Annotated in this window: 99 protein-coding genes (2 of these 99 cut by a window edge); 44 read left to right on the top strand and 55 right to left on the bottom strand. The window is 73.5% G+C overall.

The features are described 5' to 3' along the window. From ACH414_RS18085 to ACH414_RS18075, 3 genes are all read right to left on the bottom strand, one after another. Positions 1–12, bottom strand: the start of a protein-coding gene (locus ACH414_RS18085) for a uracil-DNA glycosylase (RefSeq protein ID WP_382533860.1). It extends 666 nt beyond the left edge of the window; 12 of the gene's 678 nt are visible here — the first part of the coding sequence; the start codon lies at positions 10–12; its stop codon lies beyond the left edge, outside the window. A gap of 38 nt (positions 13–50) precedes the next feature. Beyond that, complete coding sequence (locus tag ACH414_RS18080) at positions 51–1136, bottom strand: WD40/YVTN/BNR-like repeat-containing protein (RefSeq protein ID WP_382533862.1); 1086 nt, start codon at positions 1134–1136, stop codon at positions 51–53. A 109-nt stretch (positions 1137–1245) separates the two neighbouring features. Next, positions 1246–2331: an NADH:flavin oxidoreductase/NADH oxidase gene (locus ACH414_RS18075; RefSeq protein WP_398942409.1), complete on the bottom strand. Its 1086-nt coding sequence runs from the start codon at positions 2329–2331 to the stop codon at positions 1246–1248. Positions 2332–2496: 165 nt separating this feature from the next. Between ACH414_RS18075 and ACH414_RS18070 the strand changes: the two genes are divergently transcribed. Continuing rightward, a complete protein-coding gene (locus tag ACH414_RS18070) occupies positions 2497–2871 on the top strand; it encodes an ArsR/SmtB family transcription factor (protein WP_382533865.1) in 375 nt (124 codons plus the stop codon). A 45-nt stretch (positions 2872–2916) separates the two neighbouring features. On the opposite strand, the gene ACH414_RS18065 is transcribed toward ACH414_RS18070, so the two are convergent. Further along, the gene (locus tag ACH414_RS18065) at positions 2917–4260 is read right to left on the bottom strand and encodes an FAD-dependent oxidoreductase (protein ID WP_398942407.1); all 1344 of its coding nucleotides are present in this window, start codon (positions 4258–4260) and stop codon (positions 2917–2919) included. A gap of 61 nt (positions 4261–4321) precedes the next feature. Continuing rightward, positions 4322–5035: a DUF305 domain-containing protein gene (locus ACH414_RS18060; protein WP_391768865.1), complete on the bottom strand. Its 714-nt coding sequence runs from the start codon at positions 5033–5035 to the stop codon at positions 4322–4324. A 95-nt stretch (positions 5036–5130) separates the two neighbouring features. Here ACH414_RS18060 and ACH414_RS18055 point away from each other — a divergent pair, with 95 nt between their 5' ends. Continuing rightward, positions 5131–6651 (top strand): LVIVD repeat-containing protein, encoded by a 1521-nt coding sequence (locus ACH414_RS18055; protein ID WP_382533871.1) that lies wholly within the window; start codon positions 5131–5133, stop codon positions 6649–6651. On the opposite strand, the gene ACH414_RS18050 is transcribed toward ACH414_RS18055, so the two are convergent. The 4 genes from ACH414_RS18050 to ACH414_RS18035 all read right to left on the bottom strand — a co-directional run bounded on the left by ACH414_RS18050 (position 6627) and on the right by ACH414_RS18035 (position 9802). Next, positions 6627–7310: a TetR/AcrR family transcriptional regulator gene (locus ACH414_RS18050; protein WP_391768864.1), complete on the bottom strand. Its 684-nt coding sequence runs from the start codon at positions 7308–7310 to the stop codon at positions 6627–6629. The genes ACH414_RS18055 and ACH414_RS18050 overlap by 25 nt on opposite strands. Positions 7311–7439: 129 nt before the next feature. Then, positions 7440–8114, bottom strand: a complete 675-nt coding sequence (locus ACH414_RS18045; protein ID WP_386566795.1) for a phosphatase PAP2 family protein — start codon at positions 8112–8114, stop codon at positions 7440–7442. A gap of 103 nt (positions 8115–8217) precedes the next feature. Beyond that, positions 8218–9156 carry a M56 family metallopeptidase gene (locus ACH414_RS18040; RefSeq protein WP_391768863.1) on the bottom strand — a complete coding sequence of 313 codons (939 nt, stop codon included), beginning with the start codon at positions 9154–9156 and terminating at the stop codon, positions 8218–8220. A gap of 73 nt (positions 9157–9229) precedes the next feature. Then, on the bottom strand, positions 9230–9802 hold the full coding sequence (locus ACH414_RS18035; protein ID WP_398942405.1) for a DUF5134 domain-containing protein: 573 nt from the start codon (positions 9800–9802) through the stop codon (positions 9230–9232). Between the two features lie 161 nt (positions 9803–9963). On the opposite strand from ACH414_RS18035, the gene ACH414_RS18030 reads away from it, so the two are divergent. After that, positions 9964–10515 (top strand): GNAT family N-acetyltransferase, encoded by a 552-nt coding sequence (locus ACH414_RS18030; protein WP_382533881.1) that lies wholly within the window; start codon positions 9964–9966, stop codon positions 10513–10515. A 45-nt stretch (positions 10516–10560) separates the two neighbouring features. Here ACH414_RS18030 and ACH414_RS18025 read toward each other — a convergent pair whose 3' ends face one another. Next, positions 10561–11244 (bottom strand): glycerophosphodiester phosphodiesterase, encoded by a 684-nt coding sequence (locus tag ACH414_RS18025; RefSeq protein ID WP_382533883.1) that lies wholly within the window; start codon positions 11242–11244, stop codon positions 10561–10563. A 256-nt stretch (positions 11245–11500) separates the two neighbouring features. On the opposite strand from ACH414_RS18025, the gene ACH414_RS18020 reads away from it, so the two are divergent. The 3 genes from ACH414_RS18020 to ACH414_RS18010 are packed head-to-tail and all read left to right on the top strand — an operon-like array spanning position 11501 to position 14768. Then, the gene (locus tag ACH414_RS18020; RefSeq protein ID WP_382533885.1) at positions 11501–12901 is read left to right on the top strand and encodes a DUF6421 family protein; all 1401 of its coding nucleotides are present in this window, start codon (positions 11501–11503) and stop codon (positions 12899–12901) included. 29 nt (positions 12902–12930) lie between these two features. Further along, positions 12931–13692 (top strand): SDR family NAD(P)-dependent oxidoreductase, encoded by a 762-nt coding sequence (locus ACH414_RS18015; RefSeq protein ID WP_382533887.1) that lies wholly within the window; start codon positions 12931–12933, stop codon positions 13690–13692. Then, positions 13689–14768 (top strand): threonine aldolase family protein, encoded by a 1080-nt coding sequence (locus ACH414_RS18010; RefSeq protein WP_382534237.1) that lies wholly within the window; start codon positions 13689–13691, stop codon positions 14766–14768. Before ACH414_RS18015 ends, ACH414_RS18010 begins: the two co-directional genes overlap by 4 nt. Before the next feature lie 290 nt (positions 14769–15058). On the opposite strand, the gene ACH414_RS18005 is transcribed toward ACH414_RS18010, so the two are convergent. After that, positions 15059–15784: a lysophospholipid acyltransferase family protein gene (locus tag ACH414_RS18005; protein WP_382533890.1), complete on the bottom strand. Its 726-nt coding sequence runs from the start codon at positions 15782–15784 to the stop codon at positions 15059–15061. A gap of 222 nt (positions 15785–16006) precedes the next feature. On the opposite strand from ACH414_RS18005, the gene ACH414_RS18000 reads away from it, so the two are divergent. The 6 genes from ACH414_RS18000 to ACH414_RS17975 all read left to right on the top strand — a co-directional run bounded on the left by ACH414_RS18000 (position 16007) and on the right by ACH414_RS17975 (position 22525). Continuing rightward, entirely contained in the window at positions 16007–16318 is a 312-nt protein-coding gene (locus ACH414_RS18000; RefSeq protein ID WP_382533892.1) for a TlpA family protein disulfide reductase, read from the top strand. A gap of 221 nt (positions 16319–16539) precedes the next feature. Next, positions 16540–17073, top strand: a complete 534-nt coding sequence (locus tag ACH414_RS17995) for a flavin reductase family protein (RefSeq protein WP_382533894.1) — start codon at positions 16540–16542, stop codon at positions 17071–17073. Positions 17074–17272: 199 nt separating this feature from the next. Further along, positions 17273–18058 carry an electron transfer flavoprotein subunit beta/FixA family protein gene (locus ACH414_RS17990; protein ID WP_362476422.1) on the top strand — a complete coding sequence of 262 codons (786 nt, stop codon included), beginning with the start codon at positions 17273–17275 and terminating at the stop codon, positions 18056–18058. Between the two features lie 56 nt (positions 18059–18114). After that, entirely contained in the window at positions 18115–19077 is a 963-nt protein-coding gene (locus ACH414_RS17985; RefSeq protein ID WP_382533896.1) for an electron transfer flavoprotein subunit alpha/FixB family protein, read from the top strand. A 159-nt stretch (positions 19078–19236) separates the two neighbouring features. Then, positions 19237–20526, top strand: coding sequence for a DUF6986 family protein (locus ACH414_RS17980; protein ID WP_398942401.1), 1290 nt, complete (start codon positions 19237–19239; stop codon positions 20524–20526). Between the two features lie 82 nt (positions 20527–20608). Further along, complete coding sequence (locus ACH414_RS17975) at positions 20609–22525, top strand: serine/threonine-protein kinase (protein ID WP_398942399.1); 1917 nt, start codon at positions 20609–20611, stop codon at positions 22523–22525. Positions 22526–22542: 17 nt separating this feature from the next. Here ACH414_RS17975 and ACH414_RS17970 read toward each other — a convergent pair whose 3' ends face one another. Further along, positions 22543–23529, bottom strand: coding sequence for an endonuclease/exonuclease/phosphatase family protein (locus tag ACH414_RS17970; protein ID WP_398942397.1), 987 nt, complete (start codon positions 23527–23529; stop codon positions 22543–22545). Positions 23530–23732: 203 nt separating this feature from the next. Further along, a complete protein-coding gene (locus ACH414_RS17965; protein ID WP_382533903.1) occupies positions 23733–24800 on the bottom strand; it encodes a LacI family DNA-binding transcriptional regulator in 1068 nt (355 codons plus the stop codon). Positions 24801–24919: 119 nt separating this feature from the next. Here ACH414_RS17965 and ACH414_RS17960 point away from each other — a divergent pair, with 119 nt between their 5' ends. Both ACH414_RS17960 and ACH414_RS17955 read left to right on the top strand, forming a co-directional pair. Further along, entirely contained in the window at positions 24920–25870 is a 951-nt protein-coding gene (locus tag ACH414_RS17960) for an ROK family protein (RefSeq protein WP_382533904.1), read from the top strand. A 93-nt stretch (positions 25871–25963) separates the two neighbouring features. Then, a complete protein-coding gene (locus tag ACH414_RS17955) occupies positions 25964–27004 on the top strand; it encodes an NUDIX domain-containing protein (RefSeq protein WP_382533906.1) in 1041 nt (346 codons plus the stop codon). A gap of 21 nt (positions 27005–27025) precedes the next feature. Here the strand turns inward: ACH414_RS17955 and ACH414_RS17950 are convergent, their stop codons facing one another. From ACH414_RS17950 to ACH414_RS17940, 3 genes are all read right to left on the bottom strand, one after another. Next, positions 27026–27574, bottom strand: coding sequence for a hypothetical protein (locus tag ACH414_RS17950; RefSeq protein ID WP_391768854.1), 549 nt, complete (start codon positions 27572–27574; stop codon positions 27026–27028). Positions 27575–27779: 205 nt separating this feature from the next. Further along, positions 27780–28487: an MBL fold metallo-hydrolase gene (locus ACH414_RS17945; protein ID WP_391768853.1), complete on the bottom strand. Its 708-nt coding sequence runs from the start codon at positions 28485–28487 to the stop codon at positions 27780–27782. Positions 28488–28569: 82 nt separating this feature from the next. After that, positions 28570–29937, bottom strand: a complete 1368-nt coding sequence (locus ACH414_RS17940; RefSeq protein WP_382533911.1) for a dipeptidase — start codon at positions 29935–29937, stop codon at positions 28570–28572. Positions 29938–30076: 139 nt separating this feature from the next. On the opposite strand from ACH414_RS17940, the gene ACH414_RS17935 reads away from it, so the two are divergent. Next, complete coding sequence (locus ACH414_RS17935) at positions 30077–31561, top strand: geranylgeranyl reductase family protein (RefSeq protein WP_398942394.1); 1485 nt, start codon at positions 30077–30079, stop codon at positions 31559–31561. A gap of 97 nt (positions 31562–31658) precedes the next feature. On the opposite strand, the gene ACH414_RS17930 is transcribed toward ACH414_RS17935, so the two are convergent. Further along, a complete protein-coding gene (locus ACH414_RS17930; protein WP_391768852.1) occupies positions 31659–32165 on the bottom strand; it encodes a nitroreductase family deazaflavin-dependent oxidoreductase in 507 nt (168 codons plus the stop codon). Between the two features lie 194 nt (positions 32166–32359). Here ACH414_RS17930 and ACH414_RS17925 point away from each other — a divergent pair, with 194 nt between their 5' ends. From ACH414_RS17925 to ACH414_RS17915, 3 genes are all read left to right on the top strand, one after another. Then, positions 32360–33064, top strand: a complete 705-nt coding sequence (locus ACH414_RS17925) for a TetR/AcrR family transcriptional regulator (RefSeq protein ID WP_386566804.1) — start codon at positions 32360–32362, stop codon at positions 33062–33064. 134 nt (positions 33065–33198) lie between these two features. Beyond that, positions 33199–34419, top strand: coding sequence for a sensor histidine kinase (locus ACH414_RS17920; protein WP_382533918.1), 1221 nt, complete (start codon positions 33199–33201; stop codon positions 34417–34419). Next, the gene (locus tag ACH414_RS17915; protein ID WP_382533920.1) at positions 34416–35087 is read left to right on the top strand and encodes a response regulator; all 672 of its coding nucleotides are present in this window, start codon (positions 34416–34418) and stop codon (positions 35085–35087) included. The genes ACH414_RS17920 and ACH414_RS17915 overlap by 4 nt, the downstream gene beginning before the upstream one ends. Here the strand turns inward: ACH414_RS17915 and ACH414_RS17910 are convergent. Together ACH414_RS17910 and ACH414_RS17905 are read right to left on the bottom strand one after the other, a co-directional pair. Next, a complete protein-coding gene (locus tag ACH414_RS17910; protein ID WP_391768944.1) occupies positions 35048–35836 on the bottom strand; it encodes a maleylpyruvate isomerase family mycothiol-dependent enzyme in 789 nt (262 codons plus the stop codon). The genes ACH414_RS17915 and ACH414_RS17910 overlap by 40 nt on opposite strands. Before the next feature lie 151 nt (positions 35837–35987). Further along, the gene (locus ACH414_RS17905; protein ID WP_391768850.1) at positions 35988–37208 is read right to left on the bottom strand and encodes an MFS transporter; all 1221 of its coding nucleotides are present in this window, start codon (positions 37206–37208) and stop codon (positions 35988–35990) included. A 147-nt stretch (positions 37209–37355) separates the two neighbouring features. Here ACH414_RS17905 and ACH414_RS17900 point away from each other — a divergent pair, with 147 nt between their 5' ends. Together ACH414_RS17900 and ACH414_RS17895 are read left to right on the top strand one after the other, a co-directional pair. Continuing rightward, positions 37356–38591, top strand: a complete 1236-nt coding sequence (locus ACH414_RS17900; protein ID WP_398942391.1) for an ROK family protein — start codon at positions 37356–37358, stop codon at positions 38589–38591. 465 nt (positions 38592–39056) lie between these two features. Further along, the gene (locus ACH414_RS17895) at positions 39057–39815 is read left to right on the top strand and encodes a class I SAM-dependent methyltransferase (protein WP_398942389.1); all 759 of its coding nucleotides are present in this window, start codon (positions 39057–39059) and stop codon (positions 39813–39815) included. 13 nt (positions 39816–39828) lie between these two features. Here the strand turns inward: ACH414_RS17895 and ACH414_RS17890 are convergent, their stop codons facing one another. Both ACH414_RS17890 and ACH414_RS17885 read right to left on the bottom strand, forming a co-directional pair. Then, complete coding sequence (locus ACH414_RS17890; RefSeq protein ID WP_398942387.1) at positions 39829–40413, bottom strand: DUF4865 family protein; 585 nt, start codon at positions 40411–40413, stop codon at positions 39829–39831. Between the two features lie 20 nt (positions 40414–40433). Then, on the bottom strand, positions 40434–41021 hold the full coding sequence (locus ACH414_RS17885) for a TetR/AcrR family transcriptional regulator (RefSeq protein ID WP_382533928.1): 588 nt from the start codon (positions 41019–41021) through the stop codon (positions 40434–40436). A 145-nt stretch (positions 41022–41166) separates the two neighbouring features. Between ACH414_RS17885 and ACH414_RS17880 the strand changes: the two genes are divergently transcribed. From ACH414_RS17880 to ACH414_RS17870, 3 genes are read left to right on the top strand one after another with little or no spacing between them, the layout of a single operon-like run. After that, entirely contained in the window at positions 41167–41445 is a 279-nt protein-coding gene (locus ACH414_RS17880) for an SHOCT domain-containing protein (protein ID WP_382534241.1), read from the top strand. After that, the gene (locus tag ACH414_RS17875) at positions 41442–42281 is read left to right on the top strand and encodes an ABC transporter ATP-binding protein (RefSeq protein WP_398942385.1); all 840 of its coding nucleotides are present in this window, start codon (positions 41442–41444) and stop codon (positions 42279–42281) included. Before ACH414_RS17880 ends, ACH414_RS17875 begins: the two co-directional genes overlap by 4 nt. Then, complete coding sequence (locus ACH414_RS17870; protein ID WP_398942383.1) at positions 42278–44827, top strand: FtsX-like permease family protein; 2550 nt, start codon at positions 42278–42280, stop codon at positions 44825–44827. The genes ACH414_RS17875 and ACH414_RS17870 overlap by 4 nt, the downstream gene beginning before the upstream one ends. Positions 44828–45021: 194 nt before the next feature. On the opposite strand, the gene ACH414_RS17865 is transcribed toward ACH414_RS17870, so the two are convergent. After that, positions 45022–45516, bottom strand: coding sequence for an ATP-binding protein (locus ACH414_RS17865; protein WP_382533933.1), 495 nt, complete (start codon positions 45514–45516; stop codon positions 45022–45024). 171 nt (positions 45517–45687) lie between these two features. Continuing rightward, the gene (locus ACH414_RS17860) at positions 45688–45975 is read right to left on the bottom strand and encodes a hypothetical protein (RefSeq protein WP_382533935.1); all 288 of its coding nucleotides are present in this window, start codon (positions 45973–45975) and stop codon (positions 45688–45690) included. A 213-nt stretch (positions 45976–46188) separates the two neighbouring features. On the opposite strand from ACH414_RS17860, the gene ACH414_RS17855 reads away from it, so the two are divergent. After that, positions 46189–47319 carry a PLP-dependent cysteine synthase family protein gene (locus ACH414_RS17855; RefSeq protein WP_386566811.1) on the top strand — a complete coding sequence of 377 codons (1131 nt, stop codon included), beginning with the start codon at positions 46189–46191 and terminating at the stop codon, positions 47317–47319. Here ACH414_RS17855 and ACH414_RS17850 read toward each other — a convergent pair. From ACH414_RS17850 to ACH414_RS17840, 3 genes are read right to left on the bottom strand one after another with little or no spacing between them, the layout of a single operon-like run. Further along, the gene (locus ACH414_RS17850) at positions 47279–47779 is read right to left on the bottom strand and encodes an SRPBCC family protein (protein ID WP_386566812.1); all 501 of its coding nucleotides are present in this window, start codon (positions 47777–47779) and stop codon (positions 47279–47281) included. The two genes, ACH414_RS17855 and ACH414_RS17850, sit on opposite strands and share 41 nt — an antisense overlap. 54 nt (positions 47780–47833) lie before the next feature. After that, positions 47834–48268 carry an SRPBCC family protein gene (locus ACH414_RS17845; RefSeq protein ID WP_386566813.1) on the bottom strand — a complete coding sequence of 145 codons (435 nt, stop codon included), beginning with the start codon at positions 48266–48268 and terminating at the stop codon, positions 47834–47836. A gap of 28 nt (positions 48269–48296) precedes the next feature. Further along, positions 48297–49124, bottom strand: coding sequence for a DeoR/GlpR family DNA-binding transcription regulator (locus tag ACH414_RS17840; RefSeq protein WP_382533943.1), 828 nt, complete (start codon positions 49122–49124; stop codon positions 48297–48299). A 160-nt stretch (positions 49125–49284) separates the two neighbouring features. Between ACH414_RS17840 and ACH414_RS17835 the strand changes: the two genes are divergently transcribed. Further along, positions 49285–51660: a hypothetical protein gene (locus tag ACH414_RS17835; RefSeq protein WP_398942380.1), complete on the top strand. Its 2376-nt coding sequence runs from the start codon at positions 49285–49287 to the stop codon at positions 51658–51660. On the opposite strand, the gene ACH414_RS17830 is transcribed toward ACH414_RS17835, so the two are convergent. The 5 genes from ACH414_RS17830 to ACH414_RS17810 all read right to left on the bottom strand — a co-directional run bounded on the left by ACH414_RS17830 (position 51630) and on the right by ACH414_RS17810 (position 57715). Continuing rightward, on the bottom strand, positions 51630–54035 hold the full coding sequence (locus ACH414_RS17830) for a right-handed parallel beta-helix repeat-containing protein (RefSeq protein ID WP_398942378.1): 2406 nt from the start codon (positions 54033–54035) through the stop codon (positions 51630–51632). The genes ACH414_RS17835 and ACH414_RS17830 overlap by 31 nt on opposite strands. A gap of 82 nt (positions 54036–54117) precedes the next feature. Beyond that, positions 54118–54723 (bottom strand): hypothetical protein, encoded by a 606-nt coding sequence (locus tag ACH414_RS17825; protein ID WP_386566816.1) that lies wholly within the window; start codon positions 54721–54723, stop codon positions 54118–54120. Between the two features lie 141 nt (positions 54724–54864). Beyond that, a complete protein-coding gene (locus tag ACH414_RS17820) occupies positions 54865–55698 on the bottom strand; it encodes an MOSC domain-containing protein (protein WP_386566817.1) in 834 nt (277 codons plus the stop codon). A 37-nt stretch (positions 55699–55735) separates the two neighbouring features. Next, on the bottom strand, positions 55736–56233 hold the full coding sequence (locus ACH414_RS17815) for a DUF6643 family protein (protein WP_386566818.1): 498 nt from the start codon (positions 56231–56233) through the stop codon (positions 55736–55738). 276 nt (positions 56234–56509) lie between these two features. Further along, entirely contained in the window at positions 56510–57715 is a 1206-nt protein-coding gene (locus ACH414_RS17810; RefSeq protein ID WP_382533954.1) for a glycosyltransferase, read from the bottom strand. 58 nt (positions 57716–57773) lie between these two features. Here ACH414_RS17810 and ACH414_RS17805 point away from each other — a divergent pair, with 58 nt between their 5' ends. The 7 genes from ACH414_RS17805 to ACH414_RS17775 all read left to right on the top strand — a co-directional run bounded on the left by ACH414_RS17805 (position 57774) and on the right by ACH414_RS17775 (position 65612). Continuing rightward, on the top strand, positions 57774–58559 hold the full coding sequence (locus tag ACH414_RS17805; protein WP_382533956.1) for a glutamate racemase: 786 nt from the start codon (positions 57774–57776) through the stop codon (positions 58557–58559). 59 nt (positions 58560–58618) lie between these two features. Then, positions 58619–59182: a hypothetical protein gene (locus tag ACH414_RS17800; protein ID WP_382533958.1), complete on the top strand. Its 564-nt coding sequence runs from the start codon at positions 58619–58621 to the stop codon at positions 59180–59182. Positions 59183–59192: 10 nt separating this feature from the next. Next, complete coding sequence (gene lnt, locus ACH414_RS17795; protein WP_386566819.1) at positions 59193–60863, top strand: apolipoprotein N-acyltransferase; 1671 nt, start codon at positions 59193–59195, stop codon at positions 60861–60863. A gap of 48 nt (positions 60864–60911) precedes the next feature. Beyond that, a complete protein-coding gene (locus ACH414_RS17790; RefSeq protein ID WP_382533962.1) occupies positions 60912–61394 on the top strand; it encodes an NUDIX domain-containing protein in 483 nt (160 codons plus the stop codon). A 111-nt stretch (positions 61395–61505) separates the two neighbouring features. Beyond that, a complete protein-coding gene (locus ACH414_RS17785) occupies positions 61506–63395 on the top strand; it encodes a helix-turn-helix domain-containing protein (RefSeq protein ID WP_398942375.1) in 1890 nt (629 codons plus the stop codon). Between the two features lie 62 nt (positions 63396–63457). Continuing rightward, on the top strand, positions 63458–64657 hold the full coding sequence (locus tag ACH414_RS17780; RefSeq protein WP_391768843.1) for a CaiB/BaiF CoA transferase family protein: 1200 nt from the start codon (positions 63458–63460) through the stop codon (positions 64655–64657). Next, positions 64647–65612, top strand: a complete 966-nt coding sequence (locus tag ACH414_RS17775; protein ID WP_398942373.1) for a PhzF family phenazine biosynthesis protein — start codon at positions 64647–64649, stop codon at positions 65610–65612. Before ACH414_RS17780 ends, ACH414_RS17775 begins: the two co-directional genes overlap by 11 nt. Here the strand turns inward: ACH414_RS17775 and ACH414_RS17770 are convergent. Further along, on the bottom strand, positions 65597–66460 hold the full coding sequence (locus ACH414_RS17770; protein WP_382533968.1) for a LysR family transcriptional regulator: 864 nt from the start codon (positions 66458–66460) through the stop codon (positions 65597–65599). The two genes, ACH414_RS17775 and ACH414_RS17770, sit on opposite strands and share 16 nt — an antisense overlap. Positions 66461–66529: 69 nt before the next feature. On the opposite strand from ACH414_RS17770, the gene ACH414_RS17765 reads away from it, so the two are divergent. Beyond that, entirely contained in the window at positions 66530–67426 is an 897-nt protein-coding gene (locus ACH414_RS17765) for a DMT family transporter (protein ID WP_382533970.1), read from the top strand. Here ACH414_RS17765 and ACH414_RS17760 read toward each other — a convergent pair whose 3' ends face one another. Further along, entirely contained in the window at positions 67427–68521 is a 1095-nt protein-coding gene (locus ACH414_RS17760; protein ID WP_391768839.1) for an AI-2E family transporter, read from the bottom strand. 180 nt (positions 68522–68701) lie between these two features. Here ACH414_RS17760 and ACH414_RS17755 point away from each other — a divergent pair, with 180 nt between their 5' ends. Then, on the top strand, positions 68702–69265 hold the full coding sequence (locus ACH414_RS17755) for an HPP family protein (RefSeq protein ID WP_398942370.1): 564 nt from the start codon (positions 68702–68704) through the stop codon (positions 69263–69265). A 67-nt stretch (positions 69266–69332) separates the two neighbouring features. Here the strand turns inward: ACH414_RS17755 and ACH414_RS17750 are convergent, their stop codons facing one another. The 13 genes from ACH414_RS17750 to ACH414_RS17690 form a co-directional block, all read right to left on the bottom strand. Further along, complete coding sequence (locus ACH414_RS17750) at positions 69333–70382, bottom strand: methyltransferase (protein WP_382533975.1); 1050 nt, start codon at positions 70380–70382, stop codon at positions 69333–69335. 361 nt (positions 70383–70743) lie between these two features. Beyond that, positions 70744–72192 carry an MFS transporter gene (locus ACH414_RS17745; RefSeq protein ID WP_382533977.1) on the bottom strand — a complete coding sequence of 483 codons (1449 nt, stop codon included), beginning with the start codon at positions 72190–72192 and terminating at the stop codon, positions 70744–70746. Positions 72193–72213: 21 nt separating this feature from the next. Then, positions 72214–73866 (bottom strand): FAD-dependent monooxygenase, encoded by a 1653-nt coding sequence (locus tag ACH414_RS17740; protein WP_386566824.1) that lies wholly within the window; start codon positions 73864–73866, stop codon positions 72214–72216. A 164-nt stretch (positions 73867–74030) separates the two neighbouring features. Next, positions 74031–74714, bottom strand: coding sequence for a DsbA family protein (locus ACH414_RS17735; protein WP_391768836.1), 684 nt, complete (start codon positions 74712–74714; stop codon positions 74031–74033). A 207-nt stretch (positions 74715–74921) separates the two neighbouring features. Then, positions 74922–75473 carry a cupin domain-containing protein gene (locus ACH414_RS17730; RefSeq protein WP_382533983.1) on the bottom strand — a complete coding sequence of 184 codons (552 nt, stop codon included), beginning with the start codon at positions 75471–75473 and terminating at the stop codon, positions 74922–74924. Further along, a complete protein-coding gene (locus ACH414_RS17725; RefSeq protein ID WP_382533985.1) occupies positions 75470–76132 on the bottom strand; it encodes an isochorismatase family protein in 663 nt (220 codons plus the stop codon). Before ACH414_RS17725 ends, ACH414_RS17730 begins: the two co-directional genes overlap by 4 nt. A 59-nt stretch (positions 76133–76191) precedes the next feature. Further along, positions 76192–76998 carry a 2,3-dihydro-2,3-dihydroxybenzoate dehydrogenase gene (locus ACH414_RS17720; RefSeq protein ID WP_382533986.1) on the bottom strand — a complete coding sequence of 269 codons (807 nt, stop codon included), beginning with the start codon at positions 76996–76998 and terminating at the stop codon, positions 76192–76194. 46 nt (positions 76999–77044) lie between these two features. Further along, positions 77045–78235, bottom strand: a complete 1191-nt coding sequence (locus ACH414_RS17715; protein WP_386566826.1) for an FAD-dependent monooxygenase — start codon at positions 78233–78235, stop codon at positions 77045–77047. A gap of 77 nt (positions 78236–78312) precedes the next feature. Next, positions 78313–79635, bottom strand: a complete 1323-nt coding sequence (locus tag ACH414_RS17710) for a phenylacetate--CoA ligase family protein (RefSeq protein WP_382533990.1) — start codon at positions 79633–79635, stop codon at positions 78313–78315. Next, the gene (locus tag ACH414_RS17705) at positions 79632–80393 is read right to left on the bottom strand and encodes an amidohydrolase family protein (protein WP_382533991.1); all 762 of its coding nucleotides are present in this window, start codon (positions 80391–80393) and stop codon (positions 79632–79634) included. The genes ACH414_RS17710 and ACH414_RS17705 overlap by 4 nt, the downstream gene beginning before the upstream one ends. Before the next feature lie 12 nt (positions 80394–80405). Continuing rightward, on the bottom strand, positions 80406–81509 hold the full coding sequence (locus ACH414_RS17700) for a 3-dehydroquinate synthase II family protein (RefSeq protein ID WP_382533993.1): 1104 nt from the start codon (positions 81507–81509) through the stop codon (positions 80406–80408). A 64-nt stretch (positions 81510–81573) separates the two neighbouring features. Then, positions 81574–82401: a 2-amino-3,7-dideoxy-D-threo-hept-6-ulosonate synthase gene (locus tag ACH414_RS17695; RefSeq protein WP_398942365.1), complete on the bottom strand. Its 828-nt coding sequence runs from the start codon at positions 82399–82401 to the stop codon at positions 81574–81576. 24 nt (positions 82402–82425) lie between these two features. Next, positions 82426–83694, bottom strand: coding sequence for an aspartate kinase (locus ACH414_RS17690; protein WP_382533997.1), 1269 nt, complete (start codon positions 83692–83694; stop codon positions 82426–82428). A 283-nt stretch (positions 83695–83977) separates the two neighbouring features. Here ACH414_RS17690 and ACH414_RS17685 point away from each other — a divergent pair, with 283 nt between their 5' ends. The 5 genes from ACH414_RS17685 (at position 83978) to ACH414_RS17665 (ending at position 93576) form a co-directional block, all read left to right on the top strand. After that, on the top strand, positions 83978–85624 hold the full coding sequence (locus tag ACH414_RS17685; RefSeq protein WP_382533998.1) for an FAD-dependent monooxygenase: 1647 nt from the start codon (positions 83978–83980) through the stop codon (positions 85622–85624). Continuing rightward, positions 85621–87702: an anthranilate synthase family protein gene (locus ACH414_RS17680; protein WP_382534000.1), complete on the top strand. Its 2082-nt coding sequence runs from the start codon at positions 85621–85623 to the stop codon at positions 87700–87702. The genes ACH414_RS17685 and ACH414_RS17680 overlap by 4 nt, the downstream gene beginning before the upstream one ends. Before the next feature lie 76 nt (positions 87703–87778). Next, entirely contained in the window at positions 87779–88912 is a 1134-nt protein-coding gene (locus tag ACH414_RS17675; RefSeq protein ID WP_398942363.1) for a hypothetical protein, read from the top strand. A gap of 7 nt (positions 88913–88919) precedes the next feature. Then, complete coding sequence (locus tag ACH414_RS17670; protein WP_382534003.1) at positions 88920–90152, top strand: 3-deoxy-7-phosphoheptulonate synthase; 1233 nt, start codon at positions 88920–88922, stop codon at positions 90150–90152. Between the two features lie 622 nt (positions 90153–90774). Beyond that, complete coding sequence (locus tag ACH414_RS17665) at positions 90775–93576, top strand: AAA family ATPase (RefSeq protein ID WP_398942361.1); 2802 nt, start codon at positions 90775–90777, stop codon at positions 93574–93576. 12 nt (positions 93577–93588) lie between these two features. On the opposite strand, the gene ACH414_RS17660 is transcribed toward ACH414_RS17665, so the two are convergent. Then, positions 93589–94572: a LuxR family transcriptional regulator gene (locus ACH414_RS17660; protein WP_382534007.1), complete on the bottom strand. Its 984-nt coding sequence runs from the start codon at positions 94570–94572 to the stop codon at positions 93589–93591. A 197-nt stretch (positions 94573–94769) separates the two neighbouring features. Between ACH414_RS17660 and ACH414_RS17655 the strand changes: the two genes are divergently transcribed. Then, positions 94770–96182: an aminopeptidase P family protein gene (locus ACH414_RS17655; protein WP_386566829.1), complete on the top strand. Its 1413-nt coding sequence runs from the start codon at positions 94770–94772 to the stop codon at positions 96180–96182. 69 nt (positions 96183–96251) lie between these two features. Here ACH414_RS17655 and ACH414_RS17650 read toward each other — a convergent pair whose 3' ends face one another. The 6 genes from ACH414_RS17650 to ACH414_RS17625 form a co-directional block, all read right to left on the bottom strand. Further along, positions 96252–97823 (bottom strand): fascin domain-containing protein, encoded by a 1572-nt coding sequence (locus ACH414_RS17650; RefSeq protein WP_398942359.1) that lies wholly within the window; start codon positions 97821–97823, stop codon positions 96252–96254. A gap of 84 nt (positions 97824–97907) precedes the next feature. After that, on the bottom strand, positions 97908–99818 hold the full coding sequence (locus tag ACH414_RS17645) for an anthranilate synthase family protein (RefSeq protein WP_398942357.1): 1911 nt from the start codon (positions 99816–99818) through the stop codon (positions 97908–97910). Then, the gene (locus tag ACH414_RS17640) at positions 99815–100495 is read right to left on the bottom strand and encodes an isochorismatase family protein (RefSeq protein ID WP_386566831.1); all 681 of its coding nucleotides are present in this window, start codon (positions 100493–100495) and stop codon (positions 99815–99817) included. The genes ACH414_RS17645 and ACH414_RS17640 overlap by 4 nt, the downstream gene beginning before the upstream one ends. A 70-nt stretch (positions 100496–100565) precedes the next feature. Beyond that, complete coding sequence (locus ACH414_RS17635; RefSeq protein ID WP_382534016.1) at positions 100566–101768, bottom strand: 3-deoxy-7-phosphoheptulonate synthase; 1203 nt, start codon at positions 101766–101768, stop codon at positions 100566–100568. Between the two features lie 338 nt (positions 101769–102106). Further along, positions 102107–103330, bottom strand: coding sequence for an IS701 family transposase (locus tag ACH414_RS17630; protein WP_382534018.1), 1224 nt, complete (start codon positions 103328–103330; stop codon positions 102107–102109). Between the two features lie 109 nt (positions 103331–103439). Then, entirely contained in the window at positions 103440–104648 is a 1209-nt protein-coding gene (locus tag ACH414_RS17625; RefSeq protein ID WP_382534020.1) for an IS701 family transposase, read from the bottom strand. Positions 104649–104838: 190 nt separating this feature from the next. Here ACH414_RS17625 and ACH414_RS17620 point away from each other — a divergent pair, with 190 nt between their 5' ends. Then, positions 104839–105714 (top strand): ScbA/BarX family gamma-butyrolactone biosynthesis protein, encoded by an 876-nt coding sequence (locus ACH414_RS17620; protein ID WP_382534022.1) that lies wholly within the window; start codon positions 104839–104841, stop codon positions 105712–105714. A 118-nt stretch (positions 105715–105832) separates the two neighbouring features. Here the strand turns inward: ACH414_RS17620 and ACH414_RS17615 are convergent, their stop codons facing one another. Beyond that, entirely contained in the window at positions 105833–107245 is a 1413-nt protein-coding gene (locus ACH414_RS17615) for an MFS transporter (protein ID WP_382534243.1), read from the bottom strand. A 270-nt stretch (positions 107246–107515) separates the two neighbouring features. On the opposite strand from ACH414_RS17615, the gene ACH414_RS17610 reads away from it, so the two are divergent. Together ACH414_RS17610 and ACH414_RS17605 are read left to right on the top strand one after the other, a co-directional pair. Beyond that, on the top strand, positions 107516–108139 hold the full coding sequence (locus ACH414_RS17610) for a TetR/AcrR family transcriptional regulator (protein WP_382534024.1): 624 nt from the start codon (positions 107516–107518) through the stop codon (positions 108137–108139). An 84-nt stretch (positions 108140–108223) separates the two neighbouring features. Further along, entirely contained in the window at positions 108224–109036 is an 813-nt protein-coding gene (locus tag ACH414_RS17605; RefSeq protein ID WP_386566832.1) for an aminotransferase class IV family protein, read from the top strand. Here ACH414_RS17605 and ACH414_RS17600 read toward each other — a convergent pair. Further along, positions 109006–109746, bottom strand: coding sequence for a ScbR family autoregulator-binding transcription factor (locus ACH414_RS17600; protein ID WP_398942353.1), 741 nt, complete (start codon positions 109744–109746; stop codon positions 109006–109008). The genes ACH414_RS17605 and ACH414_RS17600 overlap by 31 nt on opposite strands. A gap of 399 nt (positions 109747–110145) precedes the next feature. On the opposite strand from ACH414_RS17600, the gene car reads away from it, so the two are divergent. Next, positions 110146–112916, top strand: partial view of a carboxylic acid reductase gene (gene car / locus ACH414_RS17595; RefSeq protein ID WP_398942351.1) — the 5' portion only. It continues 631 nt past the right edge of the window; the window shows 2771 of its 3402 coding nt (coding positions 1–2771); its start codon is at positions 110146–110148; its stop codon lies beyond the right edge, outside the window.

Genomic DNA, 112916 nt, shown 5'->3' with positions numbered 1-112916 from the left:
TCGTGCTGCCACGCCCGTCACTCTACTGGCGCAGTGGGACGCCCGGCCCCTCAGTCGATCACCGCCGCCCGCACGCACAGCACGTCCGGCAGGTGTTCGGCGAGCAGTTGCCAGCTGTCGCCGTCGTCGGCGCTCGCGTACACCTCGCCGTTGCGGTTGCCGAAGTAGACGCCCGCCGGGTCGCCGTCGTCCGTGCACAGGGCGTCGCGCAGCACCGTGCCGTAGTGGTCGCCCTCGGGCAGGCCCTTGGTGAGCGGCTCCCAGCTCTCGCCGGCGTCGGTCGTGCGGTAGACGCGGCAGCGGTGCCCGGCGGGGACGCGGTCGGAGTCGGCGTTGATGGGGAAGACGTAGGCGGTGTCGGGGCGGTGCGGATGGGCGGCCACGGCGAAGCCGAAGTCGGAGGGCAGCCCGGAGCCGATGTCGGTCCACCGGCCGCCCGCGTCGTCGCTGCGGAACACGCCCCAGTGGTTCTGGAGGTAGAGCCGGTCCAGGTCGCCCGCGTCCTGGGCGATCTTGTGCACGCACTGGCCGAACTCCGGGTGCGGGTCGGGCAGGAAGACCGCGGACACCCCGTCGTTGGACGGCGCCCAGCTCGCCCCGCCGTCGCGGGAGCGGAAGACGCCCGCCGTCGAGACGGCGACCGTCACGGCGTCCGGGTCGCGCGGATCGGTGACGACGGTGTGCACCGCCTCGCCTCCGCCGCCCGGCACCCAGCGGTCCCGGGTCGGGTGCTCCCACAGCGGGCGGACCAGTTCGAAGGACTCGCCGCCGTCGGCCGACCGGAACAGCGCGGCGGGCTCGGTCCCGGCGTACACGACGCCGGGGGAGTGGGCCGGAGCCGGGTGCAGCTGCCACACCCGCTCCAGTGAGGCGCCGGTGTCCTGGGGGAACTTGACCGCGGGCCGGGCGGGCTCGGTCCAGTGGGCGCCGAGGTCGTCGGAGTGGAAGACGGACGGGCCCCAGTGCGAACTGTCCCCGCCCACCAGGATCCTGGGGACCGGGCGGCGGGTGTCGATCCCGATCGAGTAGATCGCCTGGGCGTGGAAATGGGGTGGGTCGAACTCCCATCGGCCGTCGCGGCCGCGGCCGATGAACAGACCCTTGCGAGTGCCTACGGTCAGTAGCACGTCGGACATGCCGACACCTCCAGGACGCCGTTGTCACGGATACGGGCCAGTCTGCACCCGTGCACTGACAACGGCCCCCGGAGGCGGCTGCGCCCCAGGTGGGGGGCGTGTTGAGCGCTCAGATCGCCCAGGCGTACGGGGCCGGCGCATGGGTCTCGGCGCCGAGCTCGCGCGCGGCGCGACGGGCCCAGGAGGCGTCGCGGAGCAGCTCGCGGCCGATCAGGACGGCGTCCGCCTCCCCGTTGGCGACGATCTTCTCGGCCTGGCCGCTCTCGGTGATCAGTCCGACCGCGGCGACGGGGAGCCCGGTCTCCGCCTTGACCCGGGCGGCGAACGGCACCTGGTAGCCGGGGGAGACCGGGATCCGGGCCGGGCCGCCGTTGCCGCCGCTGGACACGTCGAGCAGGTCGACGCCGTGCTCGCGCAGCAGCGCGGCGAAGCGGACGGTGTCGTCGGCGGTCCAGCCCTGCTCGTCGAGCCAGTCGGTGGCGGAGATGCGGAAGAACAGCGGCAGCTCCTCGGGCCACTCGGCCCGGACCGCGTCCACGACCTCCAGGGCGAAGCGGGTGCGGTTCTCGAAGGAGCCGCCGTAGGCGTCGGTGCGGTGGTTGCTGTGCGGGGAGAGGAACTCGCCGATGAGGTAGCCGTGGGCGCCGTGCACCTCCACGACCTGGAAGCCGGCGGCGAGCGCGCGCCGGGCCGCCTCGGCGAACCGGCGGGCGACCTCGTGGATCTGCTCGGTGGTCAGCTCGGTCGGCACGGGGTGGTCCTCGGCGAAGGCGACCGGGCTGGGCCCGACGGGCTGCCAGGCGAGACCGGTGGCCGGGTCGACGGGACCACGGCCCTCCCAGGGGCGGTTGGTGGAGGCCTTGCGCCCGGCGTGGGCGAGCTGGATGCCCGCGACGGTGCCGTGCTCCTTCAGGAAGGTGCTGATCCGCCGCAGGCCCTCGATGTGGACGTCGTCCCAGATGCCGAGGTCGGCGGGGCTGATCCGGCCCTCGGGGGCGACGGCGGTCGCCTCGGTCAGGATCAGGCCGGTGCCGCCCGTGGCACGGGCCGCGTAGTGGGCGAAGTGCCAGTCGCCGGCGACGCCCGCGCGGGGGCCCGTCTGCTCCGCCGAGTACTGGCACATGGGGGCCATCCACACCCGGTTCGGGACGGTCAGGGACCTCAGGCTGAGGGGCTCGAAGAGGGCGGTGCTCATGACGGACTCCGTTTCGGCGTCTGCGGTACTGCCTGGAGGGGGGTTCGTACGATACTCATCGTAGTACGGCGCCTGTCAAACTACGAGGATGCTCGTACAATGACCGCACAGATTCCCGAGAGCCGCCCGGCAGCACGCACCCCGGACAGAAGTGGAGCCGCAGCCGTGACGACCGCGACCAACCCCAGAGTCCTGGAGCACCCCGCCCGCGAGGACATCCGGCTCGAAGCCGTGCTGCACGCCCTGTCGGACGCCGTCCGGCTGCGGATCGTGCGCTGCATGGCGCTCGCCGAGTCCGGCGCCGAGCTCAGCTGCTCGTACTTCGACCTGCCGGTCACCAAGTCCACCAGCACGCACCACTTCCGGGTGCTGCGCGAGAGCGGCGTCGTCCAGCAGATCTACCGCGGCACCGCCAAGCTCAACATGCTCCGCCGCGACGACCTCGACGCGCTCTTCCCCGGTCTCCTCGACAGCGTCCTGACGGCGGCCGGAGCCCAGGCGGCGCGCCTCGGGGGCGGCAGCACCGAGGGCGCTCCCTAGCGGGACCGCCCGGCGCGGAGGCCGGGTCTCGGTGCCCCCAGGCCCTCAGGCCTCGCGCGCCGCCGCCCGCAGTCCCTCCCAGTCGGGGATCTTCACGCGCTCGCGCCCCAGCGAGCGGCCCAGGGCGGCCTCCGCCCGCTCGATCGCCAGCCAGCCCGTCCACGGCACCGGCGTGTGCCCCAGCTCCCGCAGCCGGGCCCCCGGATCGGCGGCGACCCGGCGGCGGGCCAGGGCCGGGGCGTCGGCCAGGAGCGCTTCCACGGTCTCCTTGGCGCAGTGCCGGTTGGTGCCGATCACCCCCGTCGGGCCCCGCTTGATCCAGCCCGCCACGTACTCCCCGGGCGAGACCGCGCCGTCCCGCAGCACCCGCCCCTCCTCGTGCGGCACGGTGCCCCGCGCGGGGTCGAACGGCAGCCCGGGCAGCGCCCGGCCCCGGTAGCCGACGGCCCGCAGCACGAGGCCGGCCGCGATCTCCTCGTACCGGCCCGTGCCCCGCACACCGCCCTCGCCGTCCGGTTCGGTCCGCTCGAAGCGGACCGCGGTGACCCGGCCGTCCGCGCCGAGGATCTCCACCGGTCGCAGGAAGAACCGCAGCCGTATGTCCCGAGGGGCCGGGGCGCCGCCGTCCGCCGCCCAGCCGCGGACGACCTCCAGATTGCGCCGGTTGACCGCGGGCAGGGCCGCCGGGTCGCCGTACGCGGGGTCGAGGGCGAGCTCCGCCGGGTCGACCAAGACCCGGGTCTCGGGCAGCGCACCGAGCTCGCGCAGCTCCTTGGTGGTGAACTTCGCCTGCCCGGGCCCGCGCCTGGCCACCATGTGCACGTGCCGCACCCCGCTGGCGGCCAACGCCTCCAGCGCCCCCTGCGGCACGTCGGTCGGCGCCAGCTCCGCGGCCCGCCGCACCAGCAGGCGGGTCACGTCCACCGCCACGTTGCCCGCGCCGACGACCACCGCGGCGGGCCCGTCCAGGGCGAACGCGTCCCGCGCGGAGTCCGGGTGCGCGCTGTACCAGGAGACGAACTCCGTGGCGGAGAAGCAGCCCCGCAGCTCCTCGCCCGGCACCCCGAGCCGCCGGTCGCGCGCGGCGCCCACGCAGTACACCACCGCGTGGTAGAGCTCCAGGAGCGCGGCGGGGGTCAGTCCGCGCGCCCCCACCTCCACGTCGCCGAGGAAGGAGACGCGCTCGTCCTCCAGGACTGCCCGCAGATTGCCCTGGAGCGACTTGATCTTCTCGTGGTCGGGCGCGACCCCGTACCGCACCAGGCCGTACGGGCACGGCAGCCGGTCCAGGACGTGCACCCTCACCCCGGGCACCGCGGTCTGCTGGACCAGCGCCTGGGCGGTGTAGACCCCGCTGGGTCCCGAGCCGACGACGGCGACACGCAGCACGAGGGGCCCCCTTCCTGCCGGGAGGCTTCCAGCATGGCACCGTCGAGGCCTTCGGGCCGCCCTACAGCGAGCGCATCCGGTTGATCTCCGCCGTCTGCTGCGCGATCACGTCGTTCGCCATCTCCTCCACCAGCACGTTGTTGCCCTGGCTGAGCACCTCGCCCGCCATGGTCACCGCCCCCTCGTGGTGGGTGATCATCAACTTGACGAAGAGCGCGTCGAACGCCTTTCCCTTGGCCGCGCCCAGGGCGGCGAGCTGCTCCTCGCTCGCCATGCCCGGCATGGCGTGGTGGTCGTGGCCGGCCTGCGGACGCGGACCGCCGTTGTTCTTCAGCCAGCCCTCCATGGCACCGATCTCCGGACCCTGCGCCGCCGCGATCCGCTCGGCGATCTTCCGCACGTTCGCGGACCCGGCCCGCCCCGGCGCCAGCGCGGTCATCGTGAGCGCCTGCCGGTGGTGCTCGATCATCATCTGGACGTAGCGGAAGTCGGCGCCGTTGGGGCGTTCGTCGGGCATCAGCCGGGCCGCCTCCTCGGGGGTGAGCCTCTTCGCCGGCTCGCCCGGCTTGCCCGGGGCCACCACCACGGGGCCGCTCGACGTCCCGGCCCGGGGAGCGGCGGCTCCCGCGGCCGGGTCCGACTCGCAGGCGGCGAGCGCGAACAGGGCGGCGGCGGCGAGCACTCCGGCGGCTGCTCCACGGACACGGCGCTTCGACAACACGACCTCCACGGGCACTTCGACGACTTCGAGGGGCGGGAGCGGGTGTTTCTTCATTACGTCTCTGTTGCCATCTGTTGAGATGTGCACACCAAGGAAGATACTGCCGGGGTCCGACCGCCGTTCAACTGTGCGACATCAGACAGGACGGAGTGACTTCGTTGCGTACCACGAGTACCCCGCGTGCACGGACCAGAGGCCTGGGAGTGGCGACCGCCGCCGTCGGCCTGCTGGTCGGTCTGCTCGCCGCCGGACCCGCGGCCGCCACACCCGACCCAGGCGACGCCACGGCGCAGACAGCCGTCACCGCGGAGCAGGCGGCCGACGCCCGCGCCGCCATCGCCGCCGGTGAGATACCCGGCGTGGACGAGATCGTCCACAGCCCCAACATCGAACACCTCGTCAACATCCCGAAGGACGCCCTCAAGGGCATCAACTCCGACCTGGCGTTCCAGGGCAAGTACGCCTTCGCCGGCAACTACGACGGCTTCCGGATCTTCGACATCAGCGAACCGAGCTCGCCGAGGACCGTCGCCCAGGTGCTGTGCCCCGGCTCCCAGAACGACGTCTCCGTCTCCGGGAACCTGCTCTTCCTCTCCACCGACTCCTCGCGCAGCGACAACTCCTGCGCCAGCGTCCCGCAGCCCGCCTCGGTGAAGGAATCCTGGGAGGGCATGAAGATCTTCGACATCAGCGACATCGCCAACCCGAAGTACGTCGCCTCCGTCGAGACCAACTGCGGTTCGCACACCCACACGCTCGTGCCCAAGCGCAAGGACGTGTACATCTACGTCTCCTCGTACTCGCCCAACGCCGCCTTCCCCGACTGCCAGCCCCCGCACGACGGCATCTCGGTCATCAAGGTGCCGCGCAAGGCGCCGGAACAGGCCAAGGTCGTCAACTTCCCGGTCCTCTTCCCCGGCGAGGGCCCGGACGGCGGCGGCAACCCCGGTGCGCCCACCAACCCGGGCGTCTCCAAGACCACCGGCTGCCACGACCTGACCGTGCTGCCCGGCGAGGACCTGGCCGCCGGCGCCTGCATGGGCGACGGCATCCTCTTCGACATCAAGGACCCGGAGCACCCGCGGGTGATCGACCAGGTCCAGGACAACGTCAACTTCGCGTTCTGGCACTCCGCGACCTTCAACCAGCGGGCCGACAAGGTCGTCTTCACCGACGAGCTCGGCGGCGGCGGCGCGCCCACCTGCAACGCGACCGTCGGCCCCCACCGCGGCGCGGACGGCATCTACGACATCGTCGGCAAGGGCGACAAGCGCAGGCTCGTCTTCCGCAGCTACTTCAAGATCCCGCGCCACCAGGCCGACACCGAGAACTGCGTCGCCCACAACGGCTCGCTCATCCCGGTCAAGGGCAAGGACATCATGGTCCAGGCCTGGTACCAGGGCGGTGTCTCCGTCTGGGACTTCACCGACTCCAGCCGCCCGAAGGAGATCGCCTACTTCGAGCGCGGCCCGGTCTCCGCGACCACCCTGGCCACCGGCGGTTCCTGGTCGGCCTACTACTACAACGGCCACATCTACTCGAACGACATCGCCAAGGGCTTCGACGTCCTGAAGCTGCGCGACAAGCGCACCGACAAGGCCGCGCGCGTGCGGATGGACGAGCTCAACGTCCAGACGCAGCCCGACTACTTCGAGGACTTCGACGACTGACGCGGCACCCGGGCCGCCCGGTCCGGTAACCCCGTACGCAGGTCCCGCATGCCGTCGGGCGGCCCCCCGTCCGGCGGCATGCCCTGTTCCCAGCCGAGCCCGTACCGCTGGAAGAGCTCGGAGCGCAGCCGCGGCAGGGGCATCGGCGCCCCCGGCAGCAGCACCGCCACCACCGCTCCCATCAGCAGCGCCCGCAGCAGCGGATAGTCCGTGTCCACGTCCGCGGAGCCGTACCGGGCCACGGTGTCCCGCAGCAGCTCCGCGAGCCGCTGCTGCTCGGGGCACTGCACGAAGCCCTCCGCCTGCAGGATGCCCGCCATGTGCGTCCGCATCAGCACCGGGCGATCCCGGGCCAGGCCCAGGATCGCGTCGATGGCCCGGGCGAGGCGCTCCCGGCCGTCCTCCGTGCGCGGTTCGCGCTCCAGCGCGTCCGCAAGCGTCAGATGCATCAGCCGGTGCACGGCGGACTGCAGGAGCTGGCGTTTGCCGGGGAAGTAGTACGAGATGAGGCCGCGCGCCGAACCGGCCCGCTCGGCGATGTCCGCGAGGGTCGTGGCCTCGTAGCCACGCTCGGAGACCAGCTCCACGGCCGCCTGCAGGATCCGCTCGCGGGAGCGCCTCCGAAGCTCTTCATTGACCTGTGCGCTACGCGGGGACATGCTGGACTCCTGCGTTGACTGGCTCGCAGCCAATATACTCAGCGCGTCCTGCTGTCGCGCCCTCGTGGCCGGAAGCGGGATATGCCGTCTGTTCTGGGCGACGCGGGGGATCGTCCAGGACAGGCGGCTTCATCCCTTTTCTCCCATTCTGCTCCCGGGGTCCGTCTCCGGTGGCGGGGTCCGCCGCCGGTCCGCCGCACGGTACGAGACGATCGCCGCGGCCACGCAGGTCCAGCCCAGGAGCCAGCCGCCCACCACGTCCGAGGGCCAGTGCACGCCCAGGTACACCCGGGTCCAGCCCACTCCGAGGACCGACACCACGGCCGCGCCGGCGATGGTGCCCCACCCCCGCCACCCCTCGCGCCAGTGCAGCGCGAGCACCCACAGCAGCAGCCCGCAGGTGACCATCGCCGTCATGGCGTGCCCGGAGGGGAACGCCGAGTATCTCGCCGAGTCGACCGGATCCGTCCAGCTGGGCCGCTCCCGGCCGACCAGGGCCTTCAGCCCCTGCTGGAGGGCCGCTGCGAGGAGGCTGGTGCCCGCGACCCACAGGGCCATCAGCCGCTCGCGCCGCCACCACAGCAGGCCCGCGGCGACGGCGGCCAGGGCGCGCATGGTCCACGGGTCCCAGACCCAGTCGGACAGCACCCGGTTCAGGTGCGTGAACCCGGGCTCGGCCACCGCGCTGCGGTGCAGGGACTCCGCGACCTGCCGGTCGAGCGAGAGCAGCGGTGGCCATCCCACGGCCACCAGGACGAGCAGCAGCACGGCCAGGGCGCCGGAGACGGCGGCGGAGATGCGCATGGGCCCGATCCTGCCCGACGCCCTCGCGACCCCGTGCGTCCGGGCCCCCGGCCGGGGTGTCGACCGGCGGGCACCGAGCGGCAGGCCCGGCCGGCGGCAGGCCCTAGCCGAGCACCCGCAGCGCCGGCACGAACGCCACCAGGACCGGGACGACCGGGACCAGCGCCGCCGCGGCCGTCAGTCGGAGTCGGCGGGCCGCAGTGAGGCGGGGGGTGGCGGCCAGCAGGCGGTTCACCCGCTGGGGCAGGTCGGCGTCCGGGGTCGTGCCGGGACCGAACACCCCGCGGTCCTCGTTGAGTTCGACCAGGGCGAGGGCGACGGTCAGTCGGCCGAAGCGGCGCGAGGCCACGTCGTCCGCCGCCAGCTCCACCAGCCGGTGCATCTGCCCGCGGAAGGCCGCGAAGACCGGGACCCCGGGGAAGCCGTCGGCCAGCGCGGCCGAGCAGTGCAGCAGCCAGTCGTGCCGCGCCCGCGCGTGCCCCTGCTCGTGCGCCAGGACCGCGTCGAGCTGCCGGCCCTTCAGACGGCGCAGCGCCCCCGTGGTGATGACCAGCCGGGGCGTCCCGCCGGGCAGGAACCAGGCGTCCGCGCGCTCGCCCTCCAGGATCACCAGACGCTGGCTGTCGGCGGCCTCCTCGCCGGGCAACATCGGCGACCGCACCAGGAGTTCGCAGCGGCGCGACCTGCGGCGGGCCCGCGCCCGGCCGATCTCGCGGCCCAGCATCGCGCCGGTCCACAGCCCGCCCGCCGCGAGCAGCACGGCGAGCACCGCCGACCAGGGCCGGCTGGCGCCGAGCTCGTACGCCTCGATGACGGCCCGCGGGGCGGGCGCGAAGACCTGGCCGCGCACCGCCTGCCAGGCCGCGGCGGCGCTGAACGTCATCGACAGCGCGAAACTCAGCAGCACCGCGGCCACCACGCACTGCCACACCCAGAGCGCCACCACCGGCTCCCGTTCCGCCCAGTCGGCCCGCGACAGCAGCCGCGGGGCGACCGCGGCGGTCAGGACGCCGAGCGCGAGCAGCGCGAGGGAGACCAACATGGCGCCAGCCTATGAGTCCGGTACTCCGCGGGGGTATGGCCTTGCGGATCAAGTGACGCACGCCACGTTTACCTCAGAGCGTCAGGAGCATCGCCAGCATCGCGAGGGCCATCGAAAGGCGGCACGCCAGCGTCAGCTCGGCGCCGCCCCCCAGGCTCCCGCCCCCCGCCCCCGCCGCTCCGGGGGCGCGGGCCGGCCCCGCCGCCGGCACCAGCCGGGTGCCCGAGCGCAGCACGTACACCCCGAAGTAGGCGAGCAGCGCGCCGGTCACCAGGGGTATGCCCGCGCCGCCCGCCGCCCCGTGACCCGCGTGCGCCCCCGCCGCGCCCGGCGGGGACGCCATCGCCACCGCCATGTAGACCATGGCCAGCGAGCCGACCAGATGGTGCAGGTGGTGGGCGCCGCCCCGCACCGCACCCAGCAGGCCGAGCAGCGCCGCGAGCCCGAACACCGTCACGTACGGCCATGTCGCGTCGGGCGGCGAGACGGGCAGCGCCATCGCCGCCATCCCGAAGCCCATCACGGCCTCGCTTCCCGCCGTCCGGCGCTCGTCCCCGGCGCTGCGGCGCATGCGCAGCAGGCAGTACGCCCCGCTGGCCGCGCAGAGCGTCACGAGCAGCCAGCCGGACAGAGCAGGTCCATGCATGACGAAGCCCCCTCCCGACGCCCAGTGCATGCCCTGCCCCCGCCGCCCGTACGCGGGCGCACGGGCGCACACGGGTGTACGAGGGGGAGTGCGGGGCGCGCGTTAGGCTCGGGGCGATCGCGCACGCCGATCGTCAGCGCCCGAGGGGAGCCCCGCACACCATGGACACCGCCGCGTCGCAGCACACCGGCCGGATCACCTACCGCGACGCCGTGACGGAGGACGTCGCGGCGCTCGTCCCGCTCGTCGAGTCCGCCTACCGGGGTGACTCGAGCCGGGCCGGCTGGACCACCGAGGCGGACATCCTGCAGGGCCAGCGCACCGACGCGGAGGGCGTCGAGGCCGTCATCTCCACGCCGGGCAGCCGGCTGATGGTCGTGGAGCGCGACGGCGAGATCGTCGCCTGCTGCCAGCTCGAGCACCGTGGCGAGGCGGCCTACTTCGGGATGTTCGCGGTCCGCCCGGAGCTCCAGGGCGCGGGCCTCGGCCGGCAGATCATCGCCGAGGCGGAGCGGCGGGTGCGCGAGCTGTGGGACGTGCGCGAGATGCACATGACGGTGATCTCGGTGCGCGAGGAGCTGATCGCCTGGTACGAGCGGCGCGGCTACCGCCGTACCGGCCGGATGACGCCCTTCCCGTACGGCGACGAGCGCTTCGGTCTGCCGCAGCGCGACGACCTGCAGTTCGAGCTGCTCGTCAAGGAACTCGTCTGACCCGGCGGGTCGCCGCGGAGCCCGAGCGCGAGGCCGGGGGGCCGCTCACGCGGTGAAGCGCCCCGTGAGCCGGATCTCGGGCCGGTCGGTCGTCGCCCCGTCGAGCCCCAGGGCGCGCGCCAGGCGCAGATCGTCCTGGGTGTTCACCACCCAGCCGATGACCCGCAGCCCGGCCGCGTGCGCCCGCTCGACGGTGTCCTGGGTCAGGTGCCGGATGTTCAGGACGAGTGCCCGGGCGTCGACCGCGAGGGCGCGCGCCACCACGTCGGACTGGCGCCGGTCGGCCACCAGCGCGGTCCGCACCCCCGGCACGAGCGCGCGGACCTCGGCGAGCGCCTCGTCGTGGAAGGAGAGCACCTCCACCCGCCGGGTCAGATCGCGCGCGGTGAGCACCTCCGCGAGGGAGCGGGCCGCCGCCACGTCCTTGATCTCCGCCTGGAGCGGCGCCCGCACCGCGTCCAGGACCTCCTCGAAGACGGGGACCCGCTCGCCGTCGCCCGCGTCGAGCTCCCGCAGCTCGGAGAGGGTCTTCTCGGCGATCGGCCCGGTGCCGTCGGTGGTGCGGTCGACCTCGGCGTCGTGCATGACGACCAGGGCGCCGTCCTTGCTGAGGTGCAGGTCGAGCTCGATGACGTCCATGCCGGCCTGCTCGGCGCGGACGAAGGAGCGCAGGGTGTTCTCGGGCTCGACGCCCATGACTCCGCGATGGCCGATGGTGAGGAAACTCAAGATCTTCTCGCTTCCGTCGATGACCGGCCCCGGCTCCGCCGTGCCCGGGGCGGCTCGGGGCGAGCCTAATCGCTGGGGCCGAAACCGGAAGCATCCCCGCGCAACGCCGCATTTCTCGGCCTTCCACCCCACGAGACAGGAAAATACGCGGTTCGAAGGGGGGTCTGGCAGGAGAATTTATCTTCGCCCTCTTGTGGGGGAGATCCGTGGATGGTTACGGTGTCTTGACGCAAGGTTCTCCTGTGGAGGAAGAGGCATGACGGAAATTCTTGTGCAGGACGTGACCGGTGGGGGGATATCCGCCGACACTCCCGTGGTCGACCACCCTGCCTGGCCCGAGCTCAAGAATGCCGTGGAGGAGATCCGCCCCTGGCAGAGCGCGGACGGCTCCATCGACTTCGAGGCCGAGGGCGCGCCGAGCCGCGCGGCCGCCGAGGGGGCCGTCGGGCGTCTGATCGCCGCGGTCGAGCAGCTCTCGCCGCTGGTGCCGCACGACGCCGCCTACCACCGCGCGCTCGTCGCCGACCTGCGCAAGTGGGTCGAGGGCGGCTTCCAGGTGCCGGACTTCCTGGACTCCCTCATGGAGTTCCACCCGGCCGCGAGCCGTGCCGACCGGCTGCAGCACCTCGTGCTCTTCCCGATGTACACCCAGAACGGCAACCCGGACCGCAACTTCGAGGCTGTCGTGCTGCGCATGGTCTGGCCCGAGTGGCTCTCCGAGCTCGAGGCCACCCGCTACGACAACCCGGGCTTCTGCGGCATCACCTTCGAGGACTTCACCGCCGGCTACGACACCAACTCGGCGGTCCTCTTCCCCGAGACCGTCGCCGTCCGCGAGGTGCCCGAGCGCTTCACCTGGGGCGGCATCTTCTGCGACCGCGAGGCCGCCCGCTTCCGCAAGGTGACCGAGGCCGCCGTCGACACCCTGGGCCTGAAGCTGCCGGCGGACATCGCCGCCATGCTCGGCGACCAGAAGCGCTGCGAGCAGGCCTTCGTGCTCTGGGACCTGGTCCATGACCGCGCCCACAGCCGCGGTGACCTGCCCTTCGACCCCTTCATGATCAAGCAGCGCCAGCCGTTCTGGATGTACGGCCTCGAGGAGCTCCGCTGCGACCTCACCGCCTTCAAGGAGGCCGTGAAGCTGGAGGCCGAGGGCAACGAGCACGGCCGCGACGTGCAGTACGCGGTCCTCTTCGACCGGATGTTCCGCTTCCCGCTCACCGGCGACCGCACCCGCAACTACGACGGTCTGGGCGGCCAGCTGCTGTTCGCGTACCTCCACAAGAACGACGTGGTGCGCTGGACGGACAACGTCCTCACCATCGACTGGGAGCGCGCCCCCGAGGTCACCAACCGCCTCTGCGGCGAGATCGAGACCCTGTACCGCGACGGCATCGACCGTCCCAAGCTCGTGCACTGGTTCAAGGCGTACGAGTTCGTCTCCACCTACCTCGCCCCGCACCCGGGATCGAAGTGGGCCAAGGGCCCCGACGCCCTGGACACCTCCCTCCCGCCGCGCAAGCTCGTCGACGACGTGCTTCCGGACGAGTTTCCGCTCAGCATGTTCTTTGAGGCCCTCTCCAAGAAGATGAAGGGCGTGATCGCCGACACCAAGGGCATCACCGCTGCCGACATGCCCGAGCGGGCCGCCGCGTGACCGACGCTGCGCACACGGAGGAGACGCCCATGAACGCCAACGGAAACGGTGGCCCGCTGGACGGCGCCGTCATCGCGGTCGCCGGTGCGGCCGGCCCCGCGGGCCGCGCCACCCTGCTGCGGCTGGCCGAGGCCGGTGCGACCGTGGTCGCCTCCGACGCCGACCCGGCCCGTCTCGCGGAGGCCGTCGACGCCGCGCGTTACGCCCATGGCGGCGCCCGGGTCATCGGCGACACGGTCGACCTGCTCGACCTGGCCGCGACGAAGGAGTGGGCGGAGAAGACCGAGAAGGAGTTCGGCCGGATCGACGGCCTCGTCCACCTCGTGGGCGGCTGGCGCGGCAGCAAGTCCTTCGTCGAGACCGACCTCAAGGACTGGGACTTCCTGGAGAAGCTCCTCGTCCGCACCGTCCAGCATACGTCGCTCGCCTTCCACGACGGGCTGCTGCGCAGCGGCGGCCGTGGCCGCTACGCCCTGATCAGCCAGGTCGGCGCGCACAAGCCGGTCGCCAACAACGCCGCGTACAACGCCGGCAAGGCGGCCGCGGAGGCGTGGACCCTCGCCATGGCGGACTCCTTCCGCAAGGCGGGGGGTGACGAGGGCCCCCAGGCGGCGGCTGCGATCCTGGTGATCAAGGCACTGGTGCACGACGCCATGCGCGCCGAACGCCCCAGCGCGAAGTTCGCGGGCTTCACCGACGTCAAGGAACTGGCCGAGGCCATCGCCGGACTCTGGGACGAGCCCGCACAGGAAGTGAATGGACAGCGCCTGTGGCTGACCCCCAAGCCGTGACCGCGGCCCTGGGCCCCAAGACCGACGCCCGTCGTCACCACGACCCGTCGGTCCGGGGCTTCGCCAGTGACAACTACGCCGGCGCACACCCCGAGGTCCTCGCCGCCATCGCCCTCGCCAACGACGGCCACCAGGTCGCCTACGGCGAGGACCAGTACACCGAGCACCTCCAGCGCGTGATGCACAGCCACTTCGGCCCCTCGGCCGAAGCCTTCCCGGTCTTCAACGGGACCGGGGCGAACGTGACCGCGCTGCAGGCGCTCACCGACCGCTGGGGCGCGGTGATCTGCGCCGAGTCCGCGCACATCAACGTGGACGAGGGCGGTGCCCCCGAGCGGATGGGCGGCCTCAAGCTGCTCACCGTGGCCACGCCGGACGGCAAGCTCACCCCCGAGCTGATCGACCGGCAGGCCTGGGGCTGGGAGGACGAGCACCGGGCGATGCCCCAGGTCGTCTCGATCACCCAGAACACCGAACTCGGCACCGTCTACACGGTGGACGAGATCAAGGCCATCGTCGAGCACGCCCACTCCAAGGGCATGAAGGTCCACCTCGACGGTGCCCGCATAGCCAACGCGGCCGCCTCGCTCGACGTGCCCATGCGCGCGTTCACCAGCGCGGCGGGCGTGGACGTGATCTCGTACGGCGGCACGAAGAACGGCATGCTCTTCGGCGAGGCCGTGGTCGTCCTCAACCCGGACGCGGTCAGCCACATGAAGCACCTGCGCAAGCTGTCCATGCAGCTCGCGTCCAAGATGCGCTTCGTCTCCGTCCAGCTGGAGGCGCTGCTCGCCAAGGACCTGTGGCTGCGCAACGCCCGCCACGCCAACACGATGGCCCAGCGCCTCGCGGCCGGTGTGCGGGGGGTGGACGGGGTCGAGATCCTCTACCCGGTCCAGGCCAACGCGGTCTTCGCCCGGCTGCCGCACGAGGTCAGCCGCCGTCTCCAGGAGCGCTTCCGCTTCTACTTCTGGGACGAGGCGGCCGGCGACGTGCGCTGGATGTGCTCCTTCGACACCTCGGAGGACGACGTCGACGCGTTCCTCCAGGCGCTGAAGGAAGAGATGGCGCGGTAGCCCCACGGCGACGCCGATCGACGGCCGGCCGGAAGTCAACGACTTCCGGCCGGCCGTCTCGTCGTGGGCGCACCCGAGCGTCCGCGGTCCGGTGGGCCGGACCCGCGACCGGGCCGAGGCACTCGCGCCACGCGGCCTCGCGGACCGGGCGCTGCCGCGGATCGACCGGCGCGTGGACGCGTACGACGCGCTCGGCGCGGACCGTCTGATCCCGGTCGGCGGCCGGGGCCTGGAGCGGCGTCCGCGAGCCGGAGTGACGTTTCAGCGCGGCGGCGACGGCCGCCGCGGGACTACTTCTCGGCCGCCTTGACCTCTTCCGGCGTCGGCGCCGTGCCCCCGAGGTGGGCGGGCACCCACCAGGTGTCGCCCGCGTCCTTGGGGCGCACGGGGTAGGCGCGCTGCGCGGCCTCCAGGAGCTCCTGGACGCGCCCGCGCAGCCGCCGGGTGATGGCGCCCGCGTACTGGTCTGCCGGGGCCTCCACCGGCTCGCCGACGCGGATGGTGACCGGGATGTGGCTGCGCTTGAAGTTGCGCGGCCGGCCCTTGGTCCAGATCCGCTGGGTGCCCCACAGAGCCATCGGGATCAGCGGGACGCCCGCCTCCTGGGCGAGGCGCGCGGCGCCGGACTTGAAGCTCTTGAGCGTGAACGACTGCGAGATGGTCGCCTCGGGGAAGACGCCGACGATCTCGCCCGCCCGCAGCGCCTTCAGCGCGTGCTCATAGGCCTGCTCGCCCTGGGCGCGGTCCACCGGAATGTGCTTCATGGCCCGCATCAGGGGACCGGAGACCTTGTGCCGGAAGACCGACTCCTTCGCCATGAAGCGCACCAGGCGCTTCTGGGGCAGCGCGGCCAGGCCGGTGAAGATGAAGTCCAGATAGCTGATGTGGTTGCTCACGATCACCGCACCGCCCTCGCGGGGGATGTTCTGGGAACCCTGAGTGTCGATCTTCAGGTCGAGCGCCTTGAACATGGTGAGGGCGGCGCCGATGACCGGCCGATAGACGAGTTCTGCCATCTGGGACGAACCCCTTCGTCAGTGCCTGGGGAGGGTTCTCCCGGCGAAGTTACGCAGCCGTAGGTTTTCGGCTTTGGGCAGATCGTGCCCCATGTGGGCCCCCGTGACCAGTCCAGGCGGCTTCGTACAGGGAGATTCTCGTCACTCCGGGTGCACGTGGCGGGAATCGTTCGGTCGCGTGCGACGCTGCATCCTGTACGGACGACACGAGGAGGCAGCGGGATGACCGAGGTCCTGGGCGCGGCGGCGCTCGGCGCCGAGCTGGGGGAGCGGGCCACCCTGGTCCAGTTCTCCACGGCCTTCTGCCAGCCCTGCCGGGCCACCCGCCGCACGCTCGCCGAGGTGGCCGCCATGGTCGAGGGCGTCGGCCACGTGGAGATCGACGCCGAGGAGCGCCTCGATCTCGTACGGGAGCTGGGCATCGCCCGTACGCCCACGGTGCTCGTCCTCGACCGGACCGGACGGATCGTGCGCCGGGCCGCCGGGCAGCCCCGCAAGGCCGATGTCATCGCCGCGCTCGGACGGGCTGTCTGACGCGGTGTCCGGCACGCTCCCTGACGCGGTGACACATCTCCCACATCCCGGTACGCACTTGACTGCACGCGGCAACGATCGTCAGTCTGGCGTAGTGCCCACAGAACTCCTTCTCTACGGCCGGGCCCACGTGGACCTGGCCCGCAACGCGAGCGCGCGCTGTCCGGGTGTCTGACCGACCCGCGACCCCTTTCACGCCGCCCTCGCAGAAGGACAATTCCATGACGGTCTCGCCCGAGCTCCGCCCGCTCCCGACGATTCCCTCCCTCGGTGCACCCCGGCAGGCCTCTCCGGACCTGCTGCGTTCCGTCTTCCGGCAGCACGCCGCTGGTGTCGCGGTGATCACCGCGCACGGCGAGCGCCCGGTCGGCTTCACCGCCACCTCGCTCAACTCGGTCGCCGCCGAACCCCCGCTGATCTCCTTCGGCGTGGGCACCGGCTCCTCCAGCTGGCCCGTGGTGGCCGAGGCCGAGCACATCGGCGTCCACATACTCGGCGAGCACCAGCAGGAGCTGGCCGCCACCTTCGCCCGAAGCGGCGCCGACCGCTTCGGCGCTCCCACCCGGTGGAGCCTGGGGCCCGAGGGCGTTCCGGTGCTCGACGGGGTGCTGGCCTGGCTGGTGTGCCGGGTGGTGGCCCGGGTCCCGGCCGGTGACCACCGGATCGTCATAGCCGAGGTCGTCGCCGGCGACCCGGACGGCGTGGGCCGCCCGCTCCTGTACCACCAGGGTCGCTTCAACGCGCTGCGCGACTGAGAGTTCCCGCGCGGCCCGCTTCGCGCGCGTTGGCAAGGTCACACGTCTGAGCGCTTGCTTACCTGTAACGAACTGGGTGTACTGGCGAGTAATATTTCGGTCGGGGCGTCAGCCGCCCCGACCGGAAACCCGCCCTTCAGGCGCCTATGCTGCGAGCAACAAGGCAGCCCAGTTATGACGATGCAGTAGGAGAGCCGGCGTGAGCTTGAGGATCGTTGTCTGTGTGAAGTACGTGCCGGACGCCACCGGCGACCGGAAGTTCGCGGACGACCTGACCGTCGACCGCGACGACGTCGACGGCCTGCTGTCCGAGCTGGACGAGTACGCGGTCGAGCAGGCGCTCCAGATCGCGGAAGAGGCCGACGACGCCGAGGTCACCGTGCTGACCGTCGGCCCCGAGGACGCCAAGGACGCGCTGCGCAAGGCGCTGTCCATGGGCGCCGACAAGGCCGTCCACGTCGAGGACGACGACCTGCACGGCACCGACGTCATGGGCACCTCGCTGGTGCTCGCCAAGGCGATCGAGAAGACCGGCTACGACCTCGTCATCGCGGGCATGGCCTCCACCGACGGCACCATGGGTGTCCTCCCGGCCATCCTCGCCGAGCGCCTGGGCGTCCCGCAGGTCACGCTGCTCTCCGAGGTCTCCGTCGAGGACGGCACCGTGAAGGGCCGCCGCGACGGCGACACCGCCTCCGAGCAGCTGGAGGCCTCCCTGCCGGCCGTCGTCTCCGTGACGGACCAGTCGGGCGAGGCGCGCTACCCGTCCTTCAAGGGCATCATGGCCGCCAAGAAGAAGCCGGTGGAGTCCCTGGACCTGTCCGACCTGGACATCGAGGCGGACGAGGTCGGCCTGGAGGGCTCCTGGACCAAGGTCGACTCCGCCGACGAGCGTCCGGCGCGCACCGCGGGCACGATCGTCAAGGACGAGGGCGAGGGCGGCAAGCAGCTGGCCGAGTTCCTCGCGAGCCAGAAGTTCATCTAAGGCTCGCGCGAGCCGTCAGCCCCGCCCCCGTTTCTTCCGCAGGAGATTGAAGTCCCATGGCTGAGATTCTCGTCTACGTCGACCACGTCGACGGAGCCGTCCGCAAGCCCACCCTGGAGCTCCTCACGCTCGCCCGCCGTCTCGGCGAGCCCGTCGCCGTCGCGCTGGGCAACGGCGCCGCCGACACCGCCGCGGTCCTCGCCGAGCACGGCGCCGTCAAGGTCCTGACCGCCGACGCCGCCGAGTTCGCCGAGTATCTCGTCGTCCCGAAGGTGGAGGCCCTGCAGGCCGCCTACGAGGCCGTCTCCCCGGCCGCCGTGCTCGTCCCGTCCTCCGCCGAGGGCAAGGAGATCGCCGCCCGCCTCGCGGTGCGCATCGGCTCCGGCATCATCACCGACGCCGTGGACCTGGAGGCCGGTGCCGAGGGTCCGGTCGCGACGCAGTCCGCGTTCGCCGCCTCCTTCACCACCAAGTCCCGTGTCTCCAAGGGCACCCCGGTCATCACCGTCAAGCCGAACTCGGCCCCCGTCGAGGCCGCCCCGGCCGCCGGTGCCGTCGAGACCCTGGCCGTCTCCTTCTCGGAGAAGGCCACCGGCACCAAGGTCACCTCCCGCACCCCGCGCGAGTCGACCGGCCGCCCCGAGCTGACCGAGGCCGCGATCGTGGTCTCCGGCGGCCGCGGCGTCAACGGCGCCGAGAACTTCGCGATCATCGAGGCGCTCGCCGACTCGCTCGGTGCCGCCGTCGGCGCCTCCCGCGCCGCCGTCGACGCCGGCTGGTACCCGCACTCCAACCAGGTCGGCCAGACCGGCAAGTCGGTCTCGCCGCAGCTGTACATCGCCTCCGGCATCTCCGGTGCGATCCAGCACCGTGCGGGTATGCAGACCTCGAAGACCATCGTGGCCATCAACAAGGACGCCGAGGCCCCGATCTTCGACCTGGTCGACTACGGCGTCGTCGGCGACCTGTTCGACGTCGTCCCGCAGCTGACCGACGAGGTCAAGGCTCGCAAGGGCTAAGGCTGACCTGCGGTTCTGTCACGGTCCGGGGGCCGCGCGGTGATCTTCACCGCGCGGCCCCCGGCCGTTTCGGACACCCATTGACGCGGGTCCCGGCAGGCCATTAACTTCGCTATACGGATTGTTGATTCCGTGCAGCGGAAAACAGGAGGATGTGGGATGGGTCAGCAGGAGAAGGTGTCGACGAGCCTCGCGGGCGCGGTCAGCGAGGAGATCAGCGCCTCCCTCGCCGCCGTGGACGCCGAGCTGGACCGGCGCTACCCGGGGGATCCCGGCACCCGCCAGCCCGTCCACACCGTCTACGTGCCCGGCAACCTCTTCGACGCCGGAACCATCCGCTCCTGGGGCGACCAGGCCCTCGCCGCCCTCGACGAGCACGCCCCCGACGCCGCCACCTTCGCCGCCGTCCTCGGCCTCGCCGACGAGCTCGCCGAGGACGTCTACGGCCGTGTCCGGGCCAAGCTGGAGCGCGAGCCCATCGAGGACCTCCGGGTCGACTTCGAGGACGGCTACGCGGGGACCGACGAGGACCACGACGCGGCCCGCGCCGCCCGGATCGTCACCGAGGCCTACGCGGACCTCACCGCCGCCCCCTACATGGGCATCCGGATGAAGTGCATGGAGTCCGCCGTACGCGACCGCGGCATCCGCACCACCGACGTCTTCCTCACCGGCCTCATGGAGAACGGCGGCCTGCCCGACGGCCTCGTCCTGACCCTCCCCAAGGTCACCTACCCCGAGCAGGTCACCGCCTTCGTCCGCCTCCTGGAGGCCTTCGAGAAGGCCCACGGCCTCGACGCCGGCCGGCTCGGCTTCGAGATCCAGATCGAGACCAGCCAGTCCATCCTCGCCGCCGACGGCACCGCCGCCGTCGCCCGCATGATCGACGCCGCCGAGGGCCGCGCCACCGGCCTGCACTACGGCACCTTCGACTACAGCGCCTGCCTCGGCGTCTCCGCCGCCTACCAGGCCAGCGACCACCCCGCCGCCGACCACGCCAAGGCGATCATGCAGGTCGCCGCCGCCGGCACCGGCGTACGCGTCTCCGACGGCTCCACCAACGTCCTCCCGGTCGGCCCGACCGCCCACGTCCACGAGGCCTGGAGGCTCCACTACGGGCTGACCCGCCGTGCCCTGGCCCGGGCCTACTACCAGGGCTGGGACATGCACCCGGGACACATCCCCACCCGGTACGCCGCCGTCTTCGCCTTCTACCGCGAGGGCTTCGAGGCCGCCGCCAAGCGCCTCTCCGCCTACGCCAACCACGCGGGCGGCGACGTCATGGACGAGCCCGCCACCGCCAAGGCGCTCAGCTCCTACCTGCTGCGCGGCATCGACTGCGGCGCCCTGGACACCGCAGAGGTCGACGCCCTGACCGGGATGACCCGCGCCGACCTGGACCGCTTCGCGGCCCCGCGCCGCGGCGATCTGACCGCGACCGCCCAGTAGCCGGGCGGCCCGCACAAGGGCTGTCACCCAGCGCCCCGTACTCTGTACGCGTCCAACGCATCCCACAGAGAACGGGGCCTGGGTGTCTTCGGGGGAGTACGAGCGGCTCGCCGGCCGCTACAGAGTCGTGAGCCGGCTCGGGCGGGGCGGCATGGGAGTCGTCTGGCGCGCGTTCGACGAGGTGCTCGGCCGTGAGGTGGCCGTCAAGGAACTGCGCGCGTACAACGACGTGTCGGGCCCCGAGCTCGACGGCCTGCGGCTGCGGATGCAGCGCGAGGCGCGCGCGGCGGCACGGGTCCGGCACCCCGGAGTCGTCGCCGTCCACGACGTGACCGAACACGAGGGCCGCCCGGTCATCGTGATGGAGCTCGTCGACGGGCCCTCGCTCGACGGAGTCCTCCGCCAACGCGGCGCCCTGGAGCCGCGGGAGGCCGCCGCCATCGGCGCAGCCGTCCTTGAGGCGCTGGCCGCCGCGCACGACGCCGGGGTGCTCCACCGCGACGTGAAGCCGGGGAACATCCTGCTCGCCGGCGGGGAGCGAAGCGGGACGGGAGCCTCCCCGGCCGAGGGCTGGGGGAGGGTCGTCCTCACCGACTTCGGCATCGCCGCGATGGACGACCCCGACGACGGCTCCGCCACCCACCTCACCCGCAGCGGCGAGATCGTCGGCTCGCTCGACTACCTGGCGCCGGAACGCGCACAGGGCCACCAGCCCGGCCCGGCCTCGGACGTCTGGGCGCTCGGCGCCACCCTGTACGCGGCCGTCGAGGGCTCCTCGCCGTTCCGCCGCACCTCGACCTGGTCGACCCTCAACGCCATCGTCGTGGAGCCGCTGCCGGAGGCGCGCCGGGCGGGACCGCTCGGGCCGGTCCTCCGGCAGCTCCTGCACAAGGACCCGGCCGAGCGCCCCGACGCCCGCACGGCGGCGCGGCTGCTGGCCGCCGTGGCCGAGGGCCGGGACACTCCCGCGGCGGGTGCGCCGAGCGCGGCTCCGGCCGCGCCGCCCGTGGCTCCGACGGCCCCGTTCGCGCAGAGCACCTCGCAGAGCGCCTCGCCGACCGCGCAGGGCACTCCGCCCGTGGCTCCGGCCGCCCCCGCGCACCTGTGGGTGCCGACCGAGCCCAGCGCCGTACCGCACCGGGCCGAGGGATTCGGGCCGGCCGTTCCGCCGGCGCAGCCCGGGCCGGGTGTCCCGCCGTGGGGCGAGGCGCCCGCTCCGTACGCCGGTGCGGGGGCGCCCACCCGGCGGACCGAGCGCTCCGCACGGAAGCGCTCGACCGCCCTGGTCGCCGCGGCGGCCGCCGCCGTCCTGCTCATCGGCGGTGGCGTGACGTACGGGCTGATCGACCGCGGCGGCGCCGCGCAGCAGGACCAGGCCGCCGGTGGGCAGTCGCCGACGGGCCCCGGTGGCGAGGGCGACCAGGGCCGCGCCCTCGACCCCGGCAGTCCCGGAGCATCGGCCATCGCCACCGGAACCCCGTCCGCCTCCGGCACGCCCTCCAAGGAGGGCGCGAAGACGTCCGCCCCGCCGTCCCCGTCCCCGTCGCGGTCGACCGCGACGAAGGCGCCCGTCCCCGGCGGGGCCGGCGGCGGGACGGCCACGGGCGGCGGCTCCGGCGGCAGCACCGGCGGGACCGGCGCGACCTCCGGCGGGAGCGGCGGCACCGGCGGCGGCTCGACCACGACGGGCGGCGGCGGATCCGCGCCGCAGCCCGAGGCCGCCTGCTCTCCGCGGGGCGGCGGGGCATACGACTGCCAGGTGTGGCGCACCGGGAAGACGTACAGCCACGGCGGCAACGAGATGGGCGTCCTGAACGCCGGGACGAACTACTTCTACTGCCAGGTCGATCTGGGCCGCCGCGAGACGTACGGCCAGTGGACCAACGTCTGGTGGGCCAGGACCGACGACGACAGCGGCAACACCAACGTGTACTTCAGCGTCGTGTACATCAAGGGCGGTGACAACGACCGGCCGCTGCCGGGCCTGCCCGTCTGCTAGGCGCCTCTTCGGATCGGCTAGGGAGTGGTGACGGTCACCGTCGCGTCGACGATGCGGTGGTCGGAGCAGGGGATGTAGGCGGTCCTGGCGCTGTTGAGGCAGCGGTCCTGCGCGATGGGGTGGGCGTCCGCGTCGTAGCCGGCCAGGCGGCTCTCCGCCGCGAAGACCAGGTCCACCTTGGCGGGCTGCCCGCACGCGCCGGCCAGCGTGCCCTCGGTGGTCTGCTCGCCCCAGCCGGGACACAGCGGATCCAGGTCGTCGAGTTCGCGGAACAGGCCGGCGTTGTTCGCGTTCGCGGCGGTGGCGACGGACGGCGCGTACCAGGCGTCGAGCATCGGGTCGTGGGGCTGGACGTTGAAGTCCCCGGCGGTGATCACCGTGCCGCCGGCCGCCGTCCACTGCTCCATCTTCGCGCGCACGGCGTCGAGTTGGGCCTGCTTGTACGCGTTGTCGAAGGTGATGTGCGTGGTGCAGAACCGGGGGCCGCCGGGGAGGGTGGCGAGCGGCGTGCAGAGCAGCTTGCGCGCCTTGTCCCCGTCGTACGGCAGGGTGATCCGGTCGGTCCCGCTGGGCGGGAAGCGGCTGAACACGGCGACGCCGTACGGATCCTGGTCGGCCCCGGCGTCGTCCTTGCACAGGTCGGCGTCCGCGTCCGGCATGGCCTCGAACCGGGCGAAGTTGGTCGGGCTCTGCGGCCATCCGGCGTCCTGCAGACCCTTGAGGATGGCGCGGTACTGGTCGGGGCAGACCTCGTTGAGGGAGATGAAGTCGGGGTTCCGGTAGCTCACCGAGCCGAGGATCGCCGTCACCAGGCCGTTGTCGGTGGACCCGCGGTTGATCGCGTGGCCGGCGATGTTCCAGTGCCAGATCCGGTACGTCGCCGTTCCGCTCGCGGCGGCCGTCGCCCCGGAGCCGGCCGCCGTGCCGACGGGCGCCGACCACACCGTCAGGCCCAGCAGCGTGGCCGACAGCGCGAGGAAGGTGCGCAGCCTCGTCATCATCATCCCGTCACCTGTACCCGTCCCGTCGTCATGTCCCGGGCGATTCTTCGCGGAGATGATCACGAGGGTCAAGACCTGCCCGGTACCGCTCCGCGAGCGCGTCCCGAGCAGCAGGACGGGCCGCGCTCCGCGGGCGGCCGGTGCCACCCGGGGCACGCGCCCCAGGCCCGGGCCGGCCGGCCCCCGGGCAGGCGGGCCGTGGGCAGCTAGCCCCGGGCCGGTGTGATCTCGCCCGAGCCCCGGGCGATCAGCGTCGTCCCGATGACCACCGTCGACGGCGCCTCCTCGACCCCGTCGAGGCGGCGGAACAGGCGCTCCGCGGCCGTGCGGCCTAGGGCCGCCGCGTCCTGGGCGATGACGGTGATGCCGAGCAGATCGGCGAGCTCGATGTCGTCGAAGCCGACGAGGGCGACCGGCGTCTCGCGCCCGGCGAGGACGCGCACCGCCGTCACGGTCACCCGGTTGTTCCCCGCGAACAGGGCCGTGACCGGCTCGGGCCCGGACAGCATCGCCTCCGCCGCCCGGCTCACCCGGTCCGGGTCGGTCGGGCCGAGCGACACCCACGCCTCGGCGACCGGCAGGCCCGCGTCCTCCATGGCCGCCCGGTAGCCCCGCAGGCGTTCCGTGGCCGTGTGGATGCGGGGCCGGTCGCCGATGAAGCCGATCCGGCGGTGGCCGTGGGCGATCAGGTGCGCGACGCCCTCCCGCGCCCCGCCGAAGCTGTCGGAGAGGACGACGTCGGCGTCGATCCCGCCCGCCGGGCGGTCGACGAAGACGGTGGCGACGCCCGCACGGATCTCCGGCTCCAGGTAACGGTGGTCGGAGCCCGCCGGGATGACGATCAGTCCGTCGACCCGGCGGGCGCAGAGCGCGAGCGCCAGCTCCTGCTCGCGGTCCGGGTCCTCCGCGCTCGACCCGTTGATGAGCAGCGCTCCGTGGGCCCGGGCGACCTCCTCGACGGCCCTGCTGAGGGGACCGTAGAAGGGATCGGCCAGATCCTCCAGGACCAGGCCGACCGATGCCGTACGGCCCTTGCGCAGGACGCGGGCGCTGTCGTTGCGGCGGAAGCCGAGCGAGTCGATGGCCTCCTGGACCCGCCGCTCGGTGTCGGGGGTGACCCCCGGCTCGCCGTTGACCACCCGGGAGACCGTCTTGAGGCCGACACCGGCCCGGGCGGCGACGTCCTTCATCGTGGGCCGGTTGCCGTAGCGGTGCTCGGGGCGGCGGGCGGTGTCGGCCACGGTGTGCGGTTCCTCCGTCGTAGGCGGGCTCATCAGCTCTGGGTATCGATCTCGTTGCTGTCGAGTCGCTGTCGAGCATAAGGCCTGGACAACGTTGTCAGAGAGGGGGAAGCTGTACCTCGCACCCACCGTCCCACGGAGATCCGGAGCACATGAGCACTGACCTCGTCGTCGCCCTCGACTTCGGCGGCACCAAGATCGCCGGTGCGCTGGTCGACGGAGCCGGCCGGATCCTCGTACGGGCGCAGCGGCCCACGCCCGCGCAGGAGGACGGGGAGACGGTGATGCGCGCGGTGGAGGCGGTCCTGGAGGAGCTCGCCAGGTCCCCGCTCTGGGCCTCGGCGGGTGCCGTCGGCATCGGCAGCGCGGGTCCGGTCGACGCCTCGACGGGCACCGTCAGCCCGGTCAACGTGCCGGGCTGGCGCGACTTCCCGCTGGTCGAGCGGGTCCGGCGGGCGGCCGGCGGACGGCCCGTCACCCTGGTCGGCGACGGCGTCGCCATGACGGCCGCCGAGCACTGGCTGGGCGCCGCGCGCGGCCACGACAACGCGCTGTGCCTCGTCGTCTCCACCGGCGTCGGCGGGGGTCTGGTCCTCGACGGCCGCGTGCACCCGGGTCCCACCGGCAACGCCGGGCACATCGGTCACATCAGCGTGGACCTGGACGGCGAGCCGTGCGCGTGCGGCGGGCGCGGCTGCGTCGAACGCATCGCCAGCGGTCCGCAGCTCGCCCGCCGCGCCCTGGAGAACGGCTGGCGCCCCGGTCCCGACGGCGACACCTCCGCCGCGGCCGTGGCCGCCGCCGCCCGCGCGGGCGACCCGGTGGCCGTCGCCTCCTTCGAGCGGGCGGCCCGGGCCCTGGCGGCCGGCATCGCCGCGACCGCGACGCTGGTGGAGATCGACATCGCCGTGGTCGGCGGGGGAGTGGCCGGCGCGGGCGAGGTCCTGTTCGCCCCGCTCCGCCGCAGCCTCCGCGAGTACGCCACGCTCTCCTTCGTCCGGGACCTCGCCGTCGTCCCCGCCCGCACCGGCACCGACGCCGGCCTGCTGGGCGCCGCGGCCGCCGCCCGCCCCGGTGCGACGCAGGGGACGGCCGGGGCCTGAGCGGCGCCCGTTCCCACCTGGGGCACTCCCCGGGGGTTTCCGTGGCAGGGTGGTGCGGGCAAGCCACAGGGGGCCATACGAGGAGGGGGACCCGTGATCGTCTGGATCAACGGTGCGTTCGGCGCCGGGAAGACCGGCACCGCGCGCGAGCTGGTCGATCTGATCCCGAACAGCACCCTGTACGACCCGGAGTTCGTCGGCGGCTCGCTGAGCGCGCTGCTGCCGCAGAAACGTCTCGCCGAGGTCGGTGACTTCCAGGACCTGCCGATCTGGCGCCGACTCGTCGTCGACACCGCGGCCGCGCTGCTCGCCGAGGTCGGCGGAGTGCTGGTGGTGCCGATGACGCTGCTGCGGCAGGAGTACCGGGACGAGATCTTCGGCGGGCTCGCCGCCCGCAGGATCGAGGTGCGGCACATCGTGCTCACCCAGGACGAAACGATCCTGCGCAGCCGGATCGACCAGCGCGTCGAGCATCCCGGCGATCCCGACGCCGACGCCCGGGTCCGCCGCTGGTGCCACGACCACATCGAGCCGTACCGCACCGCCCTCGACGGCTGGCTCGGCGCCGACGCCTACGCCGTCGACAACTCCGCGCTCACCGCGGGCGCCACCGCCCGCGGCATCGCCGACGCCCTCGCCGCCGGCCTGGCCGCCCCCTGCGGCATCGTCCAGACCCCCGAACCCACCGGCGAGACCGTCGCCGCGGGCGTCCTGCTCTTCGACGAGCAGGACCGCTTCCTGCTCGTCGACCCCACGTACAAGCCCGGCTGGGAGTTCCCCGGAGGCGTCGTCGAACCCGGCGAACCGCCCGCCCGCGCCGGCATGCGCGAGGTCGCCGAGGAGATCGGCCTCGAACTGGACGCCGTACCGCGCCTGTTGCTCGTCGACTGGGAGCGCCCCAAGCCGCCCGGCTACGGCGGCCTCCGCCTCCTCTTCGACGGCGGCCTGCTGCCGGCGGCCGACGCCGACCGGCTGCTGCTGCCCGGCGCCGAACTCCGCGCCTGGCGTTTCGTCACCGAACAGGAGGCGGCCGAACTGCTGCCCCCGGTCCGCTACCACCGCCTGCGCTGGGCCCTGCGCGCCCGCGAACGCGGGACGGTCCTCAACCTGGAGGCGGGCGTCCCGGTCGGCTGAGCCCCCGGGCACTGCCCTCGCTCAGCGATGCCCGAACCGCGCCGCGATCCGCTCCGCCGTCCGGCAGAACTCCTCGGGCATGTCCGGCACCGAGTGCACACCCTCCACGAGGGCGATCTCCACCTCCCGGTGCAGCACCCGCAGCCGCGGCCCGTCCGCCTCGCACCGCACCTCGCTCCACGGGTGCGCCCACAACAGGGTCTCGCCCTCCCACAACCGGAGCCTGCGCGTGGTGGTGTGCAGCCGCAGCGGGGCGTACTCCGGCTTCGACGTCGCCCGCCCCGGCGGTGGAGCGGGCGACGGCCACACCCCGTAATCGTTCAGGACGGTCTCGTTCGGCTCCAGATCATCCTTCTGGGCACGGTCCTCACGCCCGAACCGCCATCCGCCCACCGCGCCGGACACGGTGCCGAACAGCGCGACCGGTAGCGCCACCCACCAGGGAAAACCGGAGCCCGCCCACTCGACCGCCATGACCACGGCCCCGATCGATCCCCCGGTCACACCGCCGACGATCCCGCCCCGCCGCACCCGCCGGGCCCGCTCCCCGGCGTCCACTCCGTCCCTCACACCAACCCCCCCGCACGCCTTCTCGCCCCCAGGCCCCCCAGGCCCCCCAGGCACCCCGGGCCCCGGGCCCCAGAGCCGAGGACGACACCCACCCAGCCCCCGGTTCCGGCGACCGGTGGCACCGGTCGAGACCCCTGCCCGCGAGGCCCGCCGTTTGCGCACGGCTGACGGCCGCCGTCGACCGGACCGTCCGCGGTGGCGCCGACTAGGCCGCCGCCTTCGCCAGCTGTTCCGCCGTGTCGAGCGTCACCGGCTCGCCGTGGCCGACGCACAGCACCGACGGCCGCAGTTCCGCGAGGCGCCGCATCGACTCCCTCGCCAGGGCCCGGTCGATGTGGAAGACGCCGAAGGTCACGCCCTGGACGGTGGCCACCGTGTCGCCGGCGAACAGCACGCCGTGGTGCGGCAGATGGACGGCGATCGAGCCGGGCGTGTGACCAGGGGTGTGGACGACGACCGCCCCGTCGCCGAAGCCGAGGTCGTCGCCGTCGGCGAGTTCGCGGTCCACCCGGGTGGGCGGGGCTTCCGGGGCCGTCAGGCCGTGCTCGAACAGCGGCACTTCCCAGTCGAGCAGATCCGGCGGGGCCACCGGGAGCTCGCCCCGGATCACCGCGGCGTCCGCCGCGTGCGCGAGGATCTCGGCGCCGAACCGGTCCGCGAGCTCCTGTGCCGCGCCGATGTGGTCGCGGTGGCCGTGGGTGATGACGATCCGGCGGATGCGGGCCGGGTCGAGACCCGCGCCCCGCAGCGCCGCCTCGATCTCGCCGGCCGCGCCCACCCAGCCGGCGTCCACGAGCGTCAGTTCCGTGCCGTCCCGCCAGACATACGCCTGTCCGATGGGCAGGCGCAGCATGTGCAACCGGGGGGTGACCTCTACGAGTTCCACGAGCCGTGCGTCTTCGACGTGATCCATGCGGCGAACGTACGCAAGGACGCACGTCCGCCGCATGCGACTACGCTCTGGGCGAGTTACGCGCAGAGCGTGACGCCCTCGCTCAAGCCTGCTTGGACGCCGCGTAGTTGAGCAGGAAGTGCGCCTCCGCCACCGACAGGCGCTCCAGCTCCTGCGGCGACACCGACTCGTTCACCGCGTGGATCTGCGCCTCCGGCTCGCTCAGCCCGATCAGCAGGATCTCGGACTCCGGGTAGAGCGCGGCGAGCGTGTTGCACAGCGGGATCGAGCCGCCCATCCCGGCCGTCTGCATCTCCTCGCCCGGGTACGCGATCCGCATCGCGTCCGCCATCGAGGTGTACGCCGGGCTCGACGTGTCCGCCTGGAAGGCCTGGCCCTGGCCGACCTGCTCCATGCTCACCCGGGCGTTCCACGGCGTGTGCTTCTCGATGTGCGCGTACAGCAGCTCCGTCGCCTTCACCGCGTCCTGACCGGGCGGCACCCGCAGGCTGAGCTGCGCGCGGGCGGTCGACGGGATCGACGGCGTCGCCCCGGCCACCGGGTGGCAGTCGATGCCGATGACGGTCACCGCGGGCCGCGCCCAGATCCGGTCGGCCACCGTGCCGGTGCCCGGCAGCGCCACCCCGTCCAGCACCTTGGCGTCCTTGCGGAAGTCGTCCTCCGGGTACTGCAGGCCCTCCCACACCGCGTCCGCCGGCAGCCCGTCGATGACGGTCGCGCCGGTCTCGTCGCGCAGCGAGTCCAGTACGCGGATCAGCGCGGCCAGCGCGTCCGGCGCGGCGCCGCCGAACTGGCCGGAGTGCAGATTGCCCTGCAGCGTGTCGATGGTGACCCGGATCATCGTCATGCCGCGCAGGGTCGCCGTCACGGTCGGCAGACCGACCCGGAAGTTGCCCGCGTCGCCGATGACGATCGCGTCGGCGGCCAGCAGCTCGGGGTGCGCCTCCGCGTACCGCTCCAGGCCGCCCGTGCCCTGCTCCTCCGAACCCTCCACGATCACCTTGACCGTCACCGGGACGCCGCCGATCGCCTTCAGGGCGCGCAGCGCGAGCAGGTGCATGATGAAGCCGCCCTTGCAGTCGGCCGCACCGCGCCCGTACCAGCGCCCGTCCTCGCGCTCGGTCAGCTCGAACGGCGGCGTCACCCAGGCGGACTCGACGAGCATCGGCTGCACGTCGTAGTGCGCGTACAGCAGGACGGTCGGCGCGTCCTCCGGGCCGGGCAGCAGGCCGTACACGGACTGCGAGCCGTCCGGGGTGTCGAGCAGGGCCACGTCCTGGAAGCCCTCGGCGCGCAGCGCGTCCGCCACCCAGTTCGCGGCGGCCTCGCACTCGCTGCGCGGGGCGACGGCCTCGTCCGCGACCGACTGGAAGGCCACCAGCTCCGCCAGCTCCGCCTTGGCGCGGGGCATCAGGGATGCGACGGTCTCGGCGATCGGATTCGCGGTCATGGGCACGCTCCTGGTGGGTGCGACGTTGTGACGTTCGTGAGCTTCTCGCCGTATGTCGGTGTACGGCGAACGCACGGCCGATCCTACGGCGCAGGTCGCCGCGGGGCGGCGCGGTACGGCGCCGCTACCGGGCCGTAGGATGCGGGAAGAGCAGAACCACCGGTCGGATCAGGAGCAGAAGCACATCGTGAGCAGCGAGAACGCAGACGCCGGAGCGGCACAGGACGGCACGGCCCAAGCGGGGGAGGCGGGTCCTGACGAGGGACGCACCGTCTGGGACGTGGTCGTGGTGGGTGCCGGGCCCGCGGGAGCCTCGGCGGCGTACGCGGCGGCCGTGGCCGGCCGCCGGGTACTGCTCCTGGAGAAGGCGGAACTGCCCCGCTACAAGACCTGCGGGGGCGGCATCATCGGCCCCTCGCGCGACGCCCTGCCGCCCGGCTTCGAACTGCCCCTGCAGGACCGGGTCCAGGCCGTCACCTTCTCGCACAACGGGCGCTTCGCCCGCACCCGCCGTTCCCGCCGCATGCTGTTCGGCCTCATCAACCGGCCCGAGTTCGACGCCCAGCTCGTCGAGCACGCCCAGAAGGCCGGCGCCGAGCTGCGCACCGGAGCCACCGTCACCCGGGTCGAGCAGCACGGCCCGGGCGTCCCGGACCGCCGCACCGTCGCCGTCGTCCTCGCGGACGGCGAGACCGTCCTGGCCCGCGCCGTTGTCGGCGCCGACGGCAGCGCCAGCCGGATAGGGGCCCACGTCGGGGTGAAGCTCGGCCAGGTCGACCTCGGCCTGGAGGCGGAGATCCCGGTCCCGCCGTCGGTGGCGGAGGACTGGAAGGGGCGCGTTCTCATCGACTGGGGCCCGCTGCCGGGCAGTTACGGCTGGGTCTTCCCCAAGGGCGACACGCTGACCGTCGGCGTCATCTCGGCCCGAGGCGAGGGCGCGGCCACCAAGCGCTACATGGAGGACTTCGTCGCCCGGCTCGGCCTCGCGGGCTTCGAACCGGCGATCTCCTCCGGCCATCTGACCCGCTGCCGTACGGACGACTCGCCGCTCTCCCGCGGCCGGGTCCTGGTCTGCGGCGACGCGGCCGGACTCCTGGAGCCGTGGACCCGCGAGGGCATCTCCTTCGCCCTGCGCTCGGGCCGGCTCGCCGGCGAGTGGGCGGTGCGGATCGCCGAGGCGACCGACGCGGTGGACGCGCGCCGCCAGGCGCTGAACTACGCCTTCGCCATCAAGGCCGGTCTCGGCGTCGAGATGGCCGTGGGGCGGCGGATGCTGGCCCTGTTCGAGCGGAGCCCGGGCCTGCTGCACGCGACGATAACGGGCCTGCGGCCCGCGTGGAACGCCTTCGCGGACATCACGCGCGGTGCGACGACGCTGGGCGGACTGGTCCGCGGCAACGGGGTGGCGCGGCGCGCGCTCGACTTCCTCGACCGCCGGATGGACACCGCGGCGGGCGTGGGCCCGGCGGGCCGGGGCGTCCCCGCCCGCAAGGACGCGGCGGTGGACGACTCGGCGCACGAGGAGGCAGCCGAGGCGGAGGGCGGGGCGGAGGGCGGGGCGACGCCGGTGGAGCCGGGCGAGCGCGGCTCCGCGGGTGGGCCGCCGGTGTCCGGCGCTTCCTGAGGCGCCGCCGCCGATCGGTCGCCGGGTGGATGCCGATCGGACGCCGGGCGGCCGGCAGGGGTTTTCGAGGGCGGTACGGAGGGGATCCGTGCCGCCCTCACGCCGTGGTGGTGATGCGGAAGACGGGGTGGTCGGGGGCGGCGGCCGCGAGCTCGGCGTCGGAGGACTGCGCGGTCACGCCCTGGAAGTACTGGTTGACCTCCCAGCCCCAGCGCTCCAGATAGCCGCGCAGCACCTGCGGCTTCTCGGCGTCCGGGACCTCGACCGCCGTGAAGTGACGGACCTTCCGGCCGACCCGCAACTCGCCGCCGCCCGCCGCCCGCATGTTGCGGACCCACTGGGAGTGGCCGCGGGCCGAGACCAGGTACTGGGCGCCCTCGTGCTGGTACGGGTTGACCGGGATGCGCTGCATCCGGCCGCTCTTGCGGCCCCGTACGGAGAGCTCGGCCGAGCCGAGGAGGCTGACGCCATGGCGCGCGAGCCAGCCCACGATGTTGTTGAAGCGGATGGCGAGGGGGCTGCCCTGGAGGTAGTACGGCTGGGAGGGCCGAGAGGGCTGGGATGACTGGGGCGACCGGGGCGACTGGGACGGCTGCGACGACATGGCGGGCTCCTGTGTCCGGGATCCGAGAGGTGATTCTCCGGTGCTGGTGCTGGTGCTGGTGCTGGTGCTGGAGCGGCGCTCTGTTTTGTGAGCACTGCTCTCGCTTGAGATGAGTGTGCACCCATCGGCGCCCCCGTGCAAGAGCAGTGCTCTCGTTTCGGTGCGGTGATCCGAAACGTGGCAGACTGCTCTCCATGACCACCGTCCGAGGAGCCCGCGCCCGCGCGCGGATCGAGATCACCGCAGCCATCAAGGACGAGGCCCGCGCCCAGCTCGCCGCCGAGGGCGCCGCCAAGCTCTCCCTGCGGGCCGTCGCCCGCGAGCTCGGCATGGTGTCCTCCGCCCTCTACCGCTACTTCCCCAGCCGCGACGACCTCCTGACCGCCCTCATCGTCGACGCCTATGACGCGGTCGGCGCCGCCGCGGAGGAGGCCGACGCCGCCGCCGCGGCCGCTGCGCCCGCCGACCACCTCGCCCGCTGGACCGCCGTCTGCCGGGCCGTGCGCACCTGGGCCCTCGCCCACCCCCACGAGTACGCCCTCATCTACGGCTCCCCGGTCCCCGGCTACACCGCCCCCCAGGACACCATCGGCCCCGCCTCTCGCGTGGGCCTCGTCCTCGTCGCGCTGGCCCGCGGCGCCTACCAGGGCCGGGGCATCGCCCTCCCGCCCCTGCCGCCCGCCCTGCACCTGGAGGCCGAGCGGCTCGCCGCCGACCTCGCCCCCGACCTGCCGCCGGCCCTCGCCGCCGCCCTCGTCGCCGCCTGGGCCCAGCTCTTCGGGCTCGTCTCCTTCGAGCTCTTCGGTCAGTTCAACCGGGTCGTCGAGGACCGGGACGCCTTCTTCGCCGCCGCCGCCGAGCGCCTCGGCCGCGAAGTCGGTCTCCTCCCGGCCACCTGACGGCCCGGCAGCCGTCACCCGACCGCACCCCGCACTACCGCCCCCACCCCCGTACCCCGTACTCCCGCGGGAGTACGGATGACCACCCCGCCCGGCTGACGCCGCGCCGCCCCGGTCCCGTCTAGCGTGGCGGCATGGACGCACATCCGACGAGGAAACCCGGCCACGGCGGTCCGCCGTGGCCGCGCTCCTGGCAGTGGGCCCGGCACGGTCCCGGCGCCGGGCTGCCCTGGCGTTCGACGCTCCTCGTCACCGTCTTCGTCATGGTCGGTACGGGCTTCGCCGGGCGGAACCAGCCCGACCGGCTCGCCCTCGACGCCCTCGGCCGGGTGCTCCTGCTGCTCGGCTGCGCCCTGCTGCTCCTGCGTCACCGCCACCCCGTGCCGGTGGTCTTCGGGGTGTCGGCGGCGGCCCTCGCGTACCTGGCCGCGGGCTACGCGTACGGCCCGGTCTTCGCCACCGTCGCCCTCGCGTGCTTCGCCGCCGTCGTCCACGGCCACCGCCGGGCCGCCTGGTGGGCGCTCGGGCTGCTGTGGGCCGGGCACCTGCTGTGCGCGCACTGGCTCTACCACCGGCTGCCGCCCAGCGGCGACGGGCCCGCCCCCTGGGGCCAGGAGCTTCCGGTCGCGGCCTTCGTCGTCGCGATCCTCGCCGCCTCGGAGCTCGCCCGGGTCCGCCGCGAGCAGTGGGCGAAGGAGCGCGCCGAACGGGCCGCCGCCGAGCGCCGCAGGGCCGACGAGGAGCGACTGCGGATCGCCCGCGAGCTCCATGACGTCCTGGCCCACTCCCTCTCCGTGATCAACGTCCAGGCCGGAGTCGGGCTCGCCCTGCTCGACTCGGACCCCGGCCAGGCCCGTACCGCCCTCACCACCATCAAGGCGGCGAGCAAGGAGGCACTCGGCGAGGTGCGACAGGTGCTCGACACGCTGCGCGCCCCCGGGGACGCGCCCCGCGCGCCGGCCCCCGGCCTCGACCGCCTGCCCGAACTCGTCGAACAGGCCGCGGCCGCCGGCCTGACCGTGCGCACCCGGGTCGAGGGCCGGCGCAGACACGTGCCGCCCGGCACGGAGCTCGCCGCGTTCCGGATCGTGCAGGAGGCCCTGACCAACGTGGTCCGCCACTCCGGCTCGCGCACCGCCGAGGTCGTCGTGGCGTACGGCCCGGACGCGCTGCGCCTGCGGATCGACGACGAGGGTCCGGCGACCGGCGGCGACGCGGGCGGCAGCGGCAACGGCCTCGCGGGGATGCGGGAGCGGGCCGCCGCCCTCGGTGGCACGATCGAGGCGGGCCCCCGGCCGGACGGCGGCTTCCGGGTGGGCGCCACCCTCCCCGTACGAACCGAGGAGTCCCCGTGATCCGTGTCGTGCTCGCCGACGACCAGTCGCTCGTGCGGGCGGGCTTCCGGGCCCTCCTGGACGCCCAGCCGGACATCGAGGTCGCAGGGGAGGCCGCCGACGGCGAGGAGGCCGTGGCCCGGGTGCGCGAACTGCGCCCGGACGTCGTCCTGATGGACATCCGGATGCCCCACCTGGACGGCCTCGCGGCCACCCGCCTGATCACCGAGGACCCGGCCCCGGAGCTCGGGGCGGTGCGGGTGGTCATGCTGACGACCTTCGAGCTGGACGAGTACGTCTTCGAGGCGATCCGCTCCGGGGCCTCCGGCTTCCTGGTGAAGGACACCGAGCCGGAGGAACTGCTGCGTGCCGTGCGCGCGGTGGTGCACGGCGACGCGCTGCTCTCGCCGGGGGTGACGCGCCGGCTGATCGAGGAGTTCGCGGCCCGGTCCAAGCCGCCCGCGCGCGCCACCGGACTCGACGAACTCACCGAGCGCGAACGCGAGGTGATGGCCCTGGTGGGCATCGGCCTGTCCAACGACGAGATCGCCCGCCGCCTGGTGGTCAGCCCGCTCACCGCCAAGACCCACGTGAGCCGCACGATGGTCAAGCTGGGTGCCCGCGACCGGGCCCAGCTCGTCGTCCTGGCCTACGAGTCGGGCCTGGTCCGACCCGGCTGGCTCGGCTGAGGCGACTGCGACCAGACGATCGCCGAGTTCTCCCGCCACAGCCGGGCGAGGGAGCCGTCGCCGGTCACGGTCACCGCGTCCTGCGGCAGCCGGTTCCACAGCGTCAGATAGAGCCGGTCGGCGGGCCCGGCCAGCTCGCAGTCGGCCGGACCGGCCGCGCCGTGCTCCGTCCGAGGCGGCTCCTGGGACAGCCGTACGGTCCAGCTGTCGCCGGTGTCGGTGGCGCGGACCCGCAGGGTGCGCGGCCCGTCGGTGCGCACCCGGCTGCGGTCGCGGGCGTGGAAGCCGCGGAGCAGTTCGTCGATGCCGTCGGCCGCGATCACGGGGTCGACGGCGCCCGGGCCGGAGGTGAGCGCGGACTCGGCGTCGGCGCGGTGCACGGTCGTCTCGTGCGTCTGCCGGCGCGCCCAGAAGGCGAGCGGCGAGGGGGCCGGAAGGAACGCCCAGCACTCCAGGTCGGCGGGGGCGGCCCGCAGGGCCTCGACCAGCCTGGCGTGACCCTCACGGGTGTACGCGAGGAGCGCGTCGCCGTCGAGGTCGGTCTCCGGGCCGGCGGTGCGGTAGTCGGTGTGTCCCTCGACGACGAACGTCGTGGCCCAGCGGTGGACGGCCGTCGTGTGCCGCAGCAGGTCGCGGACCTGCCAGCCCGGGCAGGTGGCGACCCGGGCGTCGGGCCCGGCCTCGGCGGCGGCGTCGAGGAGTGCCTTGCCCGCGGCGTCGAGCGCGTCGATATGGGTGTCGGTGCTCAGGGTGTCCATGCGCGGATTATGGCGCGCGGGCGCGGGCGAGCGGGCGTCTTTTGCCGCCCGGCGGGCCCGCCCCGCCGCGGGGCCGGTCCCGGGGCGCGTCCCGCCCGTCGGCCTGCTCGGGCGCGGCGTGACCGCCCCCGAGCCCGGATGATCAACTGGCTTTGCTCGTGCGGTTGTTGCGCGTCGCGTAACCCATGGCGGCGGCGCCTGCCGCGAGTGCGGCGACGGTGGTCAGCGCGACGGGCAGCGTGAACCAGTCGGCGAGGAAGCCGATCGTGGGCGGACCGAGCAGCATCCCGCCGTAACCGAGCGTGGAGGCGGTCGCGACCCCGCTCGGGCCCGCGAGGGCGCCGGCGCGGGCGACCGCGACGGGGAAGATGTTGGCGAGGCCGAGGCCGGTGACGGCGAAGCCGAGCAGGGCGGCCCACGCGGTCGGGGCGAGCGCCCCGAGCAGCATGCCCGCGGCGGCGGTGAGACCGCCGGCGACCAGGGTGCGGGTCTGGCCGAGCCGTTCCAGCAGGGCGGTGCCGGAGAGGCGACCGGCGGTCATGGTCAGCGCGAAGAGGGAGTATCCGGCCGCGGCCACGCCCGGGTGCGCGTGCAGGTCCTGCGCGAGGTGCAGGGCGCCCCAGTCGGCCAGTGCGCCCTCCCCGTACGCCGTGCACAGCGCGATCACGCCGAAGACCAGCACGGCCCGGCGGGACCCTCCGGCGCGTACGGCGGACGCCTGCGCGGGGAGTGCCTCGGGCGGGGCGGGGGAGGGATGACGCAGCAGTACGGGACCGGCGGCGGCCGTCAGGAGCAGTCCGGCGACGGTGAGGCCGAGCAGGTGCGCGGTCGGCGAGAGGCTGCCGGCGACGAGGCCGCCGAGACCGGCGCCGAGCATGCCGCCGAGGCTGAAGGCCGCGTGGAAGCTCGGCATCACCGGCCTGCGGAGCGCGGCGACGAGGTCGACGGCGGCGCTGTTCATGGCGACGTTGATCCCGCCGTACGCGGCTCCGAAGACCAGCAGGACCAGGCCGAGGGAGAGCGGGGAGCGGGTGAGGGGCGGCAGGGCGAGGGAGAGGGAGAGCAGGACGGCGGTGGCCACGGTGACGGGGTGGCTGCCGTAGCGGCGGCAGAGGCGCCCGGTGAGCGTCATCGTGACGACGGCGCCCGCGGAGACGCCGAGCAGGGCGAGCCCGAGGTCGCCCGCGGAGGCGCCGGTCTGCTGCTTGATGGCCGGGATGCGGACGACCCAGCCGGCGAAGAGGAATCCGTCGAGGGCGAAGAAGAGGGTCAGGGCGGTGCGGAGGCGGGACAGGGGGAGGGAAGCGGTGTCTCCGCGGGATCCCCCCGATATGGCCGTCCGTACTTTGTTTAGTAGCGGCACAAACTCAGGATAGGGGTCTCCGGGCCCAGGATTCAAGGCCGGGCACCGTCGTCGGCCCGGGTGTTCCGCGCCGGACGGCGGGCGAGACCCGGCCAATGGCAGGGCAGCGGGGGCCCGGGACCGGCCGATCATGGGAGACTCGCCCCCATGAACGGCAAGGCGACGACGACCACGCGGACACGGCTGGACAGGGGACGCAGCGCGCTCGGACCCGCACTGGAACTGGTGCACACGGGCCGGGCGCCCACCCGGGCCGTCCTCACCGCCGAGCTCGGCGTGACCCGCGCCACGGCCGGAGCCGTAGCCGCCGAACTGGAGGCGCTCGGCCTCATCCGCGTCGACTCCAACCCGGGCGCCGCGGCCGGCTCCCAGGGCCGCCCCTCGCACCGGCTCGCCGTCGACGAGAAGGGCCCCGTCGCCCTCGCCGCCCAGGTCCACGCCGACGGCTTCCGCGCCGCCCTGGTCGGCCTCGGCGGCACCCTCGTCGCCACCGCCCCCGGCTGCGTCACCGTCTCCGCCGACCCCGCTCAGGTGCTCGGCGCCGTCGTCGAGGCCGGTGCCGGGCTGCTCCGCGAGACCGGCCGCCGCTGCGTCGGCGCCGGACTCGCCGCGCCCTCCGCCGTCGCCGAACCCGAGGGCACCGCCCTCAACCCGCTCCACCTCGCCTGGCCGGCCGGAGCGCCGGTCCGCGAGATCTTCGCCGAGCAGGTCCGCGCCGCCGGTATCGAGGGGCCCGCCTTCACGGGCAACGACGTCAACCTCGCCGCCCTCGCCGAGCACCGCCACGGCGCCGGGCGCGGCGCCAAGGACCTGCTCTGCGTTGCCACCGGCCACCGCGGCGTCGGCGGCGCGCTCGTCCTCGACGGGCGCCTGCACACCGGCAGTTCGGGGCTCGCCCTGGAGGTCGGCCACCTCACCGTCAACCCGGAGGGCCGCCCCTGCCACTGCGGTTCGCGCGGCTGCCTCGACGTCGAGACCGACCCCCTCGCCTTCCTCACCGTCGCGGGCCGCGCCCCGGGCCCCGAGGTCTCGCTGCTCCAGCAGGCCCGCGACCTGCTGCGCGACCAGCCCGACGACCCCGGCGTGCGGGCCGCCACCGAGGAGCTGATCGACCGCCTCGGCCTCGGCCTGGCCGGCCTGGTCAACATCCTCAACCCCGACCGCATCATCCTCGGCGGCCTGCACCGCGAGCTGCTCAACGCCGACCCGAGCCGGCTCCGGGCCGTGGTGGCCGACCGCAGCCTGTGGGGCCGCAGCGGCGGCGTCCCGATCCTGCCCTGCACCCTCGACCACAACAGCCTGGTCGGCGCGGCCGAACTCGCCTGGCAGCCGGTCCTGGACGACCCGCTGACGGCGCTGGGCGGGCCGGTGGAGGTGGAGTAGTGGAGTAGCGGGCGACGGCCCGTGTGACGGCCGGCGGGCGACTTCGGGGCGGCGTACGGACGGCGGCCCGAATACGGCGCCGGGACCGGCAGCCGCGTACGGCGCCGGGACCGGCGTGCGGCCGGCGGCCGCATACGGCTTCGGGGCCGGCATGTGGCCGGTGGCCCGCGTACGGCTTCGGGGCCGGCGTGTGACCGGTGGCCGCGTACGGCGCCGGGACCGGTGTACGGCCGGCGGCCGCATACGGCTTCGGGGCCGGCATGTGGCCGGTGGCCCGCGTACGGCTTTGGGGCCGGCGTGTGGCCGGTGGCCGCTTACGGCGCCGGGACCGGTGTACGGCCGGCGGCCTGCGTACGGCGCCGGGACCGGTGTACGGCCGGCGGCCTGCGTACGGCTTCGGGGCCGGCGGACGACCCGCGGAAAAGCGCTGGGCGTCGGCGGTGCGGCGGACTAGGGTCCGACCCCATGACCGAAGACGATCTTCCGCCGCGCCTCGGCAGCGGCCTCACCTTCCACGGCCCGCTCTCCGAGGCCCGGGCCGCACGACTGGTCCAGCGGCTCGCGGCGGCCTCGCCCGGCACGGTCCTCGACATCGGCTGCGGGCGGGGCGAGTTGCTGCTGCGCGTCCTGGACGCCGTACCCGGTGCCCGCGGGGCCGGCATCGACATCGACGGCGCCGAGCTGGCCCTGGGGCGGAAGCTCGCCGCCGAGCGCGGCCTCGACGACCGGGTGGTGTACGTCGAGGAGTCCGCGGTCGGCACGGCACACGGGCCCGCCGACGCGGTGCTGTGCCTCGGCGCGGGCCAGGCGCTGTGCGGCGAGCCCTACGACCTGGCCGTCGTGCTGCGCGAACTGCGCCGGCTCGTGCGGCCCGGCGGCCGGGTGGTCCTCGGGGAGGGGTTCTGGGAGCGCACCCCGACGGACGACGAGCTCGCCTCGATGTGGCCCGGCGCCCAGGCCGGCGACCACCTGTCGCTCGCGGGGCTCGTGGGGCTCGCGATCGAGGCGGGCTTCCGACCGTTGTGGACCGAGACGGCGAGCCGGGAGGAGTGGGAGGAGTTCGAGTCCGGCTACCGCCACGACGCCGAACTCTGGCTCGCCGCCCACCCCCACCACCCGGGGGCCGCCGATACCCGCGAGCGCCTCGACCGCCAGCGCTCCGCCTGGCTCGGCTACCGCTCGCTGCTCGGCATCGCGTATCTGACGCTGGTGCCGGTGGACTGAGGCGTCCCGGGGGTCACCAGAGGCGGCCCGCGCCGAGGTCCCGGCGGCCCGGGGCGGACAGATGCAGCACCTGGAAGCGCTCACCCGCTCCGGCCGGCGTCTCCGTGCCGGCCCACATGGTGAAGGACAACAGCTCCCAGTGGCGGGGGTCGATCGCGAGGGCGCCGGCCACCACGCCCTCCTCCGCCGCCTCGCGGGCGTGCCGTTCCACCGCCTCGGCGACCGCCTCGCCGGGGGCGGCCGCCTCCCCGAGGGGGGTCGCGCGGCGCGTCGCCGTCCGGGGCGCGGACGCGGTCGCCGGGCCCTCCCTGTACGCGAGGCCCGTCCAGTGCCGTACGACGGGCCGGCCGAAGTCGTTCACGATGCCCTGGAATCCGGGGCCCCAGAGGAAGGAGTTCATCCCCTCCGGTGCGGCCCAGAGGTAGAACGGCGCGTACTGGTTGACCGGCGAGCCGTCCTTCCGCTCCCGCATCAGATAGGCCTTCAGGCCCAGGCCCGGGAACCCGTCCAGGAGATGCCCCCGGGTCGCGACCCGCTCGCGGATGATCTCCATGTCGTAGTCCGCGGGCAGGGTGATGTCGTACTGCATCGCGTGCATGGTGAGACGTGCTCCTCGGATCAGCGGGTACGGTCGGGCGACAGCAGCGCGAGCAGTCCGCGCACCGCGGTGTCGAAGGCGGCGGGGGAGCCCGAGGCGCGGGCCAGGACGTAACCGCCCTGGACGGTCGCGACGATCGTCGCCGCCAGCTCCGCGGCCTCCCATGGGCCGGTCAACTCGCCTTTGTCCAGGCCCTCCTGGACGATTCCGGCGAGCCGTGAGCGCAGCCAGTCGATCGTCTCGTCGACCGGCGCCCGCAGCTCCTCGTCGGCGATCACGTCGGGATCCATCGTCAGGCGTCCCAGCGGGCAACCGCGCAGCACGTCACGCTCGCGCAGCAGGTACGCCTCGATCCGCTCGGCCGCCGAGCCCGCGCCGCCCAGGCTCCGCTCGGCCGCGGCCCGCAGCTCCTCGGCGCTGCGCCGGATCGCGGCGAGGGCGAGGTCGGGCTTGCCGGTGAAGTGGTGGTACATGCTGCCCTGGCCCGCGCCCGCGGCCTGCTGGATCGCCTTGGGGCTGGTGCCGACGTAGCCGCGCTCCCAGAGCAGCTCGCGGGTGGCCTCGATCAGTCGCTCGGACGCGCTCGCACTCATGGCCTCACTGTACATACCAGTAGGTACAGAGTCGAGAGGAGCTCCTGCCGCCCCCCCCGTACTCCCGGCGGCGTACCCGCGAAGCCGCTGGCGGTACGACGACTCGGAGGGGGCCGCGGGGCGAGTCTCGAAGCATCGACCACCTGAGGAGCTGATGACGATGAACACCCTCGCCCACGCGGGCCCCGGTCCGTGGGTCCTCTTCTTCCCGCTCGTCTGGGCGGCGGTGATCCTCACCGTGATCACCGTGCTGCGCCGCTCCGGCCGGCTCCGGCACCGGGGCTTCGGCGGCCCACGCGTCGACGAGCGGTCTCCGATCGCCCTGCTCGGGCACCGCTTCGCGGCCGGTGAGATCGACGAGGACGAGTACTGGCGCCGTCTGACCGTCCTGGAGGAGCAGTTCGGGCGTACGACCGGCGACAAGGGACGGCGGTCATGAGCGCCGAGGCCACCGGACGCCGGGCCGCCGCCGCCCGTGTCGTCGACGCGGTCAAGGTCTACGGCGGCGGGGAGACCGAGGTCAGGGCTCTGGACGGGGTGAGCGTCGACTTCCCGGCCGGACGCTTCACCGCGATCATGGGCCCCTCGGGCTCCGGCAAGTCCACCCTGATGCACTGTGCCGCGGGGCTCGACACCCTCACCTCGGGTTCCGCCCTGATCGGCGACACCGATCTGTCCGCCCTCGACGACCGGCGGCTCACCCTGCTGCGCAGGGAGCGGATCGGCTTCGTCTTCCAGGCGTTCAACCTGCTGCCGACGCTCACCGTCGCCGAGAACATCACCCTGCCGCTGGACCTGGCGGGTCGGTCCCCGGACCGGGACCGGCTCGACGCGCTGATCGACGCCGTGGGGCTCCGGGACCGGCTGCACCACCGGCCGAGCCGGCTCTCCGGCGGCCAGCAGCAGCGCGTGGCCGTCGCGCGGGCCTTCGCCGGGAGCCCGGACGTCGTCTTCGCCGACGAGCCCACCGGCAACCTCGACTCCCGCTCGGGGGAGGAGGTGCTGCGGCTGCTCGGCGACACCGTCCGGCGCACCGGGCGGACGGTCGTCATGGTCACCCACGATCCGGTGGCCGCCGCCCATGCAGACGAGGTCGTCTTCCTCGCCGACGGACGCCTTGTCGATCGGATCCAGAATCCGACATCCGAACTCGTCCTCGACCGGATGAAGTCCCTCGACGGCGGAACGGGCAGAGACGGTGGAGGCGGCGGGGACAGCGGAGACAGGAGAGATGCAAGAGACGGCAGAGTTGCTGTGAGGGGAGCGGTGACATGAGCACCCTGCGCCTGAGCCTCGTCTCCCTCCGCGCCCACCGGCGCCGCTTCCTGGGCACCTTCGCCGCCGTCCTGCTCGGCGTCGCCTTCCTCACCGGCACCCTGGTCATGGGCGACACCCTCCGCGCGAGCTTCGACACCCTGTTCACCGACGCCAACAGCGGCACGGACGCCGTCGTCCGCAGTACGAGCGTGGTGACCGTCGCCGGTGAGGCGCAGGGAACCCGGAGCCCCGTCGACGCCGGACTCGCCGACCGCGTCGCCCGGGTGCCGGGCGTCGCCGCCGCCGTCCCCCGCATCGAGGGGGCGGGGCAGCTCGTCGGCGCCGACGGCAAGCCGATCGGTGGTCAGGGACCGCCCACCCTGGCTGGATATTGGATTCAGGATCCGGAACTCAATCCGTACGCCCTCGCCGAGGGGCGCGCCCCGCAGAAGAGCGGCGAGGCCGTCGTCAACCGGGGCGCCGCGAAGGCCGGCGGGCTGACGCTCGGCTCCACCACGGTGCTGCGCACGCCCGACCCTGTGCGCGTCACCGTCGTCGGCCTCGCCACCTTCGGCGGCGCGGACGGCATGGGCCAGGTCACCTACACCGGCCTGACCCGCGCGGACGCCGAGAAGTACCTCGCCCCCAAGGCCGGGGACGCCTCCGCCATCCTCGTGCGGGCCGGTCCCGGCACGTCCCAGCGGGAACTGGTCGGCGCGCTCGCCCCCGTACTCCCCCGGGGAGTCGAGGCCGTCACCGGACAGCAGGCCACCGACGAGAGCAACGAGTCGGTCTCCGGACGCTTCCTCTCCCTGTTCACCACCTTCCTGCTGGTGTTCAGCGGGGTGGCCCTGCTCGTCTCGGTGTTCTCCATCCACAACACCTTCGCGATCGTGGTCGCCCAGCGGACCCGCGAGAACGCGCTGCTGCGCGCGGTCGGCGCGGCCCGCCGACAGGTCGTCACGATGACCCTGGCGGAGGCCGTCGCCGTCGCCGTCCTCGCCTCCGGGGCCGGCCTCCTCGGCGGCATCGGCGTGGCGGCCGGGCTCCAGGCGCTCTTCCCGGCCATCGGCTTCCCCTTCCCCGAGGGGGACCTGGTCGTCACCGGCCTCTCCCTCGCACTGCCCTTCGCGGTCGGGCTCGCCGTGTGCGTCGGCTCGGCCCTGCTGCCGGCCGTACGGGCCGGGCGCACCGCACCGCTCGCCGCGCTGCGCGAGACGGCCGTGGACGAGTCCGCCGCCTCCCGCACCCGTACCGCCGCCGGAGCGGGCCTCCTCGTCCTGGCCGTCGGACTGGTCCTCGCCGGGGTGCTCGGCCCGCCCTCACTGTGGCTCGCCGGGACCGGGGCGGTGCTGGCGCTCGCCGCCTTCGTCGTCCTGGGGCCGGTGGCCTCCTCGTACGCGGTACGGATCCTCGGCGGCCCGCTGCGCGGTGTCACCCGCGGCCTCGCGCGTCGCAACGCCCTGCGCAGCCCCCGGCGTACGGCCGCCACCGCCACCGCGCTCATGATCGGCGTCGCCGTGGTCTCGCTCTTCACGGTCTTCGGAGCCTCGCTCAAGGCCACGATGGACCAGACGGTCTCGCACTCCTTCGCGGGCGACGTGGCCGTCAGCGCGCCGTCCTTCGGTGCCGGCGGCAGCGGGCTGAGTCCGGGGCTCGCGCCCGCGGTCGCCGCGCTGCCCGAGGTCGAGACCGCCGTCGGGCTCGGCCGGGGCGTGGCGGAGGTCGACGGCCGCGGCCGCGCCCTCACCGTCACCGACCCCGGGGCGCTCGCCCGCACCTTCGACCTCGGGGCCGTACGGGGCTCCCTGGACGCCCTCGGCACGGACGGCCTCGCCGTCGCGTCCACCGAGGCCGACCGGTACGGGCTGGCCCCGGGACGCACGACCGAACTCGCCTTCGCCGACGGCAGCCACCGGACCTTCACCGTCAAGGCGGTGTACGAGCAGTCGGAGCTCGCCGGGGACTACGTCCTCACCCGTGCGGCCTGGGCTCCGCACCGCACCCAGGACGCCGACCGGCTGGTCGCCGTCACCTTCCGGGACGGCGTCTCCCCGCAGGCGGGCAAGGCGGCGGTGGAGCGGGTCGCGCAGCGGTACGGCGCGCCCGAGGTGCAGACGCGCGACGCCTACGCGGAGTCGTCGGCGGCCGGCATCGACATGATGCTGACCCTCGTCTACGCACTGCTCGCGCTGGCGGTGCTCATCGCCCTGCTCGGGATCGCCAACACCCTGACCCTCGCGGTCCACGAGCGCACCCGCGAACTCGGCCTGCTCCGGGCCGTCGGCCAGACCCGCTCCCAACTGCGGGCCATGGTCCGCTGGGAGTCCGTCCTGGTCGCCGCCTTCGGCACCCTCGGCGGACTGCTCCTCGGCGGCTTCCTCGGCTGGGTCCTGGTCCGCGCCTCGGACGGCGCGAGCGACAGCGCCTTCGTCTTCGCGCTCCCGCCGGCGCGCCTCACGACCGTCGCCCTCGTCGGCCTTGCCGCCGGAGCGACCGCCGCCTGGCGCCCGGCCCGGCGGGCCGCCCGCCTGGACGTACTGCGGGCGATCGCGACGGAGTGACGGGTCGTTGGATCCAGGGTCCGCCGGCCAGCGTTCAGGATCCCTTGTCGCACAGCGCACAGCGCACATCCGCGTACGGGATTTCGGATCCAGAACAATGGATCCAGAACAATGGATCCCGGACATGGGATCCCGGACATGGGATCCCGGACATGGGATCCCGGACATGGGATCCAGGACATGGGATCCCGGATTCAGCGCACCAGTGCCGGGCTGTTCAGCGGCCCGGCCGTCGTCGCGCCGTACACGACGTGGGAGTGCGGGGTCTCCGCCACCGGGGTGGGCGGGGCCTGGAGGGTGAACCAGACGACCTTCCCGGAGTCGCCGTGCGGGCGGACTCCCCAGCTCTCGCTCATCGCCTCGATGATGGCCAGGCCGCGGCCCGAGGTGGCGAAGTCGTCGTCATGGTCCGCGGGTTCGCCGAGGTCCGGTATCCGCGGATCGTGGTCGCGGACGGAGACGGTGAGGCGGTCGAGCAGCAGCTCGACCTCGACCGTGCACGTCTTGTCCGGCTCGGCGTGTCGGTGGACATTGGTCAGGAGCTCGGTGACTCCGAGCGCGGCAAGGTCGATCAAAGCGTCGAGTTGCCAGTGGCGCAGATGCGCCGAAACGATTCTGCGGACCTGTCCGATCCGCGACGGCAGGGCCTGGAGCTCCACCGTGCAGTACCTGCTGGGCTCGCTGATCACGGCTGCGACTCCCCGAAGTAGGTCCGGAAGAAGACGGAGGTTCGGATCTGTCATGCGGTGTAGCAGGACGGTGGGCCGGCTCGCAGCGTCACCGCCGGTAAACCCTCGGTGAGGTGGTTCCAGGGTGAACCAGTGGTGACCGGGTCGCAACTCGCGGCGACGCGTCGCAGGTCAGGGCCGCGAGCCGGATTTCCGCAGGGCCTCGATCAGCCGTCCCGAGCCGGCGATGCCGGAGATCCGGTAGCGCGTGCCGTTGACGGTGGCGACCGCCTCGTCCGGCTTCGCGAACCAGGGCCTGCCCGCTCGGACCTTGGCCACCGGCGCGCTGTCGATCTCGCTGCCGTAGCTGGTCAGCAGGGAGAGCCTGCCGTCCTCGATGCGGACCTCGCCCGCGCGGGTCAGCGACCTGGGCCAGCGGTCGATCCGTACCCCCGTGGCCGTGAACTCGGGTTCCGTCATCTCGCTCCGCCCCCTTCGCGCAGGCACTCTCACCCCAGTGTGCCGGGCGCTCGCGCCCCGCACCAGCACGTCTTGCCCAAGGGGTCCCCGAACCCCCTCCGGCCGGGGTCTGCAAGGCACTCCTATGGACTCTCAAAGGGAACGTTTGCCCAGGTGAGAGGGGTATTGTCGGTCAGTGGGGCAACGCCGTGTATCCCATCAGGAGAGGCGCACATGACCAGCACCGACGACATCGCGCAGAGTGCCATGACCACCATCGACGTCGACCGCAGCGACGCCGGCTACCGGTCCTGGCTCAAGGAAGCCGTGCGCAAGGTCCACGCCGACGCCAACCGCTCGGCCGACACCCACCTGCTGCGCTTCCCGCTGCCCGAGCGCTGGGGCATCGACCTCTACCTCAAGGACGAGTCGACCCACCCCACCGGCAGCCTCAAGCACCGGCTGGCCCGTTCGCTCTTCCTCTACGGCCTGTGCAACGGCTGGATCCGCCCCGGCGCGCCCGTCATCGAGGCCTCCAGCGGCTCGACCGCCGTCTCCGAGGCCTACTTCGCCAAGCTGATCGGCGTCCCCTTCATCGCCGTCATGCCGCGCACCACCAGCCCCGAGAAGTGCCGTCTGATCGAGTTCCACGGGGGGCAGTGCCACTTCGTCGACGACTCGCGCACGATGTACGACGAGGCCGCCGCCCTCGCCGAGCGCACCGGCGGCCACTACATGGACCAGTTCACGTACGCGGAGCGGGCCACCGACTGGCGCGGCAACAACAACATCGCCGAATCGATCTACCAGCAGCTCAAGCTGGAGCGTTACCCGGAGCCCGCGTGGATCGTCGCCACGGCCGGCACCGGCGGCACCTCGGCGACCATCGCCCGCTACGTGCACTACATGGGGCACGACACCCGGGTCTGTGTCGCCGACCCGGAGAACTCCTGTTTCTTCGACGGCTGGACCCGCCACGACCCGGACGCGAGCTCCGACTGCGGCTCGCGGATCGAGGGCATCGGCCGGCCCCGGATGGAGCCCAGTTTCGTGCCCGGCGCCATCGACCGCATGATGAAGGTGCCCGACGCGGCGAGCATCGCCGCCGTGCGCGCCCTGGAGAAGGCGATCGGACGCAAGGCCGGCGGCTCCACCGGCACCGGCCTGTGGAGCGCCCTGAAGATCATCGCCCAGATGGTCGCCGAGAAGCGCACCGGCAGCGTCGTCACCCTGATCTGCGACCCGGGCGAGCGCTATCTCGACAAGTACTACTCGGACGAGTGGGTGGCCGGGCAGGGACTCGACCTCGCGCCGTACGCGGCCGCTATCGAGCAGTTCCTGGCGACGGGTGTCTGGCCGGAGTGAGCCGCCGCTCCAGGTTGCGCATCGCGTCCCGGAAGGACTTGCCGACGCCCGGCCTGGCCAGCCGCATCACCATCCGGCAGGGGCCGTTCCCGTCGACGGCCATGGTCCAGCGGACCCGGGTGCCGCCCGCTGCGGGGGAGAGGACCCACTCCTCCAGGAGGGCGGACACCCCGGGGACGTTGGTCTCGTCGACCCGGTACGCGTAGCGCGCGGCCGGGTCGGTCGCCAGTATCGTCTCCCGGAACTCCACCCCGCCCCGCAGCCGGACGGTCCGGCCGGCGCCTCCGTCGACCGGCGTGGCGGAGGTGACCGCGGTGAACCAGGCGGGCGTGCTGGCCAGTTCCACCGCGAGCGACCGGTAGACCGCGGCGGGCGGCGCGGCCACCGCCGTGGTGAACACCAGGCGCAGCGGCGCGTGCTCGGCGAAGTCGAGCTCCACCGGCCTGAGTCGGCGTGCCATGGGCCGTACCTCCCGTCGGGCGGGGCTGGGCCCTCCACCGTAACTGACAACCCGTCAGTTCCGCAGCAGTGCGTCCAGGGCCCGACCGAACAACACCCGTCCCGCGCCCGCCAGTACGGGATCGAAGGCGGCCGGCACCCCGCGCAGGCGCAGCTCCTCCACCCACACCACCCGGCTGCCCGAACCCGCCCCGGACACCTCGAACGAGGCGGTGCCCCGCACCGCCCGCCCCAGCTTCACCAGCCGGCACACCCCCGTGCGGCCGGGCGCGGGCGGATCGAAGACCACGACCTCCATCGGGTCGTCGAAAGCGAGCCGTCCCACCCCGGTCCGGGCCGTGAAACGGGTGCCGACCGCGTTCGGCCCCGCCGTCAGCACCGTGGTCCGGGTGAACGGCACCTGAGCGCCGTGCGCCGGCCAGTCCGTGAGCCGTCGCCACACCTCCGCGGGCGGCAGCGGCACGGTCCGCTCGATCCGGAACCGTCTCACGCGCACCCCCGCAGCTCCGGTCGCCGCCTCATTCCGACTCCTCGCCCGCCACCAGGAGCCCCGGCAGGTGCTCGGCCATCTCCTCGCGCAGCCGCGCGGACAACCCCCGGTCCGTGACCAGGGTGTCGACCTCCTCCAGCGTGGCGAAGGAACTCAGCCCCACCGTCCCCCACTTGGTGTGGTCCGCGACGACCACCACCCGCCGGGCCGCGTGCACGAGCCGCCGGTTGGTCTCGGCCTCCGCCAGGTTCGGCGTCGACAGGCCGGCCTCCACCGAGACGCCGTGCACGCCGAGGAACAGCGCGTCGAAGTGGAGCGAGCGGATCGCCTGGTCGGCCACCGGCCCCACCAGCGCGTCCGAGGGCGTGCGCACCCCACCGGTCAGCACCACCGTCGCCGCCCCCGGCCGGGCCTCCCCGCCGGAGCCGGAGTGCTGCGCCTCGTAGAAGACGTCCGCGACCCGCACCGAGTTCGTCACCACCGTCAGGTCCGGCACGTCGAGCAGATGACGCGCCAGCGCATACGTGGTCGTTCCACCCGAAAGGGCGATCGCCGTCCCCGGCTGCACCATCGAGGCCGCCGTCCGGGCGATCTCCTCCTTCGCCCCCAGCTCCAGCGCCGACTTCGCCTCGAAGCCCGGCTCGTGACTGCTCGCCTCGACCACCGGCACCGCCCCGCCGTGCACCTTGGCGACCACGCCCTGCCGGGCCAGCGCGTCCAGGTCCCGGCGGACCGTCATGTCGGAGACGTTGAGACGGCGGGTCAGCTCGTTGACCCGGACGCCCCCGCGCCTCCGTACCTCGTCGAGAATCAGGGCGCGCCGCTGTTCCGCGAGGAGGTTCTGATTGTCACTCACCGCCGGGGCCGTTCCTTTCCGTAGGGGGGGGAGGGAGATGGGGAGAAGGGGAATACGTGGAAGGGGTGTGGGATTCCGTGAGTCCGGGCCGAGGGGCCCGGCCGTCCGCGATCCTGGTGCCTGCCGTCGAATCCTCCCACTCAGAGAGCGAGACACCGAAGTGTCCCCTGCCACACCCGACCCGAAGAGCGGGGGTGCGGCGCTCGAACTGCTCGTCCACGGCGTGGGCGGAGCCACCGCGGCCGACATGCTGGACGACCCGCGCACCGTACGGGTCACCGGCGACCGGACCGCCGCGATGCACCGCCGCAGGGACGACATCGACGCCGAGGACCACCCCGAGCGGTACGCGGAGCGCCCCGTACCCGAGGCCTACTGCTGGTCCAACCTCACCTCCGGCAACGGCGCGCGCGCCCTGTGGCTGCTCCTCCTGCCCTTCATGGTCGCCAACCTCGCCCACTGGATGCGCCCGCCCACCGAGGGCCGCGCCGGGCTCGTGCGGCTCTACGGCGTCCTCGTCCGGCTCGTCGCGCTCACCCTCACCGTGCTGCTCACCGCCGCCGCCTGCGAGGTCGCCCTGGACCTGACGGCCTGGCAGTGCGCCGGCTCCGGCGCCTGCGCCGGGCAGCACTCCTGGCTCGGCTTCCTCTCCGCCGAGCGCGCCGGCTGGTGGTCCCAGCCCGGCCGCAGGCTCGCCCTCGCCGCAGCCGTCCCCACCGCCCTGGTCGGACTGCTCTGGTACCTGTCCAACCGCACCTGGAGCGCCTACGAGGCCCAGCGCCCGCCCACCGGCTACGAGGCCGCCCCCGTCCCGACGCCCGCCTCCGACACCGAGGCCGCCGACGCCGCCACCCCCACCGAGCTGCGTCCGGCGCTCGGCCGCCCCGGCTTCTGGTACGGCCGCCGGCTCGTCGCCCGGCTGCGCGCCGCGCACACCGCCGCCGGTTTCCTCACCGTCGCCGCCGTCCTCGCCGGAGCCGCCGCCCGCCACGACCGCGGCGACTGGCCCGGGGCGCTCGGCCGGGTCCTGCAGGGCGCGCTGGTGCTCCTCGCGCTCGTCGTCGTCTGGGTGATCTGCCGCCGCGGCCGCAGCGAGAACCGCCTCGACCTGTGCATCGAACGCGCCCTGGTCTCCTGGCTGCCCGCCGGCGCCCTGCTGCTGCTCGCCCTCACCGCCGTCCACACCGGCTGGTCCCGCCCCGACTGGGTCTCCACCGGCACCCTGCCGGGCGACGTCGTCTTCGGCACCCTCACCCTCGCCCAGGGCGGCCTGGTCGTCGCCCTCGGCGCCGTCGCCCTGCTCCTGCGCCGCCCGCGCCGCGACCCGCGCACCGCCCTGCGGGGGCTCGGCGGCCCCGCCGTCGCCATGCTGGCCTGCGCCCTCGGCGGGGTCATGTCCGGCGGGGTGGCGCAGCGCGTCGCCGACTGGCTCGACGGCTCCGGCACCCCCGGCATGGGCGAGGGGCTCATCACCGGACCGCCCGTCCTGCTCAGCTGGCAGGCCTCCGTCATCCCCGTCCTGCTCCTGCTGCTCCTCGTCCCCGGCGCCGTCCTCGTCGCCCGCACCGCCCTCGCCGGCCGCGCTCTGCGCACCGCCGTCGAGGACGACTACGGCTCCGCGGACCCCGACGACGTCCGCACCGGCCAGATCGCCGCGAGCCGGGCCCGTGCCGGGCTCACCGACTCCGCGCCCGGCCTCGTCGGCGTCGTCTCCGGCGCCGCCCTGTTCCTCGGCGCCGCCTCCGTGGCCGGCGCCTGGGCCAGCGGCAACGTCCCCGGCCGCGCCTTCGACGGGGCCCACCCGGCGATCGCCTCCGCCGCCACCGCCGCCCAGGCCCTCGGCTCCTGGATGATCGGCTTCGGCTTCCTCCTCTTCGTCACCTGGGGCAGACGGGCCTACAAGGACCCCTCCGCCCGGCGCACGATCGGCATCCTGTGGGACGTCGGCACCTTCTGGCCGCGCGCCGCCCACCCCTTCGCGCCGCCCTGCTACGCCGAACGGGCGGTGCCCGACCTCACCTGGCGGATGAGCTCCTGGACCCGCGCCACCGGCGGCCGGCTCGTCATATCGGGCCACTCCCAGGGCAGCGTCCTCGCGGCCGCCGCCGTCTGGCAGCTGCCGCCCGCCACCCGGAGCCGGGTCGCCCTGCTGACCTACGGCTCCCCGCTGGAGCGCCTCTACGGGCGCTGGTTCCCGGCCTACTTCGGCCCCGAAGCCCTGCGCGGGCTGCACCGAACGGTGCACTGCTGGAGCAACCTGTACCGGGCGACGGACCCGATCGGCGGGCCCGTGCGGGTCCCCGAGGAGGGCGGCCGGCCGGCCGTCGACCGCCCGGCGCTGCTCGACCCCGTCGCGTACGGGCGCACCCGCGAACACCCGCTGCCCGAACCGATCCTGGGGCACTCCGACTACCAGGCCGACCCCGAGTTCGCCGTCGTCCGCGCCGCGCTCCTGGACCGGCTGCCGCCCGCCCTGCCCCGGCAGCGCGACAACGAGGAGGCTGCTCAGGGGAGTTCCGGAAGGTCCTCCGGGTAGAGCAGGGTGAGGTCGTCCGTGCTCGTCTCGGCGAACGCGGCGACCCGCCCCGCGTGCCGCTCCACCATGGACTCGAAGGTCTGCCGCGCGGTGCGCCCGTTGCCGAAGGCGGGACCCTTCGGCAGCGCGGTGAAGTACTTCACCAGCGCCTCGCCCGTGCCGGCGGCGAGCCGGTACTCGTGCTCCTCGGCCTGCTGCTCCACGATCCGCAGCAGCTCCTGCGGGTCGTAGTCGCTGAAGGTGATGGTCCGTGAGAAACGGCTGGCCACACCGGGGTTGACGGTCAGGAAGCGCTCCATCTCCGCGGTGTAGCCGGCGACGATCACCACGACCGCGTCCCGGTGGTCCTCCATCAGCTTCACCAGGGTGTCGATCGCCTCGCGCCCGAAGTCCCGCCCCGAGTCCTCGGGGGAGAGCGCGTACGCCTCGTCGACGAAGAGCACGCCGCCGCGGGCCCGGTCGAAGGCCTCCTGGGTGCGGATGGCCGTCGAGCCGATGTGCTCGCCGACCAGGTCGACCCGGGACACCTCGACGAGGTGGCCGCGTTCGAGCACGCCGAGGGAGGCGAGGATCTCGCCGTAGAGCCGGGCCACGGTCGTCTTGCCCGTGCCGGGGTTGCCCGTGAAGACGAGGTGGCGGCGCGCGGAGACCGCCTTCAGGCCGGCCTCCTGACGCCTGCGGCCCACCTCGATCATGTTGGTGAGGGTGCGCACCTCGTGCTTGACGCTCTCCAGGCCGACCAGCGCGTCCAGTTCGCCGAGCACCTCGTGCGAGGAGCGCGCGTCCACCGGCGCGGCGGGCGACACCACGGGAGCGGGGGAGCGGGGGGTCGGCACGGTGCCGAGCAGCCCGCCGGCCTGGGTGGCGGTCAGCACGCTGCCGGCGTCCGCCGCGGGGGCCGTGCGCAGCTGGCTCTCGTCGCTGGTGCAGTCCTCGGCGACCGGCCCCTCCTCGGGGAACTCGTAACCGCCGCGCGCACACCGCTCCGTACGGCACTTGCGCAGGGTGGTGCGGCAGCCGTCCATGACGTGGAAGCCGTAGCCTCCGCTGCCGGTCACCCGGCAGCCGTGGAAGGAGCCGCGGCCCTCCGCGGAGACGTAGAAGCCGGCCTCGGCGGGGGAGGTGACCGTGCACCGCTCGATCGTCGGGTCGGCGCCCTTGGTGACGATGACCCCGGTCTGCACGGCGTCGATGGTGCAGCCGCCGAGCGTGCCGCCGCTGCCGTGGTCACGGAACCAGGCACCCGTGGAGGCCTCGCGGATCCGGCAGTCGTCGAGCTGCGCGGTGGCCCCGTCGCTCACCGACACGGCCGTGTTGCGGACCTGGGACAGGTCGCTGTCGACGACGTCGGCGCGCGAGCCGCGGTCGAGGACGAAGAGGGCGTCGGGCACGTCGTGCACCCGGCAGGAGTCGAGCACGGCGGTCGCCCCGTCGCTCACCCACACCGCCGGGTAGTCGCCCGTACTGTCGTGGATCTCGCACTGGTTGGCGTCCACGCGGGTCCCCGGGTCCCACACCGACAGTCCGTTGCGGCCGAACCGGCGCACCGTCGAGCGGGTCAGCGTCAGGACCGAACGCGAGCGCAGGTCCACGGCGTTCTCCGGGATGTCGTGGATGTCGCAGTCCGAGAGCGTCAGCACGGCGTCGGTGTCGAGGGTGATGCCGTCGGCGGAGGTCCGGTGCACGGTCGAGTCGCTGAGGTGCGCGGTGGCGCGGGACGCGATCTGCAGGCCCGCGCCCTTGATCTCGTAGACCTCGCAGCCGATGCCCTCCAGGGCGGTGCCCTCGCCGTTGACGGCGATCCCGGCGCCCGAGGCGTGGTGCACCCGGCAGCGTTCGAGCCGGGGGTGGGCGCCGCCGCGCACGGAGACGCCGGACTGTCCCGCGGAGACGATCTCGCACTCCTCGAAGACCCCGCCCGCCCCGTCGAGCACGGCGATGCCGACGCCCGCCGGGTTGTCCACCGTGCAGCGGCGGACCGTGGGCCGGGCCGCGCCGCGCACCTCGATGCCCGACGCGGAGCGGGTGCTGATCCGCAGGTCGAGCAGCTCGGGGGTGCCGTCCTCCACGAGCAGCGCGGGCGCCGCCGCGTCCTGGCCCTCGATGTGCAGGTCCTGCAGGGTCGCCGAGGCCCGTACGGTCAGCGGCACGCCGTCGGCGGGCGCGATCCGCACCGAGCCGATGGCGCCGTCGCCGCCGCGCAGGGTGACGGCCCGCTGGACCACGAGGTTCTCCCGGTAGGTGCCGGGAGCCACGGTGAGGACGTCGCCGTCGCCCGCGGCCTCCAGGGCGGCGGCGAGGGAGGCGTACTCGCCCGTGCGGCGCCGCCACCGCGACGTGCCGGTGTGCGTCACCTGGACCGTGCCCTGTGCCATGGGTGTGCTCTGCCCCCGCCTCGTGCGCCGACGCTGATCCGATGCCCCACCGTAGCGCGCGCGGCGCCGCGGAGTTGACGGGTCAGCTGCCCGTCCCCGTCCGGCCCCAGTCGGGACCGGCCTGGGCCCAGGCGCGGTCGAGACGGGCGTACCGCCGCTGTACCAGGCGGTGTACGACAAGCCGCCTGACGCTCTCCACGACCAGGGCCGCGAGGGCGGCCACGGTCAGTCCCGCGATGAGGGCGTGCGCCCGCGCGGTCTCGGGGTGCATGGGCGGGGTGACGGCCCGCCCCGACCGGTCGGTCCAGAGCGGGAACGAGTCGCCGGGATGCGCGTGCTGACGGGTGGTGGTCACGGTGCCGGTGTGCCGGCTGCCGTCCGGCGCGGTCCAGTCGGCCACCACGGCGGGCCTGAGCCGCTGTTCCCCGGCCGCCTCGTCGGCGCGCTGTCCCGTGGCCTCGTCGGCGACGCGGACGACGCGGGCGACGGTCGGCACGCGCTCCGCGTACTGGGCGCGCACCGAGCGCTGCAGCGAGGCGTTCGCCGAAAGGCCCGCGGCCACCCCGGCCGCGGGCACCGCGAGGCACAGCAGCAGGGCAGCGGTGAAGGCGACCCAGGCCTCGACCAGATCCGTGGTCCGGCGCAGGGGATTGCGCCGCCAGCGCCAGAGTCCGATGGCTGTACGCACGCTCCGTCACCCCCTCGTTCTCGGCTCCTCCAACGAGTGTGCCCCGGGGGAGGGTTCCCCGCCTGTCGAGCACGGGAGGGTGACGTCCGGGACGAAGGCGGGTGTCCGGGGCGAGGGCGGGTGTGCGGGGCCGAGGGGCGGTCAGTCCAGGATCTCGACCGGGTCGCCGACCTTGACGACGCCCCGGCGCTCGGGGACCAGGTTCTGGCCGAAGATCAGCTGGCTGCCCTGCCTGCGGTGCAGCGCCAGGGTGCGCAGCGGCTCCTTGCCCCGCTCGGCGGAGTCCTGGTCGGTGGTGGTGACCACGCAGCGGGCGCAGGACCTGGCGACCCGGAAGGTGACCTCGCCGACGGAGAGGCGGTGCCAGCCGTCCTCGGCCCACGGCGCGGTCCCGTCGATGACCAGGTTCGGCCGGAACCGGTTCATCGGCAGGGGTCCCTCGTCGGGGTGGTCGCCCTGGGCGATCAGGGAGTTCAGCGCGTCGAGGGAGGCGGTGGTGGTGACGAGCAGCGGATAGCCGTCGGCGAAGCTGACGGTCTCGCCGGGCAGCGCGTAATCGGGGTCGACGGGGCGCCGACGGGCCGGGTCGTCCATGTGGACGAGACGGACCTCGCTCGACAGATAGGTGCTGAACCAGGCGTCCGCCGCGGGGTCCGCGGGGATCGTCTCCACGATGGCGCCGAAGACGTCCACGGCGATCGTCCCGGTAGCCCGTCGGGAGTCCGGAACCTCGACGGTGAGCGGCTCGAGCCCGGGAGCGGACAGCGTGACGCCGCCGTCCGGCAGCAGTGCGGCCGAGGCCAACGCCAGCCGCGCGTGCTGGCGTTGGGTCACGACCTTGCCCGCGGTGTCCACCAGGGCCCAGCGGCGGTCGCCGGCCAGTCCCCATGGCTCGACCTCCGCCTGCGCGGGCGCGAACCCGCGCAGTGCCTTGACCGGGTGGACGTGGACGGAACGCAAGACAGGAATCGACATGCGGTCATCCTGCCAGTCGCTCCGTCCGCCGCTGCGATCAGTACCCGCGGCCCTGGTAGGGGCGGTTGTACGGGTCCTCGTAGGCGGCGGGCGTCGGCACCGGCCGGGGGGCGGCCGGACGCATCGCCTCGTACCCGCCGGCCATGGGGCGCGGCTGCTGCGGCGCCTGGGGGGCCGGGTAGCCGCGCGGGGCGGCGGGCTGCTGCGGGATGTACGGCGCGGGGGCGTGCTGCAGCGGCACGGGTCCCGTCTGCGGGGCCGGCTGGGGGTAGCCGTAGGCGCCGCCGTGACCGCCGTAGGACGGGGTGGGCTGCGGGGTGGGTGCCGCCGGGAGGGCGGGCAGGGCCGCGGGCAGCGCCGGCAGGTAGCTGCTGCTTCCGGAGAAGCCGCTGCCGGTGTCGTACGCGGAGGGCACTCGGATCGGGGCGATCTGAGGCGTGCCCCGCTCTGCGACGAGGGAGTCGTAGATCGGGGTGTCGGGGAACGACGGCGCGGTGTAGTAACCGCCTCCGTAGGTGGAGCGCGGGGAGGTCATGGCTCATAAGGTAAGCCCACGATGTGCCCTATGGGGAGTCCGAAAAGACGGTTGGTTGACGGGTTCTGAGTGGTTGTCGATCCCCAATGCGAAGGAACGTGGCAAAAACGGGCAGCCGTCGGCGTATTGATCTTGTAAACCCCAAGCTCGGGAGGGGTTACCGGCGGGTCCGGTGTCAGGTTGACGTAAAGAAAACCGGCGGCCACAAAGGGGTTCCCGTGCCCCCTCCCCGATGCGGCATGTGCATGTTTAATGACGGCTGTGTTGCGGCGGGGTTCACCCATTACTCCGCGTGTCGGGAAAAGCGCGCTGCGGCGCGGATTTCGTCGGCCGGTCGTAAGTCCGCCCCTTCCATGCCGCGCCCCGCCCCCGGTAGTGCTGCACCGCCGAGTCCACCGTCATCAACAAGTAGAGGAACGCGGTGAAGGGGAGCAGCGGCGCGAGCGAGAGCGGCTGCCGGTAGTAGCGGAGCATCGGCAGGTACGTGCCGGCCATCACCGCCCAGGCCGCCCCGCCGGCCCAGGCCGCGGCCCCGTCCCCGGTCAGCAGCCCCGCCACCAGGGTCGCCGGCGGCGCCAGATACACCAGGGCGAGCCCCAGGACCGTCCCCGCCAGCAGCGGCGGGCTGTGGCGCAGCTGCGCGTAGGCGCTGCGCGAGACCATCCGCCACAGATCGCCCAGGCGTCGATACGGACGGATGCTGTCCACCCGGTCCGCGAGCCCCAGCCAGATCCGCCCGCCCGCGCCGCGCACCGCGCGCGCCAGCGACACGTCGTCGATGACCGCCTGCCGGATCGACTCCGGCACCCCGGCCCGCTTGGCCGTCTCCGTCCGCAGCAGCACACAGCCGCCCGCGGCCGCCGTCGCCAGGGGGCGGCGCCGGTTGATCCACCGGAACGGATAGAGCTGACAGAAGAAGTAGACGAAGGCCGGGACGATCAGACGCTCCCAGATGCTCGCCACCCGCAGCCGGGCCATCTGCGACACCAGGTCGAGGTCGTGCCCCGTCGCCGCCGTCACGAGCAGCCGCAGACTGTCCGGCTCGTGCGCGATGTCGGCGTCCGTCAGGAGCAGGAACTCCGGCCCGCGCGCCTGCGCGAGCGCCGTCCCGTGGCGCAGCGCCCACAGCTTCCCCGTCCAGCCCGGCTCGGGCTCGCCCGGCGAGACGACGGTCAGCGGCAGGCCCCCGTGGCGCGCGGCCAGCTCCGTGGCCAGCCGCCCGGTGCCGTCGGTGCTCCCGTCGTCCACCAGGATCACCTCCGCGGTCCCCGGGTAGTCCTGGGCGAGCAGCGACGGCAGGCTCAGCGGCAGCACCTCCGCCTCGTCGCGGGCCGGCACGACCACCACCACCCGGGGCCAGGCCGTGGGGGCGCGCCGGGGCGCCGGCAGGCGCTGGTCCGTGCGCCAGAAGAAGCCCTGGCCCAGGAGCAGCCAGCCCCAGACGGCCAGGGAAACGGTCGCGATCCAGGCAAGCGCGCTCATTCGCCGCAGTCTGCCCCAGATCGGTGGGGATGCAAGGGTGGTCGGCTAGGGTGACCGGGTGAAGATCGCGCTCATGGACTCCGGAATCGGCCTGCTCCCGGCAGCGGCCGCGGTTCGCCGTATGCGGCCCGACGCGGACCTGGTGATCTCCAGCGACCCCGACGGCATGCCCTGGGGCCCGCGCACCCCCGAGGACCTCACCGAGCGGGCGCTCGCCGTCGCCCGGGCCGCAGCCGCCCACGAGCCCGACGCGCTCATCGTCGGCTGCAACACCGCGACCGTGCACGCCCTGCCCGCGCTGCGCGCCGCGCTGGAACCCCGTATCCCCGTGATCGGCACCGTCCCCGCGATCAAGCCCGCCGCCGTCGGCGGCGGCAAGGTCGCGATCTGGGCCACCCCCGCCACCACCGGCAGCCCCTACCAGCGCGGGCTGATCCGCGACTTCGCCGACGGCGCCGAGGTCACCGAGGTGCCCTGCCCGGGCCTCGCCGACGCCGTCGAGCACGACGACACCGAGGGCGTACGGCGTGCCGTCGCCGCCGCGGCCGCGCTGACCCCCCGGGACGTCCGGGCCGTCGTGCTCGGCTGCACCCACTACGAGCTCGTCGACGAGCAGATCCTGGCGGCCCTGCACCGCACCGACCTGCCGCCGGTTGTTTTGCACGGTTCCGCCGGGGCAGTCGCCGCACAGGCGCTCCGGCGCATCGGGGCCGAGGCCGACCCCGGCGCTGCCCCCACCGGCACCCTGACCGTGCTTCTGAGCGGCCGCGTCGGCGGCCTGCCGAGCGCCGCGCTCCGCTACCCGCAGGGGCGCGAGCTCCGGACGGCGGCCGCCGCGCACTGAGCGTGCCCGGACGACTCCGCCGGGGCGCCGAGACAACGGAACGCGCTTAGGCTGTCACCATGAGGGAGCACTCCTCGCACCAGGGTCCCGAGGGACCCGCGCCCGCGGTCTGGACCGGCCGGGCGACCAACCGGCTCCAGTGGCTGCCGGCGGTCGCCGGTGTGGCCTGCATGGCGCTCGGCATCACCCTCGCCGTCGAGTCCCCCTGGACCTCCGGCATCGCCCCGCTGCTCATGGCCGTCGTCGGCTGCGTCGCGGCGGGCGTGCTCGTGCTCTTCGGCACCCTCGCCTTCGTGCACGTCGCGGTCCGCGTCGACGACCGCGGCATGGAGGTGCGCTGCGGCCACATGGGCGTGCCCCGCCGCCGCATCCCGCTCTCCCATGTGGTCGGCGCCGACTTCGAGCCGTCCGTCACCCCGCGCCAGTGGGGCGGCTGGGGCTACCGGTGGCGCCCCGAGAAGGGCACCGCCGTCGTCGTCCGGCGCGGCGAGGGCCTCGTGCTGCGGCTCGGCGACGGGCGGACCTTCACCGTGACCGTGGACGACGCGGAGTCGGCCGTGCGGGCGATCCGGGCCCTGCTGCCGCGGGCGACCCCGCCGATCGCTCACAACGGCCGGAGTTAGACTCCGGCACGTGAGTGCCACCATCACCCCCGTCGACGTGCCCGAACCCGCCGCCGCTCCGGAGCGGGCCCGCGGAATCCGACGGCTGCTGCGCCCCGGCGCGGCCGTGCTGTCGGGGGTGCTGCTCTTCCTGAGCTTCCCGCCCCGGCCCCTGTGGTGGCTCGCGCTGCCCGCCTTCGGGCTGCTCGGCTGGACCCTGCGCGGGCGACGCCTGCGCGCCGGCTTCGGCCTCGGTTACCTCGCCGGGCTCGGCTTCCTCCTGCCGCTCCTCGTCTGGACGGGCGCCGAGGTGGGCGCCGTGCCGTGGCTGGCGCTCGCCGCCGTCGAGGCGCTGTTCGTCGCCGCCGTGGGCCTCGGCATCGCCGCGGTCTCCCGGCTGCCCGCCTGGCCGGTCTTCGCCGCCGCCGTGTGGATCCTCGGCGAGGCGGCACGCGCGCGGGTGCCGTTCGGCGGCTTCCCGTGGGGCAAGGTCGCCTTCGGGCAGGCCGACGGCGTCTTCCTGCCGCTCGCGGCCGTCGGCGGCACCCCGGTGCTCGGCTTCGCCGTCGCCCTGTGCGGCTTCGGTCTGTACGAGCTGCTGCGCCAGGTGCTGAAGCGCCGCGCCGCGCGGACCGCCGACGGGGAGCTCCCGGCCGTGGAGGGGGACGCGCCGGCCGCCGCCCCGAAGCCGTCGGGACCGGGGCGTGCCCCGCTCGTGGCCGCCGCGCTCGCCGTGCTCGTCCCCGTGACCGGCGCGCTCGCCGCGCTGCCGCTCGTGGACGACTCCGCCGAGGACGGCACCGCCACCGTCGCCGCGGTGCAGGGCAACGTGCCGCGACTCGGCCTCGACTTCAACTCCCAGCGCCGCGCGGTGCTCGACAACCACGCCAACCGCACCAAGGAGCTCGCCGCCGCGGTGAAGGCGGGCCGCGAGCCGCAGCCCGACCTGGTGCTGTGGCCGGAGAACTCCTCCGACATCGACCCGTACGCCAACCCCGACGCCTACGAGGTGATCGACGAGGCGGTACGGACGATCGGCGCGCCCACCGTGATCGGCGCGGTCATCGCCCCGCCGACCGGCAAGCTGCGCAACACGCTCATCCAGTGGGACCCCGCCAAGGGTCCGGTCGCCGAGTACGACAAGCGGCACGTCCAGCCCTTCGGCGAGTACATCCCGATGCGGTCCTTCGTCCGCATCTTCAACAGCGACGTCGACCGGGTCCGCCGTGACTTCGGCCCGGGGCACAAGGTCGGTGTCTTCGACCTCGCCGGCACCAGGGTCGGCCTCGCCACCTGCTACGAGGCCGCCTTCGACTGGGCGGTGCGGGACACCGTCACCCACGGGGCGCAGCTGATCACCGTGCCCAGCAACAACGCCACCTTCGGCCGCAGCGAGATGACCTACCAGCAGCTCGCCATGTCCCGGGTGCGCGCCGTCGAGCACAGCCGCAGCGTGGTCGTGCCGGTCACCAGCGGCGTCAGCGCGATCATCCGGCCGGACGGGAAGATCGTGGCGCAGACCGAGCTGTTCACCCCGGACGTGCTCGTCGAGAAGGTGCCGCTCCGCTCCTCGCTGACCCCCGCGACCCGCATGGGCACGCTGCCCGAGGGGCTGCTCGTCGCCGTCGCCCTGGCCGGTCTCGGCTGGTCGGCGGCCCGGTCCGTACGGGCCGGGCGAGGCCGCGCGGCCACCGGCGCCTGACCGGGGGCGACACCGGCCGGGGCCGGGAAGATGATCTAGGGTCGCCCCATGGGCACCCCTGACTTCATCCGTGACATCCGGGCCTCCGCGGGCCACCAGCTGCTCTTCCTGCCGGGCGTGAGCGCGGTCGTCTTCGACGACCGGGGGCGGGTGCTGCTGGGGCGTCGCGTGGACACCGGGATGTGGGCCGTCATCGGCGGGATCGTCGAGCCCGGCGAGCAGCCCGCGGACTGCGCCGTGCGCGAGGTGTACGAGGAGACGGGCGTGCACTGCGTGGCCGAGCGGGTCGTGATCGTCCAGACCCTGCGCAAGCCGGTCGTGTACCCCAACGGCGACCGGTGCCAGTTCATGGACGTCTCCTTCCGCTGCCGGGCGACCGGCGGCGAGGCCCGGGTCAACGACGACGAGTCGCTGGAGGTGGGCTGGTTCGAGACCGACAAGCTCCCCGAGATGAAGCGGTTCTCCTACTTCCGGATCGAGCAGGCGCTCGCCGACGCGCCCACCTGGTTCGACACCGGCTCCCAGGGCTGAACCACGGGCGTGGACCGCTCGGCGCCCGGCCGGTTCTCCCCGGGCGGTTGTCCACAGGCGGTTCTCCACAGGGCTGGTGCGACGCCCGGTACGGCAGGTATCCCTGTGACCATGACCCACGAACAGGCCGTCTACCTGGAGCTCCTCGCCCGCGGCGCCGCCACCGAGGCGTACGACCGGCCCGTGTTGCTCGCCCGAGCGAGCGGCGCGGGTCCCGAGGAGCTGGCCGAGCTGGAGCAGGCCAAGCAGCTCGCGCTGCGGGTCCGGGCCGAGCTGGAGGGCCGGCGGCGGCGCGAGGCGGAGCTGTCCGCGCTCTTCGAGACGGCCCACGACCTCGCCGGCCTGCGCGACCTCGACGACGTGCTGCGCGCCATCGTCCAGCGCGCCCGCTCCCTGCTCGGCACCGAGGTCGCCTACCTCAGCCTCAACGACCCGGCCCAGGGCGACACCTACATGCGCGTCACCGAGGGCTCCGTCTCCGCCCGCTTCCAGCAGGTCAGGCTCGGCATGGGGGAGGGCCTCGGCGGGCTCGTCGCACAGACCGCCCGGCCGTACGTGACCGAGGACTACTTCCGCGACGAGCGCTTCCAGCACACCGAGTCCATCGACAGCGCCGTCGGCGACGAGGGCCTGGTCGCGATCCTCGGGGTGCCGCTGACCCTCGGCAGCCAGGTCATCGGCGTCCTCTTCGCCGCCGACCGGCGGGCCAGGGTCTTCGAGCGCGAGCAGGTCGCCCTGCTCGGCTCCTTCGCCGCCCACGCGGCCGTCGCCATCGACACCGCCCACCTGCTCGCGGAGACCCGCTCCGCCCTCACCGAGCTGGAGCGGGCCAACGGCATCATCCGCGAGCACAGCGGTGTCATCGAGCGGGCCTCCGAGGTCCACGACCGGCTCACCGAGCTGGTGCTGCGCGGCGGCGGGGTGCACGACGTGGCCGCCGCCGTCTCCGAGGTGCTCGGCGGCACCGTCGAGTTCACCGAGCAGCCCCCGGGCCCCGGCAGGATCGCCGAGGGCCACGCCACCCGCGACGGCGACGACTGGATCGCCGCCGTCGCGGCGGGCGGCGAGACCTTCGGCGCCCTCGTCCTGCGCGCGAGACCCGACCTCGACCCGGTCGACCTGCGCACCCTGGAGCGGGCCGCCCTGGTGACCTCGCTGCTGCTGCTCGCCCGCCGCTCCGCGGGCGAGGCCGAGCAGCGCGTGCGCGGCGAACTCCTCGACGACCTGCTCGACGCGCCCGACCGCGATCCCCGGCTGCTGCGCGAGCGCGCGGCCCGGCTGCGTGCCGACACCGACGCGCCCCACGTGGTGCTGGCGGCCCGGATCGACCGGGCCGGCGCCGGCGCCGAGGTCGAGGCGGCCGGGCGCGAGGGCGCCGACCGCCAGCGGCTGCGCTCGGCCGCCTCGCACCTGGCCGCCACCCGGCACGGCCTCGCCTCGGCCCGCGACGGCGGCACGGTGCTGCTGCTGCCCCTCGGTCCCGGCGAGAGCGCCGCCGAGCTGGCCCGGACGGCGGCCAAGCAGTTGGGCACCGCGCTCCACGAGCCGGTCACCGTCGGCGCCTCCGCCCCGCTCACCGAGCCCCTGGCCCATCCCGAGCGGGTCGCCCCGGCCTATGACGAGGCCCGCCGCTGCCTCGACGCGCTGCGGCTGCTGCACCGGCAGGGCCAGGGCGCGGCGGCCGAGGACCTCGGCTTCCTCGGCCTGCTGCTCGCCGACACCCGGGACATCGAGGGCTTCGTCGACCGCACGATCGGCCAGGTCGTCGCGTACGACCGGCGCCGGGGCACCGACCTGGTGCGCACGATGGACGCCTACTTCGCCTGCGGGATGAGCCCCGCCCGCACCAAGGACGAGCTGCACGTGCACGTGAACACCGTGGCCCAGCGCATCGAGCGGATCGGGCGGCTGCTCGGCCCCGACTGGCAGAGCCCGGCCCGCGCCCTGGAGATCCAGCTGGCGCTGCGCCTGCACGCGCTGGCCGAGGCGGTGGTCCGCTGACGCGGCCGGCCGCCGCGTAATGTCATGACTGCGCCAGGACCGCACCCCCAGGAGACCACTCCATGACCGCACCCCCCGAAGGACTCCCGCTCTCCGGCATCACCGTCGTCAGCCTCGAACAGGCCGTGGCCGCCCCCTTCGCCACCCGCCAGCTCGCCGACCTCGGGGCCCGGGTGATCAAGGTGGAGCGCCCCGGAGAGGGCGACTTCGCCCGCCGCTACGACACGACCGTGCACGGCGAGTCCAGCTATTTCGTGTGGCTCAACCGCTCGAAGGAGTCCCTCACCCTCGACCTCAAGAGCGAGCCCGGCCGCGAGGTCCTGGAGCGACTGCTCGCCGAGGCCGACGTGTTCGTGCAGAACCTGGCGCCCGGCGCCGCCGCCAGGCTCGGGCTCGGCGCCGAGGCGCTCGCCGAGCGCTTCCCCTCGTTGATCGCCTGCACCGTCTCCGGCTACGGGACCAGCGGCCCCTGGGCCGAGCGCAAGGCGTACGACCTGCTCGTCCAGTGCCAGACTGGCCTGGTCTCGCTGACCGGCAACGAGCACGGCGCGGCCCGCGCCGGGGTGTCCGTCGCCGACATCGCCGCCGGGATGTACGCCTACAGCGGCATCCTCACCGCCCTCTTCACCCGCGCCACCACCGGCGTCGCCCGCGCCGTCGAGGTCTCGCTCTTCGAGGCGCTCGCCGAATGGATGGGCCAGCCCGCCTACTACACCCGCTTCGGCGGCACCCAGCCCCCGCGCGTCGGCACCCGGCACGCCACCATCGCCCCCTACGGCGCCTTCACCGCGGCCGACGGCAAGGACGTGCTGTTCTCCATCCAGAACGAGCGCGAATGGGCCGCCCTGTGCGAGCGGTTCCTCGGCCGGCCCGCGCTCGCCGACGACCCCCGGTTCGCGACCGGCTCCCGGCGCGTCGCCCACCGCGAGGAGCTGGACGCGATCGTGGCCGACCGCTTCGCCGAGCTCGACAGCGCGACGGCGGGCAAGCTCCTCGACGAGGCCGGCGTCGCCAACGCCGGCGTCAACGACATCGCCGAGTTCCTCGACCACCCCGTGCTCAGCGCCCGGGACCGCTGGCGGGAGGTGGGCATCCCCGGCGGCGCCCGGGTGCCCGCGCTGCTGCCCCCGGCCGATCTCGCGGGCGTCGACGCGCACATGGGCGCCGTGCCGGCCGTCGGCGAGCACACCGACCGCATCCTGGCGGAGCTGGGGTACACGCCCGCGGACATCGAGCGGATGAGGTCCTCGCATGCCGTCTGAGCCGACGTCACCTGCCGGGCCCCACCCGGACGTCACGCTCGTCCACGCCTGTCTGCGCGACGGCGACGGAGGCAGCCCCACCGCCGTCGTGACGGAGACGGACGCGCCCCTGAGCGACGAGGACCGGCGCAGACTGCCCGGGGAGTGGGGCGCCTCGCACGCCGTGTACGTCCGCGTGCGCGACGAGCACGCCCCCGAACCCATCGTGGACCTGCGCTTCTTCACCGCCGAGGGGGAGCTGCCCGGCTGCGGGCACGGCACCGTCGCCGCGCTCGTCCTGCTCGCCTCGCGCGCGGCGCCCGGGAGCCCGTACCGCGCCACCCTCCGCACCGCGCAGCGCACCTTCCAAGGCCGTGCCCGGGCGGAAGGGGGCCGCGGCACCGGCCTGTTCGATCCCGGCCCCGTCGACCTCCGCGATCCGACCGCCGCCGAACGCGCCCTGGTGCTGCCCGCCCTGGGCCTCGCGCCCGACGAGGCGGGCCCGGACCTGCGGGTGGCCGGCGTCGGCCGCGAACGGATCCTGGTCCCCGTGGCCTCCCGCGCCGCCCTCGCCGCGCTCGCACCGGACCCCGACCGGCTGCGTGCGGCCTGCGACCGGCTGGGGTTCCTCGGCGCCTACGTCCACTCCCCGCCCTCGCCCTCGGGGGCCCTCGCGGCCCGGATGTTCGCGCCCTCGATCGGCGTCCCGGAGGACATCGCCAACGCCAACAGCACCGCCTGCCTCGCCGCCCATCTGGCCGGCCGGGGCATCACGGACCTCGCCGTCGACATGGGGGACGCGCTCGGCAGCCCCGCGAGGATCACGGCCACGGTCCTGGCACCCGCCGCAGGAACCCCCCGGACCGGCCCTGGTACCGGCCCGCGGATCCTGCTCGGCGGCACCGCCCTCGTCGTCCCCGGGGACGGGGACGCGCCCCACACCGCGCGGAGCGCCGCCCCTCACACCTCGCGGTAGAGCGCGGTGAGCAGCTCGATCACGGCCGGGGCCGCCGGATGCGGATCGTCGCGCCACCAGGCGAGCCGCACCGCGACCGGCTCGGCGTCCCGCACCGGGCGGTACACCACACCCGGGCGCCGGTACTGGCTGGCGGTCGCCTCCGCGCTCATGCCGATCCGGCGGCCGGTCGAGATCGCGGTGAGCCAGTCGTCCACGTCGTACGTCTCCTCGGTCGCCGGCCGGGAGTCCGGCGGCCACAGCTCCGGCGTGGTGGTGCCGGTGCGCCGGTCGATGAGGAGCGTGTGCCCGGTGAGGTCCGCGAGGCGCACCGAACGGCGCCTGGCCAGCGGGTCGTCGGCGGCCATCACGCACAGCCGCCGCTCCAGGCCCACGATCGCCGAGTCGAAGCGCCGGTCCTCCAGCGGCCGGCGCAGCACGGCGAGGTCGCACGAGCCCTCCGCGAGACCGGCGGTCGCCGTGTTGACCCGCACCATCTGGAGCTCGGCGTCCGGGTGCGCCGCCGCCCAGCGGCGCTGGAAGGCCGGGGTGTGCCGGCCCAGGGCGGACCAGGCGTAGCCGATCCGCAGCACCCGCTGCCCCGACGTGGCCTCCCGCACCAGCTCGTCCGCCTCGGCGAGCACCCGGCGCGCGTGCGACACCACCCGCATCCCGGTGGCCGTGGGGGTCACCGAGCGGGAGGTGCGGCGCAGCAGGCGGACGCCGAGGGCGCGTTCCAGGGAGGCGAGCGTACGGGAGACGGCGGCCTGCGAGACCCCGAGCGCGAGCGCCGCGTCCGTGAAGGTGCCCTCGTCGACGATCGCGACCAGACAGCGCAGCTGCCGCAGTTCCACATCCCTCGCATCCATGATTCCAGCGTATAGATCCGACTCGTTCATGCATTTTGCGCAAGGAGCCGCTGCGCCGACGATCTGGTCATGCCCACTGCTCCTGCCGGACCCGCCCCGGCGACGCGCACCGAGCCGGCCCGCAGCGCCACCCCCGCGGGCGTGGCCGCGATGCTCGGCAGCGGCCTGTCCAACCAGATAGGCGCCGCCACCGGCTCCCTCGCCTTTCCCGTCCTCGGACCCGTCGGGGTGGTCGCGGTCCGCCAGTACGTGGCGGCCGCCGTACTGCTCGCCGTCGGGCGGCCCGCGCTGCGGAGCTTCACCTGGGCGCAGTGGCGCCCGGTGATCCTGCTCGGGCTCGTCTTCGGGACCATGAACCTGTCCCTCTACACCGCCATCGACCGGGTGGGCCTCGGGCTCGGCGTGACCCTGGAGTTCCTCGGCCCGCTCGCCATCGCGCTGGCCGCCACCCGCCGCCGGGTCGACGCCTTCTGCGCCGTCGTGGCGGCGGCCGGTGTCGTCACCCTGATGCGCCCGCAGCCCTCCACGGACTACGTCGGGATGGGCTTCGGCCTGCTCGGGGCGGTGTGCTGGGCGGCGTACATCCTGCTCAACCGCACGGTCGGCAGCCGGATCCCCGGGGCCCAGGGCACCGCGGCGGCCGCCCTGCTGTCCGCCCTGACGTTCCTGCCGATCGGTCTGTACGTCGTCCTGCACCACCCGCCGACGGCCGCGTCCCTCGGGTACGCCGTCGCCGCCGGAGTCCTCGCCTCGGCCGTGCCGTACCTGGTGGACCTGTTCACCCTGCGGCACGTGCCGGCCGCCGCCTTCGGCCTGTTCATGAGCGTCAACCCGGTCCTCGCCGCCCTGGTGGGATGGATCGGGCTCGGCCAGGGCCTCGGCTGGATCGAGGGAGCGGCCATCGGGGCCGTCGTCGGCGCCAACGTGCTCAGCCTCGCCACCTCGGGGCCCCGCGCAGCCGCCTGATCACGCCGGCGGGCCCTCGTCCGCCGGCCCCGCCTCCGCCTCCGCCGTGCGCGCGTCGCGCAGCGCCGTGTACACCGACCACACCACCGACACCAGCGGCACCGCCACCACCGCCCCGACGATGCCGGCCGCGATCGAGCCCGCGATCACCGAGACGGCCACCACCAGCGGATGCAGCCGAACGGCCCAGCTCATGACGAGCGGGTGCAGCAGATGCCCCTCGATCTGACCGATGACCACGATCAGGGCGACCACGAGGGCCGCCACCCACGGTCCCTTCGACGCCAGCGCCACGATGGACGCCACCGCCAGCGCGACCGGCGAGCCGACCAGCGGGATGAACGCGGCCATGAACTCCAGCAGGGCCAGCGGCACCGCGAGCGGCACGCCGAGCAGCCACAGCGCGAGGCCGACGAGGACCGCGTTCGTCGCCGCCACCAGCACGATGCCGTGCGTGTACCCGGTGAACGTGCGCCAGGCGGCCCGCCCGCCGACCGCCACCCGCCCCCGCACCGTGGACGGCAACTGGTCCTGGAACCACGTCCACTGGCGGTCGCCCGAGTGGATGAAGAACACCGAGGAGAACAGCGCCAGGGCCAGCGTCGTCAGCACCGCCACCACCTGGTGCGCCCCGCTCACCGCCCGGCTGAGCAGCGTCGAGCGGTGACTCGACAGGAACTCCCCGATCCTGGACTGGACGTCGGAGAGAGCCCGCGGGTTCAGCCGGAACGGCGGCCGCTCCAGCCAGTCCTCGATCCGGCCGACGCCGTCCCGGAACTCCCGCGCCAGCGTGGTGCTCTCGCCCGCGACCGCCTCGCCGACCAGCGCGAGGACGCCCAGGACGAGCGCGATGCCGCCGAGCAGGGTGACGGCCACCGCCAGCGGGCGGGGGAGCAGCCGGGCGACCAGGTCGGCCACCGGGCGCAGCAGAGCGGTGATCACCAGTCCCAGGAACACCGCCACCCCGACCTCGTGGAAGCGCCCGAGCACGGCGAAGAGGGCGTAGACGAGGGCGCCGACCACCAGCAGCCGCCACGCGTAGGCGGCGGCCGTGCGGAGGAACGGGACCACCGTGGGCGGTGTGACTGGCTGCATGACCGACGACGTACCACCGCGGCCGCACCGCGCCACGGCACGGCCCGGACATTCCCCCGACCGGGTCGGCACCGGACCCGCCCGCCGACCACCGGAAGCCGCTGGTTAGAGTGAGGGTCGAGGCGCCGCCGCACCGGGGCCGGAACGCGGCAGCAGCCCGCCTGACCCGGAAAAGTCTTCATGAGAACCACCGCCCCCGCGCGCCCCCGGACCGCTCACACGGCGCACACGGCACAGAGCCCGTCAGCGGACCCGGCCGCCGCCGGCCGTCCTCCGGCCCGTCCCGCACCCGCGACCGCCCTGCTCAGCGTCAGCGGCGCCACCGCCGTCCTGCTCGGACTCGTGGGAATCGGCGCCGTCCTGCACGAACCGGTGCTCATCCCGCCGCTCGCGGCGAGCGCCGCGCTCGTGCACAGCGCCCCCACCCTGCCCCTCGCACAGCCCCGCAGCGTGCTCGTCGGGCATCTGATGGGCGTCGTCGCCGGTTACGCCGCGCTGCTGCTCGCCGGCAGCAGCGCCTGGGTCGCCGCGCTCGCCGCGGGCGCCACCATGGGGCTGAACGCGCTCGCCCGTACCCCGCACTCCCCGGCCGTCGCCACCGCCGTCGTCATCGTCCTCCAGACGCCCGCGCAGGCCCGCTTCGTCCCGCTGCTCGTCGGCTCCACCGTCCTGCTGGTCCTCACCGGCTACGCGGTCTCCCGGGTCCGCCGCCAGGGATCCCGGTACCCCGTCTACTGGTGGTAGGGACGCGGAAACGCCCGCTTCCCCGGGGGAGGGGAGAAGCGGGCGTTCCTGGTCGGTGCGGCGCCGGTCAGCGCTTGGTGCCCTTGATGACGATGTCGCCGATGCCGACGTGGAGACGGCCGGCCGCCTCGAAGCCGAACTCGGCGGCCCACTCCTCGTACTCCTTGGGCGTGTAGACCATGCCCTCGCCGGAGGCGATCGTCAGGAAGTAGGCGGAGAGCGCGGCCGCCACGTCCGGACCGGTCTCGTCGTCGTGGGCCAGCGGCGTGGCCACGAAGAGGCCGGCACCGGGCTCGACGGCACGGGCCGCCTTCGCGATCAGCTCCTTGTTGCGCTCCGCCGACCAGATCTCCAGGAAGTGACCGAACAGGACGGCGTCGCAGCCCTTCGGGAACTCGTCCTTGAAGACGTCGAGGCCGACCGCGCGGACCCGGTCGCTCAGGCCGAGCGAGGCGATCTTCTGGTTGGCCCGCTCCGCCACGGTGGGCAGGTCGGCGATGGTGATCTGCAGGTGCGGCCAGCGGCGCGCCAGGTGCGTCGCGTTGACCGCCGTGCCGCCGCCGATGTCCAGCAGGTGGGTGTAGCCGGACAGGTCGAGCTCCTGCACCAGCTCCTCGGCCATGACGCGGCTCACGGAGCCCATCATGTTGTGGAAGACGGTCTCCTTCGCCGGGTCGAGGGCGAGACGGCCGTACAGCGTCGGGGAGTCGCCCGGGACCTCCTTCTGGAGGCCGATGTTGCTGTACTCCTTGAGCGACTCGTAGAACCAGAACATGGGGCGGTAGTTGATCTGCTGCTCCCACGGCACGAACGCGGCCGGGATGTCGTCCAGCTTGCCGGCGAGCGGCTCGGAGACGGCCGTGTTGTAGTAGCGGTCGTCCTCCTTGCGCAGCAGGCCGGCACTGGTGCAACCGAGCAGCAGGATGCGGGCGGGCTGCTCCGCGATGCCCAGGCGCTCCGCGACGTCCTTCCGGGTGAGTCCGGGCTCGCGGCCCAGCACCTCGAAGAGCCCGAACTGGCAGGCGGCGCTCAGGTACTGGAACCGGTAGTGCCCGTAGAAGAGCTCACGCAGCGGCTCGATGGAACTCGTCGAGGGGTCGATCGAAGTGTCCGACATTGTATTTTCGCTCCCAGATTCAGTGCGTGGTGAATACCCGGTCGGGCGTGGTGTTTCCGGCCGGCCCGCTCAGCGGAGGGCGTGAATACAGATTGTCGTACGGGGGGTGGGCGGAGCATCACGTATTCATGCGATCTACGAAAGGGCCGGGGTAATGCGTTCTCGTGAGGTCCGGGGGCGGGTGAATTTCGACAGCACGCGTACTCGGGGATCCCGTTGTTTCCCCTGATGTGGTAGTGCGGGGCGCTTCCCCGGGCGGATGGCGGATCGGGGACAAGGGACCGCGGACACACGACAGCGCGCCCCCTGGGCGACGGCGGGAAGCCGTCGGCAGGGGGCGCGCCGGGAGGGCCGGAACGGGTCAGGCGTTCTCCTTCTTGGGCACCAGCAGGCTGACCAGCGCGATGCCCACGGCGATCCCGGCCGCGGTGACGAAGACCAGGTCGTAGCCGGATGCGACGGCCTCCACCTTGGAGGTGCCCTCCGCCGCGTCGGCGACCTTGGCGCCCGCGGCCGTGGCGAGCACGGCGAGGCCGATCGAACCGCCCACCTGGCTGGCGGTGTTGGCGAGACCGCCGACGATTCCGGCGTACTCCTCGGGCGCGCCGGCGGTCGACGCGGCCATGAGCGTCGGGAAGGTCAGACCGATGCCGATCGAGATGAGCAGCGTCGGGCCGAGCACGCTCGCGGCGTAGCCGCTGCCGGGTCCCGCCGCCGACAGCCACAGGAAGCCCGCGACGAAGAAGGCGCTGCCGGACAGGATCAGCGGGCGCACGCCGAACTTCGGCAGCCAGGCCGAGGCGTAGCGGGCGACCACCATGAACCCGACCGCGGCCGGGGTCTGGCCGAGACCGGCCTGCAGGGCGCTGAAGCCGAGGACGTTCTGCAGGAAGAGCGCCGTGAAGTACCACATCGCGATGGCGATCCCGCCGAACAGCAGCAGCATCGCGTTGCCGGTGGCGATGCCCCGGTTGCCGAACAGCTTCAGCGGAACCATCGGGTTGGCGACCTTCGTCTCCACCACCAGGAAAGCGATGAGCAGGACGATGCCCACCAGGATCGGTCCGACGACCAGGCTGGAGCCCCAGCCGTGGTCGGCGATGTGCATGACGCCGAAGACCACCGCGGCCAGGCCGAGGGTGCCGGTGAGGGCGCCCAGGACGTCGAGCGACTCCCGGCGGGTGGCCCGCGCGGCGGTCAGCTGCGTGAGCGCCACGGTGATCAGGACCGCGCCGATCGGGACGTTGATCAGGAAGACCCAGCGCCAGGACAGACCGGTCGTGAACGCACCGCCGACGATCGCGCCGGCCAGGCCGCCGACGCCGCCGGAGGAGGCCCAGGCGCCGAACGCCTTGGCCCGCTCGCCCGGATCGGTGAAGACGGTGTTGATGACCGCCAGCGTCGAGGGCGCCATCATCGCGGCGCCGACACCCTGCACCACACGGGCCGCGACGAGGACCTCCGCGGCGGACGCGAGGCCGCCGACGAGGCTCGACACGGAGAACACGAGCAGACCGGCGGTCAGCATCCGGCGCGGACCGAACAGGTCGGCCGCGCGTCCGCCGAGCAGCATGATGCCGGCGAAGGTGAGCAGATAACCGTTCACCACCCAGGCGAGACCGGTGTCCGTGAAGCCGAGGTCCTCGCGGACCGAGGGCAGGGCGACATTCACGATCGACGAATCCAGGATCACCATGAACTGGCAGGCACACACGAGTGCCAGAATCAGCCAGGATTTTCCGTTCGCCGTTCCCGCGTCGCCGCGGGTGCTGCTTTTCTCAAACTGTTCGGTCGCCACTGACGCCTCCATAAAACGAATCTGCAATGCCCGTCACGAGTTCGCCGCCTGCCTGGACGGCGCGGCGTTGCCCGCCGCGCCCCTCACCAGGTCGACGACCGCGGCCGGGTCGGCGGGGGAGCGGTCCCCGCGCCAGGCGATGTGCTGGTCCGGCCGGACCAGCGCCAGGTCGCAGTCCCACACGTCGTGCACGCGGCTTTCCTTGACCACGACATGGGTGACCGGCAGACCGGCCTCGTCGGCGGCGGCCAGCAGGGCGTCGGCCCTGCCGTCCCCCACCAGGTCGATCAGCGTGAACTCGCGGCCGAACCGGTCGAAGAGCTGATCGCCGTCGTCCAGCACCAGGCTCGGCGGGCGCGAACCCGGCCAGGTGCTCGGGATGTAGCGCAGCGGGTCGGCGGGCGGCTCCGGCGTCCCGTCGGCCCAGACGATGGGCGATCCGCCGTAGCGGTAGTCGAGGTAGATGCCCTCGTACGTGTTCTCGCCCGGCTGCGCGGACAGGAACCTGCCCTGTTCGGCGGGCGTCGCGCCCTCCCCGCCGAGCCGCATGAACTGGAAGTGCACATCGAGGTGGCGGCGCGACTGGGCCATGTTGCGCAGCCCGACCGGGCGCCGCTCGGCCTCGTAGCTGTCGAGCAGCCCGGGCCCGCCGTAGCCGTTGATCACCGCGGCCAGCTTCCAGCCCAGGTCGACCGCGTCCCCGGCACCGGTGTTCATGCCGTGGCTGCCGGAGGGGAACATCTGGTGCGCGGCGTCGCCGGCGAGGAACACCCGGCCGGCCCGGTAGCCGTCGGCGATCAGGTACTTCGGCGTCCAGCGCGAGCTGACGTGGACCTCTTCGATGTCCAGGTCGAGGTTGAGCTGGGCCCGGATCCAGGCGGCCGGATCGGTGGGCGGCGGATCGAAGTCCTCCCCGCGCATCGAGTGGAGGGCCCAGGTACCCGCCTCGTCCAGCGAGATGACCACATAGCGGTTGGTGAAGTAGTGCCAGAAGTAGCCGTGGCGGAACAGCTTCTCGCTGTCGGAGCTGCGGAACGTCACGGAGTACGCGGCCGGCAGGTCGTGGACCTCGCCGCCCTCGCCGTCCGCGATGCCGCCGTTGGTGAGCGGGATCCCGACGGCACGCCGGATGGCGCTGCCGGCGCCGTCACAGGCCGCGACGTATCCGGAGCGCACCGTGCGGACCGTGTCGTCCGACAGGTCGCGGAAGGTGCTGGTGACACCCTCGGCGTCCTGGTCGAGCGACTCGAAGCGCCAGAGGTTGCGCACGTCGATCAGGGGGTGGCGACGGCAGTGGTCGAGGAGGACCGGCTCCAGGTCGGCCTGGGAGACGCGCTGGTACGGCTGGCTGGGCTGCCCGCCGTCCTTGTCCTCCCGGATCTCCCGCCACTTCTGCTCGACCGAGGGCTGGCGCCAGACGGCGAGCTTCTCGCCGTCGAGGCCGGTCGACCAGAGCACGTCGAAGGGATACTCGGCGGGCACGCCCGCCCTGCGGATGTCGTCGGCCACCCCGAGCCTGGCGTGGTGCTCCATGGTCCTGGGGTTGGTGAACTCCATCTTGGGATGCACGGTGGGGCCGGCGTTCTGCTCGGCGAGCACGCAGGCCACACCGTGGTGGGCCAGCTCCAGTGCCGTCATCATCCCGACCGGCCCGGCACCGACCACGACTACGGGGACGTTGTCCATACGCTCCTAACCTCCGCTGCCCGAGGTGACGTACGCAGCATCTCTGTCCTGCCGCGCCGGCACATCACGTGTTCGAGGGATCTTGATCAGCGACGGAAACCGGCCGGTAGGCCATGCGGAATCCCGTCAACGGCCGGCCGCGTGGGGGGCCGGAACCATGCGGTTCAGTCCTTGACGCCGAGGAGGTCCGCCGCCCAGTCGCGGCTGTACTCCTCCAGGACCGGGAAGCCGCCCTCCGGCGGCGGGACGTCCTTGGACCAGTGGTAGCGCGCGCCGGGGTTGTGCACGGGCTTCCCGTCGTCGCCGAACAGGGTGGGGCTGCCCTGCACCGAGGTGCGCTTGGCCTCCTCCCAGTCCCGGTAGACCTCGGCCCGCCCCCGGCCCGCGGCGATGGCGGCCGCGAGGGCGTCGGTGTCCACGAGCGGGCAGGTGCCGGCGACCTCCAGGATCACCGCGGGGATGCTGACGCAGCGGCTTTCCACCAGGAAGGCGCGGCGCAGCGCGGTGTCGAGCTGGTCGCTTGCCGCCAGACCGCCCACGGCCGGGTCCTTGGCCGCCTGCACGGCTTCCATGGCCGGGAGCATCGTCACCGGGTACGTGGACTCCGGGGCGTGCCACAGGCGCCAGCCCAGCTCCGGCAGCCGCCCGGCGATGGCGACGATCTCGCTGTCGATGATGTGCTTCGGCGTGGCCATGCTGTTGAAGAGCTCCAGCGGGAACGCCCGGTGGTCGACCAGTAACTCCACGCCCAGGCGCTCGGCCTCGGCGTGCAGCGTGTCCAGCGCGAGGGTGGCCCAGGGACAGCTCAGGTCCGACCACAGGGTGAGGGTGACGGCTCGGTCAGGCATGGAACAGGACTCCTGTGTCGGTACGGGACCTCGAAATGAGGTCATGGGTACAGGTACGGGGTAGAGGTACCCATTACGGGCCAAGGCACGGGCTCCCGGCATAGCGTGAACACGGCATTCCGCCGGCGCCGGCCCTGCCTCCGTGCGGGCAGCACCGCGGGCCGGCCCCCCCGGAAGGGGACCGGCCCGCGGTGCCGCGCGGCCGGGTCACATGTCCGAGGGTGCCCGGACCGCCGGCGTCAGCTGCTCGGTGTGGTTCCGGCGGCGGATCTCCTCCACCGCGCGCCGCAGGTCCTCCTCGTCCTTCGGGGGCGAGGCGAGCAGGTCGGCGATCTCCTGCTGGTACTTCTCGTGCCCGGCCGGTGTGCCGACCAGCAGGAAGCGCATCTTCACGTCGCCCGGGTTGCGGAAGCCGTGCGGGGTGCCCTTGGGCACGTACAGCACGGTCCCGGGCGTCGCCCGGGTCACCTTCTGGCCGGTCTTGGACTCCCACTGGGTCCACGAGCCGGGCTCGGACGTGATCACCTTGGGCTGGAATGCGAAGAACTCCACCTCGCCCTCGAGGACGTAGAAGATCTCCTCGTGGGTGGAGTGGCTGTGCGCGCCGACGTCGAAGCCCGGCGCGAACTCGCACTCCACGGCCAGCAGGTTCGGGGTGTGCTCGCTGCCCACCTTGAGGTTCACCTGGTGGCCGATCGGCCGCCCCTCACCGGGACTCAGGGTGAACCCGTCGGTGATCCCGTCGGTGATGAAGGTCATGACTGCTTTCCTTTCGTTCCTGGGAACCTGATCGCCTCGACCGCCTGGGCCGTGGTCAGCACCGCGGCACACCGGTCCGCGGCCTGGTCCAGCGCCTGCCGGTGCTCCGCCGGGCCGAAGTCGCCCAGCGCGTCCGCGATCAGGAAGGGCTGGATGTCGTGGGCGAAGGCGTCGTACGCGGTGGCCAGGCACCCGATGTGGGCGTAGACCCCCACGACGATCAGCTGGTCCCGCCGCCGCTCCCGCATCAGCTCGGCGAGCGGGGTGCGGTGGAAGGCGCTGTAGCGCCACTTCGTCAGCACCGTGTCGTCGCCGGTCGGCGCGATCTCCGGCAGCAGCTCGCGGTCCTCGGGGGCACTGCTCATGCCCGGCCCCCAGAAGTCCTGGAGCAGTCCGCGCTGGGCGGGGTCCATGTCACCGGGCTGCGCCGTGTACGCGATCGGCATGCCCAGCGACCGGGCCGTGTCCAGGAGCAGCCGCACATGGGTGAGCAGCGGGCCCGCCGGCTCGGCCGTGCGGTCGAAGGGGGCCAGGAAGTAGCGCTGCATGTCGTGCACCAGCACCGCCGCCCGGTCGGCCGACGGCAGCCAGGAAACCCGGTTCCGCGGCAGCTCGCTCTCGGTGGGCAGCGGATAGGGCGCAATGGGCGCTATCGCCATCTCGATTCTCCTTCGTGGGCGGACGCGGCGGTCGTGACGGACGCGGGGGCCGCGTACGGTCAGCCGAGCGCGGCGCCGCCGTCGACGTACAGGTCCTGCAGGGTGATGTGGGAGGCCTGGTCGGAGAGCAGGAACAGCACGGCCTGCGCGACCTGTTCGGGGGTCCCGACCCGCCCCAGCGGTATCCCGACCCGGAACGCGTCCAGCGAGCCGCGCACGGTGGCGTCCGTCGCCCCGTCGCCCGCCGCCTCCCACATGTCCCGCAGCATCGGGGTGTCGGTGGAGCCGGGGGAGACCACGTTGCAGCGCACGCCCCGGCCGGCCAGTTCGAGCCCGAGGCACTTGGTGAGCATCGACGAGGCGGCCTTGGACGCGGCGTACGCGCCCATGCCCATGCGCGGCACGCCGCCCGCGTTGGACGCGACGGTGACGACGGCCCCCCTGCCGCGGCCGGCCATCCGGCCGGCGACGGAACGGGAGACCGCGAACACCCCGCGCACGTTGACGCCGAAGACCTCGTCCCACGCCTCGTCGGCGAGATCGAGGACGGCGCCGGTACGGAGCACCCCGGCGACGTTCACCAGGAGCTCCACCGGGCCGAGTTCACGCTCCACCCGCTCCGCCGCCGCCTCGACCGCGGCGCTGTCGCGGACGTCCACGCACATCGCCGTGTTCTTGACGCCGGCGGCGTCGAGTTCGGCGGCCACACCGGTCACCGGCTCCGGCGCCGCGTCCCACAGCGCAACCTGGGCCCCGTGCTCGCCCAGGAGCCGGGCGACGGCCGCGCCGATCCCCTGGCCCGCGCCCGTGACGACGGCGACGCGTCCGCTGATTCCCTCCGTACCGGTGGACAACACCGTGCTCATTGGCTCCCCCTGCCTCGTTGGTGGTGGTGCGGTGATGGTGGTTCGCTCACTCCCGGCCCGTGGCCTCGGCCACGGCGTCGTACCCGAACAGCCAGGCCCGCTGACGCAGCCCGAAGTCCGTGTCCAGGGCGGCGTCCCGCTCGCGCTGCCGGTCGCCGTCCTCGACGTGGTGGTGGCGCTCGTTCTCGCGGATGAAGCGGTGGACCTGCTCGGCGCGGGGCCGGCGCAGCTCCTCGTAGCGGCGCAGCGCGTCGGGGACCGTCTTGGCGGTGGCGTCCTTCAGGCACACGGCCAGTGCCAGCGCGTCCTCCAGGCCCAGCGCCGCCCCCTGCGCCCCGAAGGGCAGCATCGGGTGCGCGGCGTCGCCGATCAGGGTCACCCGCTCGCTGCTCCAGCGGTCCACCGGGTCACGGTCGTACAGCGCCCACCGCGTCACGTGCGTCGCGGCGGACAGCAGCGACACCAGCTCCGGCGCCCAGCCCTCGTAGGCGTCGAGCAGTTCCCGGGGCGAGCCCTCCGCCGACCAGGACTCCTCCCGCCAGTCGCCCGCCGGAGCGGTGGCGGCGATGCTCACCGAGCCGCCGCCCGAGATCGGGTAGGCCACGCAGTGCTGGCCCGGACCCATCCAGATGGACACGTGCGGCCGTTCGGCCACCGCCGGCCAGGCCGACGCGGGCACCACGGCCCGGTAGATCGACTGCCCGGAGAACCGGGGCTCGTCGCCGATCATCCGCCCGCGGATGGTCGACCGGATGCCGTCCGCGCCGATGACCACGTCCGCCCGGAACTCGAAGCCGTCCGCGAACCGCAGCACCACCTCGTCGTCGAGCTCGTCCACCTCGACGCACTCCATGCCGAGGTGCAGGGCGGACTCGGGCAGCTGCTCCACGAGCGCGCTGTGCAGCCCGGCACGGTGCAGGGCCAGGTAGGGCGCCCCGTACATCTCGGTACACGCGTCGCCGAGGACGGTCCGCGCCAGCGTGCCGCCGTCGGCCCAGTTGCGTACGTCGATCGACTCCGGCCGCACCCCGGCACGGTCCAGACTGCGGCCGATGCCGAGGGCCAGCAGCAGTCGAGAACCGTTGGGCGAGATCTGGATCCCGGCTCCGATCTCGCGCAGGTGCCGGGTGCGCTCGAACACGTCGCAGGTGAGACCGCGCTTGGACAGGGCCACGGCGAGCGCGACCCCGGCGATACCGGCGCCGACGATCGCGATTCTTGGGGGTACCTCCGCCATGCGCTGCTCTCCTTTCATGCCTCCCGCGCCGCCCGCGACAGCCGGGACTCGTTGGTGGACGGACCTTCGGAAGTGGATCAGTAGTAGAGGAGCGCCTTGCTCCAGTCCTCGTCGGGACCGAACAGGCTGCGCGGCTTCACCACGTCGTGCACGCCGGTGAGCGCCTCCTGCGGCACCAGCGAGCCGAGCGGCACACCGTCGATCCGGGCCGGAACGGCCCCGTACTCGGCCTCGATCGCCGCCGCGAGGGCGGTCCGCGCGGCCTCCCGGTGCGGGGTGTCGACCTCGATCTCCAGCTCCAGGAGATCGGCCCCGGCCCGGGCCCGCCAGAACATGACGCCGTACTCCACCGGCAGCCCGAAGACCAGTTCCTCCAGGCGGGCCTGGGTGACCTTCGCGGAGCCGACCCGGTAGCCGAAGGAGGAACGCCCGAGCACCCGGACGGTCGGCAGCTGCCAGCCGCACGGGCAGGGCTCGTTCGAGACCTCGACGTTGTCCTCCAGGTTGTACCGCAGCAGCGGCATGGCCTGGCGGTACAGCGGGGTGACCACGAGCTGGCCCGAGCCGTCGGCCGAGAGCGCCCCGGTCTCCGGGTCGTACACCTCGAAGACCGCCCGGTCCGCCCACAGGTGCAGGTGCCCCTCGGGGCACTCGCCGGCCAGGCTGCCGGTCTCCGTGGAGCCGTACTCCTCGACCACCGGAACGCCCCAGATCTCGCTGATCCGGGCCCGGCGCGCCGGGCTGAGCGGCTCACCGCCCACGAACACCGCGCGCAGGGACGGGAAGTCGCGGTCCGGGACGAGCCCCGCGGCGCGGGCCGCCGCCGCCCACAGCAGGATCTCCGTCGGCATCGACCAGGTCAGGCTGACCCCGAGGTCGTGCAGCACCCGCAGCACCCGCGAATACGGCATCGCCAGCGAACGGTTGTCGCCGGGGACCACCGTGGCGCCCTTGAGCCGGGCCGCCGCCTGGGCCAGATGACCGGTGATCATCAGCGCGTACGGGGTGCGGACCAGGAAGGTGTCGTCCGGCCCGATCCCCACCCACTTGCGGGCGTACCGCTCCGCCAGATCGACCCAGTCGGCCTCGGTGTAGTACGAGGGGGTCGGGCTGCCCGCGGTACCGCTGGACTCGTGGTACGTCGCCAGTTCGGCCTTCGGCACGGCCAGCATGCCGAACGGATAGGCGTCCCGGAGGTCCTGCTTGCCCGTCAGGGCGAGCGCCTCGAAGTCGGCGCGCGAGGCCGGCGCCGGGCCGGACCCGAAACGCCGCTGGTAGAAGGGCGAGTTCCGCGCCCAGACCAGCAGCTCGCGCAGCTGCTCGTCCTGCATCTTGCGGAGCTGCTCCTGGTCGCGCCAGTCGCCCAGCTGGGGGAGGCGCTCCGAGAACTGCCGGCTCATGGTGTCTCCAGTCCGAGAATCCGGTGGGCGTTGTGCCACAGCACCTGGTCGAGCAGCGGCCGGGGAAGCCCGAGGGCCTGGTACTTGGCCAGCTCCACCGAGGGATGCTGGAGCGGGTGCTCGGCGGAGAAGAGCACCCGCTCGGCCCCGAGCCGCTCGATCGCGACCCGGACGGTGAAGCCGAACGCCCCGGAGGTCTCGACCACCACGTTCGGGACGGGCTCCACCAGGTCGATCCCGTAGGTGTCGATGAGACCGATGCCGAGATGGCCGAGGACGAACACCGTCTCCGGCCGCTTCGCCGCCTGCGCGGCGAGGTCCGACACCCGGCAGCCGGCCCGGTCGATGCACACCACGTAGACGGGGTGCCCGAACTCCGCCGCGAGGTCCAGGAAGGCGGCGGTGCGCGGATCGTCCAGGGGGACGCCGTGCACCGCCGGGGACAGCTCGAGGGCGGCGAATCCGCCGCCGTGCGCACGGTAGTCGGCCGCCCCGCGGTGCGGGTTGCCGAACCAGAACGGCGTCAGCCGTCCGCCGGCGGCCGAGGCGGCGTCCCGTACCCCGGCGTTGTCGGGGTCCGCGGTCACGTGCCCGCCCTCGATCAACTGCCGGGCCAGCACGTCCAGGTCGACCACACCGCCCGCCGCGACCCCGGCGCGCGCGATCCCGCTGCCGTCCATCACGGACAGCAGCCGGTCGAGCGCGCCGGGGACGCCGGGCAGCCTGGCGTGGAAATCGAATACAGGCTGCCGCTCCATCAGGTCGCGCCCCTACTTCTCGATGCAGAACTCGTCGATCGCGTAGCCGACGTGCCGGTCGGCGGTCGGCAGGTAGCCGAGCACCTTGTCGCCGGGCTTCAGCTCGGTGCTGTTGAGCACCACGCCACCGGGGCCGAGGACCCGGACGTGCCAGTCGTCCTGCAGGATCAGGTTGGCGCTCCGCCCGTCGGGCGCGACCGCGTCGATGGAGATCAGCGGACGGGACTCGATCTTGACCCGGCCGACCGTCACCACCCGGGTCTGGCCCTTGACGTCGACCGCCAGGACCTTGCTGCCGGCCTTCAGCTCGCTCAGGTAGTTGGTGCGGTCGTTCTCACCGGAGATGGTGTACGACATGATCGCGCCCGCGTTCACGCGGAACGGGCGGGTCGGCATGTAGGGCAGCGGGTGCGTCTCGCTGACGCACAGGATCATGCCCTTGGAGTGCGAACCGACCAGGATGCCCTCGTCCTCGCGGAAGTGCGAGCAGGTGTCGACGCAGGCGCGCTCGCCCATGCCGATGTGCTCGGTGCGCACCACCTCCAGCTCGGTGAGCTGGAGTTCGGCGGGCTGGGCCTCGGCGGCGGCCTTCAGGGCGGTGGCGTCGCCGACCGTCTTCGGCGCCATCATCACACCGTCCGAGCCGTGCTCGAGGACACCGAAGATGATGGTGGCCTCCTCCACGTCCTCGGCCACGGTGATGATGCTGCCGTCGGCCTTGGCCGCGGCGGCCAGCACGATCTCCAGCGGAATCTTGGTGGGGTCGCGGAAGAGCAGCAGCGCCCACTTCTCCTCGCGGGAGGCCTCGCAGGCGTGCTCCAGCGTCTCGGCGTCGACGATCTCCACGAAACGTCCGAACTCGACCGTCGGGTGGGCCTTGGCAAGCTCGGCGGCGTCTCCCTGACGGTCCGAGAGGATCACCACGTCGGCCGGCCCGAACTCGGCGGGGAGTTCCTTCCCCTGCGGGAAGAAGACCTTCTTCACGGTCGGCGGCAGGCCCTTGAGATCCGAGAGGCTGGAGCTGACGACTCCGTCGATCCGCTGGTGCACGGCCTCTTCGATGACGGCCTTCTTGGCGTTCTTCAGCGAGCGGACGTCGATCCAGGTGAGCTTCACGGGTACGGCTCCTTATATGTGGCACGTAAACGGGTTGCGGTCATGTCCGGTGGGACGGGCTCGGCTAGACGGCGCCGGCTGCGAGCGCCTCCCGGCGCGGGGACGACACACCGGGTCCCTCGCTCGGGCTGTGCACGATCTGCGCGATCTTGCGCGCCATCGCGCCCGGGTCGGGGGCCTGGAAGACGTTGCGGCCCATGGCGACGCCGGCGGCTCCGCCGCGCACGGCGTCGCTCACGAAGTCCAGGACCTGGTCCTCGGCGTCCACCCGGACACCGCCCGCCACGATCACGGGGATCGGGCAGGCCGCGACGATGTCGGCCATGTCATCGGGCGAGCCGGTGTAGAGGGTCTTGACGATGTCCGCGCCGAGGTCGGCGGCGAGCGTGGCGGTGTGCACGACGAGCCCGGGGTCACGCGGATTGCTGATCCGCGGGCCCCGCGGGTACATCATCGCGAGCAGCGGCACGTTCCAGCGGTCGCACACATCGGCCACCGCGCCGAGGTCGGCGATCTGCTGCCGCTCGTCCTGGGAGCCCAGGTTGACGTGCACGCTGACCGCGTCGGCGCCGTGCCGCAGGGCCTCCTCGACGCCCGTGACCAGGTACTTGGCATCCGGGTCCGGGGCGTGCGCGGTGCTGGCGCTCAGATGCATGATCAGCGACATCCCGGCGAACCGGTCGGTGTGGACGTGGCGCAGGCTGCCCTTGTGCAGCACCACCGCGTCCACCCCGTTGCCGACCAGCTGCCCGACCAGGCCGTCGAGGCCGCCTCGGGCGATGAGCGGGCCGTCCGCGATCGAATGGTCCAGCGGGACGACCATCAGCCGCTGGTCGCGGTGACGGAACAGACGCTTCAGGCGCAGACTGCGCGCGGAATAGTTGACGGACACGCTTGACCTCCCCAATTCGGTGGCTCAGAGCGCCACGGTCTGCTCGGTGCCGGCTCCGGACAGGTCGAACTCCTCGTGCAGCAGGCACAGCGCCTGCACGCGACGGTCCGCGGGCACGGTGACCGAGGCACGTAACTGGGAGGAGGACACCCAGCTGGTCGCGATGCCGGCGGCGGCGAGCACCGCGGTCATCCGGGCGACGTACTCGGGACGGTTGAGCAGCCCCATGCCGATCAGCGAGACCTTGGCGACGTCCGAGTCCACCCGGACCTCCCCGCCGTGCACGGCGACCGCCTTCTCCAGCGCCGGCTCCACCTCGGGCACATGGCTCCTGCGGATGGTGAACCCCATCCGGAACTCTTCCTCGTGGGGACCGGACCGGGCCACCAGATCCATCGGCACGGCGTGCCGGGCGAGGATCGACAGCACCTCGGCCGCGAGATCGCTCCGCCCCCTGGCGTGCACCAGGACCCTGGCCACGTCGGGGTCCGACGTGACGGCGACGACCGCGCCCCCCGTTTCCAGCGAGGTCATCTCGCCTCCCTCTTCCTCTCCGTGTCCGACAACGGTTCCCTCCTGAGTTCCGAGCGAGGTGCGGACGTGCAGCTCGACCCCGTGCAGCGCGGCCAGCTCCACCGCCCGCGGATGGAGGACCTTCGCTCCCGCGAACGCCATCTCCGCCATCATCGAGGCGTGGACGAACGGGAGTTTGCGGGCGCCGGGAACGTGGGTCGGGTCCGCGCTGTAGACCCCGTCGACGTCGGTGTAGATCTCGCAGCGCCGCGCCTTCAGCGCGGCCGCCACGGCCACGGCGCTGGTGTCCGAGCCGCCCCGGCCCAGCGTGACCGTGTCCCCGTGGTCGTTGCGGCCCTGGAAGCCCGTGACCACGGTGACGCTGCCCTGGTCCAGATGCCCGCTGATCCGGCTGGTGTCGATCCGGTCGACGATCCCGGAGCCCGGCTTCCCGACCACCGAGATGCCCGCCTGGGCCCCGGTCAGCGAGACCGCCGGCACCCCGAGGCGCAGCAGCGTCAGCGCCAGCAGCGCGGCCGAGGCACACTCCCCGGTCGCCAGCAGCTGGTCGGTCTCGCGCAGGTGCTCCGAACCGAGCTCGGAGCCGCCGGCGGCGGCGGCCTGCGCGAGGAGGTCGTCGGTGGCGCCGCCTCTGGCGGACACGACGACGACGGTGGACGCTCCGGCCCGGTGCGTCGCGGCGATTCTCGCGGCCACCGCGTCAAGGCGCTCGGCGGTGGCCAAGGAGCTGCCACCGTATTTCTGAACCAGCACGTCCATGTCAGAAGTCCCCGTCGGCTGTGTCTGTCTGCTGTCAGATGCCTTCCGGTCGCTGTGACCCGAAGACGGCCTCACCCATCTGTTCGAACGGCGACGCCAAGCCTGGTCCAGCACACGGTTTCGGTCATCGCCGTTTCACGGGATATCCGGCAACCCGCGTCCGGGGCGGGAGATCACGGGGATCACGCGAAGTCGTGATCCCCGGGCACCGGGCACCCGGTGAGGATGGGGTCAACGTCGCGTGTCCAAGGGGGCCGTGCAGGAGCCGAAGGAGCCGTCCGACGTGGGTGTGCAAGAGCTGCGGAGCCGCACGCGGGACGAGGCTCCCGTGCTGGTGGCCGGCGCCGGTCCGGCGGGTGCGATCCTCTCGCTGGAGCTGGCCCGGCAGGGCGTACGGAGCATCGTGGCCGACCGGGCCGCCGCGCCGCCGCTGTTCCCGAAGATGGACTACATCAACGCCCGCAGTATGGAGTTGCTGCGCAGGCTCGGTCTCGCGGACCGGATCAGGCAGGGGGCGGTGCCCGCGGAGCACGACTCGGACTTCGTGTTCCTGACGGGCCTCGACGAGCCGCCGGTGGCGGTGTGGCGTCAGCCCTCGCCGCGGGCGCAGGCCGAGCGCTACGCCGCCGCGGAGGACGGCACCGGGGCGACCGAGCCCTATCTGCGGATCACGGGCTCGCTGCTGGAGGACGTGCTCCGCCAGGCGCTGCGGGAACACCCGCTCGTCGACTTCCGCGAGAGCGTCGAGGTCACCGCCCTGCGGCAGGACGCCGACGGGGTCACCGTCACCCTGGCCGACCGCGCCCAGGGCCCGGCGGACCGCGGCGGCGAGCTGCGGGTGGCGTATCTGGCGGGCTGCGACGGCGGGGGCAGCGCGGTCCGCCGCGCGCTCGGCGTCGAGCAGCCCGTCAGCGGCCCCTCCAGCAGCCGTTGCTCGGTCTACTTCCGCAGCTCCGACCCGCTGCTGCGGCGGCACGGGCGCGCGTTCATCACGACCAGCGCCCGGGGCATCACCCTGGTCTCCCGGGACGAGGGCGAACTCTGGACCGCCTCGTTCCAGATACCCGACGGCACCCGCTTCGAGGGCGATCCGGTGGCCGCGATGTGCGAGAAGCTCGGTGAGGACTTCACCGTGGACGAGGTGCTGACGGTCAGCCACTGGACCGGCACCCTCGCCGTCACCGACCGCTACCGCGTCGGCCGGGTCTTCCTGGCGGGCGACTCGGCCCACCAGTTCTATCCCTTCGGCGGCCACGGCGCGAACACCGGCATCGCGGACGCCGTGGATCTCGGCTGGAAGCTCGCCGCCCGCGTCGGCGGCTGGGGCGGCGAGACGCTCCTCGACAGCTACGAGGCCGAGCGGCGCCCGGTCGCCCTGTTCAACAAGGAGATGTCGAGCAACCTCCTGGAGGTCTGGCGGCGCTTCGGGCAGCTCGCCCGCGACGGCGCCTCCCGCGAGCAGCTGGCCGGCTTCCTGGAGCGCGAGTCGTACCAGGTCGACAACTCCGGCATCCACTTCGGGCACCGCTACCACCGCTCCCCGGTGATCGCGCCCGAACCGGGACCCGCCCCGCGCTGGGACTGGACGGGCATCACGCCCCGGGTGTGGCCCGGCGGCCGGGTGCCCGCCGTACGACTCGCCGACGGGACCCCCCTCTTCGACCGCTTCGGACCGGGGCTCACCCTGGTCGACCTCTCCGGCTCGGGCGCCGGCGCTCCGCTCGCCAAGCAGGCCGCCGAGCAGGGCGTGCCGCTGGAGCACCTCGCCGTCGACGGCGCTGACCGCGCCCGCGTCCGCACGGTCTGGGGTGCCGACCTGGTCCTCGTCCGCCCCGACCAGCACGCCGCCTGGCGCGGCGACCGCCTCCCCGAGGACGCCTCGGCCCTCCTCGACCTGGTGCTCGGCCGGACGCGGGAGGTCGGGGCATGAGCGAGCTCCTCGACCTGCTCCTCGGCACGGACGCCGACGGGACCGGCACGGACGCGCCCCCCGCGCCCGAGGCCTTCGCGCTGCTGTACCGGCCGGAACGGACCGGCGACCGGGTGGAGATCCTGCTGGGCGAGCCGGGAACGGCCGACCTGCTCTCCGAGCTCCCGCTGACCGACCCCGCGCCCGGCGTGCCGGGGCCCCGCGGGGCGGAAGGCGACGCCGGGCCGGGCGAACCCCGGCACCAGCTGCTCGCCCTCATCCCGTACCGCCAGATCACCGAACGCGGCTTCGTGTGCCAGGACGACCACGCGCCGATCCGCACCCTGACCGTCCGCCGCCAGGGCACCGTCGCCGTCGACGAGCTGCTGCGCCGGCTGCCGCACACCCCGGTCGAGCTGCGCGAGGGCCGCTTCGACCTGGACGACCAGCAGTACGAGTCGGTCGTCCGCGACGTGATCAAGCAGGAGATCGGCACCGGCGAGGGCGCCAACTTCGTCATCCACCGCACGTTCACGGCCCAGCTGCCCGGCTTCGGCCGGGAGCAGGCCCTGTCGGTCTACCGCCGGCTGCTCGCCCAGAGCCAGGGCGCGTACTGGGTGTTCCTGGTGCACACGGGCGACCACATGCTGCTCGGGGCCACCCCGGAACGGCACATCAGCGTGGACGCGGGCACCGCCGTCATGAACCCCATCAGCGGCACCTACCGCTATCCGCCCACGGGTCCCGAGCTGACCGACCTCACCGAGTTCCTCTCCGACCGGAAGGAATCCGACGAGCTCCTGATGGTCGTCGACGAGGAACTGAAGATGATCGCCGGCTTCTGCCCGGACGGCGGCATCGCCAAGGGCCCCTATCTCAAGGAGATGGCCCGGCTCGCGCACACCGAGTACCTGATCGAGGGCCGCACCCGCGCGGGCGCCGACGAGATCCTGCGGGGCAGCATGTTCGCCCCGACGGTCACCGGCAGCCCGCTGGAGAACGCCTGCCGGGTCATCGCCCGGCACGAGCACGGCGGCCGCGGCTACTACAGCGGCGTGGCCGCGCTGATCGGCCGGGACTCCGCCGGCGAGGCGGCGCTGGACTCCGCCATCGTCATCCGCACCGCCGAGGTCGCCGACGAGCGGCTGCGCCTGGGCGTCGGCGCCACCCTGGTCCGCCTCTCCGACCCGGCCGCCGAGGCCGCCGAGACCCGCGCCAAGGCGGCGGGGCTGCTGGCGGCCTTCGGGGTGGGGGAGACAGCGGCGCCGGCCGATCCCGCCGAGTCGGGCACCCCCGAACCGGCGCCCGCCGCCACCCCGGCCGCCCGCCCGGCCCCCGCCCGCCTCGGCGACCACCCCCTCGTCCGCGACCTGCTGCGCGAGCGCAACCGTTCGCTCGCCCGCTTCTGGCTCGAACCGGGGCGCGGCGAGCCGGACCGTCCGCCGGAGCTCGCGGAGCGCCGGGGGCTGGTGATCGAGGCCGAGGACACCTTCACCGCCATGCTGGCCCGGCAGATGGAGGCGCTCGGCTGCCGTGTCGAGGTGCGCTCCTGGCGGGACCACCCCGACCCCTCGGCGTACGACTTCGCCGTGGTCGGCCCCGGCCCCGGCGACCCGCGCGACCTCGCCGACCCGAAGATCGCCGCCCTGCGCCGGGCGGTCCGCGGGCTGCTCGCCAAGGACGTGCCCTTCCTCGGGGTCTGCCTCGGCCACCAGGTGGTGTCCGGGGTGCTCGGTCTCGACCTGGTGCGCAGGGACCGGCCCAACCAGGGCGTCCAGCTGCCGGTGCGGCTGCCCTGGGGCGAGGAGCTGGTCGGCTTCTACAACACCTTCGCCGCGGTCAGCGCCGCGGACGCGTTCCGGCTGCCCGGCCTGCCGTGCCCGGTCGAGGTGTCCCGCGATCCCGCCACCGGCCAGGTCCACGCGCTGCGCGGCCCGGGCTTCGCCAGCGTCCAGTTCCACCCCGAGTCGGTGCTCACCGAGCACGGCCCCAGGATCCTCGGGGAGCTGCTGCGCGGGGTCCTCGGCCCGGTCCGGATCACGGCCGGGGCCCCGGCGCCCGCCGCCGGGATCCGGTCCGCCGCCGGAGCGGCCCAGTAGCCCCGACCGCCACACGATGCGCACACCACACCCCCGGAACCTCTTGCCACCGGACGAGGACGACGAGGAAACCCCCATGCCCCACACCCGGCCCGACCGGCCCGACCGTTCCCGACGCGACGGACCGCCCGGCAGCGCGCCCCCGGGCGACGTGCCGGACGGCCACCGGCCCACCCAGCCGGAACTCCTGCGCCACTCCGCCATGCGCTGGCTCGCCCGCCACCTCCTCGACCGCAGGGAGGGCGGGGTGCACCGAGCCGCCCCCGCGGCCGGCGGCAGCCCGATCACCGGCGACAAGCACCTCGCCGACCAGTCCGCCGCGGTGCTCGCGCTGGCCGGCAACGCGCCCGAGGAGCTGCCGATCGCCCTCCAGGGCCTGCAGGCGCTGCTCGACCGCGACGGCCGGCCCGGCTTCTCCGAGGTGGCCGACCGGTCCTGGCGGGTGCGCCCCGAGGGCCGGGCGCGGACCCTGCGCCACCAGTTCCACGCGGCCACCGCGCTGCTCGTCGGCAGCCGGTACACCGCCGACCCGGTCGCCCGGGTCAGGGCGGTCGACCTGCTCAACCGCTGCCTGAGCACCTGCCGGGACGGCGCCTTCCCCGGCGCGCTCAGCGAGGACTGGAAGCGCACCGAGGACGCCACCCCCTCGCCGCTCACCGCGGCCGCCGCCCTGCGCGCGCTGGCCATCGCGGACGCGCTCGGCGAGCCCGACGTCGACACGGAACAACTCCCGCGGATGGCGGAGACCCTGGGCCGCGCCGCCCATGAACTGCCCACCCCCGGCGGCGATCCGCGGATCGCCCTCGCCCTGGCCCACGCCGCCCGCATGCTCGACTCGGCGGAGCACGTCGACACCGCGAACCGGACGATGGCCCTGACGGTCCGTCACTTCAGCGCCCGGGGAGCCAGGGTGGGGATCAGTGGCGGCGAGGCCGCGCATCTGCTGCTCGCCGGCGCGGTGCTCCGCTCCCGCGGACACGACGACCACGGGGCGACGGCCGTCTCCCGGGCGGCGATCGACCGGCTGGCCGACCGCAGACACGGCGGTTTCCACACCGTTCCCGGGCAGGCCGGTGACGCGTCCGCCGTCAAGTACGCCCAGGTCCAGTCCGCCCTGGCCGGTGCCCTGTGCGCCGCGTCCGCCCTTCCGGCCTCCTCCCGGGGATGGCCCGCCGATGCCGCCCATGACCCCGACGACGCCGATGAGTGAGTCAGCCATGGTCCCCGCGACACCCGCCGCCTCCACCGCCCTCTCCCCGTCCGGTCCGCACCGCTGGACCGGCGTCCCCGCGGCGCAGAACCCGCAGTGGCGCGACCACCCGGCGTACGCCGCCTCGATGGAGGCCCTGACGGCGGCGCCCGCCCTGGTCGAACCGGACGACCTGGTCCGACTGCGGAACGCGCTCGCGCGGGTCGCGCTCGGCGAGTCGGTGGTGGTGCAGGCCGGCGACTGCGCCGAGAGTTTCTACGAGTGCACGCCCGAGGCGATCGGCGCACGCCTGGAGATGCTGGACCGGTTCGCCGAGGCGCTCGGGAGCCGCACCGGCCGCCCCGTCCTGCGCATCGGCCGCATCGGCGGCCAGTACGCCAAGCCCCGGTCGAAGCCGGTCGAGCGGCACGAGGACCGGCTGCTGCCCTCGTTCCGCGGACACCTGGTCAACTCCGAGGTGCCGAGCCGGGCCGCCCGGCAGCCCGACCCCCGCCGCATGCTGTGGGCCTACCGGGCCGCCTCCCAGGTGCTCGCCCGGGTGGACGAGCACCGCTCCGCGCGGGCGGCGAAGGACGCGGCCGCGGGCCACCGGGGACCGTCCCTCGGACCGTGGTCCAGCCACGAGGCCCTCGTGGTCGACTACGAGGCGGGGCTGCTGCGCGAGGACCCGAGACTCGGGACGTATCTCGCCTCGACCCACCTGCCCTGGATCGGCGAGCGCACCCGAGACCCCGACTCCGTCCACGTGCAGCTGCTCGCCACCCTCGCCAACCCGGTCGGCTGCAAGGTCGGACCGACCGCCGACCCCGCCGGACTGCGGCGGCTGTGCGCGCTCCTCGACCCGGAGCGCACCCCCGGCCGGCTTGTGCTGATCGCGCGCATGGGCCGGGACCGGGCGGCCGAGGCGCTGCCCGGGCTCGTCGCCGCGGTACGGGACGCGGGGCACCCCGCGGTCTGGCTCTGCGACCCGATGCACGGCAACACGGTCACCGCGGCCAACGGCCTGAAGACCCGGCACCTCGACACCCTCGTCGAGGAGGTGCGGATCTTCCTGCGGACCCTCGCCGAGCAGGGCGTGCCGGCGGGCGGCATCCATCTGGAGGCCGCGGGCGAGCAGGTCACCGAGTGCGTCGGCGGCCCCGTCGCGAGCGAGGACGACCTGACCCGGCGCTACACGACGCTGTGCGACCCGCGGCTCAGCCCGGAGCAGGGACTGCAGCTGATCGACAGCTGCTTCTGACCGCCCCCCGGCGGCCCGGTCGAGTCCGCCGGGGCAGCGGGGCGCGGGCGGTCGAGTCCGCCGGGACGGGATGCGGGCCGGTCGAGTCCGCCGGGACGGGATGCGGGCCGGTCGAGTCCGCCGGGGCAGGGCGCGGGCCGGGAACGGCGGGCCGGAGCCGCCCCGCCCGCCGTTCCCGGCACCGTCGCGCCGGAGCCGTACGGCGTGAAACGGCGGGGGACCTGATGGATTTCGCGCCTCGTCGGCGCGATTCCGGCGCTGTCCGGACCGGTGTCCGCCGCGCCCTTCCGCCGTGCCGTCATGCCTCCGGCGTGCGGCGCGGCCTCCCCGGGTCGCCGTCAGGGCGCCGCGTCGATCCGTCGCGCCCTCGCACCGGTGGGAAATGCGGGCGATCCGATCACGCCACAGGTGCGAGGATCGGTCATGTGCCCACCATGCCGTGGTATCCAGTTGATCAAGCCCGATCCGCCCGGTCGCCGTCCGGGAGTTCGAACAGTAGCCTGGCGCCCTGTGCGACGATGGCGGCGCCGGACGCGTGACGGACATCACGGAGCGCCAGGGGCGCACCAGTTGAGAAGCAGCGTGTGAATTGGGGGAGGACACGCATATGCCAGTGGGACGCATGGTCGGCAGAGACGCCGAACTGGCCCGCATCCGCACAGCGCTCGACAACGCGACGGCCGGCACCGGTGCGTGTCTGGTCATCGAGGGATCGCCCGGCATCGGCAAGAGCCGCCTGCTCGCCGCCGCCAGTGAGTACGCGACCGGTCTCGGCGTGGCCACGGCCGAGGGCCGCGCCACCAAGCTCGACCACGTCGCCCCCCTGAGCACCCTGCTCGGTGCCCTCAGGAACAGCGCCCCGCTGGTCGTCGACAACTTCGACCAACTGGGCGACCCGGCCGCCAACCGCTTCTGGCTGATCGACCAGCTGGGCGAGCGCCTCGAGCGCTATGTCGCCGAGCGCCCGCTCCTGATCACCCTCGACAACGTCCAGTGGGCCGACGAACTGACCGCGTTGGCGCTGCGCCTGCTCGTCCCCTCCCTCACCTCCTCGCCCGTGCTGTGGCTGCTCGCCTGCCGCACCGCGCCGTCCCGTTCCCCCGGGCGCAGCGCCGTGGAGCTGCTGCTCCAGGAGGGCGTCGAGCGCATGGAGCTGCGGCCCCTCGACGACGAGGCCGTGCACGCCCTGTGCGCGGAGATCCTCGGCACCGAACCCGACCAGCACCTCCTGGGCCTGGCCCGCCGCAGCGGCGGCAACCCCTTCCTCCTGGAGGAGCTGCTCAGCGGGCAGCACGGCGGCAGGGCGCTGCCCGGGGTGGACGGCCTGCCCGGCGGCTTCGGCGACCGGTCGGTCGCCGACCTCTCGGCCGGCTTCGTCGACGCGGTCCAGCGGCACCTGCAGAGCCTCTCGCAGGACGCCCACCGATTACTGGAAGCCGGAGCCGTACTCGGCCGCCCCTTCACCGTCCACGAGGCCGCGGGCCTCTGGGGCCGCAGGGCCGTCGAACTGGTGGCCGCCGCCGAAGAGGCGATGCAGCAGGACGCGCTCATGGAGACCGGCACGGAGCTGGCCTTCCGGCACGACCTGATCCGCGAGTCCGTCCTCAGCGCCATCCCCGGTCCCGTACGCAAGGTGCTGCACCGCGAGGCGGTCACCGTGCTGCGCGCGGAGAACCGCCCGGCCAGCGAGATCGCCGAACACCTCATCCGCGGCAGCTCCCACTGGAACAGCCAGACCGTGGACGCGCTGCACACCACCATCACCGAACTCGCGCGCACGTCGCCCAGCACCGCCGCCGACCTCGCGCTGCGCACCCTGAAGGCGATCGGCGAGGACCACCCGGTGCGACCGCGGCTCGCCGCCGAGGCGGTCGGGCTGCTGTCCACCGTCGGCCGGCTCGCCGAGGCGCAGGAGCTGGGCGAGTCCGCCCTCAAGACCGGCATGCACCCCGAGACCGAGGCCATGCTGCTGTACGGCCTCGCCTCCGCGCTCAAGCACGCGGGCCAGGACGTCGCCGCCGTCCGCTACACCGAGCGCGCCCTGGCGCTGCCGAGCGTGGCCGACTCCGTCCGCGCCAGGGTCCTGGCCATCCAGGCCCACGCCCTGCTCAACGCGGGCGGACTCACCGACGCGGCCGTCTCCGCCGACCAGGCGGTGCTGCTCGCCCGCAGTTCCGCCGAGTACCCCTCGATGGCGCTCGGCATCGCCGCCCAGAGCATCGCCGCCCAGTCCTCCGGCGACATCGCCGGCGCCATCACGCTGGCCGGCGAGGCCGTCCAGATCGCCGACGAGTACGGGGGCGCCGCCGCCCAGCTCCACCCGCGCCTGTGGCTGGGCTCCGCCATGGCGGCGGCCGACCGCTTCACCGAGGCGGCCGCGGTCTACGAGTACGGCCAGCGCGAGGCCCACCGCTTCGGCACCGCCTGGTCGCAGCCCCTGTGGCACTACCACCGGGCCGAACTGTGGCTGGCCCGCGGCCTGATCGACGACGCCGTGGCCGAGGCCGAGGCCGGACTGCGCATGGCCGAACAGCTCACCACCATGGCCATGGGCGTGCCCCTGCTCGCCACCCTCTCCCGGCTGGCGCTGTGCTCGGGCGACCTGGAGACCGCCCGCACCCGGCTGGAGTGCGCCCGGCAGCTCTCCGCGGAGGGCATCGGCTCGCGGGTCGAGGACTTGGCCTGGTGTACGGCACTGCTCCTGGAGGCCGAGGGCCGTCCGGAGCAGGCGATGGAGGCGCTGAAGCCGCTGCTGGACAGCCTGCCCGGCCGGGTGCTGCTGTTCACCCAGGAGCCCGGCGCGGCCCCGAGGGTGGTGCGGCTCGCCCTGAGGACCGGCGCCCGGGACATCGCGAGCGTCGTGGCGGACGCCATCAGCGGACTGGCCCGCCGCAACCCCGGCTATGTGTCGCTCGCCGCCGCGGACACCCACACCCGCGGGCTGCTGGAAGGGGACCCGGCGATGCTGCGGGCCGCCGTCGAGGCCTACCAGGACAGCCCCAGGACGCCGCTGCGCGCCGAGGCCCTGGAGGACCTGGGCGCGGCGATGCAGCACACCGGCCACCGGCACGAGGCGACCGACCTGATCCGCGAGGCCCTGGACCTGTTCACCACCGCGGGGCTCCGGATGGACGCCGACCGGGTCTCCGAACGGCTCGGCCGGCCCCCCGAGGTGCGCACGGCGGCGGGCCCGCCGCAGCTCGCGTCCCTCGCCTGGAGCCAGCTGACCCGCTCCGAGATCAAGGTCGCCCGGCTGGTCGCCGAGGGGCTCACCAACCGCGAGGTGGCGGCCCGGCTCTTCCTGTCGCCGCACACCGTCGACAGCCATCTGCGCCACATCTTCTCCAAGCTCGGCCTGTCCAGCCGGGTCGCCCTGACCCGCTGGGTGCTCAAGCAGGACGCGGCGGCGCAGGCGGAGGGCTGATCGGGGCGCGGATCACAGCCAGCCGGACCGCTGCGCCTGCAGGGCCATCTGGAAGCGGTTCGCCGCGCCCAGCCGGGCCATCAGGATCTGCAGGCGGCGGAAGAGCGTCCGGCGGCTGATCCCCAGCTCACGGGCGATCACCTCGTCGCTCGCGCCGCCCGCCAGGAGCCGCAGCAGGCGCCGGTCGCCGGGGGCCAGGCCACCCGGGCGGGCGGCGCCGCCGTGCAGCGGCAGCGCGTTCTGCCAGGACTGCTCGAACAGCGCCACCAGCGCGGAGAGCAGCCCGCACGGCTGGACGACCAGCATCGTGTTGACGACGTCGGCCTCCTTGATGGACAGCGACACCAGCGCGTACGCCTCGTCGATGATCAGCAGCTTCACCGGCACCGAGGGGAGCACCCTGGCCTGCTCGCCGGCCTCGACGCACGGCTCGATGACGTCCTTGAGGTGCCCCGGGTGCTCCAGCGACTCCCGCGAGTACACCACCCGCTGACGTACGCCCCGCGCGAGCGTGGCCAGCGAGTCCTCCATCGCGCCGACCACCGGCACGTACGGGGGCGACTCGAACTGCCGGATCTGCTCGCGGGCGCTCGCCCACGCGTGCCGCATCCGGCGACCGATGGCGTCCCCGGTGACGACCTCGACCAGATCGTCGTTGTACGCGGCCAGCCGGTGCCGCCGGAACGACTCGAACGCGCCACCGACGGCGATCCGCGACTCCTCCAGCTCCGCCGCCCGGTGCCGGGCCAGGATCTCCAGACCCGCGGCCGGCGGCACCGGCGCCACCACGTCCCCGGGCGCCGCCGCCGTGCTCGCCAGACCGGCGTCGACCAGCGCGTCGTACGCCGCGGCGAGCTCCGCGCCGCCGAGCCCGGCCGCGCCGCCTATCTCCTGCAGCGGGGCGGGCGCCCGCTCCAGGAGGGCCAGATAGACCCGGACGGCCGCCTCGTCGATGCCGAGCAGCCGCAGTGCCTCGCCGAGTCTCGCGTTCGTCATGCCCCGCATTATCGGCGTTCCGCGGCCCGGGTGGCCGATCAGTGCCACTGACACTTCCTGGCCCCCGGCGGGCCCGCCGAGGACTAGCGTCCGGGACGGCGCCGGGCAACGGCGGCAGTGGGCGCGTCCCGGGCACGGGGGTGGGACGCGCCCTGCCCGGCGACGCATCACGATCCATCACGACGAAGGGACACATCGTGGCCAAGGGGCGGAAGAACGGCCTGTACGACGGGATCTCCGAGGAACTCTCCGCGCTGATGCGGACCGGCTGGGCGGACACCGAGCGGCACGACCTGGAGCCGGCCGAGCAGGCGCCCTACGCGGCCCGCCGCCGCGAGGCGCTCTCCGCGCGCTTCCCCGGCGAGCGGCTCGTGATCCCCTCGGGCAACCTCAAGGTCCGGTCCAACGACGACACCTACCCCTTCCGGCCGTACACCGGCTACGTCCACATGACCGGCGACCAGGCCCGCGACTGCGCCCTCGTCCTGGAACCCCGCGCGGACGGCGGCCACGACGCCGCCCTGTACGTCCTGCCGCGCGACGGCAGGGACACCGACGAGTTCTGGATCGGCTACACCGCGGAGCTGTGGATGGGCCGCCGCCGCTCCCTCGCCGAGTCCGAGCGCGTCCTCGGCCTGCCCTGCCGCGACGTCCGGACGCTCACCGAGGACCTGACCGCCGGCGCGGACGTCCCCACCCGCATCGTCCGCGGCATCGACCCGGCCCTGGAGGCCGCCGTCACCACCGACGAGGACCGCGACGACGACCTCGAAGAGGTCCTCAGCGACCTGCGGCTCGTCAAGGACGAGTGGGAACTCGGCGAGATGCGCAAGGCCGTCGACTCCACGGTCCGCGGCTTCGACGACGCCATCCGCGAGCTCTCCAAGGCGATCGCCACCTCCGAGCGCTGGATCGAGGGCACCTTCTACCGCCGCGCCCGCCTGGAGGGCAACCACGTCGGCTACGGCACGATCGCCGCGGCCGGCGAGCACGCCACGATCATGCACTGGACCTCCAACGACGGCCCGGTCCGCCCCGGCGAGCTGCTCCTCCTGGACGCCGGTGTGGAGACCCACTCCCTCTACACCGCCGACGTCACCCGCACCCTCCCCATCAGCGGCACCTTCACCGAGGTGCAGCGCACGGTCTACGACGCGGTGTACGAGGCCCAGCAGGCGGGCTTCGACGCCGTGAAGCCGGGCGCCGCCTACCGCGACTTCCACGTGGCCTCGCAGCGCTACCTGGCGGAGAAGCTCGTCGAGTGGGGCTTCATCGAGGGCCCCGCCGACCGCGCCTACGAACTCGGCCTCCAGCGCCGCTTCACCATGGCCGGCACCGGCCACATGCTGGGTCTCGACGTCCACGACTGCGCCCACGCGCGCAACGAGGAGTACGTCGACGGCGTCCTGGAGCCGGGCATGGTGCTCACCGTCGAGCCCGGCCTCTACTTCCAGCCCGACGACCTCACCGTGCCGGAGGAGTGGCGCGGCATCGGCGTGCGCATCGAGGACGACCTGGTCGTGACGGCCGACGGCCACGAGAACCTGTCGGCGGGGCTGCCGCGCACGGCCGACGAGGTCGAGGCGTGGATGGCCCGCACGGCGGGCTGAGGCGCCTCCCCGGCCCCCCCGGCCCTCCCCGGTGCGGTGGGGAGGGCCGGGGACGCGGGCCGGCCGGGGTCAGTGGAACGCGACCGTCGCCCGGATCAGCCGGTGGTCCGAGAGGCCGGTGTCCGTGACGGAGCAGGAGTAGTCCGCGGACGTCGGACCGAGGACGTAGTCCAGCTTGAGGCTTGAGCCGGAGCTCACATGGGTGGGCGCACCGGTGCGCAGCCCGCCGTTGGCCGACTGGTCGCACTCCTCGAAGCCCGCGTCCGCCGTGCCGGCCTGGAAGTAGAGCGGCTCCAGGACCCAGGCGGGCGCCGTCCCCGGGCCCTGTGGGGCGTCCGGCGGGGAGGCGTTCAGATCGCCGCCGAGGACGACCTGGTACCCGCGGCCGCGCAGCATCGTGGCCTGCTCGACGGCGGTACGGGCCTGGAGGTTGCGGTAGTAGCCGGTGGGGTGCTCGTTGGCCCCCGCCTGGTACACGTCGTCACCGGCGATGCCGGCGCTGAAGTGCCCGCCGCAGTAGGCGGTGCCCTGGGAGGGCACCGTCGCGCACAGCAGCGGGCGCTGCTCGGCGGTGTCCCGTGACGGCAGGGTCCAGGAGCGGTACCAGACGTTCTCGCCGGGAACGGCGACGGCCGTGCCGTACGCGCCCCGGTCGGCGCCCGTCGCCGAGTTCGCGCAGTGCTTCTGGGCGGGGAACCCGGTGGCCTTGAGCTTGCGGTAGATCGGGGCGAAGCGCACGCTCCAGCTCGACGAGCCGCCGACGGCCCGCTGTTCGAGCCCGCTCTCCAGGGGCGCGGCCGCCTTCTCGCAGAACTCCTGGACGAACATCACGTCCGCCGCCGCGTTGCGCGCCCGGTCGCCGACTGTGTCCGCGACGGTGCCGACCTCGGCGTTGTCGAGCGGGCAGGCGCTGTTGTCGTTGGAGCAGGCGTTCCACGACACGACGTCGCGGACGGTGCCGGCCGGTCCCGCGGCGGCGGCCGGAGGCTCCGCGCCGTACCCGTACTCCCCGGTCGCGGGGAGCGGTACGGGGACGAGCCTGATCCGCTCCCACGAACCCGCGGGGGAGGCGGCGTTCGCGAGCAGCAGGCCCGGGTCCCCGCTATGGCTGAACTTGGCCCGCACATAGGCGTTCGCGGCCACGGACCGCAGGTTGAAGGCGTCGGGCTCCTCCCTGTCGGCCGTGAGGACGAACTTCTCCCACGCCGAGGCACTGGTGCCGATCCTCGCCGAGCGGGCGCGCAGCATGTACTGCTGCGGGTCGGCGTAGTCGATCTCGGTCGCGACGTACAGCCCGTTCCGCTCGTTGCGCAACGAAACCGTCGTCCCGTCGTCGGCGGTGTGCAGCGTGAACGTCTCCCAGCTGCCGACGGGAAGCGTCGGCGACGCCGGATCGTACGGAGTCCGCGCCCGCAGCTTGCCCTTCTGCGCCGAGCTGAGCGAGTCGCTCAACTCGGCGGCGACGAAGTACCACTTGTTCTCGACCGCGTCCTTCACCTTCAGCGCCCAGCGCTGTCCCGTGGAGGACCTCGGCGCCGTCGCGTCGGTGTCGGCGGCCGCGGCCGGCGAGCCACCGAGCAGGGACACGGCCGCCGAGAGCACCAGCATCAGGGCGGCCGCGCCTGTCCGAAGGCGTCTCATCGTTGTTGTCGTCATCGTCCGTTCCTGGGGATTCCGGGTTCGGGCGGCGACGGTACCGCACCCACCGACGAGCCGCGCCCGCCGTCACAGCCGGGCGCCGAGCACCTCCCCGAGGAGGCCGCCCACCAGGCGCACGCCGTCCTGGGTGAGGAGGGATTCGGGGTGGAACTGCATCGAGGCGAAGTGCGGGCCGCGCAGGGCGTGGACCTCCGAGGTGTGCGGGTCGCGGCTCACCTCGACCGGGCCCACGCCCTCGCAGTCGACCTTGTCCTCGGGGCTGCGGGCCGCGAACGTGTTGTAGAAGCCGACGCGTTCGGGGGCGCCGAAGAAGTCGATCTCCTGCTGGACGCCCTGGTTGGGCACGTCCCGGCGGACCAGGGGGAGGCCCAGGCGCAGGCTGAGGACCTGGTGGCTGAGGCAGACCGCGAGGAACGGGCGGCGCTCTGCGAGCAGGGTGTCGACCGACTCCCGCAGGTGGGCGATCTTCGGGTGGTCCGTGTCCCGCGGGTCGCCCGGGCCCGGGCCCATGACGACGAGGTCGTGACCGTCGAAGGCGTACGGCTCGTCGAAGCGGCGCACCGTCACCTCAAGCCCCAGCGAGCGGAGTTGGTGCGCGATCATCGAGGTGAAGGTGTCCTCGGCGTCCACCACCAGGACGCGCCGGCCCGCCAGCTCCGGCACGGGCCGCGCCCGCTCGGTCGCTCCGGCGAACCAGAACCCGGCGAGCGCGGTGTTACGGCCCTCCAGCGAGGCCCGGACGTCCGGATGGTCCGCGAGGGACGTGGCGGACAGGGGCGGGCCTGCCGGGGCGTCCGCCTGGAGGGCCGAGAGCAGTCCGGCCGCCTTGGCTCGGGTCTCGGCGACCTCGGACCGCGGGTCCGAGTGGCGGACCAGGGTGGCGCCCACGCCGATCCGCACCCGGCCGGCGGCGTCGATGTCGGCGGTGCGGATGAGGATGGACGAGTCCAGGGCGCGTTCCCCCCGGGCGTCGCGCCCGATGAGCGCCACCACCCCGCTGTAGTAGCCGCGGCCCTCGGGCTCGTACCGCTCGACGACCCGGCAGGCGCTCTCCAGCGGGCTGCCCGTGACCGTCGGGGCGAACATCGACTCGCGCAGGATCTCGCGCGGGTCCAGGGAGGTGTGGCCCTCGATGAAGTACTCCGTGTGCGCGAGCCGGGCCATCTCCTTCAGATACGGCCCCACCACCCGGCCGCCGCCCTCGCAGATCCGGGCCATCATCTTGAGCTCTTCGTCGACGACCATGTACAGCTCGTCGGCTTCCTTCCGGTCGGAGAGGAAGTCCATCACCTCGGGCAGCGAGGGCCCGGCGGGCGGATAGCGGTACGTGCCGCTGATCGGGTTCATCACGGCCGTGCCGCCCGCCACGCTGATGTGCCGCTCGGGCGTCGCCCCGACGAACGTCCGCTCGCCGGTGTGCACGACGAACGTCCAGTACGCGCCCGACTCGCCGTGCAGCAGCCGGCGGAAGAACGACAGCGCGCTGTGCGGGCTGTAGTCCGTGATGTCGGCGACGAAGGAGCGCTTGATGACGAAGTTCGCGCCCTCGCCGGTGCCGATCTCGTCCGCGATGACCCGCCGGACCGTGTCCGCGTAGACGTCGTCGGGCACGTCGAAGTGGCCGCCGACGAGATCGATGGACCGGTCCGGCAGGCCGCGCAGCACCTCGTCGAGCGGGACGGCGGCCTGCTCGGTGACGCGCATCGCGATCAGCGGCTCGCCGTCGTCCGGCGCGGCGAACCCGCGCTCGGCGATCTGCCGGTACGGGACGAGCGTCAGCAGCTCGTGCCGGGGGCCGCCGACCGCGGGCGCCTCCCCGTCGGGGAGCGGGAGGTCGGCCAGCGTCCCCGGGGTGGAGATGTCGCCGAGCAGCACGTCCACGGTCCCTGCCCCCGCTGCTTCGGGGCGGTACAGCAGGGCGAAGGCCGGCGGGTGCGGGGCCAGCACCCGGGCGAGGAGGTCGGCGGGCGCGGTCATACGGCGGCCCCGGCGGCGGTCGCGTCGGCGGTCGTGCCGGCGGGGGTCGTCAGCTGGGAGAGCACGGTGCCGGTGGTCGTGACGACGGCGCAGCGCTCGGCGGCGTACTCCAGGGCCTGCCGGTGGTACGCGGCGGTGAAGTCGGCGACGGCGTCGGCGACGAGGAACGGCTGGATGTCATGGGTGAACGCCTCGACCGCCGTCATCAGCACGCCCACATGGGCGTACACGCCGCACACCACCAGCTGGTCGCGGCCCTGCTCCCGCATCCAGTCGAGCAGCCCCGAGCGGAAGAACGCGCTGTAGCGCCACTTGGTGAACACCTGGTCGTCCGGCCCGGGCGCCAGCGGCTCGACCACCTCGCGGTCCGCGGGGTCGACCCGCATGCCCGGACCCCAGAAGTCCTTCAGCAGCCCGCGCTGCTCGTCGGTCATCCCGCCGGGCTGCGCCGTGTACGCCACCGGCATCCCCGAGGCGACGGCCTGCTCGCGCAGCAGGGCGGCGTTGTGCACCAGCCGCTCGCGCAGGGGTGCCGGGAACGGGCGCAGGAAGTAGCGCTGCATGTCGTGGACGAGCAGCACCGCGCGGTCCGGGTCGGCGGACCACCGGGCGGTGTTGGGCGGCAGTTCGTCCGCCGACGGCAGGGCGTAGGGCTCGATGAGGGGTATGCCCGCCATGGGTCATCTCTCCTTGGGCGAGGGGTGTGGTGGGGTGCCGAGGGGGCGGGAGGCGCCCGGGCCGTCCGCGCTACGCGGCCGTCGGCCGGGCGGTGCGGCCGGCCAGCCACCAGGCCGAGACCACGGACTGCGCCTGGCCGGGGTTGAGCCGCGGGTCGCAGCAGCTCGTGTAGCGGGTGCCGACGAGGTCGACCTCGGAGGCGTTCAGGACGCACTCGGTGACGTCCTCGGGCGTGGTCTCCAGGTGGAGCCCGCCCGCGACACCGCCCGCGGCGTCGACCGCGTGCTGGAACTCGTCGACCTCCCGCACGACCGTCTCCAGGAAGCGGGACTTGAGGCCCGCCGGGGTGGTGACCGTGTTGCCGTGCATCGGGTCGGTCAGCCAGATCACCGGGTGACCGGCGGCGCGCACGGCGGCCACCAGGGCCGGCAGGCGCTCGGCGAGGGTCCCGGCGCCCATCCGGGCGATGAGGGTGAGCCGGCCCGGCTCGCGCCGGGGATCGAGCCGTTCGCACAGGGCCAGCAACTCGTCGGGCGTCATATCGGGGCCGACCTTGCAGGCCACCGGGTTGACGACGTCGGCGAGCAGGGCGACATGGGCACCGTCGAGCTGTCGGGTGCGGTCGCCGATCCACGGCCAGTGGGTGGAGGTGAGGAGCAGCCGCCCGTCCGCCTGGCGGCGCAGCATCGGGACCTCGTAGTCCAGCAGCAGCGCCTCGTGGCTGGTCCAGATCGGGGCGCCGATGCGGGGTCGGCCGGGGGAGTCGTGCCAGCCCAGGTGGGCCATGACGGAGCGGGCCGCCTCGTAGCCCGAGAGCAGGCGCAGGGGGTCGGGGCGCCGGGACTCGGGGTCGGGCTCGGGGCTGTTGACCATATGGCCCCGGTAGACGGGGAGTTCGAGGTCGCCGACCCGTTCGGTGGGCCGGGAGCGGGGCTTGCCGAACTGGCCGGCCATCCGGCCGACCCGGACGACCGGTCTGCAGGTGTCCATCTCGAGGCGGCCGGCGAGGATGTTCAACAGGCCGGCCTTGCGCGCGACATGGACGGGGGTGGACTCGGCGGTGTCCTCCGCGCAGTCACCCGCCTGCACCACATGCGCCTCGCCGGCGGCGACCCGCGCGAGCATGGAGCTCAGGGTGCGCACGTCCTCGGCGGTCACGAGCGGCGGCAGGGCGGCGAGTTCCTTTCGCACGCGCAGCACCTGGGTCTCGTCTTCCCACGGGGGCTGCTGTAACGCGTTCTCATATCGAATGTCGAGCAGTGCGTCGTCCACGGGATTCTCCAATTCGCGAAGCGGGAGAGAAGCGGAAGAGAAGGAGGAGGGAAGGATGAGGGAAGCAGGAGGGAAGGGGAGGGGAGAGAGGGGGGGAGGGCGAGGGGAATATGGCAGGGGATCATTCCTGCGGCCCGACTAGATCGTCCGATGGATTCCGCGGTGCCACCACCAACGTGTTCGGTATCCGTCAGGTGACGCGCGATCCGTCAAGTGGCGGCCGATCCGTCAAGTTGCCCAGCCTTATGGGTTTTTGACGAATGCAAAACGACCGGCGGGCCGACGGCGGGAAAACCGTCGGCCCGCCGGTCGCGGGGGCGTGGAAAAGCGCTGGGAAATCAGGCGGGGGCTTGCGTATCGCTTCGGGTGAGTGCCACGACCGCGTGTGCGGCCGAGGCGAGGGTGATGTGGCGGTGCCAGCCGCCGAAGGAGCGCCCGGAGAAGTCCCGGATGCCGACCCGGTCGGCGATCTCCGTGAAGTCCCGGTCGACGCGGTCGGCCAGCCTGGTCAGCCGGACCAGGGAGGCCGGCGGGGTGGTGGAGAGGTTGGTCAGCCACAGCTTGGCCGGCCACCGGCCGCCCTCCTCGCCGACGCCCAGGAGCAGCACCTCGCCCTGGGCCGAGGGCTGTCCGGGCAGGTTCGGCCCGCTGACCCGGACGGTCGCGGCCCAGCGGGTCGGGGAAGGGGAGCCCGGCACGTGGGACGGGATCGTGACGGGACGGCGGAGGTCCTTGGCCATGATCATGATCTGTTCGGCGGTGAGCGGGCCGCGTCCGGCGGCGGGCAGGGCGGGATCCGTGACCGTCAGCGGCTGGTCCTCGCAGACGCTCACGAGGAGGGGCATGCCGGTGGCGTGCAGCTTCTCGAAGATGGGCAGGGCGTGCACCTCGCAGGAGTCGAGGACGAACGGCCGCACGGGTAACTGCCAGCGGTTCACCGCTTCCAGGCAGGCCTCGACGACGGACTCGGTCATGGTCTCGACCGGCACGTCGTCCGGGATCGCCACCTGGCTGCGGCGGTGGTCGTCCTTGAGCCACGCCTGGGGAAGGTGCAGACGCCAGTTGACGGGGGTGCTGGTGGTGTCCGAAGCGGCCCACACGCCGATGGCGCGCTGGGCGTTGACCATCTGGCCCAGGGTCGGGAAGAAGTGCTTGTCGACGCCGACCGAGTGCCGTCCGGTCTTCGGGATGATGACGGGCTGCACCACCCATGCCTGCGGCGGGCGCGCGTCGATCCAGTGGTCGGCGAGGGCCCGGCGGATGGGGATCCAGTCCCAGGTGGACGCCGAGATGAAGTGGTGGAGGTTCTGCTCCGAGGCCTGTTCGCCGAGGAGGGCGGCGATGTTGCGGACGGACTTGCGGCCCGGCGTCTCCAGGAGGCCCCGCAGATACTGCACGGCCTTGCGGCACTGGTCGTTCCGGGACAGCGAGGTGAAGAGCGTCGAGGAGAACTCGGACAGGACGGCGTCGTGGGAGCCGGACCTGAAGGGGGTGGAGGTCGGTGTGGGGGTGGGGTGCGTCCCTCGGGCTGTCGTCGTGGGACGGGGGTCGAGGCTGAGCATGATTCTCCTCACTACTGATCCAACCCGTGCCTTGAGAATCGGCTGCGTTCGAACAGGGGCACGGGGTGAGCCCGGCCCGACAGTAAGGGGCGGAAAGGGGGTTGATCCATCACGAGCAGCTGGAGAGTGTCAGGTTACCGAACGGTAGTCCCGTTGGTGTGGCTGACGTCACCGCCGCCGTCCCGCGCCGCGACCGCTCGCGCGCCGTCGCCACCGCCAGATGCGCGACGGAGGCGAGCGTGATGTGCCGGTGCCAGCCGGGGAACGAGCGCCCCGCGAAGTCCCGTAACCCCACGCCGTCCGCTATCTCGGCGGAGTCGCGCGCCACGGTGCCCGGCAGGCGGGTCAGGCGCAGCGCGGGCGCGAGCAGGGACGGGCTCGTGTTGGTCAGCCACAGGCGGCGGTCGACCCGGCCGTGCCCGGAGGTGTGCCACTCGCCCATCAGGGTCAGGGACGACCGCTCCGACGCCGCCGTCAGCACCGGGACCGCCACCGCCGTCGTGCGCCCGTCGCCGGGGTTCACCTGTCGGCGCAGATGCGGCAAGGACTCGGCCAACTCGCCCGCCGTGCGCTGGAGATCCCCGTACCGGGGCAGCGAGGAACGGTCGAGCCGTACGGGTGCCCCCGGGTCGATCCGTACCAGGAAGGGCACCCCCAGGGCGCCCAGGGAGCGCGCGACCGTCGTGCCGTCCGCCTCCTCGACGTCCACGACCACGGGCAGCCGCGCCGTGCACCTGATCTCCGCCAGGCCGGCGACGGCCTGCCGTACGCACTCCTCGACGGAGCCCGCCACGGCGTCCGCCGGGACGCTCGCCCGCTCCCGCAGGGGTTCGGCGGTCCAGCGCGGGGACAGGCACAGCTGCCAGTCGACCGGCACCGCCGCCCGCTCGGACGCGAGCCAGGTCCCCACCGCCCGCTGGCCGTTGACCGTCCCGAGCGGGGTGCGCTGGGGGTCGGTGCCGACGGAGTGCGGGCCGGCCTTGGGGATCAGCGTCGAGCGGATCACCCAGGCCTCGGGTGCCAGGACGCGTTGGGTCTGCCGGGCCAGCGCGTGCCGGATCGGCATCCACTCCCAGGGGGAGGTGGTGATGAAGTGATGCACGCTCTGCTGTGCCGACGCGCCCTCGAACTGCTCCGCGAGACTGCGCAGCGTCTTGCGCCCCGCCACCGAGAGCAGTCCCCGGACGTACTGTTCGGCCTTCACCCGTTGCCCGTTGCGGTGCAGTGAGCCGAACAGCCGGCGACAGGACTCCTGGTCGAGCCCCGCAGTCCGCCGCCAACCGCCCGCCGTGCTCCCGTGGTTCCGCAGGTTCCCCATCGCGCGTCGTGTCCCCCTGCCCTGAGAAAAAGGACTTACGTCCTGTTTCTTTATACGACGCGCGTACGAAACGACCGCACATTTGCGCCATAGGGCGACATGGGGTCCGGGCGGGCGTCGGCGGCCCCCTCGGTCGTCCCGCCCGACCCAACCGGCGTCACTTTACTGTTGCTTGGGCTTACATTTACCCATGGACAAAATCGAACGTACATCCCGTAGCTCGGCCCTGCTCGGCGCGTACGCCCATCTGCGGCGGCCGGAGCACCTGCTCGTGACCGGCTGGGAATCGCCCTCGCCGCGGCGTGTCGACCTGGACGTCCGGTGGCCCGCCGTGCAGGGCGGCTTACCGTACGACCCGCGCGTGCTCGCCCAGACCGTGCGGCAGTCCGGGCTCGTCGTCGCGCACGCCGTGTACGGCGTGCCGTTGACCCGCCAGACGATGCTGAACACCCTCGACTTCGCCATCGACCCCCGGCTCCGCGTCCCCCGCGACCGGCCTTCGGCACTGCGGGTGCAGGTGTCCGTGGCGGGCGGCGAGGACTGCCGGCGCACCGCGAGCGCGCTCCGCATGGCCTTCCGGGTGCAGAGAGGCGGGGCCACGGTGGCCCGCGCGGAGAGCGAGTTCAGCTGGATATCGGAGCGCGTGTACGCGCGCATCCGCGGCGCCCGGCGCGCGGTGGAGTGGGGGGCCTGGCGGGTCCCGCCGCCGGTGGACGCCCGGCTGGTCGGCCGCGCCTCCCCGGGGGAGGTGATGCTGGCCCCGGGGGACCGGCCCGGCCGCTGGCTGCTGCGCAACGACCCCGGCAACCACCTGCTCTTCGACCATCCCGTCGACCATGTGCCCGGCCTGGCGCTCCTGGAGGCCGCCGACCAGGCGGCTCGCGCGCTGCGGGCCCCGAGTCCCTTCGTGCCCACCGCGATCGGGGCGGTCTACACGCGGTACGTCGAGTTCGACCTGCCCTGCTGGGTCGAGGCGGAGCCGCTGCCGGAGCCCGGAGCGCTGCGGGTCGTCGGTACGCAGGAGGGGCGGCCCGCCTTCCGCGTCGACTTCCGCACGGGAGGCTGAGGCCGGGCCGGCGGAGCCCCGCCGTACGCACGACACGGCCCTGCGACCCGCCCCGTGCTCGGGGTCGGTCCGCAGGGCCGGGAGTGTCCGCGCGTGGGTCCTGGCGCGCGTCCGTGCGTTACGGCGCGGCCGCCAGCGACTCCGCCTCCGTCTCGTCCTTCTGCTCCTTGGGCACCCAGCGCAGGGCCAGCACGCCGAGCGCCAGGCAGAGCAGGCTCGCGACGCCGACGGCCACGTGCAGGCCGGTGAGGAAGGCGTCCTCCGCCTTCGCGACCACGGCGGGGGACAGGCCCGGCGTGTCCAGCGTCTCGTCGAGCGTGCCCGCGACATCCGGGCCGAACAGGCGGAAGCAGACCGCCGCGAGCGAGCCGAGCAGCGAGATGCCGAGGGCGTTGCCCAGCTCGTTGCTGGTCTCGGCGAGCGAGGCCGCCGATCCCGCGCGGGCGGGCGGCACCGCGGCGACGGCGGTGTCGGCGACCAGGCTGAAGGAGAGGCCGTAGCCGACGCCGGCGACGATCGTGGAGGCGATGAAGGCCGCCACGCCGTGCTCGGTGGTCGTCGCCAGGAGGAGCAGCAGGCCGACGCCCATGAAGAAGTGGGAGGCGATCAGCGCCGACCGGGTGCCGATCCGGTCGGCGATGCTGCTGGTCTTGATGCACACCACGGTCAGGACCGCGGCGCCGGGCAGGGCGAGCAGGGCCGCCGTGAGGACGCTGTAGCCGAGGACCGACTGCAGGTAGATGCCGCTGAGGTAGCCGGCGGCCGCCCAGGCGACGAGCGTCAGCAGGCCGGTCAGGATGGCTACGGTGAACACCCGGTCGCCGAACAGGCGCAGGTCGAGCAGCGGATGCTCCAGGCCGAACTGGCGGCGCACGAACCACACGAGCAGGACGAGGCCGACGGCGCCGGTGACGGCCTGCACGGTGGAGAAGCCCTCCGCCGCCGCGGTCTTGACGGAGTAGACCGCCAGCAGGATGCCGACCGCGGACAGCACCACGCTGAGCGCGTCGACGCGCCCCGGGTTCGTGGTGCGGACCTCGCGCAGCAGCACCGGCGCGAAGACGACGAACAGCACGACGACCGGCAGGTTGATGAGGAAGACCGAGCCCCAGGAGAAGCGGCTGAGGAGCAGTCCGCCGATGACCGGACCGGCCGCGAAACCGGCGGCGAACGTCGCGGCGAAGATGCCGATGGCCTGGGAGCGCTGCTTGGCGTCGTGGAAGAGGTTGCTGATGATGGCGAGGCCGGCGGGCAGCAGGGTGGCGCCGCCGAGGCCCATCAGCGCGCGGCAGGCGATGAGGACCTCGGGGCTGGGCGCGAGGGCGGCGCCCGCGGAGCCGATGCCGAAGACGATCGCGCCGGTGACCAGGAACTTGAGCCGGCCGTAGCGGTCGCCGAGGTTGCCGAAGGCGATGAGCAGGGACGAGACCACGAAGCCGTAGATGTCCAGGATCCACAGCGCCTGGTCGGTACTGGGTGTGATCGCGGACGTGATGCTCGGCATCGCGAGGTAGAGGACGGAGCCGTCCATCGCGACGAGTGCGACCGGGCCGAGCACGATGACGAGGCCCAGCCAGGCCCGTCGGTCGGCACGCTCCGCGACTAAGTCGGGGGAAGTCACGGGGGCAACCTTTCAGGAGAAGGTGCGAGAAGTTCAGAACCGCTGCATACGGCGTACGCGAAAGGGTGGCGTGCGTCCTATGCCCACGGCGTGCGTACAGTGTACGCGAATTTTGTGCGTACGTCGTACGCAAGCTGCTGGGTATAATAACGCATGGCCATCAAGACACAAGGCAGGCAAGTGAGTTCACCGAGCCTGTCGCGGGGCGCGATCGTGGCGGCCGCGGTCCGCATCGCCGACGCCGAGGGTGTCGCCGCGCTCTCCATGCGCCGCCTGGCGACCGAGCTGGACTCGGGCGTCATGTCGCTCTACCGGCACGTGGCGAACAAGGACGCGCTGCTCACCCTGATCACCCAGGCGGCGTGCGACGAACACCCCTACCCCGAGCCCGCGCCCAGTGACTGGCGCGAGGCGATGAGACTCGCCGCCCGGCTCGACTGGGAGGTCTACTGCAGCCACCCCTGGGCCCTGGTGACCTCCAGCTCCGCCCGGCACTTCTCGGACACGTCCTGCCTCGACTGGATGGTGGACGCCCTGGCGGACCTCACCGACGACCCCGACCTGGCGCGGACCTGCTCCATCGCCCTGTGGTCGTACGTCCAGGGCGTGTGCATCCAGCACGTGGCGCAGCAGCTGCTGCCCGGCGGCGAGAAGCCCGAGCAGTCCCCGCTGCGGGCCACCGAGGAGGACTTCGAGACGGGCCTCGAGATCTTCCTCGACGGGATGGAGATGCGTGCCGCGCGCGGCGGTTCGCACCGCGCCGCCCCGTCCCGCCCGCGGACCTTCTCGGCCGCCCGGGGCTGAGACCCCGTTCACCCGCGGGGCTGAGCGACCGTCCGCTCCCGGGGTCCGTGGTGTCCGCTCGGGAGCGGGGTCGTTTGACCCGGTATGACGACCACCTCCGCCACGATGACCAGGCGCAACGACCACGAGGCCGGCGCGCCGGAACTCGCGCCGCTCGCCTTCTCCGGATACGCCCACTTCACCGCGATGCAGGTGCGCGACGGCCGGATCCGCGGCCTCGATCTGCACCTCGCGCGCCTGCGCCACGGCTCGCTCGAGCTCTTCGGGCGGGCCCTGCCCGACGACCGGGTGCGGTCCTGGCTGCGCGACGCCCTCGCGGACGCCCCGGCCGACCTGTCGCTGACGGCGACGGTCTACCCGCCGTCCGGTGAGTTCACCGTCGCCGCGCCGGACGAGGCGCCCGAGCTCCTGATCCGCACCGCACCCCCCGCCACCGGCCCCGAAGGCCCGTTGTCGCTCGCGGTGGTGGAACACGAGCGGTTCCTGCCGTCGGTGAAGCACGTCGGCGAACCCGCCAAGACCTACTTCCTGCGGCAGGCCGCCGCCCAGGGCCACGACGACGTCGCGTTCGTCGACCGGCGCGGCCGGCTGAGCGAGGGGTCCATCTGGAACCTGGCCTTCTGGGACGGCAGCGCCGTGGTGTGGCCGGACGCCGGGATGCTGACCGGGGTGACGATGGGCATCGTCCGCCGCCAGCTCGACCGGCTCGGCGTCGCCCAGCGGGTCAGGGAGGTGACGGAGGCCGATCTGCCCGCCCTCGCGGGCGCGGTGGTGATGAACTCGTGGACGCCGGGCGTCGCCGTCCGCCGCATCGGCGCGGTGCCCCTGCCCGAGGCACCCGCCTTCCTCGCACTGCTGCACCGGGCCTACGAGGCCGAACCGCTCAGCTCCCTGTAGGGGACGCCGCACAGCTCCGCGTCCAGCGGCGCGGCACACGCATGGGGCACCGGCCGGCCGACGGCCCGCCGGTGCCCCGGCGCCGGCTCGGCGCCGGGCCGGACCGCGGCGCCCGCCGGGTCGGTCCGGCCGCGCACCGCCGCCGCGGCGAGCTGGGGCAGTACGAGGCGCCAGAACGGCGTCAGGGACGGAACGGGCCGGGCGGCGGCCGGATCGCGCTCCAGGCCCTCCACCCCCACCATCACCGCCGTGACGGCGGCGACCGCGTCGTCGAGCTCCACACCGGGCGCGAGAGCGCCCTGCCGCCGGGCGAGCAGGAGCACCTCGCGGACCCACTCGCGCCAGTGCTGCCAGGGACTGGGCCCGCCCCGCCAGCCGGGGTCGCGGGAAAGGCCGAATCCCGCTCTCAGCACCAGGTCTCCGCCGACCCGCTCCGCGAGGGCGTGCGAGGTGTCGACGAGCAGCTGGAGCGGCGCCGGATGCCACACCGGCACCGGCCCCGTGACACACAGCAGGATCTCGACGGCGGCCGCCTGGACCGCCTCACCGAGGGCCTGCTTGTTTCGGAAATGAAAGTGCAGTGCGCCCTGGCTGACTTCCGCCAGGGCGCAGATCCGCCCGATGGGAGATCCCGCGAAACCGCCCCGGTCGAAGACCTCGGCGGCCGAACGGATCAATAGGCGACGTGTTTTCGCGGCACGGTCCTGCATGACGATGCGCACTCCGGGAGAAGGAGAGGGAGCGAAGAGCGACCCGCCCCCCTCCACCGGGCCCGAGCCGGGCGCCGGTAAGCGGCGGAATCGCGGGCGCACTTCCCGTGCGCCGCTCCACTCTTACCACGCCGACAATGCGCCGGGAGTGGGCCGTCGGCCATAGCCCGGGGAACCTGACAGATAGTCGGCCGATTCTCGGGAAGGCCGTACGGCTGTGCCTAGCATCGAGTGACGGAGCGGACCGGAACGACGCCATTCGCGCAACGGTCCACAGGCCCACGGCATTTCACGCCGGGCCGCCGTTCCCATGCCCCTTCCCTGAATCTTCCCTGAATTCGGCCACATCACGTGACGCGGAGACCCAGAATGCGACTTGCGCAAGTGGTGGCATCTGTCATGCAGAGCCACGCGGACCGGCCCGCCATCGGCGAACGCGCAAAGGAATTCGCCCAGGACGCCACGACGGGACGGGTCTCGATCCGGCTGCTGCCCCGCTACGAGACGACCAGCTACCGAGAGCTGTGGGCACGGGTCCGCGCGGTCGCGAGCGAGTGGCACCACGACCCCGAGCGCCCGCTGGCCGCCGGGGAGCGGGTCGCCCTGCTCGGCTTCACCAGCCGCGACTACACGACGATCGACCTCGCCTGCATCCACCTCGGGGCCGTCGCCGTCCCGCTGCAGACCAGCTCCGCCCGCCCCCAGTTGCAGGCGATCCTGGCGGAGACCGAGCCCTTCACCCTGGCCGCGAGCCTGGAGCGGCTGCCCACCGCGGTCGAGCTGGTGCGCGACAGCGACTCGGTGCGACGGCTCGTCGTCTTCGACTTCCACCCCCAGGTCGACGCCCACCGCGAGGCCCTCGCCGCGGCCCGCGAGCGCCTGGCCGAGACCCGGCCGGCCGTGGCGGTGGACGTCCTGTCCGAGCTCGTCGAGCGGGGCACGGCCCTGCCCGACGCGCCGTTGTTCACCGCCCCCGACGGCGAGGACCCCCTCGCGATGCTCATCTACACCTCCGGGAGCACGGGCACGCCCAAGGGCGCCATGTACACCGAGCGGCTGGCCGCGGCGATGTGGGGCGGCGCCTGGTCGAAGCTGTTCGACGAGACGTACGCCGTCACCTTCCACTACGCGCCGATGAGCCATGTGGCCGGACACTCCTCGCTGAAGGCCACCATGGCGCGCGGCGGCACGAGCTACTTCACGGCCAGCAGCGACCTGTCGACCTTCTTCGAGGACATCGCCCTGGCGCGACCCACGGAGCTCTCCCTGGTGCCCCGGGTGTGCGAGATGCTCCACCAGCGGTTCCGCGCCGACGTCGACCGGAGGACGGCCGCCGGCCTCGACCGCGAGACCGCCGAGGCCGAGGTGCTCACCCACCTGAGGGAGAACGTCCTCGGCGGCCGGGTCACCTGGGCCAGCAGCAGCTCCGCCCCGCTCTCCGCCGAACTGACCGCGTTCACCGAGTCCCTGCTCGGCCTGGAACTGCACAACGTGTACGGCTCCACCGAGGCGGCAGGCGTCTCCGTCGACGGGATGCTGCTGCGCCCGCCGGTGCGCGACTACAAGCTCGTCGACGTGCCCGAACTCGGCTACTTCCGCACCGACTCGCCCCACCCGCGCGGCGAACTCCTGCTGAAGACCGACGTCATCATCCCCGGCTACTACAAGCAGCCCGAGCTGACCGCCGAACTCTTCGACGAGGACGGCTACTACCGGACCGGCGACATAGCCGCCGAACTCGGACCCGACCGGATCGCGATCGTCGACCGCCGCAAGAGCGTCCTGAAGCTGTCCCAGGGCGAGTTCGTGGCCACCTCCCGACTGGAGGCCATATTCGCCGCGAGCCCCCTCGTGCGGCAGATCTTCGTCTACGGGAACAGTGAGCGCTCCTATCTGCTCGCCGTGGTCGTCCCTACCCCCGAGGCCCTGGCCGAGCTCGGCGCCGACCAGCCGGCCCTCAAGCAGCGCCTGAGCGAGGCCTTCCAGGAGCTGGCCAAGGAGGCCGGCCTCAACTCGTACGAGATCCCCCGCGACGTCCTGATCGAGACGGAGCCCTTCAGCCAGGCCAACGGTCTGCTGTCGGACCACCGCAAGCTGCTCTGGCCCCGCCTGGTGGAGCGGTACGGGGAGCGCCTCGAAGAGCTCTACGCCGACACCGCCGCCCGCGAGGACGCCGAACTGGCAGACATCCGCGCCGCCGGCGCCGACCGGCCCGTCCTGGAGACCGTCCAGCGCGCCGTGCGGGCGCTGCTGGCCGGCTCCATGGCCGAGGTCAGCCCCGACGCGCACTTCCGCGACCTCGGCGGGGACTCGCTGACCGCCGTCCAGTTCGCCACCCTCCTCCAGGACACCTTCGGCGTCCGGGTGCCCGTCGACATGCTCATCAGCCCCGCTTACGACCTGCGGCACCTGGCCGAGCACATCGAGGCCCGGCGCGGGGCGGCCGGCGAGCGGCCCACCTTCGCGTCGGTGCACGGCGAGGGCAGCACCGAGGTGCACGCCAAGGACCTCACCCTGGACGCCTTCATCGACGCCCGCACCCTCGCCGACGCCCGGTCGCTGCCCCGTGCCGAGGGGGAGCCCCGCACCGTGCTCCTCACCGGTGCCAGCGGCTACCTCGGGCGCTTCCTCGCCCTCGAATGGCTGGAGAAGCTGGCGCCGGTCGGCGGCCGGCTGATCGCCCTGGTGCGCGGCAAGGACGCCGCCGCGGCCCGGCAGCGCCTCGACGCGGCCCTCGACAGCGGCGACCCGGAGCTGCTGCGGACGTACCGGGAGCTGGCCGCGGACCACCTGGAGGTGGTGGCGGGCGACATGGCCGAGCCGCGCCTCGGCCTGGACGAGGAGACCTGGAACCGGCTCGCCGACGAGGTCGACCTCATCGTCCACGCCGGCGCGCTGGTCAACCACGTGCTGCCCTACCCGCACCTGTTCGACGCGAACGTCGTCGGCACCGCCGAGCTCGTACAGCTGGCACTCACCCGCCGGATGAAGCCCTTCACGTACATCTCCAGCGTCGCGGTCGCCACCGCGCGGCCCGAGGAGCCGGTCCTCGACGAGTACGCCGACGTGCGCCAGGCCCTGCCCGTGATGGAGGTCGACGGGGGCTACGCCGGCGGCTACGCGACCAGCAAGTGGGCCGGCGAGGTGCTGCTGCGGGAGGCGCACGACCT

It is taken from the genome of Streptomyces sp. NPDC020422 (assembly GCF_044386705.1).
In the GTDB taxonomy this organism is placed as follows: Bacteria; Actinomycetota; Actinomycetes; order Streptomycetales; family Streptomycetaceae; genus Streptomyces.
Note: the sequence above shows the minus strand (reverse complement) of the source record. Positions and strands in the feature narration are given on the sequence as shown.

What these genes read in the sequence shown, in the direction of transcription:
- ACH414_RS17850 (WP_386566812.1), bottom strand. Translation starts at nt 47,779, where the DNA reads ATGGCACGCCGACTCAGGCCGGTGGAGCTCGACTTCGCCGAGCACGCG.
- ACH414_RS18000 (WP_382533892.1), top strand. Translation starts at nt 16,007, where the DNA reads ATGACCGAGGTCCTGGGCGCGGCGGCGCTCGGCGCCGAGCTGGGGGAG.
- ACH414_RS17885 (WP_382533928.1), bottom strand. Translation starts at nt 41,021, where the DNA reads ATGTACAGTGAGGCCATGAGTGCGAGCGCGTCCGAGCGACTGATCGAG.
- ACH414_RS17675 (WP_398942363.1), top strand. Translation starts at nt 87,779, where the DNA reads ATGCCCCACACCCGGCCCGACCGGCCCGACCGTTCCCGACGCGACGGA.
- ACH414_RS18020 (WP_382533885.1), top strand. Translation starts at nt 11,501, where the DNA reads ATGACGGAAATTCTTGTGCAGGACGTGACCGGTGGGGGGATATCCGCC.
- ACH414_RS17940 (WP_382533911.1), bottom strand. Translation starts at nt 29,937, where the DNA reads ATGACCGCGAATCCGATCGCCGAGACCGTCGCATCCCTGATGCCCCGC.
- ACH414_RS17705 (WP_382533991.1), bottom strand. Translation starts at nt 80,393, where the DNA reads ATGGAGCGGCAGCCTGTATTCGATTTCCACGCCAGGCTGCCCGGCGTC.
- ACH414_RS17660 (WP_382534007.1), bottom strand. Translation starts at nt 94,572, where the DNA reads ATGACGAACGCGAGACTCGGCGAGGCACTGCGGCTGCTCGGCATCGAC.
- ACH414_RS18060 (WP_391768865.1), bottom strand. Translation starts at nt 5,035, where the DNA reads ATGAAGAAACACCCGCTCCCGCCCCTCGAAGTCGTCGAAGTGCCCGTG.
- ACH414_RS18075 (WP_398942409.1), bottom strand. Translation starts at nt 2,331, where the DNA reads ATGAGCACCGCCCTCTTCGAGCCCCTCAGCCTGAGGTCCCTGACCGTC.
- ACH414_RS17600 (WP_398942353.1), bottom strand. Translation starts at nt 109,746, where the DNA reads ATGCAGGACCGTGCCGCGAAAACACGTCGCCTATTGATCCGTTCGGCC.
- ACH414_RS18040 (WP_391768863.1), bottom strand. Translation starts at nt 9,156, where the DNA reads ATGTTGGTCTCCCTCGCGCTGCTCGCGCTCGGCGTCCTGACCGCCGCG.
- ACH414_RS17755 (WP_398942370.1), top strand. Translation starts at nt 68,702, where the DNA reads ATGAGAACCACCGCCCCCGCGCGCCCCCGGACCGCTCACACGGCGCAC.
- ACH414_RS17625 (WP_382534020.1), bottom strand. Translation starts at nt 104,648, where the DNA reads ATGGGGAACCTGCGGAACCACGGGAGCACGGCGGGCGGTTGGCGGCGG.
- ACH414_RS17925 (WP_386566804.1), top strand. Translation starts at nt 32,360, where the DNA reads ATGACCACCGTCCGAGGAGCCCGCGCCCGCGCGCGGATCGAGATCACC.
- ACH414_RS17770 (WP_382533968.1), bottom strand. Translation starts at nt 66,460, where the DNA reads ATGGATGCGAGGGATGTGGAACTGCGGCAGCTGCGCTGTCTGGTCGCG.
- ACH414_RS17785 (WP_398942375.1), top strand. Translation starts at nt 61,506, where the DNA reads ATGACCCACGAACAGGCCGTCTACCTGGAGCTCCTCGCCCGCGGCGCC.
- ACH414_RS17935 (WP_398942394.1), top strand. Translation starts at nt 30,077, where the DNA reads ATGCGGGAAGAGCAGAACCACCGGTCGGATCAGGAGCAGAAGCACATC.
- ACH414_RS18035 (WP_398942405.1), bottom strand. Translation starts at nt 9,802, where the DNA reads ATGCATGGACCTGCTCTGTCCGGCTGGCTGCTCGTGACGCTCTGCGCG.
- ACH414_RS17870 (WP_398942383.1), top strand. Translation starts at nt 42,278, where the DNA reads ATGAGCACCCTGCGCCTGAGCCTCGTCTCCCTCCGCGCCCACCGGCGC.
- ACH414_RS17630 (WP_382534018.1), bottom strand. Translation starts at nt 103,330, where the DNA reads ATGCTCAGCCTCGACCCCCGTCCCACGACGACAGCCCGAGGGACGCAC.
- ACH414_RS17760 (WP_391768839.1), bottom strand. Translation starts at nt 68,521, where the DNA reads ATGCAGCCAGTCACACCGCCCACGGTGGTCCCGTTCCTCCGCACGGCC.
- ACH414_RS17945 (WP_391768853.1), bottom strand. Translation starts at nt 28,487, where the DNA reads ATGGATCACGTCGAAGACGCACGGCTCGTGGAACTCGTAGAGGTCACC.
- ACH414_RS18015 (WP_382533887.1), top strand. Translation starts at nt 12,931, where the DNA reads ATGAACGCCAACGGAAACGGTGGCCCGCTGGACGGCGCCGTCATCGCG.
- ACH414_RS17775 (WP_398942373.1), top strand. Translation starts at nt 64,647, where the DNA reads ATGCCGTCTGAGCCGACGTCACCTGCCGGGCCCCACCCGGACGTCACG.
- ACH414_RS17780 (WP_391768843.1), top strand. Translation starts at nt 63,458, where the DNA reads ATGACCGCACCCCCCGAAGGACTCCCGCTCTCCGGCATCACCGTCGTC.
- ACH414_RS17890 (WP_398942387.1), bottom strand. Translation starts at nt 40,413, where the DNA reads ATGCACGCGATGCAGTACGACATCACCCTGCCCGCGGACTACGACATG.
- ACH414_RS17615 (WP_382534243.1), bottom strand. Translation starts at nt 107,245, where the DNA reads ATGGACGGCTCCGTCCTCTACCTCGCGATGCCGAGCATCACGTCCGCG.
- ACH414_RS17730 (WP_382533983.1), bottom strand. Translation starts at nt 75,473, where the DNA reads ATGACCTTCATCACCGACGGGATCACCGACGGGTTCACCCTGAGTCCC.
- ACH414_RS17930 (WP_391768852.1), bottom strand. Translation starts at nt 32,165, where the DNA reads ATGTCGTCGCAGCCGTCCCAGTCGCCCCGGTCGCCCCAGTCATCCCAG.
- ACH414_RS17645 (WP_398942357.1), bottom strand. Translation starts at nt 99,818, where the DNA reads ATGACCGCGCCCGCCGACCTCCTCGCCCGGGTGCTGGCCCCGCACCCG.
- ACH414_RS17650 (WP_398942359.1), bottom strand. Translation starts at nt 97,823, where the DNA reads ATGAGACGCCTTCGGACAGGCGCGGCCGCCCTGATGCTGGTGCTCTCG.
- ACH414_RS17995 (WP_382533894.1), top strand. Translation starts at nt 16,540, where the DNA reads ATGACGGTCTCGCCCGAGCTCCGCCCGCTCCCGACGATTCCCTCCCTC.
- ACH414_RS17800 (WP_382533958.1), top strand. Translation starts at nt 58,619, where the DNA reads ATGAGGGAGCACTCCTCGCACCAGGGTCCCGAGGGACCCGCGCCCGCG.
- ACH414_RS17765 (WP_382533970.1), top strand. Translation starts at nt 66,530, where the DNA reads ATGCCCACTGCTCCTGCCGGACCCGCCCCGGCGACGCGCACCGAGCCG.
- ACH414_RS17860 (WP_382533935.1), bottom strand. Translation starts at nt 45,975, where the DNA reads ATGACGGAACCCGAGTTCACGGCCACGGGGGTACGGATCGACCGCTGG.
- ACH414_RS17880 (WP_382534241.1), top strand. Translation starts at nt 41,167, where the DNA reads ATGAACACCCTCGCCCACGCGGGCCCCGGTCCGTGGGTCCTCTTCTTC.
- ACH414_RS17690 (WP_382533997.1), bottom strand. Translation starts at nt 83,694, where the DNA reads ATGGACGTGCTGGTTCAGAAATACGGTGGCAGCTCCTTGGCCACCGCC.
- ACH414_RS17670 (WP_382534003.1), top strand. Translation starts at nt 88,920, where the DNA reads ATGGTCCCCGCGACACCCGCCGCCTCCACCGCCCTCTCCCCGTCCGGT.
- ACH414_RS17735 (WP_391768836.1), bottom strand. Translation starts at nt 74,714, where the DNA reads ATGCCTGACCGAGCCGTCACCCTCACCCTGTGGTCGGACCTGAGCTGT.
- ACH414_RS18030 (WP_382533881.1), top strand. Translation starts at nt 9,964, where the DNA reads ATGGACACCGCCGCGTCGCAGCACACCGGCCGGATCACCTACCGCGAC.
- ACH414_RS17830 (WP_398942378.1), bottom strand. Translation starts at nt 54,035, where the DNA reads ATGGCACAGGGCACGGTCCAGGTGACGCACACCGGCACGTCGCGGTGG.
- ACH414_RS17740 (WP_386566824.1), bottom strand. Translation starts at nt 73,866, where the DNA reads ATGGACAACGTCCCCGTAGTCGTGGTCGGTGCCGGGCCGGTCGGGATG.
- ACH414_RS17790 (WP_382533962.1), top strand. Translation starts at nt 60,912, where the DNA reads ATGGGCACCCCTGACTTCATCCGTGACATCCGGGCCTCCGCGGGCCAC.
- ACH414_RS17710 (WP_382533990.1), bottom strand. Translation starts at nt 79,635, where the DNA reads ATGAGCCGGCAGTTCTCGGAGCGCCTCCCCCAGCTGGGCGACTGGCGC.
- ACH414_RS17920 (WP_382533918.1), top strand. Translation starts at nt 33,199, where the DNA reads ATGGACGCACATCCGACGAGGAAACCCGGCCACGGCGGTCCGCCGTGG.
- ACH414_RS17665 (WP_398942361.1), top strand. Translation starts at nt 90,775, where the DNA reads ATGGTCGGCAGAGACGCCGAACTGGCCCGCATCCGCACAGCGCTCGAC.
- ACH414_RS17970 (WP_398942397.1), bottom strand. Translation starts at nt 23,529, where the DNA reads ATGATGATGACGAGGCTGCGCACCTTCCTCGCGCTGTCGGCCACGCTG.
- ACH414_RS17745 (WP_382533977.1), bottom strand. Translation starts at nt 72,192, where the DNA reads ATGGAGGCGTCAGTGGCGACCGAACAGTTTGAGAAAAGCAGCACCCGC.
- ACH414_RS17715 (WP_386566826.1), bottom strand. Translation starts at nt 78,235, where the DNA reads ATGGCGGAGGTACCCCCAAGAATCGCGATCGTCGGCGCCGGTATCGCC.
- ACH414_RS17875 (WP_398942385.1), top strand. Translation starts at nt 41,442, where the DNA reads ATGAGCGCCGAGGCCACCGGACGCCGGGCCGCCGCCGCCCGTGTCGTC.
- ACH414_RS17810 (WP_382533954.1), bottom strand. Translation starts at nt 57,715, where the DNA reads ATGAGCGCGCTTGCCTGGATCGCGACCGTTTCCCTGGCCGTCTGGGGC.
- ACH414_RS17720 (WP_382533986.1), bottom strand. Translation starts at nt 76,998, where the DNA reads ATGAGCACGGTGTTGTCCACCGGTACGGAGGGAATCAGCGGACGCGTC.
- ACH414_RS17620 (WP_382534022.1), top strand. Translation starts at nt 104,839, where the DNA reads ATGGACAAAATCGAACGTACATCCCGTAGCTCGGCCCTGCTCGGCGCG.
- ACH414_RS17895 (WP_398942389.1), top strand. Translation starts at nt 39,057, where the DNA reads ATGACCGAAGACGATCTTCCGCCGCGCCTCGGCAGCGGCCTCACCTTC.
- ACH414_RS17750 (WP_382533975.1), bottom strand. Translation starts at nt 70,382, where the DNA reads ATGTCGGACACTTCGATCGACCCCTCGACGAGTTCCATCGAGCCGCTG.
- ACH414_RS17680 (WP_382534000.1), top strand. Translation starts at nt 85,621, where the DNA reads ATGAGCGAGCTCCTCGACCTGCTCCTCGGCACGGACGCCGACGGGACC.
- ACH414_RS17855 (WP_386566811.1), top strand. Translation starts at nt 46,189, where the DNA reads ATGACCAGCACCGACGACATCGCGCAGAGTGCCATGACCACCATCGAC.
- ACH414_RS17965 (WP_382533903.1), bottom strand. Translation starts at nt 24,800, where the DNA reads ATGAGCCCGCCTACGACGGAGGAACCGCACACCGTGGCCGACACCGCC.
- ACH414_RS17815 (WP_386566818.1), bottom strand. Translation starts at nt 56,233, where the DNA reads ATGACCTCCCCGCGCTCCACCTACGGAGGCGGTTACTACACCGCGCCG.
- ACH414_RS17980 (WP_398942401.1), top strand. Translation starts at nt 19,237, where the DNA reads ATGGGTCAGCAGGAGAAGGTGTCGACGAGCCTCGCGGGCGCGGTCAGC.
- ACH414_RS18050 (WP_391768864.1), bottom strand. Translation starts at nt 7,310, where the DNA reads ATGTCCCCGCGTAGCGCACAGGTCAATGAAGAGCTTCGGAGGCGCTCC.
- ACH414_RS18005 (WP_382533890.1), bottom strand. Translation starts at nt 15,784, where the DNA reads ATGGCAGAACTCGTCTATCGGCCGGTCATCGGCGCCGCCCTCACCATG.
- ACH414_RS17725 (WP_382533985.1), bottom strand. Translation starts at nt 76,132, where the DNA reads ATGGCGATAGCGCCCATTGCGCCCTATCCGCTGCCCACCGAGAGCGAG.
- ACH414_RS17960 (WP_382533904.1), top strand. Translation starts at nt 24,920, where the DNA reads ATGAGCACTGACCTCGTCGTCGCCCTCGACTTCGGCGGCACCAAGATC.
- ACH414_RS17985 (WP_382533896.1), top strand. Translation starts at nt 18,115, where the DNA reads ATGGCTGAGATTCTCGTCTACGTCGACCACGTCGACGGAGCCGTCCGC.
- ACH414_RS18045 (WP_386566795.1), bottom strand. Translation starts at nt 8,114, where the DNA reads ATGCGCATCTCCGCCGCCGTCTCCGGCGCCCTGGCCGTGCTGCTGCTC.
- ACH414_RS18080 (WP_382533862.1), bottom strand. Translation starts at nt 1,136, where the DNA reads ATGTCCGACGTGCTACTGACCGTAGGCACTCGCAAGGGTCTGTTCATC.
- ACH414_RS17640 (WP_386566831.1), bottom strand. Translation starts at nt 100,495, where the DNA reads ATGGCGGGCATACCCCTCATCGAGCCCTACGCCCTGCCGTCGGCGGAC.
- ACH414_RS17820 (WP_386566817.1), bottom strand. Translation starts at nt 55,698, where the DNA reads ATGTCGATTCCTGTCTTGCGTTCCGTCCACGTCCACCCGGTCAAGGCA.
- ACH414_RS17605 (WP_386566832.1), top strand. Translation starts at nt 108,224, where the DNA reads ATGACGACCACCTCCGCCACGATGACCAGGCGCAACGACCACGAGGCC.
- ACH414_RS17900 (WP_398942391.1), top strand. Translation starts at nt 37,356, where the DNA reads ATGAACGGCAAGGCGACGACGACCACGCGGACACGGCTGGACAGGGGA.